The 85,275-nt window shown below is 72.5% G+C and carries 65 protein-coding genes; 49 read left to right on the forward strand and 16 right to left on the reverse strand.

What is annotated here, in order from left to right:
- Nucleotides 1–164: 164 nt before the first annotated feature.
- The 4 genes from ACFWP2_RS30895 to ACFWP2_RS30910 all read right to left on the reverse strand — a co-directional run bounded on the left by ACFWP2_RS30895 (nucleotide 165) and on the right by ACFWP2_RS30910 (nucleotide 6,294).
- Nucleotides 165–1,190, reverse strand: a complete 1,026-nt coding sequence (locus tag ACFWP2_RS30895; RefSeq protein WP_380457542.1) for an enediyne biosynthesis protein — start codon at nucleotides 1,188–1,190, stop codon at nucleotides 165–167.
- On the reverse strand, nucleotides 1,187–3,166 hold the full coding sequence (locus ACFWP2_RS30900; protein WP_380457544.1) for an FG-GAP repeat domain-containing protein: 1,980 nt from the start codon (nucleotides 3,164–3,166) through the stop codon (nucleotides 1,187–1,189). The genes ACFWP2_RS30895 and ACFWP2_RS30900 overlap by 4 nt, the downstream gene beginning before the upstream one ends.
- A gap of 484 nt (nucleotides 3,167–3,650) precedes the next feature.
- Nucleotides 3,651–5,027, reverse strand: a complete 1,377-nt coding sequence (locus tag ACFWP2_RS30905; protein ID WP_380457546.1) for an FAD-binding oxidoreductase — start codon at nucleotides 5,025–5,027, stop codon at nucleotides 3,651–3,653.
- A 25-nt stretch (nucleotides 5,028–5,052) separates the two neighbouring features.
- Complete coding sequence (locus ACFWP2_RS30910; protein ID WP_380457549.1) at nucleotides 5,053–6,294, reverse strand: acyl-CoA dehydrogenase family protein; 1,242 nt, start codon at nucleotides 6,292–6,294, stop codon at nucleotides 5,053–5,055.
- 189 nt (nucleotides 6,295–6,483) lie between these two features.
- Here ACFWP2_RS30910 and ACFWP2_RS30915 point away from each other — a divergent pair, with 189 nt between their 5' ends.
- Nucleotides 6,484–7,872, forward strand: coding sequence for a condensation domain-containing protein (locus ACFWP2_RS30915; RefSeq protein WP_380457552.1), 1,389 nt, complete (start codon nucleotides 6,484–6,486; stop codon nucleotides 7,870–7,872).
- A 55-nt stretch (nucleotides 7,873–7,927) separates the two neighbouring features.
- Here the strand turns inward: ACFWP2_RS30915 and ACFWP2_RS30920 are convergent, their stop codons facing one another.
- Entirely contained in the window at nucleotides 7,928–9,265 is a 1,338-nt protein-coding gene (locus tag ACFWP2_RS30920) for an extracellular solute-binding protein (protein ID WP_380457555.1), read from the reverse strand.
- A gap of 202 nt (nucleotides 9,266–9,467) precedes the next feature.
- On the opposite strand from ACFWP2_RS30920, the gene ACFWP2_RS30925 reads away from it, so the two are divergent.
- From ACFWP2_RS30925 to ACFWP2_RS30970, 10 genes are all read left to right on the forward strand, one after another.
- A complete protein-coding gene (locus ACFWP2_RS30925; protein ID WP_380457557.1) occupies nucleotides 9,468–11,042 on the forward strand; it encodes a 4-hydroxyphenylacetate 3-hydroxylase family protein in 1,575 nt (524 codons plus the stop codon).
- 38 nt (nucleotides 11,043–11,080) lie between these two features.
- A complete protein-coding gene (locus tag ACFWP2_RS30930; protein WP_380457559.1) occupies nucleotides 11,081–12,835 on the forward strand; it encodes a non-ribosomal peptide synthetase in 1,755 nt (584 codons plus the stop codon).
- Complete coding sequence (locus tag ACFWP2_RS30935) at nucleotides 12,832–13,053, forward strand: MbtH family protein (protein WP_380457561.1); 222 nt, start codon at nucleotides 12,832–12,834, stop codon at nucleotides 13,051–13,053. Before ACFWP2_RS30930 ends, ACFWP2_RS30935 begins: the two co-directional genes overlap by 4 nt.
- 14 nt (nucleotides 13,054–13,067) lie before the next feature.
- Nucleotides 13,068–14,150: a 4-hydroxyphenylpyruvate dioxygenase gene (hppD, locus tag ACFWP2_RS30940; RefSeq protein ID WP_380457563.1), complete on the forward strand. Its 1,083-nt coding sequence runs from the start codon at nucleotides 13,068–13,070 to the stop codon at nucleotides 14,148–14,150.
- Nucleotides 14,140–15,003, forward strand: a complete 864-nt coding sequence (locus ACFWP2_RS30945) for a hypothetical protein (RefSeq protein ID WP_380457564.1) — start codon at nucleotides 14,140–14,142, stop codon at nucleotides 15,001–15,003. The genes hppD and ACFWP2_RS30945 overlap by 11 nt, the downstream gene beginning before the upstream one ends.
- Entirely contained in the window at nucleotides 15,000–16,535 is a 1,536-nt protein-coding gene (locus ACFWP2_RS30950; protein WP_380457566.1) for a class I SAM-dependent methyltransferase, read from the forward strand. The genes ACFWP2_RS30945 and ACFWP2_RS30950 overlap by 4 nt, the downstream gene beginning before the upstream one ends.
- 190 nt (nucleotides 16,536–16,725) lie before the next feature.
- Entirely contained in the window at nucleotides 16,726–18,279 is a 1,554-nt protein-coding gene (locus tag ACFWP2_RS30955) for an FAD-binding oxidoreductase (RefSeq protein WP_380457568.1), read from the forward strand.
- Nucleotides 18,272–19,045 carry an SDR family oxidoreductase gene (locus tag ACFWP2_RS30960; protein WP_380457570.1) on the forward strand — a complete coding sequence of 258 codons (774 nt, stop codon included), beginning with the start codon at nucleotides 18,272–18,274 and terminating at the stop codon, nucleotides 19,043–19,045. Before ACFWP2_RS30955 ends, ACFWP2_RS30960 begins: the two co-directional genes overlap by 8 nt.
- 56 nt (nucleotides 19,046–19,101) lie before the next feature.
- On the forward strand, nucleotides 19,102–19,818 hold the full coding sequence (locus ACFWP2_RS30965) for a DUF2306 domain-containing protein (protein ID WP_380457572.1): 717 nt from the start codon (nucleotides 19,102–19,104) through the stop codon (nucleotides 19,816–19,818).
- Between the two features lie 274 nt (nucleotides 19,819–20,092).
- Nucleotides 20,093–20,455 carry a YciI family protein gene (locus ACFWP2_RS30970; protein WP_380457575.1) on the forward strand — a complete coding sequence of 121 codons (363 nt, stop codon included), beginning with the start codon at nucleotides 20,093–20,095 and terminating at the stop codon, nucleotides 20,453–20,455.
- A 100-nt stretch (nucleotides 20,456–20,555) separates the two neighbouring features.
- Here the strand turns inward: ACFWP2_RS30970 and ACFWP2_RS30975 are convergent, their stop codons facing one another.
- The 4 genes from ACFWP2_RS30975 to ACFWP2_RS30990 all read right to left on the reverse strand — a co-directional run bounded on the left by ACFWP2_RS30975 (nucleotide 20,556) and on the right by ACFWP2_RS30990 (nucleotide 25,673).
- Nucleotides 20,556–21,947, reverse strand: coding sequence for a multicopper oxidase family protein (locus ACFWP2_RS30975; protein WP_380457578.1), 1,392 nt, complete (start codon nucleotides 21,945–21,947; stop codon nucleotides 20,556–20,558).
- A 183-nt stretch (nucleotides 21,948–22,130) separates the two neighbouring features.
- Nucleotides 22,131–23,150: an alcohol dehydrogenase catalytic domain-containing protein gene (locus ACFWP2_RS30980; protein WP_380457581.1), complete on the reverse strand. Its 1,020-nt coding sequence runs from the start codon at nucleotides 23,148–23,150 to the stop codon at nucleotides 22,131–22,133.
- A gap of 21 nt (nucleotides 23,151–23,171) precedes the next feature.
- Complete coding sequence (locus ACFWP2_RS30985) at nucleotides 23,172–24,404, reverse strand: cytochrome P450 (protein WP_380457585.1); 1,233 nt, start codon at nucleotides 24,402–24,404, stop codon at nucleotides 23,172–23,174.
- A gap of 90 nt (nucleotides 24,405–24,494) precedes the next feature.
- On the reverse strand, nucleotides 24,495–25,673 hold the full coding sequence (locus tag ACFWP2_RS30990; RefSeq protein WP_380457588.1) for an acyl-CoA dehydrogenase family protein: 1,179 nt from the start codon (nucleotides 25,671–25,673) through the stop codon (nucleotides 24,495–24,497).
- A gap of 260 nt (nucleotides 25,674–25,933) precedes the next feature.
- Between ACFWP2_RS30990 and ACFWP2_RS30995 the strand changes: the two genes are divergently transcribed.
- The 17 genes from ACFWP2_RS30995 (at nucleotide 25,934) to ACFWP2_RS31075 (ending at nucleotide 44,754) form a co-directional block, all read left to right on the forward strand.
- On the forward strand, nucleotides 25,934–26,347 hold the full coding sequence (locus tag ACFWP2_RS30995; protein WP_380457591.1) for an SgcJ/EcaC family oxidoreductase: 414 nt from the start codon (nucleotides 25,934–25,936) through the stop codon (nucleotides 26,345–26,347).
- An 83-nt stretch (nucleotides 26,348–26,430) separates the two neighbouring features.
- The gene (locus ACFWP2_RS31000) at nucleotides 26,431–27,588 is read left to right on the forward strand and encodes an epoxide hydrolase family protein (protein WP_380457593.1); all 1,158 of its coding nucleotides are present in this window, start codon (nucleotides 26,431–26,433) and stop codon (nucleotides 27,586–27,588) included.
- 132 nt (nucleotides 27,589–27,720) lie between these two features.
- Nucleotides 27,721–28,515: an alpha/beta hydrolase gene (locus tag ACFWP2_RS31005; RefSeq protein WP_380457595.1), complete on the forward strand. Its 795-nt coding sequence runs from the start codon at nucleotides 27,721–27,723 to the stop codon at nucleotides 28,513–28,515.
- On the forward strand, nucleotides 28,512–29,699 hold the full coding sequence (locus ACFWP2_RS31010) for a kynureninase (RefSeq protein WP_380457597.1): 1,188 nt from the start codon (nucleotides 28,512–28,514) through the stop codon (nucleotides 29,697–29,699). The genes ACFWP2_RS31005 and ACFWP2_RS31010 overlap by 4 nt, the downstream gene beginning before the upstream one ends.
- Before the next feature lie 119 nt (nucleotides 29,700–29,818).
- Nucleotides 29,819–30,610 (forward strand): tryptophan 2,3-dioxygenase, encoded by a 792-nt coding sequence (locus tag ACFWP2_RS31015; RefSeq protein ID WP_380457599.1) that lies wholly within the window; start codon nucleotides 29,819–29,821, stop codon nucleotides 30,608–30,610.
- 203 nt (nucleotides 30,611–30,813) lie between these two features.
- Nucleotides 30,814–32,136, forward strand: a complete 1,323-nt coding sequence (locus tag ACFWP2_RS31020; RefSeq protein WP_380457602.1) for a hypothetical protein — start codon at nucleotides 30,814–30,816, stop codon at nucleotides 32,134–32,136.
- Complete coding sequence (locus tag ACFWP2_RS31025) at nucleotides 32,126–33,205, forward strand: methyltransferase (RefSeq protein WP_380457605.1); 1,080 nt, start codon at nucleotides 32,126–32,128, stop codon at nucleotides 33,203–33,205. The genes ACFWP2_RS31020 and ACFWP2_RS31025 overlap by 11 nt, the downstream gene beginning before the upstream one ends.
- Nucleotides 33,183–34,352, forward strand: a complete 1,170-nt coding sequence (gene trpD, locus ACFWP2_RS31030; protein WP_380457607.1) for an anthranilate phosphoribosyltransferase — start codon at nucleotides 33,183–33,185, stop codon at nucleotides 34,350–34,352. Before ACFWP2_RS31025 ends, trpD begins: the two co-directional genes overlap by 23 nt.
- Nucleotides 34,330–35,040, forward strand: a complete 711-nt coding sequence (locus ACFWP2_RS31035; protein ID WP_380457609.1) for an indole-3-glycerol-phosphate synthase — start codon at nucleotides 34,330–34,332, stop codon at nucleotides 35,038–35,040. Before trpD ends, ACFWP2_RS31035 begins: the two co-directional genes overlap by 23 nt.
- A gap of 11 nt (nucleotides 35,041–35,051) precedes the next feature.
- Nucleotides 35,052–35,885, forward strand: a complete 834-nt coding sequence (locus ACFWP2_RS31040) for a tryptophan synthase subunit alpha (RefSeq protein WP_380457611.1) — start codon at nucleotides 35,052–35,054, stop codon at nucleotides 35,883–35,885.
- Between the two features lie 5 nt (nucleotides 35,886–35,890).
- A complete protein-coding gene (locus ACFWP2_RS31045) occupies nucleotides 35,891–37,711 on the forward strand; it encodes an FAD-dependent monooxygenase (RefSeq protein ID WP_380457613.1) in 1,821 nt (606 codons plus the stop codon).
- The gene (locus ACFWP2_RS31050; protein ID WP_380457616.1) at nucleotides 37,708–39,039 is read left to right on the forward strand and encodes a phenylacetate--CoA ligase family protein; all 1,332 of its coding nucleotides are present in this window, start codon (nucleotides 37,708–37,710) and stop codon (nucleotides 39,037–39,039) included. The genes ACFWP2_RS31045 and ACFWP2_RS31050 overlap by 4 nt, the downstream gene beginning before the upstream one ends.
- A complete protein-coding gene (locus tag ACFWP2_RS31055) occupies nucleotides 39,020–39,244 on the forward strand; it encodes a DUF6052 family protein (RefSeq protein ID WP_380457619.1) in 225 nt (74 codons plus the stop codon). The genes ACFWP2_RS31050 and ACFWP2_RS31055 overlap by 20 nt, the downstream gene beginning before the upstream one ends.
- 136 nt (nucleotides 39,245–39,380) lie before the next feature.
- Nucleotides 39,381–40,490 carry a serine hydrolase domain-containing protein gene (locus ACFWP2_RS31060; RefSeq protein WP_380457621.1) on the forward strand — a complete coding sequence of 370 codons (1,110 nt, stop codon included), beginning with the start codon at nucleotides 39,381–39,383 and terminating at the stop codon, nucleotides 40,488–40,490.
- An 89-nt stretch (nucleotides 40,491–40,579) separates the two neighbouring features.
- Nucleotides 40,580–41,836, forward strand: coding sequence for an acyltransferase family protein (locus ACFWP2_RS31065; RefSeq protein WP_380457623.1), 1,257 nt, complete (start codon nucleotides 40,580–40,582; stop codon nucleotides 41,834–41,836).
- Nucleotides 41,833–43,395, forward strand: a complete 1,563-nt coding sequence (locus tag ACFWP2_RS31070; protein ID WP_380457626.1) for a benzoate-CoA ligase family protein — start codon at nucleotides 41,833–41,835, stop codon at nucleotides 43,393–43,395. The genes ACFWP2_RS31065 and ACFWP2_RS31070 overlap by 4 nt, the downstream gene beginning before the upstream one ends.
- 708 nt (nucleotides 43,396–44,103) lie before the next feature.
- On the forward strand, nucleotides 44,104–44,754 hold the full coding sequence (locus ACFWP2_RS31075) for an EboA domain-containing protein (RefSeq protein ID WP_380457628.1): 651 nt from the start codon (nucleotides 44,104–44,106) through the stop codon (nucleotides 44,752–44,754).
- A gap of 123 nt (nucleotides 44,755–44,877) precedes the next feature.
- On the opposite strand, the gene ACFWP2_RS31080 is transcribed toward ACFWP2_RS31075, so the two are convergent.
- Entirely contained in the window at nucleotides 44,878–46,128 is a 1,251-nt protein-coding gene (locus ACFWP2_RS31080) for an RNA polymerase sigma factor (RefSeq protein WP_380457630.1), read from the reverse strand.
- Nucleotides 46,129–46,133: 5 nt separating this feature from the next.
- Nucleotides 46,134–46,496 (reverse strand): YciI family protein, encoded by a 363-nt coding sequence (locus tag ACFWP2_RS31085; protein WP_380457632.1) that lies wholly within the window; start codon nucleotides 46,494–46,496, stop codon nucleotides 46,134–46,136.
- 212 nt (nucleotides 46,497–46,708) lie between these two features.
- Here ACFWP2_RS31085 and ACFWP2_RS31090 point away from each other — a divergent pair, with 212 nt between their 5' ends.
- A complete protein-coding gene (locus ACFWP2_RS31090; RefSeq protein ID WP_380457634.1) occupies nucleotides 46,709–48,295 on the forward strand; it encodes an MFS transporter in 1,587 nt (528 codons plus the stop codon).
- A gap of 329 nt (nucleotides 48,296–48,624) precedes the next feature.
- Nucleotides 48,625–49,785 carry an acyltransferase family protein gene (locus tag ACFWP2_RS31095; RefSeq protein ID WP_380457636.1) on the forward strand — a complete coding sequence of 387 codons (1,161 nt, stop codon included), beginning with the start codon at nucleotides 48,625–48,627 and terminating at the stop codon, nucleotides 49,783–49,785.
- A gap of 85 nt (nucleotides 49,786–49,870) precedes the next feature.
- On the opposite strand, the gene ACFWP2_RS31100 is transcribed toward ACFWP2_RS31095, so the two are convergent.
- From ACFWP2_RS31100 to ACFWP2_RS31115, 4 genes are all read right to left on the reverse strand, one after another.
- On the reverse strand, nucleotides 49,871–50,239 hold the full coding sequence (locus ACFWP2_RS31100; protein WP_380457638.1) for a YciI family protein: 369 nt from the start codon (nucleotides 50,237–50,239) through the stop codon (nucleotides 49,871–49,873).
- 127 nt (nucleotides 50,240–50,366) lie between these two features.
- A complete protein-coding gene (locus ACFWP2_RS31105) occupies nucleotides 50,367–51,737 on the reverse strand; it encodes an FAD-dependent oxidoreductase (protein WP_380457640.1) in 1,371 nt (456 codons plus the stop codon).
- 39 nt (nucleotides 51,738–51,776) lie between these two features.
- Nucleotides 51,777–52,595 (reverse strand): TIGR03084 family metal-binding protein, encoded by an 819-nt coding sequence (locus ACFWP2_RS31110; protein ID WP_380457642.1) that lies wholly within the window; start codon nucleotides 52,593–52,595, stop codon nucleotides 51,777–51,779.
- Between the two features lie 315 nt (nucleotides 52,596–52,910).
- Entirely contained in the window at nucleotides 52,911–54,398 is a 1,488-nt protein-coding gene (locus ACFWP2_RS31115; protein WP_380457644.1) for an MFS transporter, read from the reverse strand.
- Nucleotides 54,399–54,605: 207 nt separating this feature from the next.
- Between ACFWP2_RS31115 and ACFWP2_RS31120 the strand changes: the two genes are divergently transcribed.
- Both ACFWP2_RS31120 and ACFWP2_RS31125 read left to right on the forward strand, forming a co-directional pair.
- Entirely contained in the window at nucleotides 54,606–55,283 is a 678-nt protein-coding gene (locus tag ACFWP2_RS31120; protein WP_380457646.1) for a TetR/AcrR family transcriptional regulator, read from the forward strand.
- A gap of 434 nt (nucleotides 55,284–55,717) precedes the next feature.
- On the forward strand, nucleotides 55,718–56,443 hold the full coding sequence (locus ACFWP2_RS31125) for a helix-turn-helix transcriptional regulator (RefSeq protein ID WP_380457684.1): 726 nt from the start codon (nucleotides 55,718–55,720) through the stop codon (nucleotides 56,441–56,443).
- A 180-nt stretch (nucleotides 56,444–56,623) separates the two neighbouring features.
- Here the strand turns inward: ACFWP2_RS31125 and ACFWP2_RS31130 are convergent, their stop codons facing one another.
- Nucleotides 56,624–57,988 (reverse strand): MFS transporter, encoded by a 1,365-nt coding sequence (locus ACFWP2_RS31130; protein WP_380457649.1) that lies wholly within the window; start codon nucleotides 57,986–57,988, stop codon nucleotides 56,624–56,626.
- A gap of 654 nt (nucleotides 57,989–58,642) precedes the next feature.
- Between ACFWP2_RS31130 and ACFWP2_RS31135 the strand changes: the two genes are divergently transcribed.
- The 17 genes from ACFWP2_RS31135 to ACFWP2_RS31215 all read left to right on the forward strand — a co-directional run.
- Entirely contained in the window at nucleotides 58,643–64,693 is a 6,051-nt protein-coding gene (locus tag ACFWP2_RS31135) for an acyltransferase domain-containing protein (protein ID WP_380457651.1), read from the forward strand.
- Nucleotides 64,690–66,516, forward strand: a complete 1,827-nt coding sequence (locus ACFWP2_RS31140; protein ID WP_380457653.1) for an amino acid adenylation domain-containing protein — start codon at nucleotides 64,690–64,692, stop codon at nucleotides 66,514–66,516. The genes ACFWP2_RS31135 and ACFWP2_RS31140 overlap by 4 nt, the downstream gene beginning before the upstream one ends.
- Before the next feature lie 38 nt (nucleotides 66,517–66,554).
- The gene (locus ACFWP2_RS31145; RefSeq protein ID WP_380457655.1) at nucleotides 66,555–68,339 is read left to right on the forward strand and encodes a beta-ketoacyl synthase N-terminal-like domain-containing protein; all 1,785 of its coding nucleotides are present in this window, start codon (nucleotides 66,555–66,557) and stop codon (nucleotides 68,337–68,339) included.
- Nucleotides 68,340–68,341: 2 nt separating this feature from the next.
- On the forward strand, nucleotides 68,342–69,577 hold the full coding sequence (locus tag ACFWP2_RS31150) for a cytochrome P450 (RefSeq protein WP_380457657.1): 1,236 nt from the start codon (nucleotides 68,342–68,344) through the stop codon (nucleotides 69,575–69,577).
- Nucleotides 69,574–69,771 carry an MbtH family protein gene (locus ACFWP2_RS31155; RefSeq protein WP_360349077.1) on the forward strand — a complete coding sequence of 66 codons (198 nt, stop codon included), beginning with the start codon at nucleotides 69,574–69,576 and terminating at the stop codon, nucleotides 69,769–69,771. Before ACFWP2_RS31150 ends, ACFWP2_RS31155 begins: the two co-directional genes overlap by 4 nt.
- Before the next feature lie 34 nt (nucleotides 69,772–69,805).
- Nucleotides 69,806–70,501 (forward strand): formyltransferase family protein, encoded by a 696-nt coding sequence (locus ACFWP2_RS31160; RefSeq protein ID WP_380457660.1) that lies wholly within the window; start codon nucleotides 69,806–69,808, stop codon nucleotides 70,499–70,501.
- A gap of 350 nt (nucleotides 70,502–70,851) precedes the next feature.
- A complete protein-coding gene (locus ACFWP2_RS31165; RefSeq protein ID WP_380457662.1) occupies nucleotides 70,852–74,265 on the forward strand; it encodes a type 2 lanthipeptide synthetase LanM family protein in 3,414 nt (1,137 codons plus the stop codon).
- A complete protein-coding gene (locus tag ACFWP2_RS31170) occupies nucleotides 74,262–76,472 on the forward strand; it encodes a peptidase domain-containing ABC transporter (protein ID WP_380457664.1) in 2,211 nt (736 codons plus the stop codon). The genes ACFWP2_RS31165 and ACFWP2_RS31170 overlap by 4 nt, the downstream gene beginning before the upstream one ends.
- A gap of 91 nt (nucleotides 76,473–76,563) precedes the next feature.
- Nucleotides 76,564–76,755 carry a hypothetical protein gene (locus ACFWP2_RS31175; RefSeq protein WP_380457666.1) on the forward strand — a complete coding sequence of 64 codons (192 nt, stop codon included), beginning with the start codon at nucleotides 76,564–76,566 and terminating at the stop codon, nucleotides 76,753–76,755.
- A gap of 49 nt (nucleotides 76,756–76,804) precedes the next feature.
- Complete coding sequence (locus ACFWP2_RS31180; RefSeq protein WP_380457668.1) at nucleotides 76,805–76,993, forward strand: hypothetical protein; 189 nt, start codon at nucleotides 76,805–76,807, stop codon at nucleotides 76,991–76,993.
- Between the two features lie 22 nt (nucleotides 76,994–77,015).
- Complete coding sequence (locus ACFWP2_RS31185) at nucleotides 77,016–77,207, forward strand: hypothetical protein (protein ID WP_380457670.1); 192 nt, start codon at nucleotides 77,016–77,018, stop codon at nucleotides 77,205–77,207.
- Between the two features lie 22 nt (nucleotides 77,208–77,229).
- Complete coding sequence (locus ACFWP2_RS31190) at nucleotides 77,230–77,424, forward strand: hypothetical protein (protein ID WP_380457672.1); 195 nt, start codon at nucleotides 77,230–77,232, stop codon at nucleotides 77,422–77,424.
- A 207-nt stretch (nucleotides 77,425–77,631) separates the two neighbouring features.
- Nucleotides 77,632–78,054 (forward strand): XRE family transcriptional regulator, encoded by a 423-nt coding sequence (locus tag ACFWP2_RS31195; protein ID WP_380457674.1) that lies wholly within the window; start codon nucleotides 77,632–77,634, stop codon nucleotides 78,052–78,054.
- A gap of 111 nt (nucleotides 78,055–78,165) precedes the next feature.
- Complete coding sequence (locus tag ACFWP2_RS31200; protein WP_380457676.1) at nucleotides 78,166–78,681, forward strand: ParH-like protein; 516 nt, start codon at nucleotides 78,166–78,168, stop codon at nucleotides 78,679–78,681.
- On the forward strand, nucleotides 78,674–79,912 hold the full coding sequence (locus tag ACFWP2_RS31205) for an MAB_1171c family putative transporter (RefSeq protein ID WP_380457678.1): 1,239 nt from the start codon (nucleotides 78,674–78,676) through the stop codon (nucleotides 79,910–79,912). Before ACFWP2_RS31200 ends, ACFWP2_RS31205 begins: the two co-directional genes overlap by 8 nt.
- A gap of 606 nt (nucleotides 79,913–80,518) precedes the next feature.
- On the forward strand, nucleotides 80,519–84,904 hold the full coding sequence (locus tag ACFWP2_RS31210) for a LamG-like jellyroll fold domain-containing protein (protein WP_380457680.1): 4,386 nt from the start codon (nucleotides 80,519–80,521) through the stop codon (nucleotides 84,902–84,904).
- Between the two features lie 89 nt (nucleotides 84,905–84,993).
- On the forward strand, nucleotides 84,994–85,275 hold a 282-nt coding region (locus ACFWP2_RS31215; protein ID WP_380457682.1), incomplete at its 3' end, for a hypothetical protein.

The following is an 85,275-nucleotide window of genomic DNA, read 5'->3' on the forward strand; positions in this document are numbered from 1 at the left end:
GCGGCGTGGCCGGCGTCGTTTTTCTAAACCCCCCCGCCCCCCCCCCCGCGCCGGGGGGGCCCGGGCAACGGGGGGGGGGGCGCCCCCCGGGGGGGGCCCCCCCCACAGCGCCGTTCTGCGGTGTCACCCGCGGCTCTCGCACGCGGGTGTCATGCGGTGGTGCCTCAGGCGGCGACCGCCCCGACCTGCTGCGGCTGCTCGGCCTTCCCGTCCGGGGCGCCCGCTCCGGCGGAGCCCGCCTGGCGGGAGCGCTTGATCAGGTGCGCGACCCACCATCCGAGGCCGCGCAACAGGCAGACGATGGTGGTCGCGTAGAACAGGGTGTAGACGACGTTGAACACCATCAGCACGCCGTACACCATGGCGACCGAGGAGCCGAACATGAACTGCGCCTTGGCCTTCATCGGCGTCGTTCCCGGGTCGCTGATCATGTAGTTGGTGAACAGCACGAAGGCGACACCGGTCATCGCGCCGAGCGCGGAGAACAGCGCGACGTCCCAGATCCAGTGGCGGATGAACGCCTGGATGGCGAACGCGCCGAGCCAGCCGACGATCAGCGGCGTCCGCTTGGTGAGCAGCGCGTTGATCACCGTTCCCGCGGTGGCGATGATCAGCGGGATCATCACCCGGAAGAAGGTGTTCGCGTTCTCCGTGAACTGGTACGGCGGCGAGATGCTGAACCAGGACCCGAAGCACAGCAGCGACATCGTGATCCCGAAGTTGGACGGGTTCATGTAGTGCCGCATCCGGCCCGCGATCGGCGCCTGCAGGGCGTGCTTGCCGCCGACGCCGATGACCACCCCGAAGAACAGCGGCAGCAGCTGGTTGTTGCCGTAGGTCAGCATGTTGACGGCGAGCGCCGTGATGTGGGCCGGCAGCAGGAACTCGTAGACCCCGCGCCCCCCGTTGCCCCGGAAGCGCGGCTGGCGCCGCTGGGCCCAGCTGCTGATCAGCTCGAAGCAGATCTCGCAGAAGTAGGCGGTGAAGATCGCGATGAACGGCCACAGCCAGGGCTGTTCGAAGCCGAGCAGGGTGTAGCCGAAGATGTTGAACACGCTGATGGAGATCGCGAAGTTCCGCAGGGCGAGGTAGCGCGGGTCCTTGGGCTTCGCGAGGGGGGCCGGTGCGGCCGGCGCTGCCGCCGGGGCCGTCGGGGCGCCGCCGGGGCGGGATTGCGCGGTGGCGCTCATCGGTTCGGAACCTCCTGGACGTCGCTGGTCAGCATGAGGGAGTGCGTACCGGGCGTGATCTGCTCGGTCTTCTCGTGCAGCCCGCCGTTGGCGTCCCGCCACTTCAGGACCGCGGTGACCGGCCCCTGGTGGTTGCCGAGGCCGAAGCGCACGTCGAAGCTGCGGAAGCCGCCGTGGCCGCCGCCGCCGTCGAGCCGGGCGATCTGGTTGCCGTCCGGGGTCATGACGCACACGGTGGCGTCGTACGCGGGTGCCCCGGTGTTCACCAGGCCCTGGCCGGCGCCGCCCTCGGCGGTCGGCCGGTAGAGCTTCAGGTTCAGCTGGCTGCCCACGCTCGGCGCGGTGTTGGCGTAGAAGGCGGGCGGGCCCCACTGGCGGGCCACCGCGAAGTCCAGCCGGCCGGTGCCCGTGGTGTCGCCGGTGGCGAGGCCGCGGGTCGGGGTCGGCACGTCGATGCCCAGCTGGGAGCTGATGTTCACGTACGGGCCGTCGGGGGTCTTGGCGTAGAAGGCGATGGCCTCGTCGCCGGCGATGTCGTCACCGGGCTGGACGTTGGGCCACATCGCGGGGTTGGACAGCAGGTCGTCGTTGGTCATGGCCATCTCCTGCAGCCACGGCCAGCGGTTGATCTTCCCCTTCACGAAGCCGGTCGCCTGGAGGATGTTCAGGTCGCCGGTGTTGAGGAAGTCGCCCATCTTGGCGTCCCAGCCCCAGCCGCTCCAGGCCACGCCGTGCTCCTGGGCCTCCTGGGTGAACGGCGCGGTGCCGGCGTCGAGTTTGCGCCGCATGTCGGCCTCGTCCTTGGACTTGTTCATCCAGAGGAAGTTGCTCTCCTCCAGGCCCCAGGCGACGGTGATGTTGCTGACCATCATGTCGAACTTGCCGTCGCGTCCGACGTCGCCGAAGTCGACGCCCATGCCCTTGAAGGAGCCGTTGCCGAGCACGAAGGACTTGGGTGTGCTCGGGGTGCGCTCGCCGGTGGCCTCGGTGAGCTGGATGTGCCCGGGCGTCGAGCGGTTGTACAGCAGGTGCCCGTGGCCGAAGTCGTTGGCGATGTACAGCTCGGGCAGTCCGTCACCGGTCAGGTCGGCGCCGGAGATCGCCAGTGTCCATCCGGTCGACGCGTCGAACGGGATGGCGCCCTTCTCCTCCACGTACGACACCGTGGGCTCGGCCCCCGAGGTGCTCTGCTGCCAGCGCAGGACGTGGTCGCCGCCGGCGTTCTTGGCGCTGGACAGCGAGTCGTTCATCACGACGTTCTTCAGGCCGTTGGGGTCCAGGACGTCGGAGTCGGGGAAGTAGTTGCCGATCACGATCGACGGGTGTCCGCTGCCGTCGAGGTCGCCGACGTAGTCCGCGTCGGTGTTCCAGCGCGGGCCGTGGTACTTCCCGTCCAGCGACTCCGAGGGCACCAGCTCGCGCGGCACGTAGGAGTTCGCGGCGACGGTCGTCGCGTCCGACTTGGCCATGAACAGGATCGGCGTGCGGCCCCAGTACGTCACCAGGAGGTCCATCCGGCCGTCGCCGTTGAAGTCGCCGGGGTTGCAGCCGGTGGGCGCCATGGCGTCGTCCATCGGCAGCGGCCTGCCGTCCAGGACGAAGGGCGTGAAGCGGTCGGCCGGCCGGGCGGTCGGCGTGTACGTCACCACGACGCTGTCGGTCCTGGTGTCGACGATGCACATGCTGTCGGCCACACCATGCCCGGTGAGGTCGTTGATGGCGATGCTGGCGCCGACCGAGGAGATCCACGAACGGATCTTCTGGTAGGCCGGGTTGACGTTCCGGACCGTCTTCATCGGCCGCTGGTCGTAGCCCGGCGGCATCTCGATGGGCATCTCCTTGAAGCCGTACTGCTTCGCGACGTTCTCCGCCCCCGCCACCGCGACCGAGCTCCGTGCCGCGAAGAACAGCGACGCGGCCACGACGATCACCACCAGGCCCGGTACCAGTCTGCGGAATCGTTCACGGTATGTCACCGAATTCCCCTCTCGACAGATTGTGTACGACCCTGCTTTCGCATCGAGTGCGCTGCCGCGGCCGACTCCTGCGGGCCGGAAATGGCCCGGGGTCCTGGATCCGCGTTCCCGAAATGCGACGGTGAATCCCACTTCACTCGCAGGTCTACTCCACGAGCATGACGCCGCGGCCCGGCAAAGGCATCTCTCACATTGCTCACCGACACAGGTGTTCTTTTGCCGGGAATTTTCCCGCCGAAGGAATCCCCGCCGCGTGATCGTAAATCGGCAATCCCGGACCGGCCGGATCCTCGGCCGCGGGCGTCCGCGCATTCGGCGCCGGCGGCAGGCGGTGGGCAGTCGGCACCGGCGGCAGGCACTCAGGACCGGCGGCAGGCGGCAGCCGGCCGCCCGCACGGGAACACGCCGAAGCGCCCTCCGGAGGTACGGCGGAGGGCGCTTCGGCGGGTGTGCGCGGTGCCGCCGGGGCGGCCGGCGGCGGTGGTCAGTAGCGGGCGGAGGCCCCCGGCGGCACGTCGTGGCGCTGCCACCCGGCGGGGTCCACCCGGTGGCGCACCCGGTCCACCCGTTCGACGTCGGCCGCGGACAGGTGCCCCTGGGGCTGTTCCAGCCGCTCGACCAGGGTCGGCGCGGTCCGGCCGGTGTCCCAGGGCGTCAGGGCGGAGCGGACCTCGGCGCAGTGCGCCCGGGCCGCCGCCGTCGTGGCCGGATCGAACGCCAGGCCGCCGGCCGTGAAGGCGAAGGCGGCGTCGAGGTGGCTCAGTGCCCCGCCGTCCGGATCCGGCACCGCGATCGCGCCGCCGAGCTGCCGGAGTTCGGCGTTGACCAGCGGTGATCCCGAGCCCTCGCCGAGCACCCGGAGGAACGCCTCCGCGCCGTCCGCCCCGAGGTCGGAGAGCAGCAGGTGGTCCCCCACCACCGGCACCGGATCGGCCGGGTCCATGTGGGTGCGGACCACGGCCGGCGGGGTGGCGGTCTCCCAGGTGTCCAGCACCGGCTCGGCGACGGCCCGGAACCGGCCGAGCAGGTCGGCGGCCTGGCGTTCGGCGGTCGCCAGGCCGTCCTCGGTGGGGCTGAGCACCACCCCGGCCAGGCACACCACCGGCCCCCCGGTCAGGGCCGGCGGGATCTCCGGAACGGCCGGCAGGTTCATCACCCGGAACGCGGTGGTGACGGCCTCGGGCGCGTCCCGCGTCCAGCTCAGCCAGCGGGACAGCAGCTCGGGGCCGTGCGCGGCGGGCCAGAAGGCCGCGCCGGTCACCACCCGGGCCGCCGGGAAGAGCGCGATCTCGATCGCGGTGACGACGCCGAGCCCGCCGCCGCCCCCGCGCAGGGCCCAGAACAGCTCCGGGTCGGCGGTGGCCGAGACGCGACGGAACTCGCCGTCCGGGGTGACCAGTTCGATCGCCCGGACGCTGTTCACGGCGAGCCCGGTCCGCCGGCCGTAGAAGCTGATCCCGCCGCGCAGCAGGAAGCCCACCACGCCGACCGTGGGCGAGGTCCCGTGCGGCGCGGCCAGCCCGTACTTGGCGGCGGCCTCGACCACCTCGCCCCAGCGCGTTCCCGCCAGGACGCGGGCGGTGCGGGCCACCGGGTCGACCACGACCGGGCCCGCGGGCTCGGTGCGGATCAGCAGGGACCCGTCCATCGGACGGGCCGAGCCGGAGGCGTGCCCGGTGGTGTGCACCCGGACCCACCGGCCCGCGCGCTGGGCGTGGCGCAGCGCCGCCTGGACCTGTTCGGCGGTGCGGACGGTGACCGCCGCCGCCGGCCGCACCGGAGCGGCCAGGTTGAACACGGCGGTCGCGGCGGCGAAGGCGCGCTCCCCCGGCAGCGCGACGACCGGATCGGTCTCGCTCATGTCGTCGACTCCTCTGCTCGAAGGGCTACTTGACACCGAACCGGGCGCGGGCCAGCTCCCGGGTGGTCACCGCGGACAGGAAGACCCCGATCCCGGAGTGGCTGTGCAGGGTGGACAGGTCGCGCCAGACCCGCTCGATCCGCTCGCCCTGCCGCACCGCGCTCGAACCCGCCGTCGGGAACAGCTGCCCCTCCACGGCGTGCCAGCACAGCCGGATCACCTCGCGGCAGATGGTGGCCAGGCGCAGGTCGTGCTCCCGGCTGAAGGCGCCCGGCCCCTGGGCGCACAGCTCCTGCCACTGGGTGACGGCCTGGAGCAGCGCCGCCTCGGCCGTGGCGATCATGCCGGCCGCCTCGCCGTACCAGTACTGGTAGTCCGGGTCCTCGGCACGGGTGACGAACGGCGGGAACAGCGTGGTGCGGGACTGCATCAGCTCCCCGTAGGCGTCCAGCGCGCCCTGAGCCATGCCCACGGCGAGCGAGGCGACCTCCAGCACCATGAAGCTGAGCGAGCCGCCGCCGTACTCCGGGTTGCCGTGCAGCCGGTAGCCGGGCGTGCCCCCGTCGACGACGACCTCGCTCATGTGCGTCTTCGGGAGCGTCAGATGGTCCGGGATCCGGCCGTCCTCGATCACGATGCTGTGCGAGCCGCTGCCCTTGAGGCCCAGCTGGCCGCCCCAGTCGTCGAGCCGGCGGAACCGGTCGCGCGGGGCGACGAAGAGCATCGGCGCCGGCGGTTCGCCGTCCTCGCCGGGCACCGGGACGTGGCCCATGAAGTGCGTGGCGTACGGCGAGCCCGAGCAGTAGTTCCAGGTGCCGTCGATCCGCCAGCCGCCGCCGTCGGCGCGCTCGGCCTTCCCGTTCGGCACGATGGTGGCCGGGCAGATGAAGTCGCCGCCGGCGAAGATCTCGGCCTGCGCGCGCTCGTCGAACAGCGAGGCCGCGGGCAGGGCGTGGGTGGCGCCGAGGCAGAACATCCACCCGGTCGACGGGCAGCCGCGGGCCAGGGTCATCGCCACCCGCAGGAAGGTGTCGATGCCGAACTCGTAGCCGCCGTACCGCTTGGGGACGAGGATCCGGTAGAAACCGGCCTGCGCGAACGCCTCGTGGGTGTCCTGGGCGTAGTACGTTCGCTGTTCGGTCTCGGCCTGCCGGGGCACCAGGGTCGGTGCGATGGCCTCGGCCCGGGCGATGACCTCCTGCGGCGTCAGGCCTGGCTCGGGCGGCTGCGGCGAGGCGGACCCTGCGGCGTTCATGGCGACCGTCATTGCGGCACAGCTCCTCTACGGTTCGGGCGGGCGTTCCAGCGGGGAGGGTGGACTTCCCGGTCAGCCTCGCCCGCGGAAGGGCCGCGACGCATCTCCCTGATTGCCAGCACGATCGAAGAACCCACGGCGGCGGGGCCGTTGCTACGGTTCCGGGGCGAATTCGCCCCGGACTCACGAGAGGAATTCCCCATGAGCCCCGATGGAAAGCCGCAGTCGAACGCCCCGGTCAGCAGGACGCCACTCTCCTTCAACCAGGAATTCCTCTGCGGCTTCGACCGCGGCGACACCGAGGGGCCGTTCGGCCCGCGGTTCCACATCGTGCACGGCTGGCGCCTGCGCGGGAAGATCGACGTCGCGACGCTGCAACTGGCCCTGGACGACGTGGTGGTGCGGCACGAGGCGCTGCGCACGGCCATCGTCCGGGGCGAGGGCGAGCGGTACCAGGAGGTCCACCCGCCCACCCCGGTCCGGCTGGAGCTGCGCGAGCTGTCCGGAGCGGATCCGGCGGCCCGCGACCAGGCGGTGGAGGACCTGATCACCGAGGTCGAGTCGGGCACCATCAGCGCACGCGAACTCCCGCTGCTGAAGGCCACGTTGCTCCGCTTCGACGAGGAGGACGCGGTCCTCACGCTGGTCGTGCACCACACCGCGGCCGACGGCTGGTCGGTGCGGCTGATCATCCGCGACCTCGCCGTCCGCTACGCCGAGCGCCGCGGGCACGGGCAGCCCGAGCTGCCGGACGCCCTGCCGTACCGCGAGTTCTCCGCCTGGCAGCGGGAGTACGCGGAGGATCCGGCGCTCGCGGAGTCGCGCCACTTCTGGCGGGAGCACCTGGCCGGCGCCCGGATCTACTCCGTGGCCACCGACCGGCCGAAGTCCTCCGGTCTGCCGGAGTCCACCGCCGTGTACCGCTTCACCGTCGACGCCGAACTGACCGAGCGGGCGGTGGAGATCGGCCGGGCGCTGCGCAGCACGCCGTTCATGGTGCTGATGGGCGCGTTCGCGGTGATGGTCGCGCGGGAGACCGGAATGACCCGGGTGGTGGTGCCGACCTTCTCCCCGGGCCGCGGTGAGGACCGCTTCCACCACACCGTCGGGCCGTTCTTCAACTTCCTGCCGCTGTGCACGGAGCTCGGTGGGGCCCGCGACTTCGCGGAGGTGGTCGCCCGGATCCGCACCACGAGCCTGGAGGCGTACGTCCACGACATCCCGTTCGGACAGATCCTCGGCCAGGCACCGGAGTTGATGCTGCCGACGCTGGAGGACGGCCGGGCGGCCTGTGTCTTCCAGGTCTTCCCGTTCCCGTTCCTGCTGGACGGGGAGCTGATCGGGGACCTGGAGTTCACCGAGGTGCGGCGCCGGCTCGCCTCGCAGCCGGTGGGCTCGGACGTGCCGAACGGCGCGCTGTGGACGCTCAACCTGGACCCGGCCGGGGACGTGGTCGCCGGCATCCAGTACAACAGCAACCTCTACGACGAGGGCTCGGTGGCGGAGCAGGTGGACCGCTTCCGCGAGGTGCTGCGGGAACTGGTCGGCGCGCCGGACGCGCCCCTGGACCTCGGCGCCGAGCGCTCCTGAACCACCGGGGGCGACGGTCCGCGCCGCGCGCGGACCGCCGCCCCCTCCCCGTTTCTCAGCCGACCCTGATCGGGCCGCCAGGGCCCTTGCCCCGGTAGGCGTCGTTGTAGCGGTCCAGCAGGAGCTGGGCCTCGGCGTTCGCCTGCCCGAAGCGGACCCGCGGGTCCACGTCGGTGGCCAGCACGTCGTGCATGGCGGTGGTCAGGATGTCCTGGATCGCCGCGAACTCCCCGAGCAGCGCGCCGCGGGCGGCCGCCGAGCCGGAGTTGGCGGCGAGCTGGTCCAGTGCCGTGCGGAAGTGCGGATTGCGCCGGAACCAGCCCTCCTGCTCCAGCAGTTCGATCGCCCCGTCGGTGACCGGGATGAATCCCGTCTCCCGGTGCCGCTCGGCGGCGGTGCGCGGCGAGTTCAGGTACTGCATGAAGGCCAGGGCGCCGTCCTGGGTCGCCTGGTCCAGGTCGGCGGCCAGCCAGAGCGCGTCCCCGCCGATCACGTTGCCCGCGTAGGGCACCTGGTCGTTGTAGGGCATCCGGCAGGCCTCGACGACGAAGCCGCCGTCCCGGCCGGCCTGGGCCATCCGGGCCGCCTCGACCGAGGTGGTAAGGACGAAGGCGACCTCCTGGTCGGCGAAGGCCCGGAAGTTGCCGTCCCAGTCGACCTCGGTGTTCACCCGGCTCGGGTGGTAGCGGTACAGGCCCGCCCGGTGCAGCCCGCGCCACCACTGGACGTAGGCGAGCATCGCGTCCGAGTCGAGGAACACCTTCTCGGGGCGGCCGGTCCGGCCGTTGTCCCGGTCGGCCAGCAGCGCCCCCTGCTGGGCCACCGACTGCTGGAACCACCAGCCGTGGTTGGGCCAGGTGATCGCGTGGGCCGGCCCGTCCGGGAGCGCCGTGACGGCCCGGCAGGCGGCCTCGATCCCGGCCCAGGTGCGCGGCACCTCGGTGATCCCGGCCCGCTCCAGCAGGGTGGTGTTGGCGTAGAGCAGCGTGGTCGAGGTGAGCGGCGGCATCGCCGCCACCGCGCCGTCGTAGGTGTAGTAGCGCCGGGCCGCGGGCGACACGTCGCCGAGCACCACCGGCTCGCCGAGGATCTCGGTGCGGCCCGCGATCGCCCGCTCGACCGAGGTGAACAGCGGTGAGCCGTCGGGCCGTCGGGCGTCGAGGGCGTCCCGGGTCGAGGTGTAGAAGTACTGCACGACGGTCGGGGCGTCGCCCTTCCGGACGGCGTCGTGCACGGTCTGCGGAACCGACAGCCAGTCCGCACCGGTGATCCGGAACCGGTACTCGGGGTGGCTGGCCGTGAACTTGTCCGCCAACTCCCTGGTCCGGTCGACGAAGTACGGCATCAGCGGATAGAGCGGCACCATGACGTGGATGTCGAATCGCTTGCTCATTCCGGGGTCCTTCCTGGGCGGGCCGGGCAATTCAGATGCTCATGCTCCGGGGGTGGCGGAGCCCGGGCATCTCCGTTCTTGCTGACTCCGGACGGCCGGGTCCGAGGGCCGTGGCAAGCGCGCAAGTCGGGAGAAGCCGTCGGCGCCGTCGGACTGTCAGGCTCGGTTCGTCCGGTGAACTGGCAGCAAGGAGAGGCGTCTGATGGCCGAAGCCCGGGAAACCACCGCCGGAAATGCGCGCGGGACCCGCCCGCTGACCGGGGCGGAATACATCGAGAGCCTACGTGACGGCCGGGAGATCTATCTCTACGGCGATCGGATCAAGGACGTCACCGCGCATCCGGCGTTCCACAATCCGGTCCGGATGACCGCACGGCTCTACGACGCCCTGCACGATCCCCGGCACCGGGACGTGCTGACGGCGCCGGTCGACAGCGGCGGCGAGGGGTACACCCACCGTTTCTTCACCACTCCGCGCAGTGCGGAGGACCTGGTCGGCGACCAGCAGGCGATCGCCGCCTGGGCGCGGATGAGCTATGGCTGGATGGGCCGCAGCCCCGACTACAAGGCGTCCTTCCTCGGCACCCTGGGCGCGAACGCGGACTTCTACGAGCCGTTCGCGGACAACGCCCGGCGCTGGTACGCGGAGTCGCAGGAGAAGGTGCTGTACTGGAACCACGCGATCGTGCACCCGCCGGTCGACCGCTCCCTGCCGCCGGACCAGGTGAAGGACGTCTTCATCCACGCCGAGCAGGAGACCGACGCCGGCCTGGTGGTGTCCGGCGCGAAGGTGGTCGCCACCGGCTCCGCGCTGACGCACTACAACTTCATCGCGCACTACGGTCTGCCGATCAAGGACCGCACCTTCGCGCTGGTGGCCACCGTGCCGATGGACGCGCCCGGGATGAAGCTGATCTGCCGCCCGTCCTACACCGCGACGGCGGCGGCGATGGGCAGCCCGTTCGACCACCCGCTGTCGTCCCGGCTGGACGAGAACGACACCATCCTGGTGCTCGACAAGGTGCTCATCCCGTGGGAGAACGTCTTCGTCTACGGCCAGCCGGAGAAGATCCGGATGTTCACCGGCCAGTCGGGCTTCATCGAGCGGTTCACCTTCCACGGCTGCACCCGGCTCGCGGTGAAGCTGGAGTTCATCGCCGGCCTGCTGGCCAAGGCCCTGGACATCACCGGCACCGGCGACTTCCGCGGGGTGCAGAGCCGGCTCGGCGAGGTGCTGGCCTGGCGCAACCTGTTCTGGGGGCTGTCGGACGCGGCCGCCCGCAACCCGGTCGCCTGGCACAACGGCGCGGTGCTGCCCAACTCCCAGTACGGCCTGGCCTACCGGTGGTTCATGCAGACCGGCTACCCGCGGATCAGGGAGATCGTGCTCCAGGACGTGGCCAGCGGGCTGATCTACGTGAACTCCAGTGCCAAGGACTTCGACAACCCGGGGATCCGGCCCTACCTGGACCGGTTCCTGCGCGGCTCCGGCGGCGTGGACGCGGTCGAGCGGGTCAAGGTGATGAAGCTGCTCTGGGACGCCGTCGGCAGCGAGTTCGGCGGTCGCCACGAGCTCTACGAGCGCAACTACGCGGGGAGTCACGAGAACACCCGGATCGAGCTGCTCTTCGCCCAGCTCGCCAACGGCCAGCTGGACGCCTACAAGGGCCTGGTCGACGAGTGCCTGTCGGAGTACGACCTCAACGGCTGGACGGTGCCCGACCTGTCCTCCTTCGCCGACCTGAGTGATTCCGTCCACGGGCTGCTCGACAGCTGATCCGGGCACCGACAACCAATCGAGGAGGATCGGAGGGCATGGTGGCTTCCCCTTCCCTTCAGGGGCATTTCACGCAACAGGCACTGAGGACACCGGCTGCGACGGCCGTTTCGTCCGGCGAAGTCCGGCTCAGCTACCGCGAGTTGGACGAGCGGGCGAACCGGCTGGCGCACCGGCTGGGCGAACTCGGCGTACGGGCCGAGACGCCGGTCGCGGTGCTGATGGAACGGTCGGCGGACCTGGTGGTGGCGATCCTGGCCGTGCTCAAGGCCGGCGGCTGCTACCTCCCGCTGCACAGCGCCTACCCGCTGCCGCGCAAGCAGTGGATCGTGGAGCACTGCGCGGCGCCGGTGCTGCTGACCGACGAGGCGATGCGCCGGCACGGCCTGCCGGAGGTCGCCGAGGTGGTCGTCGTCGACGGCGAGAAGGGCCTCGCGGACCACCCCGCGACGGACCCGGCCGTCCCCACCGACCCGGGCTCCCTCGCCTACGTGATCCACACCTCGGGCTCCACCGGGGAGCCGAAGGGCGTCGCGATCGCCCACCGGGACGCGCTCGGCCTGGCCCTGGACCCGATCTGGGCGGACGGCCGGCACGAGCGGGTGCTGATGGTCGCGCCGTACGCCTTCAACGTCTCGACGTACGAGTTCTGGGTGCCGCTGCTGCACGGCGGGCAGATCGTGGTGGCGCCTCCGGGCGACCTCGACGTGCACGCCCTGCGCCGAATGATCGCCGAGGAGCGGATCACCGGCATCCACCTGACCGCGGGCCTGTTCCGGGTGCTGGCCGAGGAGGACCCGGGCTGCCTCGCCGGTGTGCGCGAGGTGCTCACCGGCGGCGACGTGATCGCCCCCTCGGCCGTCCAGCGGGTGCTGGAGCACAACCCCGGCCTGGTGGTGCGGGCGATGTACGGCGCCACCGAGGCCACGCTGTTCAGCACCAGCTCGCCGATGACCGCCCCCTACGTGGCGGACGGCCCGGTGGGCGTCGGCCGGCCGATGGACGACGTCCGGCTGCACGTCCTGGACGCCGGGCTGCGGCCGGTCCCGGCCGGCGGCGTGGGCGAGCTCCACATCGCCGGACGCGGCCTGGCCCGCGGCTACGTCAACCGGCCCGACCTGACCGCCGAGCGGTTCGTGGCCAACCCCTTCGGCGCGCCGGGCGAGCGGATGTACCGCACCGGGGACCTCGTCCGGGTCGACCGGGACGGCCTGCTGGAGTACCTGGGCCGGGCCAACGACCAGCTGAAGGTGATGGGTTTCCGGGTGGAGCCCGCCGAGGTGGAGGCGGTGCTGGCGCGCTATCCCGGTCTGGCCCATGTCGCCGTCGTGGCACGGGAGTCGGAGTCCGGGGAGAAGCGCCTGGTCGCCTACTACGTCCCGGAGTCCGACGGCGTCGAGGCGGGTGCGCTGCGGCTGCACGCGGTGGAGCAGCTGCCGGCGTACATGGTGCCGACGGCCTTCGTGAACGTGCCGGCCCTCCCGCTGACCCCCAACGGCAAGCTGGACCGGCGGGCGCTGCCCGAGCCGGTGGCCGGCGCGACCCGCCGGGCGCCGGCGACCGAGCGCCAGCGGCAGCTGTGCGCGCTCTTCGCCGAGGTGCTCGGGGTGCCCGAGATCGGCGTCGACGACAGCTTCTTCGAGGTGGGCGGACAGTCCCTGGACGCGATGCGGCTGGTCAGCCGGATCCGGGCGGTGCTGAACGTCCGTCTCACCGTCACCCAGTTCTTCGACGTGCCCTCGGTGGCCGCCCTGGAAGGCCTGCTGGACCGACCGGAAGGGGAGCGGGGATGACCAGCCCCTTCGACGCCGAGGACGGCGAGTTCACGGTCCTGGTCAACGCGGAGGGCCAGTACTCGCTCTGGCCGGCCGCCGTCGCGGTGCCGGCGGGCTGGACGCCCGAGCACGGGCCCGCCGACCGGGCCGCCGCCCTCGCGTACGTGAACGCGCACTGGACCGATCTGAGGCCGAAGAGCCTCACCGGGCGCGCCCCCGGGCAGCCCGCCGACTGACGAGGAGTCCGGACATGAGCCTCGACGCGGGTCAGGAGACCTTCGGCGACATGCTCGTCGACCACATCACCTGCTACGTCGCCGACTTGGCGGTCACCACCGAGTGGCTGGTCCGCGGGTACGGCCTGGAAGTGTACGCGAGCTCGCCCCCGCGGGCGCGGGAGCTGCGCTCGGTGGCGCTGGGCGGCAACGGCATCCGCCTGCTGCTCAGCCAGCCGCTGGTGGGCGACCACCCGGGAGCGGCCTACGTCGAGAAGCACGGCGACGGGGTGGCCGACATCGCGCTGCGCGTCCCGGACGCCCGGGCGGCCTTCGCCACGGCGGTGCGCCGGGGCGCCCGGCCGGTGTCGGCGCCGGTCGCGCACGACGGGGTGGTCACCGCCACCATCATGGGCGTCGGCGACATCGCCCACACCTTCGTGGAGCGCCCGGCGGGCGGCGACGAGCGCCTGCTGCCCGGACTGTCGCCGGCCGCCACCGACCCGGCCGGGCCGGACTGCGGCCTGCGGGAGGTCGACCACTTCGCGATCTGCGTCGAGCCGGAGCAGATGGACGCGACGGTCGCCTTCTACCGCGAGGTCCTCGACTTCGCGTCGATCTTCACCGAGCGGATCGAGGTCAACGGGCAGGTGATGGTCACCAACGTGGTGCAGGGCGGCGCCGTCACCTTCACCCTGATCACCCCCGACCCGTCCGAGGTCTCCGGCCACCTGGACGCCTTCCTGAAGGACCACGGCGGTCCGGGCGTGCAGCACATCGCCTTCACCACGGACGACATCGTGAACTCGGTGGACGCGATCGCCACCCGGGGCGTGGAGTTCATGACCACCCCCCGGACGTACTACCGGCTGCTGCCGGACCGACTCACCCCGCTGCGGCACTCGGTGGCGGAGCTGGAGCGCCTGCACCTGCTGATCGACCAGGACCACGACGGGCAGCTGTTCCAGATCTTCGCCAAGTCCGTGCACCCCCGCAACACCCTCTTCCTGGAGGTCATCGAGCGGATGGGCGCCCGTTCCTTCGGCAGCGGCAACATCAAGGCGCTCTACCAGGCCATCGAGCTCCAGCAGGGCAGGGGCGGCGACGATGACGCGTGACGCGATCCCCGACGAGCGCTTCCGGGCCGCGGTGGAACGGCTGCGGGTACCGGGCATGGGGACGGAGGTGGTGGCGCCGCTGCTCTCCCAGCTGGTCCACCTCGTCCGGCCCCACCGGGTGCTGGAGGTCGGCATGGGCTACACCACCCCGTTCCTGGCGAAGGCCCTCGCCGAGGCCGAGACCCTGGCCGAGGCCGAGGCCCGGGCCCTGGTCCGCAAGACCCGGCCGTACCTCGCGGACGGCCGGGAGCTGGACGAGGCGTGGATCGACAGCGAGCCGGCCCTGCTGCTCCCGGGCAACTACCGTGAGCCGTACCGGCCGCGGTTCGTGGCGATCGACGACCTCTCGGACACCGGTTCCTCGGCCCCGCTGGTGACGGAGGTGCTGGCCGACCTCGGCCTCGCCGAGCGCGTCACCGTCGTCAACTCCGACATGCGCGGGGCCGTCGGCCGCCTCCCCCAGGAGTTCCGGCCGATCGACTTCGCCTGGGTGGACGCCTGGGACTGCCTCTACTTCTTCGAGAACTTCTGGGAGTTGATCGACCCGGACGGCGGGATCGTCGTCATGCACTACCTGATGACCTACCCCGAGGGCGAGGCGATCCTCGAGTACATCGCCGAGACCCAGCGGATGGCCCCCGGCGAGTTCGAGATCCTGAACCTGCTGGAGAGCCGGAAGCTGCGGCAGAACAGCATGACCGTGCTGCGCCGCACCAGCGCCAGTTCGCCCCGGACGTACTCCGACACCGGTCAGCGGCCCCGGCTCGGCGGCCAGGTCCGCGAGGACGCCCTCGCGCTGGCCCGCTCGATCACCGAACCCGCCGGCCAGAGCCCGAACAGGACGCCGAAATGAACCAGACCCCCGTGGAACTGCTGACCGCCTTCACGACGGCCGGCGCCGAGCAGCGCGACGCGGCCTACCAGCGCCTGGTGGCCGCACTGTGGCAGGACGGCCGGGCGACCGACCTGGCCCCGGCCGCCGTGCCGGCGCTGCTGACCGCGCTGGACCGGGCCCCGGCCGACCGCCAGGGCGGGCTGATCCTGCTGCTCGGCCTGCTGGTCGGCGCCGAACAGCCGGGCACGGACGGCGAGTCGGCCGGGACGGACGGCGAGTTGGCCGGGACCGTCGGCAAGGAGCTGGACCGGTTCCTCGACCTGCTCGCGGAGCGCGACGCCCACCCCGGGCGCACCCTCGCCCTGCTGTTCCTGCTCTCCCACTTCCCCGCCGAGCGGGACCGCGTCCTGGCGGCCACCGAGCCGCTGGAGCTGTCCCAGGACGACCTCAGCCGGCTCACCCGGGTGCTGCAGCCGCTGGACCCGGCCACCGCCGTCCTGGGCCGGGTCTGGCCCTCGCCGGCCGAGTGGGTGCTCAGCGAGGCCGAGCGCGCCTTCGACCGCTCGTGGGTCGACGCCCTCGCCCCCGCGCAGCTGGCGGCCACCTGGGACGGCGACACCCGGATGCTGATCGGCTACTCCGGCGCCAAGGCGTACTGGGCGCTGCGCCACGGCAGCACGGAGGTGGTCGCCGACACCAGCCCGCACCGCACCACCGAGCTGTCGGCGGACGCCACCGGCACCGCCGACCTCACCCGGCACGCCGGGGTGCTGCGCTGCCCGGCCTGCGCCGGACAGCTGAGCGTCTCCGCCGAGGGCGCCCACTGCACCGGCTGTGCCGCCGACTACTCGTCCGCCGCGGGCCACCTGGACCTGTTCGAGCGCAGTGAGCCCGCGGACCCCAAGGACGTCCTCCAGAACGCGGCCGCCATGCGGAACATCGGGCTGCACTACGAGACGGTGCTGCGGCCGGCCTTCCTGCGGCTGATGGGCGGCAACTTCGGCGGCCAGGTGACACCGGCCGACGAGGACCGCTACATCGTCGAGCACACCGGCCCGGTCGACGGGCCGGTGCTCGACCTGGCCGCGGGGGCCGGCCGGTGGACGGCCGTGCTGGCCGAGGCCGTGGGCAGCGAGCGGCTGATCGCGCTGGACCTCAACCCGGCCATGCTCACCTGGCTGAGCGGCCGGCTGCCGGAGGTCCCCGCCCTCCGGGCGAGCGCCCAGACGCTGCCGTTCGCCGACGCCACGCTCGGCGCGGTCAACTGCTGGAACGCCCTCCAGGCGATGCCGGACCCGGCCGGGGTGATCGCCGAGGTCGGCCGCTGCCTGCGGCCCGGCGGCAGCTTCACCCTGCTCACCTTCCAGCAGGCCGCCGACCCGATCGACCGCCACTTCCAGGGCACCTTCCGGGGGCCGGGCTTCCCGGACGGCATGCCGCTCTTCGCGCTCGCCGACCTGCGCGCCTGGCTGGCGGCCGCCGGCCTGACCGTCCGGGACGAGTACACCCCCGGCACCTTCGCGGTCATCACCGCCGAACGCGCCGCCTGACCTCGGCACCTCACCGCGACACCTCGTCGCGGCACCCGGTCGCGGCACCCGATCCGCGACACCTGGTCACGACCGCCGATCGGGACGCCTGATCACCGCCGCCCGATCACACCGCAATCCGCGAGATGTCACGCCCGGCCGCGCCGTGCGAACGTCTCTGCGTCACCGGAACACGGAGGGACGAACGCGCATGACCGACAAGACCGTTGATCCGACCAGCCCGGTGGTGATCAGGCCCGGGGACCCGAGGTACGAGAACCTCGTCCAGGGCTTCAACCACCGTTTCGTCGGACAACCCGACCAGGTGCGCCTGGTGACCAGCACCGAAGAGGTGGTGGCGGCGGTCGACGAGGCGGTGGCGGCGGGCAAGCGGATCGCGGTCCGCAGCGGCGGGCACTGCTTCGAGAACTTCACCACCTCGCCCGAGATCGAGATCGTGCTGGACGTCTCCCAGCTGAACGGCATCTCCCACGACCCGGCGCGCCGTGCGATCGAGGTCGGGTCCGGCGCCCTGCTGGGCGACGTCTACCGCACCCTGTTCAAGCGCTGGGGGGTGACGGTCCCGGGCGGCACCAGCTTCGAGGTCGGCGCCGGAGGCCACTTCACGGTCGGCGGCTACGGGCCGCTCTCGCGCCGTGACGGCCTGATCGTCGACCACCTGTACGCCGTCGAGGTCGTGGTGGTCGACGAGTCCGGCCGGGCCCGGGCCGTGGTGGCGACGTCCGAGCCCGACGACCCGCACCGGGACCTCTGGTGGGCCCACACCGGCGGTGGCGGCGGCAACTTCGGTGTGGTGACCAGGTTCTGGATGCGCACCCCGGGCGCGGACGGCACCGACCCGGCCGGGCTGCTGCCCAAGGCGCCGGCCCGGGTCTGGAAGCGGACGGTCATGTGGCCCTGGGAGGGGATGACCGAGCGCTCGCTGTCCACGCTGCTGCGCAACTACGGCACCTGGTACGCGGAGAACGACGACGCCGACTCCCCGGCGGCCGGCCTGTGGAGCAACCTGATCGTCACCCACCGCAACTCCGGGATGTTCGGGATGACGGTGGTGATCGACCACGACGGCCCGGACGCCGAGAAGGTGTTCACCGACCACTTCGAGTCCGTGGCGGCCGGCGTCGGGGTGGAACCCGCGGTGCACACCGTCGAGGTCGTCCCCTGGTTCAGCTCCTGGCTGCCCTCGTACAGCTTCCCGAGCGACCCGAAGGGCCGCTACAAGGACAAGGCGGCCTACCTGCGCAAGGGTTTCACCGATCACCAGCTCGACGTGATCTGGCGGTACCTGAGCGATCCGGAGCACACCAACCCGATGTCGTGCATCGTGGTCGCCGGCTTCGGCGGGAAGGTCAACACCGTCGCCCCGGACGCCACCGCCGCCGTCCAGCGCGACTCGGTCCTGAAGGTCCTCTACTGCGCCGGCATCTGGCAGTCCGAGGACCAGGACGAGGCCAACGTCGCCTGGGTCCGGTCGTTCTACCGCGACGCGTACGCCCCCAGCGGCGGGGTCCCGGTGTCCGACGAGAACGGCGACGGCAGCTACATCGGCTACCCCGACCGGGACCTGGCCGACCCGGCCTGGAACACCTCGGGGGTGCCCTGGTCGACGCTCTACTACGGCGCCAACTACCCGCGCCTGCAGCAGGTCAAGCGGACGTACGACCCCCGGAACGTGTTCCGTCACGCGCTGTCGGTCGAACTCCCCGACGACCGACCGAATGTGAAGGAGGATCAGGATGCTTGAGAACAAGGTCGTCGTGGTCTCGGGGGTCGGCCCCGGCCTCGGGCGGGCGATCGCCCTGCGGTCCGCGCGGGCGGGCGCGGACGTCGTGCTCGCCGCCCGGACGGAGTCCCGGCTCGCCGAGATCGCCGCGGAGGTCGAGGCGACCGGGCGCCGGGCGCTGGCGGTGCCGACCGACATCACCGACGACTCCTCGGCGGCCGCCCTGGTCAAGGCCGCGACGGAGGCCTTCGGCCGGGTCGACGCGCTGGTCAACAACGCCTTCGCGGTGCCCCCGATGGTCGACCTCGCCGACGTGGACCTCGCGGACGTGCGCGCCGGGTTCGAGACCAACGTCTACGCGGCGCTGCGCCTCACCCGGCTGTTCGCCCCCGCGCTGGCGGAGAACCGCGGATCGGTCGTCATGATCAACTCGGCGGTGATCCGGCACTCCAAGCGGCCGTTCGGCGCCTACAAGATGAGCAAGGCCGCCCTGCTCTCGCTGGCGCAGAGCCTGGCCACCGAACTCGGCCCACGGGGGATCCGGGTGAACACCGTCGCCCCCGGCTACATCTGGGCGGACGCGCTGCGCGAGGGCTTCGGGTACGTGGCGGCGCAGCGCGGGGTCACCGTCCAGGACGTCTACGACGAGATCGCGGCCACCCTGGACCTCGGGCGGCTGCCCGAGCCGGACGAGGTGGCCGACGCGGTGCTCTTCCTCACGTCCCCGCTGGCCCGCGCCGTCACCGGGCACTGCCTGGACGTCAACGCCGGCGAGTACCACCACTGAACCTGCCCGAACCTCCCCGAACCTGCCAGGAAAGACACGGAAGCTGAGGACCAGCGGTGACAGAGAAAACAGAGCAGACCGGTGCGCTGGCCACCGGCCCACGGCGGGCGAGACCCGGCGCCGGGCCGACCACGACCGCACCGAGCTGGTGGCAGAGCCCGTGGGTGGCGGCCCTGGCCGCCCTCGTGGTGTTCAACCTGCTGTACGCCTTCCCCCGTTACCTGACGGGGGACAGCCATCAGGCCCGGATCCCGCTCGACCCGGACTTCCCGGCGCACTACCCGGTGCTGGTGGCGCACGTCGTCCTCGGCAACATCTCGCTGGTGACGGTCCTCCTCCAGGTCCTGCCGTGGATCCGCCGCCACCACCCGGCGGTGCACCGGATGAGCGGCCGGCTGTACATCTTCGCCGGAGCACTGCCCAGCGGGCTGCTGGCCCTGGTGCTCGTGCCGTACTCCTCGGCCCCGTCCGGCAAGATCGGGCTGGCCATGATGGCGGTGCTCTGGCTGGGCACCACCCTGCTCGGACTCCGGGCGGCCCTGCAGCGCCGGTTCGTCGACCACCGCCGGTGGATGGTCTACAGCTTCGCCCTGGCCCTGGGCACCACCTGGGGCCGGCTGCTGGCCGAGATGATGCTGAACATCCCGGGCTTCAAGATCGACATCATGGTCCTGCTCGAACTGGCCAACTGGGCGGGCTGGGTGTTCAACCTCCTGGTCGCCCACTGGTGGCTGGAGCGGACCGCCCCGCGGGCGGCCCAGCTGGTGCGCTGACGTCGACGACCGAGCGGCCGGCCGTGAGGACCTCACGGCCGGCCGCTCACGTCTGCGCCCCGGCAGAACCGCCTGCGGCCCGCCCGCGGCACCCGCCCACCGGCCGCCCGCCGGTCCCCTGGCCGGCGTCCTGTCCGCCGTCCTGGCTGGTCGGAACGGCGCTTCGTGCAAGACCGACGGCCGGGGATGTCGAGAACGGGCCGCGGGCTCCGACGTCTCCTGTGAAGGCCCCGGGAAGCGCCCGGGGTGTCACCGCCGCCAAGGAGTGAGTGTCATGAAGTACATGCTGACGATGCACATGGACCCGGTGCTGTGGGAGGGCCTGCCCGAGGACGACAAGCAGGCGGTCTACGCCGGCCACGGCGACTTCATGAAGCTGCTCCGGGAGTCCGGTGAGCTGGTCCACACCCAGGCGCTGGCGGAGCCGGAGAAGAGCACCACCGTCAAGGTCCGCGACGGCGCCCCGGTACTGACCGAGGGCCCGTACCTGGAGCACCAGGAGTTCGTCTGCGGCTTCTACCTGGTCGACGTCGAGACCAGGGAGCGCGCCATCGAGCTGGCCGGGCTGATCCCGGACGCCAAGCACACCGCCATCGAGGTCCGCCAGGTGATGTTCGAGCAGGGCCTGGAGATGTGATCCGGGACGTGATCCGGGACGTCATCCGGTAGGTCCCCGCGCAAACGGCGGCGGCGGGTCGGGCTGACCAGCAGCCCGACCCGCCGTTCGTGCGCGGGGGTCAGTCGACGACCTCCATCTGGCCCATCATGCCCGCGGAGGAGTGCTCCAGCATGTGGCAGTGGTACATGTAGCGGCCCAGGTAGTCGTCGAAGGTCGCCTGGACCCGGACCGAGCTGCCGGGCGGGAGCGGGACGGTGTCCTTCAGGCCGACGTCACCGGGCAGCGGCGGCTTCCCGTCCCGGTCGAGCACCCGGAACTGCGCCAGGTGCATGTGGAACGAGTGCTGGATCGGGCCGTACTTGGTGGCACCGTCGCCGTTGACGACCGTCCAGATCTCGGTGGTGCCGCGCTTGATCGTCTGGTCGACCCGGTTCTCGTCGAACGGCTTGCCGTCGATCAGGCCGACCGGGTTGCCGGTCAGGTCGAAGGAGAGCGTCACCACGCGCTCCACCGTGGCCGGCGGCAGCGGGGGCAGCTCGCGCAGCTCGGCGGGCACCCGGCTGTAGTCGCGGGCGGTGCGGACCACGTCGAACCGCAGCACCTGCTCGACCTCGTCGTTGCCGGTGAACTGGCCCTGGTTGGTGAGCATGCACTGGCTGCCGACCCGCTGCCCGGAGAAGTCCACCACCAGGTCGACCCGCTCGCCGGCGGCGAGCGGGAAGTCCGTCCCCGTCCGGTCGATCGGCTCGGGCAGCAGACCGCCGTCCGAACCGATCTGCTGGACCGGCAGGGAGCCGAAGTTGAACTTCAGGAAGCGCAGGGTCGAGCTGTTCAGCAGCCGGATGCGGTACTTGCGGGCGGCCACCGGGAAGAACGGCTTCTGGCGGCCGTTGACCAGGATCACGTTCCGGTTCCGCGGGTCACCGGCCACCAGCTGCCCGTTGGCGTCGATCTCCGCGTCGCGGATCGCGATCGGGACGTCGTACTCGCCGCAGGGGAGACCGAGCTCGCGCTCGTCCTCGCCCTCGATCAGGTAGAAGCCGTGCATGCCGCGGTAGACGTGCTCGGCTTCCAGGTGGTGGCTGTGGTCGTGGTACCAGAGCGTGGCGCCGGGCTGCTGGTTCGGGTACTCGTACCGCCGCTCGCCGCCCGGGTCGATCACCTGCATCGGGTGGCCGTCGCTGTCGGCCGGGACGTGGCCGCCGTGCAGGTGCACGTTGGCGGTCTCGGGCAGCCAGTTGCGGTAGGTCACCAGGGCCCGCCGCCCCTCCTTCGCCCGGATCGTCGGGCCGACGAAACTGCCCCCGAACGTCAGACACTTGGTCTTGACGCCCGGGAGCAGTTCGAGCTGGGCGGGCAGGATGTCGAGCCGGTACACATCGGTGTCGGCGGTCCGGGACACCGGGTTGAGGGTCGCCGGCACCGGCATCCGTACCGAGAACGGCCCGGTCGCCGCGCCCCGGGGGCCCGGCCCGGGGCGCTCCGACTTCCCGGCGGCGAGCGCGCTCACCGGTATCAGCACACCGGTGCCCGCCGCGATGCCCGCCAGCCCCAGAAAGTGTCGCCTGTTCAGGATGTCCTCCCCAAATCGGTATCCGCGCGCCCGAAACGATGTTCGGGTGCACCCCAGGTCGCCATCCTGATTCTTGATCAGACTCCACGCTTCTTCCAGGTTGCGGTCTTTGACGGAAGATCAGGTGTAGCTGACGACCGCCCGGAACCGCGCCTCACCCCGGTCGACCCGCTCGACCGCCTCGGCGACCCGCTCCTTGGGGAAGGTCTCGATCAGCGGCGTGACGGCGCCGGACGCGACCAGGTCGAGCGCCTCGGTGAGCTGGTCGAGGCCGTTGTGGGTGGCGCCGATCACCTGCTGGCGCTGCGCCCAGAACGGGCTGGTCGGCGGAATGGTGAAGGAGTTCACCGGGTCGATGGTGGCCAGCACGATCCGCCCGTGCGGGCGCAGGCCCTGGAGGGTCTCGCTCGCGGCCTGGTACGAGGTGCCGGTCACCAGGACGACGTCGGCGCCGCCGGCCGCCCGCAGTTGCTCGCCGTCGGCGACCACGTGGTCCGCGCCGAGCCGGCGGGCCAGCTGGTCCTTGTCCGGCGAGCGGGTGATCGCGACGGTCTCGAAGCCACTGGCGTGGGCGAACTGGAGGGCCAGGTGGCCCAGTCCGCCGATGCCGAGCACCGCCACGCGCTCGTGCGGCTCGGGCGCGGCGGCGCGCAGCGCGCTCCACGCGGTGTACCCGGCGCACAGCATGGGCGCCGCGGCCTCGTAGGAGACGGCGTCCGGCAGCAGTACCGTGCTCTCGGCCCGTACCGCGACGTACTCGGCGTGACCGCCCTGCACGGTGAGGCCGCTCATCACCGACTCCGGGCAGTTCATCCCGGACTGCCCGGTGAGCGGGAGGTTCAGCCGGCAGTAGTCGCACCGGCCGCAGGTCGACTGCACCCAGGTGGCGCCGACCCGGTCCCCGACCCGGCGGCTGGTCACCCCCGGGCCGACCTCGACGACCTCACCGGCGGCCTCGTGTCCGACCACCACCGGGTCGAGCGGAGGGAAGGGGAAGACACCCTGGCTGACCCAGAGGTCGTTGTGGCAGACTCCACAGGCGTGGACCCGGATCAGCACCTGACCCGGTCCTGCCGTGGGAGTGGGGATCTCGCGCAGTTCCCAGCGCGCCTTGACCTCGGGTACGACGGCAGCCCACATCGGCCCAACCATCCTTTCCTGTCAGCGGGTTCGCGGCGTGAGGCGGACCGGGAGGGTCTGCACGCCGTTCATGATGAAGGTGACCTGCGGCGCCAGTTCCTGGGCGGGAACGGCGAGTTCGAGGTCGGGGAAGCGCCGGAACAGCGCGGAGAGGGCGATCTCGGCCTCCATCCGGGCCAGCGGCATCCCGATGCAGCGGTAGACACCGTGACCGAAGGAGAGGTGCTCCTTGTCCGACCGGGTGGCGTCGAAGGCGTCCGCGCTGTCGCCGTGCACGGCCTGGTCGCGGCCCACGGCCGCGAAGTTGATCAGGACCGGGTCGCCCTTGGGGATGACCACCCCGCCGATCTCGATGTCCTCCACCGCGAAGCGGAACGGCAGGTGGGCGACCGGCGCCTCGACGCGCAGGGTCTCCTCGATCACGTCCGACCAGCTCACCGCGCCGCTGCGGAGCAGCGCCAGCTGCTCGGGGTGGGTGAGCAGGGCCCGGGTCGCGTTGGCGAGCAGGTTCATCACCGGCTCGGTGCCGGTGGCGAGCAACAGGTGCAGGGTGCCGACGAGTTCGGAGTCGTTCAGCCGGGAGCCGTCCTCCTCCTGGGCCTGGACCAGGTCGCTGGTCAGGTCGTCCCCGGGGTTGCGGCGCTTGGACTCGACGAACTCGTGCATCTCCCGGTGCCACTGCTCGACGTTGGCCGCCGACTCCTCGGGGGTGAGGGTGGTGTCGATGTTCGCCTCGCCGCCGCGGAGCATCTGCACGCGGTCCTCGGCGGGCACGCCGAACAGGTCGCAGATCACCCGGGCCGGCATCGGGCGGGCGAAGCGGGCCTTGAGGTCCACCACCTCGCCGGGTTCGCAGCCGTCCAGCTCGTCCAGCAGCTCGTCGACGGCCTTCTCGACCTCGGCGCGCATGGCCTCGACCCGGCGCGGGGTGAAGGCCCCGGCGGTCAGCCGGCGCAGCCGGGTGTGGTCGGCGCCGTACCGGGTGGTGAGGTTGTCCATCAGCACCCAGCCGATGAGCGGGAAGTCCTCGCCGATCCGGCCCTCGGCGAAGGCCGTCCAGTGCTGACGCGGGTCCTTGGACAGCCGGTGGTCGCTGAGGGCCTGGCGGGCGGTCTCGTGGTCGGTGATCGACCAGCCGAGCACGCCGCCGGGCAGTTCGATCCGGGCGACCGGGCCGTTCGCCCGGATCCGGGCGCCCTCGGCGTGGATGTCGTTTCCGGCGGGGTCGATGACGACGGGTTCGGGGATTGCCATGGGGATCCTCCGGGCGGTCGGTGGGAACGGTCGGACATGGCTGCCGGGCAGGGCCGCACCCAGCGGCGGACCTGCCCGGCAGGGTGTCGGCTAGAGGTAGAGCGTGTTGGGACCGAGCCCGCAGGCGACCCGCCCGTAGAGCTCCAGGTTGGTGTTCGGGTGCAGGATGCCGTGCAGGTTGAGGGTCTGGACGTCCCGCTCGATGCGCTGGATCGGGACGGTGGTGTAGATCGAGGAGCCGCCGCTGGCGGTGTTGAGGAGGTCCACCGCCTCCTTGGCGCGCGAGCAGACCGCGCCGAGGTCGAGCCTGATCCGGGCCCGCTCCTCCAGGGTCCACTCCTCGCCGGTCGGGCCCTTGGTGTCGAGCAGGGCGGCGGCGCGGTGGGCGTGGAACTCCACCTCGTCGATCCTGGTGATGGCGTCGGCCACCTGGAGGTGGGTGATCGGGGCCTCGGCCTGGTTGGCGTACTCGGTGTAGCTGATCTTCCGGCCGGGGAGCCGCTCGAAGAACGCGTCCTTGGCGGCCTTGGCCAGTCCGAGGGCCGGCGCGCCCACCGTGGCGCACGCGGTGGGCATGAACGGCGCCCGGTAGATGGGCGAGTCGGCGTTCGCCACGGAGCGGTGCTGCCCCTGGAGCACCGGGACCATCGGCAGCACCCGCGGCTCGGGGACGAACAGGTCGGTGGCGACGGTGGTGACGCTGCCGGAGCCCCGCAGGCCGGTGGTGTGCCAGTCGTCGACGATCTCCAGGTCCGACAGCGGGACCGCCACCATGATCGGCTGCGGCCCGTCCGGGCCCATCAGCACGGCCGCGTTGGTGTTCCAGGAGCTGTGCAGCGCACCCGAGTTGAACGTCCACTTGCCGTTCAGCAGCACGCCGCCCTCGACCGGCACGGCGACCGCGGTCGGGCTGAGGATGCCGCTCACGCGCACGTCCGGGTCGGCGAAGATCTCGTCCTGCACCTCGTCCGGGAACAGGCCCGCCATCCAGGAGCTGATCGCGTACACCGCCATCACCCAGGCCGTGGAGCCGTCGCCGCGGCCCAGCTCGGCGATCACGTCCACCACGGTGCGCATGTCGGACTCGTAGCCGCCGTAGCGGTTCGGCACCCGGATCCGCAGCAGACCGGAATCGGTCAGCGCCGCCAGGGTCTCGTCGGACAGCCGGCGGTTCTCCTCGTGCCACAGCGCGTTCTTCTGCAGCAGCGGCACCAACTCAGCTGCACGGCTGACCAGTTCATCCCTGGACGGGGATTCCTTGGCTGTCATCGGGGCTCCTCCGAAGTGGGCGGCCCACGCGGGACGGTTCGCCGTGCGGGCCGCGGTCGTTGATCGGCCCTGTCGAGGCTGGCAGTCGGAGGCGGTGCCCGCATCTCCCGGATTGCGGCGCACCCGAGGCATTTCCTGGCCTGCGTTCCGGGCAATCAACCATCGCAATCGGGGAGTTGTCGCCCCTCAGCGCCTGCTGTGAGGCTGTCCGTCACCCGGGAGCCCTGATCGCGCCCGGGACCACCGGAGAAGGAGAGACCATGTCCGCCACTCCCCTGCCCAACACCTCCGAAGCCGCCGCGCTGAGCGCCGTCCCGCAGCGCATCGTCGCCGCCTGGGCCGAGCAGGACGCCGAAGGCTTCGCCGAGGTCTTCACCGAGGACGCCACGCTGATCCTGCCCGGGGACGTCTTCCTGACGAGCCGTGAGGCGATCCGCGCGTTCATGACCCAGGCCTTCGCCGGCCCGTTCAAGGGCACCCGCGTCACGGGCGACCCGGTGTCCGTCCGCCCGCTGGCCGAGAACGTGGCCGTGCTGGTCACCCGGGGCGGCGTGCTGGCCCCCGGGGACGCCGAGGTGACGGCCGAGCGCGCGATCCGGGCCACCTGGGTGCTGGCCCGCGAGGGCGCCGACTGGAAGATCGCCTCGTACCAGAACACCCCCATCGCCGCCTGAGACCCGCCCGGCCGGCTCCGGCCCGCCGTCGCCCCGCCGTCACCCCCGCCTACGACCTGACAGTCTCACCGAGAGGACTTGGCATGCGCCCCTTCCGTATCGACGTCCCGCAGGAAGCCCTCGACGACCTGGACCGCCGCCTCGCGGCGACCCGCTGGCCCGGTGAGCTGCCGGGCGTGGGGTGGCAGCGGGGTGTGCCGCTCGGCTACCTGAAGGAGCTGGCCGAGTACTGGCGCACCGGCTTCGACTGGCGCAAGGCCGAGGCCCACCTCAACACGTTCCCGCAGTTCCTGACCGAGATCGACGGCGTGGACATCCACTTCCTGCACGTGCGCTCGCCGGAGCCGGATGCCATGCCGTTGATCATCACCCACGGCTGGCCCGGCTCGGTGGTGGAGTTCCTGGACGTCATCGGGCCGTTGACCGACCCGCGGGCGCACGGCGGCGATCCGGCCGACGCGTTCCACGTGGTCATCCCGTCGCTGCCCGGCTACGGCTTCTCCGGCCGCCCGCAGGAGACCGGCTGGGACACCGCCCGGGTCGGCCGGGCCTGGGCCGAGCTGATGCACCGGCTCGACTACGACCGGTACCTCGTCCAGGGCGGCGACTGGGGCATGCCGGTCTCGCTCCAGCTCGGCCTGGCCGACCCGGCGCACGTCGCGGGCGTCCACCTCAACATGCTCGCCACCTTCCCGCCGCAGGACCCGGCCGAGTTCGCCAACCTGGGCGAGGCGGACCTGGCCCGGCTGCAGTTCGCCGCGAACTTCGAGCAGGACGGGGCCGGCTGGCGCAAGATCCAGTCCACTCGGCCGCAGACCCTCAGCTATGGCCTGACCGACTCGCCGGTCGGTCAACTCGCCTGGATCGTCGAGAAGTTCAGGGAGTGGACGGCCGCGCAGGAGGTGCCGGAGGACGCGGTCAGCCGCGACCGGCTGCTGACCAACGCCGCGATCTACTGGTTCACCGCCGCCGCGGGCTCCAGCGCCCAGCTCTACTACGAGTCCAACCGGCTGGACTCCGAGTTCATCACCACCTGGGCCGGCCCGTGGCCGCTCGCCGCTCCGGTCGGGGTGGCCGTCTTCCCCGAGGACGCCGTCCGGCCGATCCGCCGCTGGGCCGAGCAGATCCTGCCGACCCTCGCCCACTGGTCCGAGTTCGAGCGCGGCGGGCACTTCGCCGCGCTGGAGGAGCCCGAACTGTTCGTCGGTGACGTCCGCACCTTCGCCCGCCGGGTGCGCTGACCGGAAAATCTCGAACCCGCCCGGCGCCGGCATCGGCGCCGGGCAGAAATGCGGAGGCCCTGCATGGAATCGCCGGTATATCGCGGATACGACCAGCGGACGCTGGACCGGCAGTACTCGCCAAGTTCCTGTGTGTCCGACCTGAGTGTCTTCGTGGACCGCTACACCGGCGACAGCGAGAAGGCCCGGGCGGAGTTCGAGGTGCGCCGGGGAATACCATACGGGCCCGAACCGTCGGAAACCCTGGACTTCTTTCCGGCGGGATCCCGGAACGCCCCGCTCATGGTCTTCGTGCACGGCGGCTACTGGCAGGAGTTGAGCAAGGACGAGTCGTCCTTCCCGGCCCCCGGCCTGGTGGGGGCCGGCGCCGCGTTCGCGGCGCTGGACTACGGACTGGCGCCCGACTACCGGCTGGACGAGATCGTCGCGCAGGTCCGCCGCGCCCTGCACTGGCTGCTGGAGCACGCGGTGGAGCTGGGGGTGGACCCCGACCGCGTCCACCTCAGCGGCTCCTCCGCCGGTGCGCACCTGGTCCTGATGGCGCTGCTGGACGACTGGCGGCCGGGCGGCCGCCACCCGGCCGACGCCTTCGCCGGGGCGGTCCTGCTCAGCGGCGTCTACGACCTCGAACCGGTGCGGCACACCTACGTGAACCGGCCGCTGGGGCTCGACGCCGCGGCGGCGGCCCGGCTCAGCCCGATCCACCGGCTGCCCGCGCGACTGCCCGCCCTGGTCGTGGCCAGGGGCGTCGCCGAGACGGAGGAGTTCGGCCGGCAGCACGACGACCTCGTACGGGCCGTCGGGCCGCGCGCGGCCGCCGTGCGCGGGATCGTCGCCGCCGACCGCAACCACTTCGACCTCCCGTTCGACCTCTCCGACCCGGCGTCCGAGCTCGGTGCCGCGGTGTTCGCGCAGGTGGGCCTGTGACCACCCGCGAAGCCGCCGCCGAGCTCGACCGGAACGACCCGCTCGCCGCGGCCCGCAAGTGGTTCCTGGTGCCACCGGGCACGGTGTACCTGGACGGCAACTCACTGGGCGCCCTGTCGGCCGGGGTCCCGGAACGGATGCGCCGGGTCGTCGCCGAGCAGTGGGGCGAGCACCTGATCGGCGGCTGGTACGAGGACGGCTGGTGGGACGCGCCGCTGCGCGTCGGCGACCGGATCGGGCGGCTGCTCGGGGCGGCGCCCGGCCAGACCGTGGCCGGCGACTCCACCTCCGTCCAGCTGTTCAACTCCCTGGTCGCCGCCGCCCGGCTGCGCCCCGGGCGCGACGTCCTGCTGATGGACGCCGCCGGCTTCCCCACCGACCGCTACCTCGCCGCCTCGGTGGCCCGGCTGCTCGGCCTGGAGCTGCGCGAGGCCCCGATGCCCGAGTTCGCCGACGCGCTGGCCGACTGCGGCGACCGGCTGGCCGTCGCCACCGCCAGTGCCGTCGACTTCCGCACCGGTGAGCTCTGGGACCTCGCCGGGCTGACCGGGTCGACCCACCGCGCGGGGGGCGTGGTGGTCTGGGACGTCAGTCACGCGGCGGGCGCCGTCCCGCTCGCGGTGGACCGGGACGGGATCGACTTCGCCGTCGGCTGCGGCTACAAGTTCCTGTCGGGCGGCCCGGGCGCCCCCGCCTTCGGCTACGCGGCCCGCCGCCACCACGAGCACCTCGACCAGCCGCTGACCGGCTGGAACGGCCACGCCGACCCGTTCGCGATGACGCCGGACTACCGCCCCGCCGAAGGGATCGGCCGCTACCGGATCGGCACGCCGGCCGTCCTGTCGCTGCTGGCCCTGGACGCGGCCCTGGACGTGTTCGACGGCATCGACCTGCGGCGCCTGCGGGCCAAGAGCCTGTCGCTGAGCCGGTTCTTCATCGCCTGCGTCGACGAACACCTGGCGGGGCGCGGCTTCGAGCTGGTGACGCCGCGCGAGGACGAGCGACGGGGAAGTCAGCTGACCCTCAGCCATCCGGAGGCCGGCCGACTGATGGCGGCCATGATCGAACGCGGCTTCACGGGCGACGTGCGCCCGCCGAACCTGCTGCGCTTCGGCCTGAACGGCCTCTACCTCTCGCACGCGGAGATCCTCGCCACCGTCGACGCCCTGCGTTCACTGACCTGATCCGGTACCCGGCCTTCCGGATTGCTGAATCTTGGCATTCACCTTACGTCGCCCGCCATGGCCCGATAGCCTGTGGCAAATCTCCTGTTCGGTTTCACTGTTCGATTCGGATGTGGGCTATGGCGGGCGACGACACAGCGGTTCTGGACTACTCCGCATATCTGGCGCTGGATGAACTCATGGCATTGCAGAGGCCGCGCACGGATGTGCACGACGAGCTGCTTTTCATTGTGGTTCACCAGGCGCACGAGATCTTCTTCAAGCTCATCCTCCATGAATTCGCCGAGCTCCAGCGGACGCTCGCCGACGGCGACAGCGGCGGGTCCCTGCGCCAGCTGCACCGGCTGCTCGCCGCCTTCCGGGCCGTGGTCGGCAACGTCGGCCTGATCGAGACGATGACGGCGGATCAGTTCAACGCGTTCCGGTCGGTGCTGAACGGCAGCGGCTTCCAGTCGGCCCAGTTCCGCCAGATCGAGGCGGTACTCGGCCGGCGCGAGGCCGCGATGGTCGGCCAGTACCCGCGGGACAGTGCCGAGTGGGCCGACATCACGGCGGCGACGGCCCGGCCCTCGGTGTTCGACTCCTTGCTCAACTACCTCTCGCTGCGCGGCTATCCGGTGCCCCAGGACCACCTGCAACGGGACACCTCACTGCCGCTGGAGCCGTCGGAGGCGGTGCAGCTGCTGCTGGTGCAGGTCTACCGGGACGGCGGCGTGGCGGCGCAGCTGTGCGAGCGGCTGCTCGACCTGGACGAGCTGATGCAGGAGTGGCGTTACCGGCACGCCAAGATGGCCGAACGGATCATCGGCGCGAAGCCCGGCACGGGGGGCTCGGCCGGCGCCGCCTACCTGCGCGGCACCCTGCACCAGCCGGTGTTCCCCGACCTCTGGGCGATCCGCAGCGAGATGTAGCGGAAGCCGTGACGAGCCGCTGCGAGAACCGTAGCGAGAGGTAGCGAGATGTGAGGCCGGATCCGCGATCCGGCTCACGCTTCCCATCAGGCCACTATTCCACGAGGTGTGGCATGTACCTATCGGAAGGAAAGCCTCGGACCGACCGAACCGACGGTCGTACCCCTGACACCGCGGCGACCGTATGGCCGCTGCACACGGGCGTGGCGGGAATCAGTCTCCGCGGCGCCCGTCCCGGCCACCTACCGGATTCCGCGGCGGCCCTGGCCCGCCTCGCCGAGTGGACCGTCGGGCTGGAGACGGACGACGGACCCGGTTCGACCGAGCGCTTCCCGTTCAAGGAGATCCTCGACCACTACCAGACCGCCGGGCGGAACTACGCGTCACCCGAACTGGTCGACACACTGCAGGAGTTGAACCGCCGGCTGTCGTTATCGGCCCGGCCGGACCACCGGCTGCTGCTCGACTGGCTGCCGAGCACCTTCGACCAGGACGACGGCGACTACGACTCCTACCTGCTCGTCCGGATGCTCGAACGGATCGCCGCCCACGACGGCGAGTCGCGGACCGACGCGGGCCTCGACACCCAGATGCGCGCGCTGCTGGCCGATCTCCTGCTGGCCGAGAGCGAGGCCCTGGCGGTGACGCCGGACGCGCACTGGCAGCGGGTACGGACCCACGCGGTCGTCCAGGCCCTGGCGCGGGTCGCGGAGTTGACCCCGAAGGCTCCCGAACTCTCGCTGGCGGAGGGGCAGTTCGGCCGGGTGCCGGACCGGGACGACCCGGCGCTGGCCGGCTACGGCCGGCGGCTCGCGCAGGCGGTGCTGGACACGACGCCGGAGACCGCCCGGCAGGCGGCCGAGGTCTCGATGCTGCCGTCCACGCCCGTCCACGACGAGCTGATGTTCGTCCGCAGCGTGCAGCTCTTCGAGTTGCTCTACCGGCGGACGTACCGATGTCTGGAACGGGCGCTGACCGCCCTGCGCGCCGGGGACCTCACCACGGCGGCCACCGAACTCGTGGGCGCGGCCGAGCGGGTGGAGAGCACCCCGATCCTCTACCGGGTGCTCACCACGATGTCACGCGAGGGCTTCGCGATCATCCGCGCGCACACCGTCGGGCGCAGCGCCATCCAGTCCCGCGGCTACCGGCAGGTGGAGCGGATCACCGCCCCGCGGCCCCGCACCGCGGCCGACGACAAGATCGCCCGGGTCGAGGTGCCGAGCCCCACCCTCCAGGAGGTCTACCAGGAGCTTGCGTCGACCCTGGGGGAGGACGCGCTGGCGGTGGTGGCCGGACCGATGGCGCGGCTCGACGACAGCTGGCGCGCCATGAAGCGGACCCACTGGGGCATCACCCGGAAGATCATCAAGGACTCCCCCGGCACCGGTGGCACCGCCGGTGCCGACTACCTGAAGGCCACCGCCGAGATACCCCTCTTTCCGGAACTGCGTGGCGCGGGGGAAGGCACCCGCGACCAGGCCCGGAGAACCGCCGCGACCGACGGAGAACACCGTGTCCGATGACGACGACCTGAACAGCCTGCTGCGCCGGAAGATCATGGGGTACATCGTCTCCCAGGCGATCTTCGCCGTCAGCGAACTCAAGGTGGTCGAAAGCCTCGGCGAGGAGGCCGTCCCGGTCGAGGAGCTGGCCCCGCGGGTCGGCGCCGACCCGGACGCCCTGCACCGCTTCCTGCGGGTCCTCACCGCGGAGGGGCTCTTCGTGGAGGAGCCGGCCGGCACCTTCGCCGTCACCCCGCTCGGCGCGCTGCTGCACCGCGACGCGCCCGGCTCGCTGCACCACCTCGCCTCGCTGATGGCCGGCGAGGCGTACCAGGCGTGGACGGCGGCCACCCACGCGCTGCGGACCGGGCTCCCGGCCTTCGAGACCGTCTTCGGCAAGCCCATGTTCGACTGGCTCGGCGACCACCCCGAGGAGCTCGCCGCCTTCAACGAGGGCCAGGCCGGGCTGGTGACGCTGCGGCTGCTGCCCCTGCTCGACCGGGACTGGAGCGGGGTCGGCACGGTCGTCGACGTCGGCGGCGGCAACGGCCGGCTGCTGGGCACCCTGCTGGCCCGCCACCGGCAGCTGCGCGGAGTACTGTTCGACCTGCCGCAGGTGGCCGAGGAGGCCCGACTCGGCCTGGCCGAGCGTGAGTTGACGGACCGTTGCCAGGTGGTGGGCGGCGACTTCTTCACCGCCGTCCCGTCCGGTGGCGACGTCTACGTCCTGGCGCAGATCCTGCACGACTGGGCCGACGACCGGGCCGTGGAGATCCTCCGCCGCTGCCACCGGGCCATGGGGCCGGAGGCCCGGCTGCTCATCCTGGAGCAGGTGATCCCGGACGACTCCCGGCCGCACCCCGCGAAGCTGCTCGACCTGCACATGCTGGTGCTGCTCGGGGGGCGCGAGCGCAGCGAGTCCTCCTGGCGGCGGCTGCTCACCGAGAGCGGCTTCGAGCTCGTCGGGATCGACCGCTCGGCGAGGTCATCGCTGATCGAGGCCCGTCCGGTGGAGGTTCCGGCGGCCCTCGGTGCAGCCGGTCGGCACGAGGAACCGGGGGACGGTCATGGGAGCTCTGCCGACGCGTAGTCAGCCCGCCGCCGGCCGGGGGACTCCCGACTGGCGGCGGCTGATCGACCAACTCCTCGACGGCCGGGACCTCACGGCCGAGGACATCGCCTGGGTGATGGGCCGCGTCATGTCCGGTGCCGCGGCCCCGGCCCAGGTGGCCGGCTTCCTGGTCGCGCTGCGCGCGAAGGGCGAGACGCCGGCCGAGGTCGCCGCGCTGGCCGAGACGACGCTCGGCTACGCCCGTCCGGTCCGGCTCGGCACCCGCGCCCTCGACATCGTGGGCACCGGCGGCGACCGGTCCCACTCGGTGAACATCTCGACCATGGCGGCCCTGGTGGCCGCCGCGGCCGGCGCCACCGTCGCCAAGGTGGGCAACCGCAGCGCGACGTCCAGGTCCGGCGCGGCGGACGTGCTGGAGCGGCTGGGCGTCGCCATCGACCTGGAACCGGAGGCCGTGGCGGGCTGCGTGGCCGAGCTCGGCATCGGGTTCCTGTTCGGCCCGGTGTGCTACCCCGCGCTGGGGCACATCGCCGACACCCGGCGGGCCCTGGGGGTGGCGACGATCTTCAACCTGCTCGGGCCGCTGCTCAATCCGGCCCGGCCGTCCCACGCCCTGGTCGGCTGCGCGTTCCCGGACCGGACCCGGCTGCTGGCCGAGGTGTTCGCCCGGCGCGGGTCGACCGTGCTGCTGGTCCGGGGCGACGACGGCCTGGACGAGCTCACCACCACGACCACCAGCAGCGTCTGGGTGGTCCAGGACGGCACGGTGACCGAGCGGGTGCTCGACCCGCTCGCGCTGGGCATCCCCCGGGCGCGGTCGCACGACCTGCGGGGCGGGGACGCGGCGGCCAACGCGGAGACGGTCCGCGCGCTGGTCCGCGGCGGACGCGGCGCGGTACGGGACGCGGTCCTGCTCAACGCGGCCGCCGCACTGGCCACTTACGACGGCTTCTCCGGTTCGCTGGAGGACGACCTCGCCGCCGGGCTGGAGCGGGCCACCCGGGCCGTCGACTCGGGAGCCGCGGCGGACCTGCTCGCGCGGTGGGTGAAGTACTCCGACCGGAACCGTTACAGCACGACGGAAGAAGTCCGCCGCGCTCGCCCCGACCACAATGTGGATTCGTCGAACCGAGAGGAGGATCATGGAAAGCCGGAGCCTCTATGAGGTGCTCGCCACCGCGCGCCACAGCCGCCGGCCGGCCCTGATGGTCGACGTCAAGTGCCGGTCCCCACGGGACGGGGAGCTGATCGCCGACGAGCAGCTCGAACCCTATGTCCAGGCGTTGTTGGAGGGCGGGGCCGACGCGCTCTCGACCCCCACCGACCCCGACTTCTTCGGGGGCAGCATCGCGATCGCGCGACGCATCCGCCGGGTGGCGGGAGTCCCACTGATGCGGAAGGAGTTCTTCCGGACGGTGGAGCAGATGGACGAGGCGCACGAGGCGGGTTTCGACGCGGTGCAGCTCTCGCTGAGCACCGTCCCCGACCCGGAGCTCTTCGGCGCCATGAAGAGCCGCGCGGAACGGCTCGGGCTGGAGGTCGTGGTCGGCGTCCACAGCGCGGAGCAGCTGGAGCGGGCGGTCGAGCTCGGCGCGATCGCCGTCGGCATCAACAACCGGGACATCACGGCACTCGAACTGGACGACGGCACCGTCAGCCTCAGCGAGGAGCTGATCGCCGGCTGCCCGCCCGAGCTCCTGGTGATCTCCGAGAGCGCCTTCCACACCGAGGCGGACATGACCCGGGCCGCCGGCGCCGGAGCCCACTGCATCCTCGTCGGGACCGCCATCGCCAAGAGCGCCGACCCGACGGCCACCGTCCGGTCGCTGCGGGACGCGGCGAGGGCGGCCTAGGCGTGGCACGGATGGACGCGCCCCCGTCGACCCCGTCCGACCGGCCCGACGACCGGCTCGGACGCTGCCTGAACCGGTTGGACGCCGCACGGCAACGGGCCCTGACGATCTATCTGACGCTGGGCGACCCGCTGACCTCCGACCGGTCGGACCTGGCCCTGGCAGCGGTCGACGCGGGCGCGGACATCCTCGAGTTCGGCCTCCCGACCCCGAACACCCGCCCCCGCGGCGCGGAGATCGCCCGGTCCTTCGAACGCGCCCGCGGCACGGACCAGGAGCAGTCGTGGGAGTGGCTCGGCGAGTTGCGCCGTGCCGCACCGGACCTCCCGCTGCTGCTCCTGGTGTACCCGGAGACGGTCGCCGACCTCGGCTGGGACCGCCTCCTCTCCCGGGCGGCCGCGGCCGGGGTGGACGCGCTGGTGCTCGCCCGGCCGGACGGCCCGGACGACCTGGAGCGCATCGCGGCGGCCGGTCTCAGCGCCGTCCCGGGGATCGCTCCCGCCGCCGACCCGGCCCTGGCCCGGCGGCTGGAGTCGGCGGCCGCCCACCTGACGTACCGGAACCTGGCCGAGCGCACCGGGGCGGACCTCGACCTCGCCGCCGCCACCCGCCTCACCCGGCGGCTCGGCGAGACGGCCGCCCGGCCCTTCCTGGTCGGGTTCGGCATCCGGGACGAGGAGCAGATCCGGGCCTTCGCCCCGGACGCGGCCGGCGTGGTGATCGGGAGCCGGTTGATCAGCGTGCTCGCCCGGACGGAGCCCGCGGCCCGCCCGGACGCGCTGCGGCAGCACATCGGCCGCTGGAAGGCGGCCACCCTTCTTGACGGATCGCCATCGGAGCGGTGACACACATGCGAGTCGACATCATCGGCGGTGGCCCCGGCGGGCTCTTCCTCGCCGTCCTGCTCCGCCGGTACGCCATCGCGGACGACGTGCGGGTCTTCGAACGGAACGGTCCGGAGACGACGTACGGCTGGGGCGTCGTCTTCCCCGAGGGAGCGCTGGACGAACTCGGGCGGGTGGACCCGGCGACCCACGCGGCGATCGTCGACGCCGGCACCACCTGGACCCCGGTGGACGTCCGGTACCGGGGCTCCCGGACGCTGGTGAACGGCAACCGGTTCCACGGCGTCCCCCGGGCCGACCTGCTCGCCATCCTGCGGGACACCGCCACCGGGCTCGGCGCCCGGGTGCACCACCACCACCGGGTGGACAGCCTCGCCGACCACGCCGAGGCCGATCTCGTGGTCGGTGCCGACGGCGTGAACTCGATGGTCCGGCAGACCCACCAGGACGTCTTCCGGCCGAACTTCGAACCGTCAGAGTTCCGTTACGCCTGGTACGGCGTCGACAAGGTCTTCCCCTACTTCACCTACATCTTCCGCGACACCGAGTGGGGCCGCTTCCACGGGTACTGCTACCCGTCGGGCCGGTCCTGGAGCTCGATGATCATCCATGTCGCCGAGGAGACCTGGGAGCGGGCCGGGTTCGCGCGGCTGACCGAGGAGGAGTCGGCGCGCCGCTGCGAGGAGATCTTCGCGGCGGACCTCGACGGCCGGGCGATCCGGACCAACGGCGCGCCCTGGGCCACCTTCCGGCAGCTCGACTGCGCCACCTGGCACCACGGCAACGTGGTCCTGATCGGCGACGCCGCCCACACCGCGCACTGGTCGATCGGTTCGGGCACCCGGCTCGCGATCGAGGACGCCATCGTGCTGGCCGACGAGCTGCGGGCCCGGACCGGAGGACTCGAGGACGCCCTGGCCCGCTTCGAGCGCACCCGGATGCCGAGGGTGGAGAAGTTCCAGCGGGCGGCGCGCAGGTCCGAGCGGTACTTCGAGAACGTGCACCGCTACGCCGACTTCGAGCCGATCCAGTTCGTCTACCAGCTGGTGGCCCGGTCCTGGCGGATCACCCACGCCGACATCGCGGCCCGCGACCCCGAGTTCTCGGCCCGCTTCGACGGCTGGTTCCACGGCCGGGCGACCGGACGGCCGACGGAGCTAGCACCGCCGCCGGCCTTCGCCCCGCTGCGGATCGGCGGGCTGCACCTGGACAACCGCCTGGTGAGCGAGGCCGGGACGCCCGGGACGCTCGGCGGCGGCCTGGTGCTCGACCCGGCCCGCGAAGGAGCCGACCGGGCCGGAGCGGTGGACGCGGCCGGCGCGCCGACCTGCCGCCGGCTCTCCCCGACGGACGACCCCGGGAGCTACCGGGAGGCGGCCCGACGGGCCCTCGACGACGGCTGCTCGATGCTGATGCTCGACCTCTGCGCCGAGCCGTGGCCGGAGCTGGTCGCCGACCCGCCGAAGCGGGCCCTGGAGGCGCTGGAGGCGCTGCGGGCCTGCTGGCCGTCCCCCCGCCCGCTCGCGGTGGCGCTCGGCCCCGACCCGGCCGGCCCCTCTCCCACCGAGCCGGGCACCCTGGTCGCGCTGGCCCGGCAGCTGGCCGGACACGGCGCGGACCTCCTCCTGCTGGAGGCCCCCGGGTCCGCCGGCGAGCAGTCGGGCGTCCTCCCCCTCGCCGACGCGGTGCGCAACGAAGCCGGGATCGCGGTCATGGTGGACGACTCGCTGCGCACCCTCGACCAGATCCACACCGTGCTCGCCGCCGGCTGGGCCGACCTGTGCGTCCTGCGGCCGGCGTCCACCGAGATCCGAATGGAATCATGAGACCGTTCCCGACCGTCTCCCAGTACTGGAACCCGAAGACGGAGACCATGCCGCGCGAGGAACTCGCGCGGTGGCAGTGGCGGAAGCTGCGGCGCGCCCTGGACCACGCCAGGGGGAACTCGCCGTTCTGGCGCGAACGCCTCCCGGAAGGCGTCTCCTCCCTGGAGGAGTACGTCGACCGGGTGCCGCTGGTGCACAAGTCCGACCTGATCGCCGCCCAGCAGGAAGCGCCGGCGCCGTACGGCACGATCCCCTCGACCGATCCGGCGCTGGCGATCCGCTACCACCAGACCAGCGGCACCAGCGGCAACCCGCCGTTCCGCACCTTCGACACGGCGCGCGACTGGGCCTGGGCCGTCGACATGTGGTGCACGGCCCTGTACGGCGCCGGCGTCCGGGCCGGGCAGCTGGGTTGCGTCGCCTTCGGGTACGGCCTGTTCATGGGCTACTGGGGCATGCACTACGCCCTGGAGCGGATCGGCGGCACGGTCGTCCCGATCGGCTCGATGGACTCCCGCAGCCGGGTGCGGCTGCTGATCGACCGCCGGATCGACGTCCTGGGCTGCACCCCCACCTATGCGATGCGGCTCGTGGAGACGGCCCGGGACATGGGCGTCGACCTGGCCGCGGAGGCCAACGTGGGGATCGTGGTGACCGGCGCCGAACCGCGCCCGGAGTCGACCGCGCGCGCGATCGCCGACGCCTTCGGCGCGCGGGTCCTCAACTTCGCCGGGATGACCGAGCTCGCCACCGTCTTCATGTTCGAGTGCCCGGCGAAACCGGGCGGCTGCCACATCATCGAGCCGGGGGTCATCGAGGAGGTCCTGCACCCGGTCACCCGGGAGCCGGTCGGGTACGGGGAGCAGGGTGTCCGGGTGACGACGGCGCTCGGCCGCGAGGGCATCCAGATCTTCCGCTACTGGACCGACGACCTGGTGGTGAAGCGGCCGTGGCACGAGTGCGGCTGCGGCCGGACCTGGGACTGGTACGACGGCGGCATCCTCGGCCGGACCGACGACATGCGCAAGGTCCGCGGCATCTCGGTCACGCCGGTGATGATCGAGGACATCATGCGCGGGTTCGACCAGGTCAGCGAGTACCAGACGATCCTGCGGAACGTGCGCGGGCTCGACACCATCGTCCTGCGGGTCGAGCCGCGGCCCGCCCCGGCCGCCCACCGGTCCGATCCGGCCGAGCTCTGCGAGCGCATCAGCGCCGAGATGAAGCGCCAGCTCGGCCTGCGTCCGGAGGTCGAGCTGGCCGAGGCCGGCAGTCTCCCCCGATTCGAAGTGAAGGCAGCGCGATTCCATGACGAACGAGCCGGTTGACCAGTACGGCGCGGCCGGAGCCCGGCTCTCGCCCGAGGAGGAGCAGCGGCTGCGCGACTGCTACGACGCCCTGCACCGGCTGGCGGCGTCCTGCCAGGTGCCCTCCGTACGGGCGGCGGCCCGGGCCGCGGTCGCCGAGCTGCACGCCGCCCTCGACGGGCAGGCCCTGGAGTTCGAGTACTACAGCCACCGCTGGACGAGCTGACCGGGCCCCGTCCGGGTGAACCGAAAAAATCTTCAAGCACCGGGCGGGCGGATGTAGAGATCCCGACGACGGCACCGATGTCTCATGTGAACGGTGCCCGTGGGTGCCGGATCCACTAGAGCGAAATCGAAAGGGCATGATCGTCATGCAGAAGATCGTCCAGCAGGCCATCGACGAGATGGTGGAGTCCGGCGCCGAGCAGGGGATCCAGGTCGCGGTGTACCAGAACGGCGAGCTGGTGGTGGACGCGGTGGCGGGCACCGCCGACTCCGACGGTCGTCCGGTCACCTCGGACATCCCGTTCTACAGCGCCTCGACCGGCAAGGGCGTGACCGCGACGGTGGTCCACGTCCTCGCCGACCGCGGCGTCCTTGACTACGACACCCCGATCGTCGAGCTCTGGCCCGAGTTCGGTGCCCACGGCAAGGACAAGGCGACCGTCCGCCACGCGCTGACCCACTCCGTCGGCGTCCCGGCGGTGCCGGCCGACCTCACCGTCAAGGACCTGTCCGACTGGGACCGAATGGTCGGCCTGCTCGCCGACTCCGAGCCGTGGTGGGAGCCCGGCACCAAGACCGGCTACCACGCGATGACCTGGGGCTTCGTGATGGGTGAGATCGTCCGCCGGGCCACCGGCAAGCCGATCTCCCAGGTGCTCAAGGAGGAGGTGGCCACTCCGCTCGGCATCGCGGACGAGCTGTACTTCGGCGTCCCGGAGACCGAGCTCGGCCGGCTCGCCCGCCTCGAGGACGCGCCCGGCACCGCCGAGATGCTGGCGATGATGCCCGCCGACATGCCGCTGTTCAAGGCCACTCCGGCGGCCGTGACCCCGAGCGCCGACTACGGCAACAACCCGGTGGTGCTCACCTCGGACATCCCCTCGGGCGGCACCATGACGGCCCGCGCCGTGGCCAAGATGTACGCCGCGCTGCTCGGCGAGGTGGACGGTGTCCGGCTGATCTCCGAGGACCGACTGCGCGAGGTCACCGCCGTGGCCACCGCCGACGTCGACCAGATGATCGGCTTCCCGATGCCGCGCGCCCTGGGCTACAACCTCGGTCGCCCGGGGACCAACCCGCAGGACACCCTGTCCGTGTTCGGCATGCCCGGCATGGGCGGCAGCACGGCCTACGCCGACACCGAGACCGGCATCGCCTTCGCGCTGACCAAGAACCGCTTCTTCCCCGGTCCGGCCTCCGCCGTCGACCACCTCAGCGAGGTCATCGCCAAGGCCGCCGCCAGCTGAGACCTCGGTCCGGGCCGAGCCCCCGAACCCGCGGCTCGGCCCTCGACAGTGCCCGAAACCAGAACACCGTCACCCGAGGGGGACCACGCATGGCAGTGACAGAGAGACCCACCGGCAGCAGAGGCCGCGAGGCCCAGGCCACCAAGAAGGTTCCCACCCTCGAAGGGCTCCGCGGGCTGGCCGCCGTCGGCGTGCTCGCGTACCACGTGGCCTACGAGGCCAACGTCAGCCACTCCATGGCCGAGCCGGGGCACAACCTGTGGAGCGTGCTGGCCAACGGCCTGGAGGTGTGCCTGTCGCCCTTCTTCGTGCTGTCCGGCCTCCTGCTCTTCCGCCCGTTCGCGCGCGCCGCGATATCCGAGACCAAGCGCCCCGCCACTCTCCCCTTCCTCTGGAAGCGGGCGCTGCGGATCGTTCCGGCCTACTGGGCCATGGCACTGGCCGTGCTGCTGCTGCTCGACTGGGACAAGATCGACGGGCTCTGGTTCCTGCTCAAGCCCATCCTGATGGTGCACTTCGTGCTGACCAGGAACCCGATGGACTGGATCCCCGGTCTCGAGCCGACCTGGACCGTCCCGACCGAGCTGGTGTTCTACCTGAGCCTGCCGCTGGTCGGCTGGCTCGTCCAGAAGTTCGCGTCCGGCGGTGCCGACGAGAGCCGCCGGGCCCGCCGACTGGTGCTGCCGCTGTCGCTGATCGCGCTGGCCAGCCTGGGCTGGACCACCTTCGCGTACCTGCCGGCCATGAAGGCCGACGTCTTCTACTACTCGTTCTTCCCCTTCGGCTCCTTCAGCTTCTTCGCCGGAGGCATGGCGCTCGCGGCCCTGCTGGCCTACGCCGAGACGAGGACCGAGCCCCCCGCGCTCTTCCGGATGGTGGCCGCGCGCCCCAACCTGTGCTGGCTCGGCGCGGGCGTGGTGTTCCTGCTCAACATCCCCAAGCCCTTCGGCATCCCGGGCATGGGCACGTACGGCGGCCTGGCCCAGGAGCTGACCATCCAGGTGCTCACCATCCTCTTCGCGATGCTGGTGGTGCTGCCGCTGACCGTCCCGGGCGTCAGCTCGCGGCTGATGGACGGCGTGCTCGGCAACCCGCCGGTGCGTTTCCTCGGGCGGATGTCGTACGGCATCTACCTCTGGCACCTGCCGATGATCCACTTCTGGTTCAAGAACGGAAGCGTCTTCGGCAACCCCGCGGTCCCGGTCGGCGCGTTCGTCGGCAAGGTGGGCTTCTGGGAGCTGCTGGCCTTCGTCCTCGCGGGCAGCGTGCTGCTGGCCACGGTGAGCCACTACCTCATCGAGCGTCCCGCCGAGCGGCTGCGCAACCTGGTGGGGGCGCGCCCGTGACCGAGGCGGACATACCCGGCACGGCCGGGGCGCACAGCCCCATGCGGTACCAGGACCTTCCGCAGCGGATCAACGTCGCCGACTGGTTCGTCGACCGCAACGACGGCGGGCGGACCGCGCTGATCACCCATGACGGACACACCACGTACGCCCAACTGGGCAAGCTGGTCAACCGGGTGGGCAACCTGCTGCGCGGCCTCGGCATCGGGCGGGGCGACCGGGTGCTGATGGCGCTGAGCGACGGCGTCGAGTACGTGGCGACCTGGTACGGCGTGCAGAAGATCGGTGCCGTCACGGCGGAGGTCTACAGCTACCTCCTCCCGAAGGACTACCGGTACTACCTGGACTACGTGAAGCCGTCGATCACGGTGGTGGACCGGGCGACGGTGGCCGCGCTGCGCGAGGCCGGCGAGCGCAACCTCCTGGTGATGGGTCTGGCGCCGGAGGAACTGCGCGAGGGCGAGCTGCACTTCGAGACGCTGCTGGCCGCGCAGGCGGACGAGCTGACGGCGGTGGACGTCGACCTGGACGACATCGTCATGTGGAAGTTCACCACCGGCAGCACGGGCGCGCCCAAGGCCGTCCTGGTGCCGGCCCGCAGCCCGGTCCTGAGCTTCGACTGGTACGCCCGCGGCGTCCTCGGCCTGCGCCCGGACGACGTCGTGCTGCCGGTGCCGAAGCTGTTCTTCGGCTACTCGCGGGACACCGCGGTGCTGTTCCCGTTCGGGGTCGGCGCCGCCGGAGTCGTCTTCCCGGAGCGCAGCACCCCGGACCGGATCTTCGACCTGATCGAGGAGCACCGGCCGACCGTCCTGGTCAACGTGCCGACCATGATCAAGTCGATGGTCGACCACCCCGACGCCCGCAGCCGGGACCTGAGTTCGCTCAGGCTCTGCATCTCGGCCGGCGAGGCGCTGCCCGGCGAGCTGCACCGGAGGTGGCTGGACACCTTCGGCGTCGAGGTGATGGACAGCATCGGTTCCTGCGAGGTCTACCACGCCTACATCTCGAACCGGCCCGGTGCGGCCCGGATCGGCAGCCTGGGCACGGTGGTGCCGGGGTACCAGGTGAGCGTGGTCGACCAGCAGGGCGATCCGCTGCCGGACGGTGAGCTCGGCGTCCTCCAAGTGGTGGGCGAGACGGCCGCGTTGGGCTACTGGGAGGCGCCGGAGCAGACGGCCGTGACCTTCCCCGCGGAGCACACCGTGCGCACCGGTGACCTCTTCACCCGGGACGAGGAGGGCTACTTCTACTACCGGGGCCGGGCCGACGACCTGTTGAAGGTCCACGGGGTCTGGGTGTCACCGATCGAGATCGAGGCCTGCCTGCTGGACCACCCGGCCGTCGAGCAGTGCGCGGTCGTCGGTTACGAGGAGGACGGCCTCACCCTCACCCGGGCGTACGTGGTCGCGAGCGCCGAGGTCTCGGCCCGCGAGCTGCAGGACTTCGCCCGCGCCCGGATGTCGCCGCAGAAGTACCCGCGGGACGTGCGGTTCGTGGTCACGCTGCCGCAGACCGCCAACGGCAAGGTGGACCGCAAAGCACTCCAGCGGCTCTGAGCGGCTCCGGCGGCAGGCCGGACGGGACGGTCACCGGCGCGGCAGGCACCATCGCCGCGCCGGTGACCGCTGTGCGTTCGTACCGGCCGCAGAAGAAGTCCGAAGAATCTTCCCGGCGGATGTCGAAGTCGCGTCGTCTGATCCGACTACCTAGTGCAGGGCAGAGATGCCGGCTGCTGCGGCCGCCGGGGACGGAGTGGACGCCGCCCCGACGGCCGCACCGGAGCTCGCGGCGATGCTCGCAGCAGTGCTCGTATCGGTGCTCGTATCGGTGCTCGTATCAGTGCCTGAACGAAGCTCGGAACGGAGCTCGGAACGGAGGAAACCCCTTCACGCCCCACTTCTCGTGTCGTGCGGTGTCCGCAGGGCGCCGCGGCCCGTCACGGGCCTTCTCCCTCACTCCTTTCGTGCGATCTGACCTGCGTGAACGCGTCGTTCCGCGGTGATCGTCCGGCCGCTTCGCGGCCCGTGGGCGGTTCTTGACCGTCTTCCGCGCCCCGCTGTTACATAGCGAGGGTCGCCGACCGCAGTTGAAGCCTGCGCACCCACCGCCGCCCCGCCGGGCGCGGGTCGGCTGCCGGACAGACCGTTTCCGTTCACCTGGTGCACTCGGCTGCACCGCTGTCGTCCACGATTCGGAGACCGTTGATCATGCGGAACCACGAGGACCGATCCTGGCCTGCCACCGGCGTCCCGCGAGGGAGCACGGTGGTCGTCCTCCACACGGCGAAGCACGGCTGGCTGGCCGGCGCCGAACGGCGCGTCAGGGCGCGCCCCGCCGCCGTCCGCGAGGAGTTCGCGCTGGCCGGCCAGGCGGTCGGCACCGAGCCCCTCCGGCCGGCGACCGACCCGCAGGGGCTGGTCTTCGGTACCGCCGACGACCGCGCCCGCGCCCGGCTGCTCACGGTGCTGGCCGAGGTGCTGCCCGACCGCCTCCTGGAGAACGAGATCGAGCGGCTCTACCGCCACGGCGGCGACGCCGAGCGGCGCGGGGTGCTACGGGCGCTGGAGCTGCTGCCGGACTCCGTCGTGCGGCTCGGCCTGGAGCTGGTCGCCGACGGCCTGAGCAGCGACGACCCGCGGCTGATCGCGGCGGCGATGGGCCCCTTCGCGGCCGAGCACCTCGACCAGGAGCGGTGGCGGCAGGGCGTGATGGCCTGCCTGCTCACCGGTGTGACGCTGTCCGCGGTGGCGCGACTGGTCCCCCGCACCGACTCCGAACTGCTGCGGATGGCCGACGGCCTGGCCCGGGAACGGCGGGCGGCCGGACGGGAGATCGGCCCCGACCTGCGCTCCCTGCTCGGCATGACGGTGCTGTTGGCGCTGGTGCCGCCGCGCTCTCCGGACGGCCGGCGCTGAGCGGCTCCGAGCCGGTGCTGTCCGGGGCACCTCGCGGTGGTCGCCCGGTGCCGCTCCGGGCCCCGGGTGGCCGGTGGCCCCTCCCCCGTGGTGCGTCACCGGCGGTCCGTCCCGGACGGTCCGTCACCCGTGGTTCGTCGCCTCGGCACGGGCCTCCAGGTAGCGGCGCTCGGGAAGACTGCCGGTCTGCCGGGCGGCCTCCCGGTAGCTGTCCCGGGCCGCCGCCAGATCGCCGCTCATCTCCAGCAGATGGGCACGGACGGCGGCGAGCCGGTGGTGGCCCGCGAGCCGGCCGTCGGCCTCCAGGGTCGCCAGCAGGGCCAGCCCGGCCGCCGGGCCCCGGGCCATCGCGAGGGCGACCGCCAGGTTGAGCGTCACCATCGGTCCGGGGGCGAGCTGTTCCAGCAGCTCGTACAGGGCCACGATCTGCGGCCAGTCGGTGTCCTCGGCGTGCACCGCCTCGCCGTGCACGGCGGCGATCGCCGCCTGCACCTGGTACGGCCCCGTCACCATCCGCGGGAGGGTCTCGGCGATCAGCGCCAGCCCCTCCTTGAGCGCGGCCTGGTCCCAGCGGGAGCGGTCCTGCTCGGCGAGCGGGACGAGACTGCCGTCGGGCCGGGTGCGGGCCGGCCGGCGGGCGTCGGTCAGCAGCATCAGCGCCAGCAGGCCCGCGACCTCGCCCTCCCCGGGCAGCAGCCGGTGCAGCTCGCGGGTGAGGCGGATGGCCTCGCGGGCGAGTTCGGGCTGCTGGAGGTCGGGGCCGCTGGTGGTGGTGTAGCCCTCGTTGAAGATCAGGTAGAGCACCTGGAGCACGACCGCCAGGCGTTCCGTGCGCTCGTTCTCCGGCGGCATCCGGAACGGCAGCCCGGTGGCCTTGATCCGCTGCTTGGCCCGGCTGATCCGCTGGGCCATGGTCGCCTCGGGGACCAGGAAGGCGTGCGCGATCTGCGCGGTGGTCAGACCGCCGACGGCCCGGAGGGTGAGCGCGACCTGCGAACCCGGGGTGAGCGAGGGGTGGCAGCACAGGAAGAGCAGGGTGAGCATGTCGTCCTGCTCGGCCGCCTTGGGCTCCTCGCCCGGGCCGGGCGTCACCGTCTCGTCGGCCGGGGTGAGCGCGGCGACGGTGGCCTCACGGCGCTGGCGGGCCTGCTCGCTGCGCAGCCCGTCGATCACCCGGCGGGCGGCCACGGTGATCAGCCACGCCCGGGGGTTGTTGGGCACGCCCTGGTCGGGCCACTGGACGGCGGCTGCCAGCAGGGCGTCCTGGACGGCGTCCTCACAGGCGTCGAAGTGCCCGTAGCGGCGGACGACCGCGCCGAGGACCTGCGGTGCCAGCGATCGGAGCAGGCCCTCGACCCGGGCGTCACGGTTCATCGGGTTCAACTCTCCGTATCGGCTTCGAAGACGACCTGACGGACCTCGATGCCGGTGTACCGGGCGTCGGGGATCAGGCCGGCCAGTTCGACCGCGCGCTCCTTCGACGCGCAGTCGACCAGGTAGTAGCCGGCGAGGAACTCCTTGGCGTCCAGGTACGGGCCGTCGGTGACCGCCGGACGGCCGTCCCGGACCCTGACCGTGGCGCTGCCGGACGGATCGGCGAGGGCCTGGGTCATCACCATCTCGCCGGTGTCGAGGATCTTCTGCTGGAACGTGGCGTGCCCGGAGAAGACCGCGTTCCGCTCCCCCTCCGGCAGGCCGTCCCAGATGACCGGGTTCATATGGATCAGCAGCATGTACTTCATTCCATCATTCCTTGGTCCTTTGCGCGGTCGGCTGGTGCTCTGCACCTGAGACGTCGCCGCGAGCGGCCCGCCCTCGACATCCAAGCCGAGATCCCGCCCCTTCGCCCGAGTTTCGGCCGGAGATGTCGAGACCGCACCGGCTGGTCCGACGTACCGGGTGTGACGGCACCCGTGGATGCCGAGTGCCCCGAGAAATCCGGAAGGACCCCCTGATGAGCGACACCTCCCCCCCGAGCGGGCCCGCGCCCCGGGCCGGACGGAAAGAGTGGATCGGCCTGGCCGTCCTCGCCCTGCCCACCCTGCTGGTCTCGATCGACGTCTTCGTCATGCTGCTGGCCCTGCCCAGCCTGTCCGAGGACCTGCACGCCAGCGGCGTGCAGCAGCTGTGGATCACCGACATCTACTCGTTCATGCTCGCCGGCCTGCTCGTCACCATGGGGTCGATCGGTGACCGCATCGGACGGCGCAGGCTGCTGCTGATCGGCGCCGGCGCCTTCGGCCTCGCCTCGGCCGCCTCCGCCTACGCCGTCAGCCCCGAGATGCTGATCGCCTCGCGCGCCCTGCTCGGTGTCGCCGGCGCCACCCTCGCGCCGGGCACGCTGTCGCTGATCACCACCATGTTCCAGGACGCCAAGCAGCGCGGTGCCGCCTTCGGCATCTGGGGCGCGTGCTTCTCGGCCGGCGCCATCATCGGACCGATCATCGGCGGCACCATGCTCGACCACTTCTGGTGGGGCTCGGCCTTCCTGCTCGGTGTCCCGCCGATGGTGCTGCTGCTCGTGCTCGGCCCGGTCTACCTGCCCGAGTTCCGCAACCCGGAGTCGGGACGCCTGGACCTGATCAGCGTGGTGGAGTCGATGGCCGCCGTGCTCCTCGCCATCTGGGGCCTGAAGGAGATCGCCAAGGACGGCTGGGAGCCCGCGTCGATCGCGGCCGTGCTGGTCGGCATCGGCTTCGGCATCCTCTTCGTCCACCGCCAGCGCCGCCTCGCGGACCCGCTGCTCGACCTCAGCCTGTTCGGCAACCGCGCGTTCTCGGCGGCCCTGGTCAGCCTGTTCCTCGGCACCATGCTCACCGGCGCGGTGATGTTCTTCGTCACCCAGACGCTGCAGCTGGTCTACGGCCGTGACCCGCTCCACGCGGGTCTGTGGATGCTGCCGGCGATCCTCGCCAACACGATCAGCTTCGGTGTCTCCCCCAAGCTCGGCCAGCACCTGCGCCCGGCGTACGTCATCAGCGGCGGGCTGGTCCTCGCCGCCGTCGGCATGCTGGTGATCACCATGGCGGAGCCCGGGTCCAGCCCGGGCGTGCTGATCACCGGCTTCGCCATCGTCTTCCTCGGCTCCGGCCCGATGGTCACCCTCGGCATGGGCCTGGTCATGGGCTCCGCGCCGCAGGAGAAGGCCGGGTCCGCGGCCGCGCTCAACGAGACCAGCGGCCAGCTCGGGTTCGCCCTCGGCATCGCCGCCCTCGGCAGCATCGGCACCGCCGTCTACCGCGGCGCGCTCGACCTTCCCGACGGCCTGCCCGCCGACGCGGTCCGGGCGGCGAAGGACTCCCTCGCGGGCGCGACGGAGGCCGCCGGATCGCTGTCCGGTCAGCTCGCCCAGGCCCTCCTCGCGCCCGCCCGGGCCGCCTTCGCCGACGAGCTCCACACCGTGGTCACCGTCTCCGGCGTCCTGCTGGTCGCCACCGCCATCCTGGTCTCCTCCCTGCTCCGCCACGTGCCGCCCACGGGCCAGGCCGCGGCCGAGAGCGCCGCGGAGGGCACCGATGACTCCGTCCCCGCGGCCGGCTGACCGCGGCGCCCCGCCCGCCCGGCCCTGACGGGCGGGCACCCCGCACGGCCACGATGCCCGTGCCTGCCGACGACCCTCGCGGTGTCGGGAGGCACGGGCATCCGACCGTCCGGGGGCCGCCATCCGTCCCACTCCCCCTCCCTCTCCCCGTCCCCTCCCCTTCCCCCCGAACAACCGAACGAAAGAAGAGGGCCGTCGATGTCGAATCCCCCGCCCCGTGTTCGACGTACGGGCATCGGTGGCGCCGTGTGCCGGTCGAAGGACCGGACGGCGCGTCCGCCACCCCGGAGAAAGGGACTGCCTTGAACTCCCTGTTACCCGCCCGAGCGATGACGCTGCCGTCGCTGGAGGGCCTGCGGGCCGTCGCCGTCGTCTTCGTCTTCGCCAACCACGCGCTGCTCCTCCCCGTGTTCTCGGACCCGTCCGCCCACTCCGTCTTCAACACCCTGACGGGCAACGGGCGCGTCGGCTTCCTCGCCGTCTCCGTCTTCTTCGTCCTCAGCGGATTCGTGCTCACCTGGTCGGCCAAGCCCGGCCGCAGAACCGTCGACTTCTGGCGGCGCAGACTCATGCGCATCGGCCCCTCCCACGTCCTGATCGCGGTCGTCGCCCTGGGCCAGTTCGCCGCCGCGGGCGACACCATCCGGTGGGTCCCGGCCATCGCCGGCGTCCTCCTGGTGCAGACCTGGTGGCCCGACCAGGACGTGATGCTGTACCAGTTCAACGGCCCGAGCTGGACCCTCTCGGTGGACCTGCTCTGCTACGCGCTGTTCCCGCTGCTGATCCGGTTCGTCAGGCGGCTGGACCACCGGGCCCTGTGGCCCTGGCTGCTCGGCCTCGGCGTGACGGCCGCCCTGCTCCCGGTGATCAGCCAGCCGCTGCTCTCGGGGTACCCGCCGAGCTTCTACCCCGCCGGGTCCTGGCCCCAGATGTGGGCGCTCTGCTTCTTCCCGCCCGTCCGCACGATGGAGTTCGTAATGGGCATGCTCCTCGCCCGGATCGTCGCCGAGGGGCGGTGGCCGAGGATCCGCGTCCTGCCGGCCGTCCTGCTCAACCTCGCCGTCTTCCTGCTGCTGGCCCACCTGCCGGCCGTCTTCATGGTCGCGGCGCTCTACCCGGTCCCGGCCGCGCTGCTGATCGGCGCGCTCGCCGCCGGCGACCGCTCCGGCAGACGCTCGATCCTCGACACCCGCTTCATGATGTGGCTCGGGGAGCTGTCCTTCGCCTTCTACATCGTCCACATCACCGTGATCTTCGCGGCGCACGCGGCGTTCTCAGGCCAACTGGTGGGCTACATGGGCCGGTACACCCCGACGACGTTCTCCACGCCCGTCGCCGTCCTGTTCATCCTCGGCCTCTACGTCCTCTGCCTGGCGGTCGCCTGGGTGCTGCACAGGACCGTCGAGGTTCCGGCCATGCGCCGGTGGGGCTCACCGAAGGCCCGACCCGCCCCCGGCCGCCCGCATCCGGAGCGCCGGCTCCGGACCTGATCCCGTCACCGCGGGGGAGTGCGCGGAGCACCGGGAAAGCAGGAAGCCCGGGGGCCACGAGGCCCCCGGGCTTCCGGGCGACCGGTCAGGCGGAGAAGCCGTCGCTGAAGACGATCGGCCGGAGCTCGATGCCCAGGCCCTCGACCGCGGCGTCCGGGATCATCGCGGCGACCTCGTGGGCGCGCTGCTCGTCCTTGACGTCGACGACGTAGACACCGCCCATGTACTCCTTGGCCTCGGCGTACGGACCGTCCGTCACCGCGGGCACCCCGCCGCGCACACTCACCACGGAGCTCTGGTCGACCCCGGCCAGCGCCAGGGTCCCGACGAACTCGCCGGTCGCCTTGAGCTTCTCCATGAACCCGCCGTGCCCCTGGAAGACGGCGTTGCGCTCCTCCTCCGACATCGCATCCAGGACCGCGGCGTTCGGGTACATCATGATCAGGTACTTCATGGTTCCGCTCCCTGCGACGAGAGGCGCCAGCTGCGCCCCCTCCACTACATCGTCGGCGCCGACGCGCCGCTCTCGACATAGTGGCGAAGAAGTGGTTCCCCTCCCAATCGGATCGCCGGAGTCCGCTTCACGATGTCGGGACGCCGAAGGCGGAGGGCGGCACCGGTCGACGGGAGGCGCGCAGGACGCGCAGCAGGGTGCGCGGGCGCATCAGCGACTCCGGGGAGGCCACCAGCCCGGCGATCCGCACCAGCGCGTCGGTCACCCGGGGGTCGTGGACCGCCGCCCGCTGCGCCAGCGCGGCGTACCGGTTGACCAGGGCGGTCTGGAGGTTCCGCTTGCCCTTGACACCCGGGTAGCCCAGGTCGGTCACCGCGGCGAACGACCACGGGGAGCGGATCTCGCGGGCGATGTCGCGGAAGTAGGCCTGGGGCCTGGGCAGCAGCCGCCCGGCAGTGTGCCGGCGCAGCACCAGCGCCTGCAGCGAGGCCGAGGTCATGCCCTGGGCGTAGGCGGGGTTGAAGCTGCAGATCGCGTCGCCCATGACGAGCAGCCCGTCGGGGAAGCGCTCCAGCCGGTCGTAGTCCCGGCGGACGCTGGCCGGGAAGCGGAAGCGCAGCGGTTCGTCGAGCGGTTCGGCGTCGCGGATCGCCTCGTAGATCTCGGGGACGGGCAGCGACCGGACGAAGGCGTGGAACCCTTCCGGGTCGGTGGGCGGGTGGTCGCCCAGGAGCCCGGTCACCGACAGCTCCACCCGGTTGTCGTCGCCGGGCACCCGGTAGAAGAACGCTCCGCGCGGGTGCGAGGGCGTGGCCGCCGGGATGATGGCGATGTCGCTGTCGAACGGGTCCTTCTCCAGCCGGTAGTGGCGGGTGGTGTACGCCAGGTCGATCTCGATCCGTTCCTCGGGGGGCGCCTGGTACCCGAGGTCGGCCAGCCACAGCGGGGTCCGCGAACCGCGGCCGGTGGTGTCGACGACCAGGTGCGCGGAGAGCGTCTGCTCCTCGGCTCCCGGGGTGCGCGCCTGCACCCTGACCCCGGTGACCCGGCGTCCGGAGGCGTCCGTCACCGGGGCGATGACGTCGTGCTCCTCCAGGAACGACACCTCCGGCAGCGCCCGCACCCGCTCGCGCAGGTGGTACTCCAGCACCGGCCGGGTGGCGGGCACGGACGGCAGGCCGGTGCGGGCGGGGCTCAGCCGCAGCCCGTTGAAGTACCACTGGATGTCGTTGCTGAAGTCACCGGGCCGCACCCCTGCGCCGATCAACTCGTCGGTGAGGCCCGGGAACAGCGACTCCATGATCTGGTGACCGCGGGCGACCAGCCCGTGGGCGTGGTTGCCGTGCGGGACGCCGCGGCGCGGGCCGCGGACCCCGAGGATCGTGTCGCGTTCGACGATCACGACCCTCGGATAGGACTCGGAGAGCACCCTGGCCGCCAGCAGGCCCGCAATGCTTCCGCCGAGAACCACGGCACATTCGTCGGTACGGGTGGCCATGAAGGTCCCCTCTCTCGGTTTACCGGTCGGGTAGGGCGGTCAGTTCCCGGACGGCCGGAACTGGCCCGGGGTGCGGCCCTCCCCGGCGGGGCCGCGGTAGGCCTGGGCGATGTCCAGCCAGGCGTCGGCGTCCTTGCCCTCGGCGGTCAGGGCGAGGTCGTCGCGGTGCCGGCGCCGGGTCACCAGGAGGCAGAAGTCGACGGCGGGACCGCTGACGCGCTGCTCCGCCTCGGCGGGGCCGAACTCCCAGCGGGCGCCCGACGGGGCGGTGATCTCGAAGCGGAACTCGCCCTCGGGCGCGCCGAGTCCGTGCGCCTGGTACCCGAAGTCCCAGGTGCGGACGGCGAATTCGACCAGGTAGCGGAGCCGGTCGGTGTGCTCGCGGTGCACCCCGAGCGTGTCGGCGATGTCCTGGCCGTGGCCGAACAGCTCCATCATGCCGGCGGCGGCGAGCACGGGCGCCGGCAGCGGGCGGACCAGCCACGGCACCGGCTGACCGGCCGGGACGGCGGCCAGGGCCTGCTCGGCGGTCCGCCGCTCGACGTTCCAGCGCTCCAGCAGGAGCTTCGGCGCGCCGGACGCCAGGTAGGGCGCCAGGTAGGGCTTGAGGGACTGCTGCACCGCACCGTCGAAGTCCTGCCCGACGCCGGCGGCCAGCGCCTTGAACGCCTCGGGGTCGGCCGCGGCCGTTCCGGCCAGCTTGAAGGTGGCCGCGAGGTGGGCGATCTGGTGGGCGATGGTCCAGCCGGGCGCCGGGGTGGGCCGCGCCCAGTCGGCGTCCGCCAGGTTCGCCACCAGGGCTTCGACGGCGTCGCCGTCCGCCGCCAGGGCGGATATCACGTCCTGTGAGCCGGGCATGCCTGTTCCTTCCGTCAGGGGGATCCGGAGATGCCGACGCCGTCTCGACGCGCTCCACGGCGCGTCGGATCGGGGGCCAGCCCAGTATCGGCCGGGCGGATATCGGCGGGCTTCTCTGCTCGTGCTGTGCGCACGGCGGGCTTCCGGACCAGCCCGAACGTCCTTCGTGCCGGGCACTTCGGCGGAACACGGCAGGCCGGCCGACCGGCGGAATCCGTCGGTCGGCCGGCCTGCCGGCTGTCGAGCATGGGGTCGGTGGGACAGTGGTCGGCGGGGCAGTGGGTCAGTGGGTCGGTGACGCGGTGGGTCGGTGGGTCAGTCGGCCGCCGGCTCCAGGCCGGCCAGGGCGAGCCGGTGCCGGCGGCTGATGTACCAGGCGGCCGCGCCGCACAGCAGGGCGAGCGCGGAGACCGCCACCAGGACGGCGGATGCCGAGGAGACCAGGCTCGCCAGCAGCAGCGGCCCCATCAGGCCGCCCAGCCGGTTGAACAGGGAGACCCACCCGGTGGTGCGGCCGCGCCGTTCCGGCTCCGCCAGGTCGGCCGCGATCGGGAGGAAGATCGCCGCCATCGAGTTCACCGAGAACAGTGCCGCCACCAGCGCGCCGGCGGCGATCCAGCCCACCTCGGCCACCGCGCCGCTGGCGGTGAGCGCCAGCAGCAGCACGGCGGTGGCGGTGGCCAGGCCCGCCGCCATCGAGGTCGGGCCGTAGCGGCGGTAGCCCAGCATCAGCAGCAGGGCGCACGGGATCATCACGATCGCCGCGACGGTGAGCATCAGGTTCGCGGTGTGCACCGGTACGCCGCCGATCCTGGCCAGGCTCGGTACCCAGGTGGTGAGGCCGAAGGTGAGCAGTCCGATCAGGGTGGCGAAGGCGCGCTGGAGACCGTGGGTGAGGGCCCGTGAGGACCGGGGCAGGTGCGGGACGGCCGGTGCGGCCTTGGCCACCGCCGGGGCGGGGGCCGAGGTGCGGTTGGGGACGAAGGGGGTGAGGAGGGCCAGGACGGCACCGGTGGGGGCGCCGATCAGCCAGAGGATCCGCCAGCCGAACACGGGTTCCAGCCACAGTGCCGAGCCGGCGGCGACCAGGTAGCCGACCGCGGTGGCGACGACGGATAGCGCCACCACCACCGATCCGCGGACCTTCCCGCCGACGGTCTCGGTGAGCAGGGTGATCAGCAGCGGGGCGAGGCCGCCGACCGCCAGGCCCATCAGGCCGCACATCACCAGGTTCCCCTCGAACGTGGGCATCGAGCCGCACATGCTGGTGGCGGTGAAGCCGAGGGTGGCGATCAGGTAGGAGCTGCGCCGGCCGATCCGGTCGGTGAGCACGCCGAACAGCAGCGCTCCGGCCGCCGTCCCGGTGAGCCCGCAGACCGCGAGCAGCGAGGCCGTCCGCGGATCGAGCCCGTACTCGGCCCGCAGGCCGGGGATGACGAAGCCCAGCGTCGAGGTCTTGCTGATGTCGACGGTCAGGGCGGCCGTACCGATGAAGGCGACGAGCAGCCGGCCGCGCCGCCCCGTCCCGGAGTCGGCGGCGGTGGATTCCGGCCGCCCGCGCAGGGCGGCGCCGGCCACCACGAGGAGCAGGCCGGCGAGGGCGGTGAACATCTCCGGCATCTCCGACAACGCCATGCCGTGCAGCTTCCGCCCGTCGTCGGCCGGCATGTGGGCCATCGGCATCGCGGGGTCCATGGCGAAGGAGTGGTGGAAGGCCACCGCGGAGGAGACCAACACGATCAGGCTGCCCAGGGAGAGGAGCACTGTGGCGCCGGTCGTTCGGCCGGGGGCTGTGGTGGACAAGAGCGACCTCCGTTGACCGCTGGTGTGGTGATCGCGCGCCGGGGCGTCGACATTTCTCCTCCGGCCGTCGGCCACCCCGGAATGTCGCGCTGAGTGACTGGAAAGCTATGCCCGGCGCCGGGAGGGCCGCTTCTCGCATTGTGCGGGGATCCGAGGGTTGTCGGCGCGAACGTCCCTGACATAAGGGCATTTTGCTTCACTGAGGGAATGAGTCCGCGTCGCCCCGATCCCGGTGCCCGTCCGGCGCTGGTGGACATCGCCGCCCGGTTGCTGGCGGAGGAAGGACCGCAAGCGCTGTCCGCCCGCCGCATCGCCAGCGAGATCGGCACCTCCACCATGGCCCTGTACACCCACTTCAACGGAATGCGCGGGCTGGTGCGCGCCATGGTCCATGAGGGGTTCACCCGGCTCCAGCACTACTTCACCCTGGTGGAGTTCAGTGACGACCCGGTGAACGACCTGGCGTTGCTGGGTCGTGCGTACCGGTGCAATGCGCTGGCCAACCCCCACCTGTACGCGGTGATGTTCGGGGGCTCCTCGCTGGCCGGGTTCTCGCTGGGCGAGGAGGACCGGCAATACGGCCGTTACACACTGGCCGGCGTGGCCGAATGCGCCGCCCGCTGCATCGAGGCGGGCCGGTTCCGCGCGGAGGACGCCGAGCTGGTGGCGCACCAGATGTGGTCGGCGGTGCACGGTCTGGTCGTCCTGGAGCTCGGCGACTACCTGACCGAGCCCTGCAACGCCGATCGCCTGCTGGAGGCGCAGTTGGTGGGGCTGATGGTCGCGGCCGGCGACACCCTGGAGGCCGCCGTCGCCTCGGTGGCGGCCTCCGCGGAGCGGCTGTGGGAGGAGGTGGACCCGGCGACGACCGACTCGGGCCGGTGACGGCCCGCCACATCCGTCACATCAGCCCCTCCGAATCACACCAGCCCCATCCGTAACATTCGGGCGCCCCCCTCCGGTGCATCTCGTCAATTGCTTCAAAAGTTCAAACACATACCGGCCGGTATTCGGCGCTTCGGCTTTGCCAAATAAACGGGCGAGGAAGTCGTTGAACTTGTCATGTCCGCCTGCTACGGTCATCAGTCGTTATCACGGTGCCACGCTGTGTCACCGCCCCTTAACGGAAGGGAGAGGGAAAACCTCGCGCGCTCCGGTACTCGAAGGCCGATTGTCCCACGCGGCCGCGTCCCAGGACGCAATACTGTTCCAGGACGCAATACCGGAGTGGAGTTTCCGTCGTCCACCGGTACTTGCGAGAATCTGGAGTCACCTTGAAGCCGGCAATCGAAGAGGCCGTGGCCCGAGCCATCGAGGTCATGCACGAGAACATCGGCGAATTGCTGACCATAGACGATATGGCACAGGCAGCCGTGTACAGCAAATTCCACTTCTCCCGGGAATTCCAACGGGTCACCGGAGTGTCACCGAGGCGTTTCCTGTCCGCCATCCGCATCGAAGCGGCCAAGCGGCTGCTCATCGAGACGGACTTCAGCGTGACCGAGATCAGTCATCGGGTCGGGTACAACAGCGTCGGCACCTTCAGCTCACGGTTCGCCAGCAGCGTCGGCACGTCGCCCACGATGTTCCGCCAGTTACGCGGTTTCACCACCAGCATCGAACTCGACCGACGGCGCTGGACCCGGCCGGCGGACCTCGCCACCGTCCGCGGCGAGATCCGGGCCACCGACGCCGAGGAACTCGGCCGCGTCTTCGTCGGACTCTTCCGCACCCGCATCCCCGAGGGCCGCCCGGCCGCCTGCGCCGTCCTCCCCCGCCCCGGCGCGTTCCTCCTCGAAGACGTGCCGCCCGGGACCTGGTACCTCCTCGCGCACTCCGTCCCCGCCTCCTTCGACGAAGTCCTCACCGGCGAGGTCTCCGTCGGCTCCGTCGGCCCCATCCAGATCAGGGCGAACGTCCCGCCGAAGCCGCTCGAACTGCACCTGCGCCCCGTGCACGCCCTCGACCCGCCCGTCCTGCTCGCACTGCTGGACGTCCGGGCGGCGGCCCTCTCCAGGAACGAAAGACTCCCCGAGGCCGGCTGAACCGGCCTCGGGGAGCGTGACGATCGGCCCGGGGCGGAGCTCCGGGCGGTACGGGGGACGCGGGACGGTCTTCGGACTCCCGTCCACGGGAAGGGAGTCCGAAGACCGCTTCGGCCCGGTGGCCGACTCGGGACCGTCGCCGCCCCGGCGGGGCTCAGGTCCGTCGCCGCCCCGGGGGGCTCAGGCCCGGCGCCGCACGGCGATGACCGCCGCGCCCACCACGCAGGCGACGGCGGCGGTGACGTAGGCGAGGTGGTACCCGGCGAGCTGGTCCGCGCTGGTCCCCGCGACCAGGACCATCACCGCCACGCCCGCACTGGCGCCGATCTGCTGGGTCACGACGTTCACCGCACCGGCGACGGCGTGCTGCCGCTCCGGGACACCGGAGAGACCGGCGGAGGTCATCGAGGGGAAGTTCAGCCCCTGGCCGACGCCGCTGACCACCAGACCGGGCAGCACGTGCAGCACGTAGTTCCCGTCCTGCGGCGTGCCCAGCCACAGCCCGGTGCCCACGCCGATCAGGACCAGGCCGACGGCCATCAGCGTCCGCGGGGAGTACCTGGCCAGCAGGCGGCCGGTGGCGAAGTTGGCGGTGAGGAACACCGCCAGGGACATCGGCACCAGGGCGATGCCGGACTCGAAGGGCGAGTAGTGCAGCATCCCCTGGAGGTAGAGCGGCGCGAAGAACAGCATCCCGACCGAGCCCATGTACTGGAGGAACGCGGCCAGGCTCGCCTCCCGCACCGAGGCGATCCGGAACAGGCCGAGCGGGAGCACCGGGTCGGCGGTGCGGTGCTCGCGCACCACGAACAGCACCAGGGAGAGCACCGCGGCGCCGAGCACGATCCACGCCGTGGCGCCGCTGCTGCTCACGCCGACGATGAGCAGGGTGAGGCCGAGCGTGCCGGTGACCGCGCCGGGCAGGTCCAGCCGGCCGCGGTGCCCGACGCCGTCGGGCAGGCCGACGCGCGTCGCGGCCAGCACGCCGAGCCCCACCAGCACCGAGAACCACAGCACCGAACGCCAGCCGAAGAACTCGGTCAGCACGCCGCCCAGCAGCACCCCGCCGCTGAAGCTCGCGGCGCCGACGGCCGCGTACACCCCGAAGGCCCTGTTGCGCGCCGGACCGGCCGGGAAGGTGTCGGTGAGCAGGGCCAGCGCGGCCGGTCCCGACAGGGCCGCCCCGATGCCCTGGACCGCTCTCGCGCCCAGCAGCGTGACGGTGTTCGGGGCCACCGCCCCGACCAGCGCGGAGACGGTGAACAGGGCGACACCGGCCTCGAAGACCCGCCGCCGTCCGAGCACGTCGGCCAGTCGGCCGCCCACCAGCAGGAAGCCGGCGAAGGTGACGGCGTAGGCGGTCATCACCCACTGGAGGGTGCTCTCGTCCAGGTGGAAGCGCTCCCCCACGGACGGCAGTGCCGCGTTGAGCACGCCGAGGCCGCTCACGTCCAGGGCGAGCGCCCCGGCCAGTACGCCGAGGGCCAGCCCCGGCCGGCGGACCGGTGCGACCGCGGTCCCGGTGGAGTCGGTGGTGTCGGTCATGCGGGCCTGCCGTCGAAGTCGCGACCGGCGCGGGCCCGTCCGAGGTGGTCGCCGTGTCCTGCTAAGAAGGCGTCGGCATCGGCTGACGCCCTATCAAATTTGTCAACTGGCATGCGGACAGCTTGCATTGGTCGATCGTCCGCTGTCCACTCCGCCCCTCGTGCGCAGACGGAACTGAGCGGTACCGTCCGAGGAGATCGAATCGGACACTTTGGCGATCAAATCTCGCCAGCGCTTCAACCGGACCGCGAAGTGCGCAATCCTGGAGTCGCTGGACTCTCCGCACTCAGGGGCGGATGAAGAAGCAGCACTGCGAAATCCCAGCAGCGAGAATGCACGACAGATCCACCGGCAGGGTCATACGGGGGCCGGTGAGAATTCCACAGTGAGCCGCCGGGTCGCGACCACTCCAGTCACCTCGAAGTCCGCTGTCCTCACCATGCGTTGCGCACCGCACGGCCGCGCCTCGGGTCCCCTTCCCGCCGCGAGAGGAGCAGCATGCCCGAACGCATGCCCACACATGTCATGTACAGGTCGGATCCGGCGTTCGCGGCCGAATCACCTTGACGCGTAACCACTGACCATCCCCCCCTGTGACCGATCGGCTGTGAAGCTCCACCCGACCATTCCAACCGCCCCGCCGAGGGAGTCGCCATGCCCCAAGAGAGCGCAGCGCGAGACATATCCGACGTCACCGATTTCCTGCTGTCCAGATTCGCCGAGCTGTTGGACCTGTCCACGAGCTCGGTGGACCGCCGGGCGCCGATGCACCGGTACGGACTGGACTCGCTGAAGTCGGTGAACCTCGCGGCAGCCCTGTCCGAGTTCCTCGGCTGGCAGGTCCCGGCCACCTGGATGTGGCAGTACCCGACCCTCGACGGCCTCGCACAGGCACTCGTCGACGGCCCGCGTGCCGCGGAGCCCGCCCCGAGCACCGAGCGCCGCACGCCCTCGAACGAGCCCGTCGCGATCGTGGGCATCGGCTGCCGGTTCCCCGGAGGGCCGGACCCGTCCGCGTTCTGGCGGCTGCTGGTCGACGGCGGCGACGCCGTCGGACCGGTGCCGGCCGCCCGCCGCGAGCTGCTCAACGACCGGGTGCGCTGGGGCGGGTTCATCGACGGCATCGACCGGTTCGACCCGCTGTTCTTCGGCATCTCGCCCCGCGAGGCCGTCCAGATGGACCCTCAGCAGCGCCTGATCCTGGAGCTGTCCTGGGAGGCCCTGGAGGACGCGGGCATCGCGCCGCACAGCCTGGTCGGCAGCGACACCGGCGTGTTCATGGCCTCCTGCTGGGGCGACTACGCCGCCCTGGCGCACTACCGCGGCCCCGACAGCCAGATCACCCCGCACACCGCCACCGGCATGCACGACGGCATCATCGCCAACCGGGTCTCCTACGTCCTCGGCCTCCAGGGCCCGAGCATGGCCATCGACTCCGCCTGCGCGGGATCGCTCATCTCGGTGCACGTCGGCTGCCAGTCGATCTGGCTGGGCGAGAGCGACCTGGTGCTGGCCGGCGGCGTGAACCTGAGCTTCGTCTCCGACTACTACACCGCCATGGACGCGATGGGCGCGCTCGCCCCGGACGGCCGCTGCAAGTCCTTCGACGCCCGCGCCAACGGCTACGTCCGCGGCGAGGGCGCCGGCGTCGTCGTGCTCGCCCCGCTGAGCGTCGCCCTCGAACGCGACCTGCCGGTGTACTGCCTGATCAAGGGCAGCTCCTCCAACAACGACGGCCTGAGCAACGGCATGACGGCGCCGAACCCCCAGGCGCAGGAGAAGATGCTGCGCACCGCCTACCAGCGGGCCGGCATCGCGCCCCACCTGGTGGACTACATCGAGTGCCACGGCTCCGCGACGCCGCTCGGCGACCCGATCGAGGCCAACGCCATCGGCGCGGTCCTCGGCGCCGGCCGCACGGAACCGCTGCGGCTCGGATCCGTCAAGTCCAACGTCGGCCACCTGGAGGCGGCCGCCGGCATCGTCGGCCTGGTCAAGCTCGCGATGTCGATGCGCAACGGCGTGCTGCCGCCGAGCCTCCACTACACCGCGCCGAACCCGCAGATCCTCTTCGACGAGTACAACCTCACCGTCCAGGACCGGCTGGAGCCGTGGCCGCGGCGCTCCGACGCCCGGCGCGGCGGCGTCAGCTCCTTCGGGTTCGGCGGCTCGATCTGCCACGTCGCCGTCGAGGAACTGCCGCGCCCCGAGGCCTCGCTGCTGCTGCTCGCCGCCGACTCCCGCGAGGCGCTGGCCGAACAGGCCCGGGCGCTGCGCGACGCGACCGACCTGCGCGCCCTCTGCCGCCGCACCCCCGGCGACGGCCCCTTCCGGCTCGCCGCCACCGCCCGCGACATGGCCGAACTCAGGAGCGGCCTCGACGCCTTCGAGGACGGTGAGCAGGCTCCCGGACTGAGCGTCGGCGAGGCGGCCGGCCGCAGGCCGCGGGTGGCGTTCCTGTTCTCCGGCAACGGCTCGCAGTGGGTCGGCATGGGCCGGCAACTGCTCGCCGGCCAGCCCGTGTTCCGCCGGTCCATGATGAAGTCCGACCGGCGGATGCGGGAGCTGCTGGGCTTCTCGCTCGTCGAGCAGCTGCTCTCCCCCGACGGCCGTCTGGACGACATGGACGTCTTCCAGCCGCTGCTGTTCTCCCTCCAGGTCGCGCTGGCCGAGACCTGGCGCTCGCTGGGGGTGGAGCCGGACGTCGTCGTGGGCCAGAGCGTCGGCGAGTTCGCCGCCTCCCACGTCGCCGGCGCCCTCGACTTCGACGACGCCTCCCGCCTGGCCGCCCACCACGGCCGGCTCCTCCAGCTGCTGGCCGTGGGCCGCGGCGAGGGCATCGTGGTGATGACCCCCGCGGACGAGGTCCGGCCGCACCTGACCGGCGGGCTCACCCTCTCCGGCCACAACGGCCTCAACTCCACGCTCGTCACCGGCACCCCGCAGGAGATCGACGACCTCGTCCAGCGGCTGACCGAGGCGGGCGTCACCAACCACCGGGTGCGGATGGGCCACGCCCCGCACTCCCCGCTGGTCGACCACGTCCTCGCCCCGCTGAAGGTCGAGCTCGACGGCATCAGGCCCCGGAGCACCCGCATCCCGATGATCTCGACGGTCACCGGCGAGCTCGTCGACGGCGCCGAACTCGGGCCGGACTACTGGGCGGACAACCTGCGCCGGGAGATCCGCGTGGTCGACGCCCTGACCAGGCTGCGCGACCACGACATCGACGCGGTGATCGAGCTCAGCCCGCACCCCCTGCTGCTCAAGTCGGCCTCGGAGATCCTGCCGGCCACCACCCTGCCCTCCCTGCGGCGCGGCGCCGACGAGGCCTCGACCCTGCTCGGCTCGCTCGGCGCCCTGTACACCGCCGGACACCCCGTCGCCGCCCACCCGTTCCTGGCCGGCGACCGGGGACGGCACGTCGCGCCGAGCCCGGGCGAGGCCGCGGCCGCGGCCGACGGGCAGCTGCACCTGGTGCCCGTCTCCGCCCGCACCGCGGACGCGCTGACCGACACCTGCCGTGAGCTGTCCAACCACGTCGAACGCGATCCGGGCCTGCGGGTCGCCGACCTCGCCTACACCCTCGCCGCCCGGCGCAGCCACCACGGCCACCGGATCGCACTGTTCGCCCGCGACCGGCAGGACGTCCTGGACGGACTCGCCCGGGTCGCCGCCGGCCAGGCGCACCCCGACGTCGTCACGGGCACCGTCTCCGGCAACGCCGACCGGCGGGTGGCGCTGGTGTTCTCCGGCGGCGGCACCCAGTGGGTCGGCATGGGCCGCGAACTGCTGCGCTCGCACGCCGGCTTCCGCGGCTGGATGCACGCCTGCGACGCCGCCGTGCGCGCGGCCGGCGGCTGCTTCGTGCTGGAGCACCTCGCCGCCCCCGCGGACGAGGCCAGGTACGAGGAGATGGACTTCCAGCAGCCCGTGCTGTTCGCCCTGCAGGTCTCGCTGGCGAAGGTCTGGCTCGACCTGGGCATCGAGCCGACGGCCGTCGTCGGGCACAGCCTGGGCGAGGTCGCGGCCGCCTGCGTGGCCGGCTCGCTGTCCCTGGAGGACGCCGCCCGCGTCGTGGTCGCGCGCTCGCACCTGCTGGAGCGCAAGGCCGCCGAGGGTGCCATGATCTCGGTCGACCTGCCGGAGGAGGAGCTGCGGCCGCGGCTCGCCCCGTACGCCGGGCACGCCGCCGTCGCCGTGGTCAACAGCCCCACCAGCGCGGCGGTCTCCGGCTCGCCCGAGGCCGTCGACGCCCTGGAGGCCGAGCTCCGGCGGGACGGCGTCTCGGTGCGGCGGATCCGGGTCGAACGGCCGGTGCACAGCCCCGGCATGGACCCGCTGATCGAGCCGCTGCGCGCGAGCATCGACGGCATCACCCCGCTCGTCCCGGCCATCCCGTTCCACTCCACCGCGCTGGCGGGCGCGGTGAACCCGGTCGCCGACGTCGACTACTGGGCGCACAACCTGCGCGACCAGGTCCGGTTCGCCGAGACGATCGGCGCGCTGGTCGACCGGGGTGTCTCCACCTTCATCGAGATCGGCCCGCACGAGACGCTGCGCGGCGCGGTCGAGGAGATCGGGCTGTCCCGCGGCGCGCGGGTGCACGCGGTCAACTCCCTGCGGCGCGAGGAGAGCGACGTCCGCTGCCTGCTGGGCGCCGCCGCCTCGCTGTACGTCCGGGGCCTGCCGCTGACCTTCGACTCCCTCTTCGCCGACGACGTCGAGGTGGTGGAGACCCCGCTCGTCCAGTGGCAGAAGGAGCGCTACTGGATCGACACCGAGCCCCGCCCCGCGGCCGCGCCGGCCCCCGCCGTCGAGACCGCGGCCGTGGCCGCCGCGGTGGCCGCCCCGGTCGAGGCGCAGCCCGCGGCGGCGCCGGCGGCGGAGCGGCCGGTCGCGGAGGTCGTCCTCGCCGAACTCGCCGACGCGCTGGGCGTGCCGGTGAGCCGGTTCGACGAGAACGCCGGCCTGCGCGACTTCGGCCTCGACTCGATGCTGGCGATCCGCCTCGTCAACCGGATGCAGGCGGTGCTCGGGCACCGGGTGTCGCCGGTGGTGTTCCTGGACGGGCGCTCGATCGCCGAGGTCGTCGGCCACTTCGTCGGGATCACCGGCGCACCGGCCGCACCCGCACCCCTCCCGGCGGCGGCGCAGGCGCCCCAGGCCCCGGCGGTCCCGGTCCCGGCCCACCAAGCCCCGGCCCACCAGGTCGCGCCCCTGCCGTCGTTCCTGGACGGCCTGTCCGAACTGGACGCCGAGGAGCTGGTGGAGGAACTGGACGCGCGCGGGCTGCTGGAGGCCACCGACGCGCCGGCGCTGGAGCAGCTGCGCGCCGACGGGCTCGGTCTCGCGGTGGCGCCGGCCTCGCACGGCCAGGCCTCGCTCTGGTTCATGCAGATGGTCGCGCCGGACGCCGTGCCCTACAACTTCATGGTGACCGCCCGGATCCGGACGGCGGTCGACGAGGAGGCCCTGGAGCGGGCCGTACGGGCCGTGCTGGACCGGCATCCCGCGCTGCGCACCGTCTTCGTGGAGGCGGGCGGCAGCCCGTACCAGGTCATCCTGGACGAGCCGGTGTACGAGTTCCTCGTGGTGGACACCTCCGACCTGGACGACGAACAGGCCCGCGAGGAACTGGCCCAGTACGGGCACGAGCCGCTCGACATGGACAACGGGCCGCTGGTGCGGATCGTCCTGATGCGGCGCGGGCCGTCCGACCACTACCTGATGGTGCTCGTCCACCACATCGCGTCGGACGCGGCCTCGGCGGACGTCATGATCCGCGAACTCCAGGAGTACTACGAGGGCGCCGACCCGGCCCGCAGCGCGCCGGTCGCCCCGTACACCGAGTTCGTCGAGTGGGAGCGGCAGTGGCTGGCCGGGCCCGCGGCCGAGGCCGCCCTGGACTGGTGGTCGCGGAAGCTGGCCGACCCGCCCGCCCACCTCGACCTCTCCGACAAGGAGCGGCCGCCGGGCGTCACCTACGAGGGCCGCGACATCGCGTTCCGCTGGAGCGCCGAGGAGACCCGCCTGCTGCGGGAGTTCGCGGTGCGCGAGGGCGTGTCGGTCAGCACCGTCGTGCTGGCCGGGTTCTTCGCCACGCTCAACCGCGCGGCCGGGACCGAGGACTCGGTGCTGGCCACCGCCATCGCCCAACGGGCCGAGGCCGGCTGGGAGTCCGCCATCGGCTACTACCTCAACACCGTGCTGGTGCGGGCGAACCCCTCCGGGGAGCGCAGCTTCCGCGAGCTGCTGCGCGAGGTCCACGCCTTCTCGCTCGGCCTCCTGGAGCACATGAACTACCCCCTCGACCTGCTGGCCTCCCAGCTGAAGCCGCCGCGCCACGAGGGCCGCTCCCCCTGGTTCGACGTGGTGGTCAACTGGCTGTCCTCGGACGCCTTCCCCCGCTCCGTCAAGCTCTTCCACGGAGTCGGCGAGACCCTCACCCCGGACGGCGCGCTGCCGCTCGAACCGCTCCAGGTGCGCAGGCACCTCGCCAAGTTCGACCTGGAGATCTCGATGGCCGACATCGACGGCAGGGTGGCCGGCCACGTCCAGTTCAAACCGAGCTACCTGGAGAGGCGGACGGTGACGGCGCTGCTCGCGCTGTACCGCACCGTGCTCTTCGAATCGATCGCCCGACCCGACCAGGCCCTCGGCGCCATCGCGCCGGCCGGCCTTCCCAAGGAGACGGACCGTTGACCGATACCCTGCACTCCGAGTTCATCGCCCAGGCCGTCAAGAACCCCGACGCGACCGCGGTCTACTCCGACGCCGGCGTGCTGACCTACGGCGAGCTGAACGAGCGGTCCCGGGCGCTGGCCGAGCGGCTCGTCGCCGACGGCGCGGGCCCCGGCGTCCCGGTCGGCATCTGCGTCGAACGCACCCCCGACCTGCTGGTGGCGATCCTGGCGGCCCTGCGCTCCGGCTCCTGCTACCTGCCGCTGGACCCGAACTACCCCGCCGACCGGCTGGGCTTCATGGTCCAGGACAGCGGGACCCGCCTGCTGCTCACCACGCCCGCGTCCCGGACCAGTTGCCCGCCCGGCCCGACGGTGGTGACGCTGGGCGCCACCGTGACGACCGAGCCCGGCGCCAAGCCCGTGGCCGTCGTGCCCGACGACACCGCGTACGTCATCTACACCTCGGGCTCCACCGGCAAGCCCAAGGGCGTCGCCGTCCGGCAGTCCGGCGCCGTGGCGATGCTCGCCGAGATGGACCGGGTCCTGGAGGGCTGCGACCTGAGCGGCGTCTCGGCGGCGAGCTCGGTCTGCTTCGACCTGTCCGTGATGGAGATCTTCAACGCGCTGTGCCGCGGCGGCGCGGTCGTGCTCGTCGAGAGCGCCGTGCACCTGCCCGAGAGCCGGCACGTGGACCGGATCACCCACCTGTCCGTCGTCCCGTCGGTCATGAACGGCCTGCTCGACGCCGGCGCCGTGCCCCCGAACGTGCGCTCGATCGTGTTCGGCGGCGAGGCCCTGCGCCGCAAGCTGGTGGACCGGGCCTACCGGGAGACCGGCGCCACCCGGGTGTTCAACGCCTACGGCCCCACCGAGGGCACCGTCTTCTGCTCCTTCGGTCCGGTGCCCGAGAACGGGACCGACGAGCCGACCATCGGCCCGCCGACCACCACCGACCTGGTCTACGTGCTCGACGAGAACCTGAGGCCGCTGCCGGTCGGCGAGGCCGGCGAGCTCTACCTCGGCGGCGTCGGCCTCGCGCACGGCTACGTCAACCGGCCGCGCACCACCGCCGAGCGGTTCCTGCCGGACCCGTTCCGCAACGGCGAGCGGATGTACCGCACCGGGGACGTCGTCCGGTTCACCGAGGACGGCGAGCTGCGGTTCCTCGGCCGCTCCGACCACCAGGTCAAGCTGCGCGGCTACCGGATCGAGCTGGAGGAGGTCGAGGCCCGGCTGACCGCCTGCCCCGAGGTCCGGGAGGCCGCCGCCGTCGTCCACGGCAACCGGCTCGTCGGCTACGTCGTGCCCGCGGGCGACGCCGCCCCGCAGGACGGCCCCCGGCTGGACCCGGCGCTCCAGGGCGCCGTCACCGGCCGGCTCGCCGCCGAACTGCCCGACTACATGGTGCCCGCGACCCTCGTGGTCCTGGACGCCCTCCCGCTCGGCCCGGGCGGCAAGCTCGACCGCAACGCGCTGCCCGAGCCGCCGGCCGCCGACACCGACGGGCCGCTGACCGCCGCCAGTACGCCGACCGAGGTGGCGCTGTCGGAGATCTGGGGCCAGCTGCTCGACCTCGAACCGTCGAGCATCGACGTGCAGTCCGCCTTCTACGACCTCGGCGGCGACTCGCTGCTGCTGGTCCGCCTCGCCCGGCTGATGACCCGGCGCTTCGACCGGCGCGTCCGGGTGCCCGACCTCTTCAGCTTCCGCGACATCGCCTCCCTCGCCCGCTGGCTCGACGACGGGAGCGGCGCCACCCCCGAGGTGGTCGAGTCCGCCCGTCAGCGGGCCGGTGCCCGCCGTGCCGCCCTGCGCGGCCGCGGCGGCGCCACCGGCCGCTGAGTCACGTCCCCCCACCCGACACGAAGCAGGAGTCTTCCATGACCGACAGCCCCGAGCAGGAGTACGACCCGGGTGACGTGGCCGTCATCGGCATGTCCCTACGGGCGCCCGGCGCCCGGACCAAGGAGCAGTTCTGGGACGTCCTCGTCAACGGCCGGGAGACCATCTCCTTCCTGGCCAAGGACGACATCCACGTCGACGAGACCCTGATCCACAGCCCGTTCTACGTCCGGGCCTGCGGCGTGCTCGACACGTACGACAAGTTCGACCCGTCGGTGTTCGGCATCAGCGACCGGATGGCGGCCGCGATGACCCCGGAGAACCGGCTGTACCTGGAGAGCGCCTGGGAGGCGCTGGAGGACGGCGGCTACGACCCGGACCGGCTCAAGGCCGAGGTCGGCATGTACGGCGCCAACAACCCGCAGACCGCCGCGCTCTACAGCTCCCCGCCGGACCGGGTGTCGGTCGGCCCCGAGGCGATCGAGGCCAGCCTGGCGTGGTCGCCGGACACCATGACCTCCAACGCCCTGTACTACATGGGGCTCACCGGCGAGGCCGTCACCGTCGCCGCCGTCTGCGCGGGCTTCCACTACTCGGTGCACCTGGCCTGCCAGTCGCTGCTGCTCGGCCAGAGCGACGTGGCAATCGCCGGCGGCGCGATGGTCCGCATGCCGCACCCCCGCGGACACCTGTGGGAGGAGAACCGCATCCTGTCGAGGGACGGCCACTGCCGCCCGTTCGACGCCAACGGCACCGGCACCGCGCTGTCCAGCGGTGTGGTCACCGTGCTGCTGAAGCCGCTGGGCCGGGCCGTCGCCGACCGCGACCACGTCTACGCCGTGGTCCGGGGCACCGCCGTCAACAACAACGGCGTCAGCGCGATGGCCTACGGCCTGGCCCAGCCCGAGCGGCTGAGCGCGTGCATCGCCGCCGCCATGGAGGTGGGCGGTGTCACCCCGGACACCGTGTCCATGTACGAGGCCAACGGCCTCGGCCTGCCGGTGACCGACGAGCTCGAAGTGCACGCGGCGACCATGGCGTTCGGCAAGCAGACCGCGACCACCTCGATCGGCGGGGTCAAGAGCAACGTGGGCCACGGCGGCGTGGTGTCCGGCGGCTTCGGCATGGTCAAGGCCGCGCTGTCGCTGTACCACCGGACGCTCCCGGCGACGATCAACCTGACGGAGGTCAACCCGGACCTCGACTTCCCCAGCACCCCCTTCGTCCCGCAGATCGAGGGCGCGGCCTGGGAGCCGGAGGCCGGCATCCGCCGCGCGGGCATCACCTCGATCGGCGGCGGCGGCTACAACGCCCACCTGGTGCTGGAGGAGGCGCCGGCCTCCGCCGGGCGCGCCCCCGAGGACGAGGGCAGGCCGCGGCTGGCCACCCTGTCCGCCATGGACGACGAGGCGCTGGCCCGTCAGCGCACCCGCCTCAAGGAGCGTCTGGAGGCCGACCCGGGCGCGCGCCTGGACGACGTCTGCTTCACCCTCAACCTCGGCCGCAAGGTGATGGCGCGCCGCTGGGCGGCCGTGGTCCGCAGCCGCGAGGAGCTGATCGCGGCGCTGTCCGGCGACCTCGCCGGCGGCCCGGTCACGTCGACCGCCGCCGCCCCGCGGACGGACCCCGGCGCCTTCTCCCGCACCGACGAGGGGATCGTGCCGTCCGGCCAGGACGCACCGGCGCTGGCCGACCTGGCGGCCGCCTGGGTGACCGGCCAGCAGGTGGACTTCGACGCCCTGCACCGGGACGGGGCGGGCCGGCGCGTGCCGCTGCCCACCTACCCCTTCCAGCCCCGCCGCTTCTGGCGCACGGACTGGTGAGCATGAGCGCACCGGCACTGGACACGGTGGACCTGGGCGACCCGGCCACCTTCGCGGACCACGACCTCCACGGGTTCTGGCGCACCCTGCGGGACACGGCGCCGATGCACTGGAACCCGCCGGTCGGCGGCCGCCGGGGGTTCTGGGTGCTCTCCCGCTACGACGACATCATGGCCACCTACCGGGACAACGTGAACTTCACGTCCCAGCGCGGCAACGTGCTCGTCACCCTCCTGGAGGGCGGCGACGCCGGGGCCGGCCGGATGCTGGCCGTCACCGACGGGCCCCGGCACCTGGAGCTGCGCAAGATCCTCCAGCGGGTGCTCTCGCCGCGGGTGCTCGACGCGGTCGCGCAGACCGTCCGGGTCAACACCCGGCAGTGGATCCGCGAGGCGGTCGAGTCCGGCGGCTGCGACTTCGCGGAGCAGATCGCCAGCCGGATCCCGATGACCACGATCTCGAACCTGCTCGGCGTGCCCGAGCGGGACCGGGACTACCTGCTCTCGCTGACCAAGACCGCGCTGTCGGCGGACGACGAGGACGTCGACGAGGTCGACTCCGAGATGGCCCGCAACGAGATCCTGATGTACTTCATGGACATCGTCGAGGAGCGGCGCGAGTCACCCGGCGAGGACGTGATCAGCATGCTGATCGGCAGCGCCATCGACGGGGTGCCGCTGTCCGACGAGGACGTCGTGCTGAACTGCTACAGCCTGATCATCGGGGGCGACGAGACCAGCCGGCTGACGATGATCGACTGCGTCCGCACGCTGGCGGCCCAGCCCGAGCAGTGGCGCCGGCTCAAGCACGGCGAGGTCGCCGTCGAGACCGCCGTGGACGAGGTGCTGCGCTGGGCCTCGCCCACGATGCACTTCGGGCGCAGCGTCGAGCGGGAGACCGAACTGCACGGCGTGCGGCTGCGGCCGGGCGAGATCGTCACGCTCTGGCACGCCTCCGGCAACCGCGACGAGCGGGTCTTCGCGCGGCCCGAGGTGTTCGACCTCGGCCGCACCCCCAACAAGCACCTGGCCTTCGGCTACGGCCCGCACTTCTGCGTCGGCTCGTACCTGGCCAAGGTGGAGATCGCCGAACTGCTCAAGGCCCTGCGGGACTTCACCCTCGGGTTCGAGCAGACCGACGAGGCGCTGCCCATCCGGTCCAACTTCCTGACCGGGTTCTCCACCATGCCGGTGCGCTTCGCACCCGATCACTCCGGACTGAAAGAGGTCGACCGATGAACGGCAACCCCTTCGACGGCGGGGAGGGCGACTGGCTGGTCGTCGTGAACGCCGCCGAGCAGTACGCGCTGTGGCGGCCGCACCTGGCCGTGCCGGACGGCTGGCGGATCGCCCACTCCTGCCCGGACCGTGAGGGCGCCCTCGACTACGTCGAGCAGCACTTCACCACCGCGGTGGGAACGCCGGCGGCCTGACCCCACCACCCGACCAGCGACCGCGGGAGTGCGGATGAACATCTACATGTCAGGACAAGGGGCGTTCGCGGTGCAGGTCGCGGAAGCCCTCCTGGACAACGGGCACAAGATCGTCGGCGCGGCCGCGCCCCGGCTGCGCAAGGGCAAGTCCGACGAGAGCGACGCGATGGCCTGGGACCGCCTGCGGGCCTGGGCGTTCCCCCGGGACATCCCCTGGACGGACTCGGCCGAACTGCGCGCGAGGCACATCCCGGACGGGGTGGACGTCATCGTCGCCGCGCACTCGCACGCCTTCCTCGGCCGCCAGACGCGTGCCAGGGCCTCCGTCGCCACCATCGGGTACCACCCCAGCCTGCTGCCGCTGCACCGCGGCCGGGACGCGATCCGGTGGACCATCCGCGACGGCGACAAGGTGACGGGCGGGAGCGTCTACCACCTCACCGAGCGCACCGACGGCGGCCCGCTCGCCGCCCAGGAGCACCTGTTCGTACCCCCGGGCTCGACCGCCCAGAGCCTGTGGCGCGACCACCTGGCCCCGCTCGGGGTGCGGCTGCTGCTCAAGGTGGTCGCCGACCTCGCCGTGGACCGGCGGATCGAGGTGCCCCAGGACGAGAAGCTGGCGACCTGGGAGCCGGCGATGGACACCCAGCCGCTGTTCAAGCCGGAACTGATCGCCCTGCCCGGCAACATCCGGGTCGACAGTGACAAGTGGGCGCTGCACGAGGGCTGAGCGCGGCGCACCGCCCCGACAACTTCACAGATCTGAGCAACTCAGCAGGTGTCCCCGGGTGTTCGGCACTCCGGGGGCACCTGCACGCGTTCCGGCAGGTCACGCCGCCCGGCGCGGGCGATCCTGTGATGGCAGCTGAGATGAATGGCTTGGGCATGGCCGTTCACACCACTTGACGCGCCGTCACGGACCGAGCAGACTCGGCTCGCGGTCATCAGCTCATGTGAATCGATAGAGAATTCTCATTCACCACAGCTGATCCGCCCGCTGAGCCGTCTCCGCTCCCTCCCCACCGCGCCAGTCCGCCCGGTCCTCCGGATCGTCCGCCCTCCGCGTCCCAGGAGTTCAGCATGCCCTCGAAGACCCCGCCCGATGCCGCGGACACCGCCGCCCCCTGGACACGCGTCGACCGCGCACCGCTGACCGGCGGCTGGTGGGCGCGCGGCCTCTGGCTGGCCGAACGCCTGACCGCCGGGGGCGAACCACCCGCCCCCGTACCCGACGACCCGGCGCGGGGCAGCCTCGGCTGGCGCGCCGACCGGCGACTGGCCCGCTGGCGCTCCGCGTTCGCGGACCACACCCCGGACACCGCCGAAGCCCAGGCGCAGGCGCTCGGCATCGACCCGCCGCTGCTGCGCCGGCTGCTCGCCGAACACCCCGACGCCCTGGCCGCACGCACCGCCAAACCGGACTGGGCCCGCTTCGTCGAGGACGTCATGGCCCGCGCCGCGCAGGCGCCCCCGGCGCCCGAGCGGGCGCACCGCGAGGACCACCGGCACGACGCGGAACACCGGCACGCCGGGGAACACCCGCACGCCGGTGAACACCGGCACGCCGGTGAACACCCGCACGGCTTCGCCGAGTTCGCGGTCCTCGTCGAGCCCTTCCTCGCCGAGGCCCACCGCCTGCTGGACGCCGCCACCGACCCCGCCGACCTCAGCGCCCCCGCCCGCGCGGCGGTCCGGCGCTCGCTCACCGACAGCCTGCGCGAGCAGCTGGTCTCCTCGCTCGGCCGCACCCTGGTGCTGGAACTCCACGTGGCGCGGCTGTCCGGCCGGCTGACCGGCGACACCCCGCGCGAACGCTTCCGGTCCTTCGTCGCCTGGCAGCGGGAGCCCGCCCGGCTGGCCGCACTGCTGGACGAGTACGCCGTCCTCGCCCGGCTGATGGCGTGCGTCACCCGGAACGCCGTACGGGCACACCGCGAGTTCCTCGAACGCTTCACCGCCGACCGGTCGGCGCTGGTCCGGCGGCTCTTCGCCGGACGCGACCCCGGCGAGCTGACCGACGTCCGGACGGGCCGCGGCGACGGCCACGAGGCGGGCCGCTCGGTCGCGCTGCTGACCTTCTCCTCCGGCGCCCGGCTGGTGTACAAACCCCGGCCCCTGGCCGTCCACGAGCACTTCAACGCGGTGGTCGACTGGTACAACACCGCCCTGCCGACCCTCGGCCTCGGCACCGTGACGGCGTGGGACCGGGGCGCGTACGGCTGGATCGAGTTCGTGGAGCCGAGGCCGTGCGCCGACCACGCGGCCGCCGACCGCTTCTACCACCGCCTCGGGGCGCTGCTGGCCCTGCTCTACGCGCTCGCCGCCACCGACTTCCACTTCGAGAACGTGATCGCCGTGGGGGACCAGCCGATCGCGGTCGACCTCGAGTCGCTGTTCCACGTCGGCGTCGCCCACCTGACCGGCAGCCCGCTGGTCGACGACGACCCGGCGCAGCACCTGCTCGCCCACTCGGTGCAACGGGTGGGCCTGCTGCCCTCGGTGCTGGTCGGCGACGGCGGCGCGGTGCTGGACGTCGGCGGAATGGGCGCCGACAAGGGCGCCGTGATGCCCTTCAAGATGCCCGCCTGGGAGGACGGCGGCACCGACGGGATGCGCCTGACCCGGGTGCAGCACACCTTCGGGGGCAGCGCGAACCGGCCGAGCCTGGACGGCCGGGACGTGGACCCGGCGAGCCACCTGCCGTCCCTGCGCGCGGGCTTCGAGGCCGGGTACCGGACCATCGCCGCCCACCGCGAGGCGCTGCTCGCGCCCGACGGCCCGCTGGAGCGGTTCCGGGAGGACACCGCCCGCACCATCGTCCGCGCCACCCGCGTCTACGCCCACCTGCTGAGCGAGAGCACCCACCCGGACGTCACCCGGGACGCGCTCGACCGCGACCGGGTGCTCGGGCTGATCTTCGCCCAGTCCGCCGAGGACCCGGCGCTCCGCCCGCTGCTGGCGCTCGAGGCCGAGGACCTCTGGAGCGGCGACGTGCCGCTGTTCCGCTCCGTCGTCGGCTCCCGCGACCTGCACACCCACCGCGGGCACGCGCTGCCGCGGGCGCTGCCCGAGTCGGGGCTCGACCGGGCCCGGCGGATCATCGCCGCCATGGGCGAGCACGACCTCGCCACCCAGGACTGGATCATCCGGGCCGCCTTCGCCGCCCGCGCCACCAACCCGCGGGCGGGCGGTGCGGAATCCGCGGACACCGCCACCCGGCCGGCCCGCCCCGCCCCGGCCGACCCGGCCGACCCCGGCCGCTCCCCCGCCGACCGCGCCCTGCGCCTCGCCCGGTCCGTCGCCGACCGCCTGATGGCCGACGCCCGCCGCACCGGCGCCCGGACCGGCTGGCTCGGCCTCGACCTGGCCCGGGACCAGTGGCGGGTCACCGCCCTGCGCGACGACCTGTACGGCGGCTACCCCGGCCCGGCCCTGTTCCTCGCCCAACTCGCCGCCGTCACCGGGGAGGAGCGCTACGCCCGGTGGGCCCGGCGCGTCCTGGCACCGTTCCCGGAGCACCTCGCGCACGCGCTGCGCCGCACCCCGAAGCGGACCTGGGGGGCGTTCGGCGGGCTGTCCGGCACCGCCTACGCGTTGGACTGCGCCGCCGTCCTGCTCGACGACCCCGCGCTGGCGCAGCCCGTACCGGAGCTGCTCGCCGCGGCCACCCGCGGCCTCGACGACGACCGGCAGCTCGACCTGATCGGCGGCGCCGCCGGCTGCCTCGCCGTGGCCGAGGCCCTGGCACGCCGGCACGGCCGAGCCGCGCAGGACTGCGCCCGGCGCTGCGCGCACCTGCTGGTGGAGAAGGCCGAACCGCACCCCGGCGGCACCGTCGCCTGGCGCACCGCGCTGACCGGCGAACGGCCGCTGCTGGGCCTGTCCCACGGCGCCGGCGGGATCGGCTGGGCCCTGCTGCGCCACGCCGCCCGCACCGGGGACGCGGACGCGCTGCGCACCGGGCAGGCCGCCCTGGCCTACGAGGAGGACGGCTTCGACCCCGGGCTCGACAACTGGCCGGACTACCGGGAGCAGACCCCCCGGCCCTGGCAGGCCACCCCGCCCCCGGGCACGATCGCGCACGTCCACGCCTGGTGCCACGGCGCCCCCGGCATCGGACTGCTCCGGGCCGACCTGCCCGCCGCCGTCCGCACCCCGGCGAACGACCTGGCCCTGCTGCGCGCCGTACGCTCGACCGCCGCCTTCGGCCGGGACGGCAACGACAGCCTCTGCCACGGCGGTCTGGGCAACCTGGAGCTGTTCGCCGCGGCCGCCCGCGCCGGCCTCGCGCAGGCCGGGGAGCACTTCGCGCCGGCCCGCGACGCCCTACTGGACGGGATCGAGGAGCGCGGCCCGGTCTGCGGCACCCCGGGCGGCATCCCCACGCCCGGCCTGATGACCGGCCTGGCCGGCATCGGCCACGGACTGCTGCGGATCGCCGCGCCCGAACGCGTCGCCCCGGTGCTGCTGCTCGCGCCGCAGGAGGCCCTGTGACCTCCCCGGCCGACGCCGCCCGGACCCGGCCCCGGCGACGCGCCCACCGCGTGCCGCACCGGCTCCAGTTCACCCGCACCGAGTGCGCCGCCGCCTGCCTGGCCATGGTGCTCAGCCACTACGGACGCGACTCCACGGTCGCGGACTGCCGCCCGCTGCTCGGCGCCGGACGCGACGGCGCGTCGGTGGCCGTGCTCGTCGACGCGGCGCGGCAGGTCGGCCTGAGCGTCCGCGTCGACCGCGGACCGGCCGCCCTGGAACAACCGCTGCGCGGCCCGGTCATCGCCTATCTGAGGACCCATCACTTCGTGGTCCTGGAACGGGTCGACCGCCGATCCGTGCGGCTGGTCGACCCGGCTGGCGGGCGCCGCCAGATCTCCCGGCGGGACTTCGACGAGCTGTTCGGCGGCGTCGCGGTCGCCCTGGAACCGGGCGAGCACTTCGAGCAGCGGCACACCCCGCTGCGCGAGCAGCCGATGGTCCGCTACCTGCGGCGCTTCCTCGCCGCCCCGGGCGGCCGCTCGCTGCTCGCCCTGACCGCCCTGGTCACCGGAGCACTCCAACTGCTCGGCCTGGCCGTCCCGTTGCTCACCCGCACGGTGGTGGACACGCTGCTGCCGCAGCACCGCACCGGCCTGCCCGCCCTGCTGGCGCTGTCCGCCGTCGGCATCGCCCTGCTCACCGGACTGCTCACCGCCCTGCGCGCGCTGGCCCTGCTCGCACTGCGCCGGCGCGGCGACCTGGTGCTGACCCGCTCCTTCGTCGAACACCTCTTCCGGCTGCCGCTGCAGTTCTTCCTCGAACGGGGGCGCGGCGACCTGCTGATGCGCATGTCCAGCGTCTCCAGCACCCGGGAGACCATGACCCAGCAGCTGATGACCGTCGCCCTGGACGGCGTCCTGCTGGTCGGCTACCTGGTCGCCGTCGTGCTGCTCCAGCCCCTGTACCTGCTCGCCGTCGCCCCGCTGTTCCTGGTGCAGCTGCTCCTGGTGTTCCGGTCCCACCGCCGGCTGCGCAACCTCGCCCAACTGGAGCTGGTGGCCCGGGCGGAGGAGCAGAGCTACCTGGTCGAGGCACTGGAGGCGATCCTGCCGCTCAAGGCGAACGGCGTGGAGGGCCGCGCAGTGGAGCACTGGCAGGGGCTGTTCACCCGCTACCAGGGCGCGATGCTGCGGCGCGGCCGCGCCACCGCCCGGCTCTCCGGGGCCCAGCGGGCGATGACCTCGCTCGGCCCGCTGCTGATGCTCGGCGTCGGCGCCTGGATGGTCATGACCGGCCGCTCCACCCTGGGCACCATGCTGGCCGCGAACAGCCTGGTGCTGTCCCTGCTGGCACCGCTGGAGACCCTGTCCACCACCGGTCAGCTCTATCTCACCGTCAACGCCCAGGTGGAACGCCTCTTCGACGTCCTGGACGCGCCGACGGAGACCGGCGGCCGGCTGCGGCTCGCCGCGGACCGGGCCACCGCCGTGGACGTCCGCGCCCTGACCTTCCGCTACCAGCCGTCCGGCCCGCCGGCCCTCAGCGGGATCGACCTGTCCGTCGCCGCCGGCGGCAAGCTCGGCATCGTCGGCAGGACCGGCTCCGGCAAGAGCACCCTGGCCCTGCTGCTGCTCGGCCTGCTCCGGCCCGACGAGGGCACGGTGCGCCACGACGGCGTGCCGATCGACCGGCTCGACCTCGCCGACCTGCGCGCCCACTGCGGCGCCGTCCTCCAGGAGTTGAGCCTGTTCGGCGGCAGCATCCGGGACAACCTCACCCTCGGCCGCCCCGACGCCGAGGACGCCGAGGTGATCCGGGCCGCGCGGATCGCCGGGCTGCACGAGGACGTCCTGGCCCTGCCGATGGGGTACGACACGCCCGTCGGCGAGAGCGGCTCGGCCCTCTCGGCCGGTCAGCGCCAACGGGTCGCCCTGGCCCGGGCGCTGGTGCACCGGCCCCGGCTGCTGCTGCTCGACGAGGCCACCAGCCACCTCGACCCGCAGACCGAACGCCACGTCGACGGCGCGCTCGCCGACCTGGCCGTCACCCGGATCGTCGTCTCCCACCGGCTCAACGCCGTGCGCAACGCCGACCAGATCCTCGTCCTCGAACACGGCCGGATCGTCCAACGCGGCCGCCACGACGAGCTGATCGAGCAGGACGGCACGTACCGCCTGCTGTTCGGCGCCGCCGACTCCGACGTGCGCCCCGCCGCGAGCCACTGAATCCGACGGGCGCCCGACGCCCGTCCCCCGAGCCCCGGCCGGCCACCCGGCCGCCCGGTCGCGCAACCACCCACCGAAAGGCAGGACCGCCATGAGCGAGGACAGCACCGCCCGCGCCTGGAAGGACCCGGAGCACACCGCCCGCGCCACCGCCCCCGCCCACCCGTCCGGCGAGGTCGACCTCGGCCTGACGGTCGGCGGCCTCTCCGACGAGGAGGGCGGCAGCGAGGCCCTCAGCACCGCCGGCTGCTGCCCCACCTGGGCCACCGGCACCCACTGCTGACGGACGGACCGCCGCCACCACTCCCGGAACCCGGAACGGAAGGAACGCCATGAGCAACGAGGACATCGTCCGGTCCTGGAAGGACCCGGAGGCCGCGCACACCGCGCCCGGCCACCCGCTGGGCGAGCCGGACCTCACCGCCCTCAGCGGCGGCGAGCAGGAGATGACCATCTTCGACCTGTGCAGCAACCAGACCGCGTGCGGCACCTGCGGCAGCCTCAGCTACGGCTGCTGCTGAACCTCCCGGAAGGAGTCGAACGATGAGCGACGACGAGGTCGTCCGGTCCTGGAAGGACCCGGAGACGGCGCGGATCGAGCGAGGCCACCCGCTGGGTGAGCCCGACCTCACCGCCCTCAGCGGCGGCGAGGAGCAGATCACCATCTTCGACATCTGCGCCTCCATGCAGACCGGATGCGGGACCTGCGGCAGCTTCAGCGTCGGCTGTTGCTGAACGACCGGGAAGGAGTCGAACGATGAGCGACGACGAGGTCGTCCGGTCCTGGAAGGACCCCGAGGCGGCGCGGATCGAGCGAGGCCACCCGCTGGGTGAGCCCGACCTCGCCGCCCTCACCGGCGGCGAGGAGGCCTTCACCTACAACGACCTCTGCGGCGACACCGACCGGAGCTGGTGCGGCACCTGCGGCAGCTTCAGCTACGGCTGCTGCTGACCCGCACGCACCACCCCCGCGCAGGACGTCGGGTCCGGCCCTCCCCCGAGAGCCGGGCCCGCGTTCGTTGCCGTGTCCGGACCCGCGTCCGTTCCGGGGGACCGTTGCCGGGAACCGGCGCCACGCCCGAAGCTACGATGGTCACCGGCGGCCGGCCCCCGTGCACCAGCGCCGCCGTGACCGGCAGTGGCGGCGCAGGAGGCGGAGATGGCGGAAGCCGGGGCGAGCACGCTCGCCGAGAAGATCGAGGTGCTGTTCCGCACGGTCCGGCGCCCCAACCGGGAGCAGTACAGCAACGAGGACGTGGCGCGTGCCTGCCGCGAGGCCACCGGCGAGACCTTCTCGGCCACCTACCTGTGGCAGCTGCGCACCGGCAAACGCGACAACCCGACCAAGCGGCACCTGGAGGCGCTGGCGCGGTTCTTCCACGTCTCGCCCGCCTACTTCTTCGACGACCGCTCCGAGGAGATCCTCGCCGAACTCGCCCTCCTGGAGGCGCTGCGCGACGCCGGTGTCCGGAACATGGCGCTTCGGGCGGTGGAACTCTCGCCCGAAGCTCTGGACACGGTCTCCGATGTGATCGAGACTATCGCTCGCCGGGAGGCTGCCAGGAGCAAGCCGGACCGGTGAGCACGACGTGGTGCCGCCCGAGCAGGCACCCCGCGACGGTTGACCGGCCACGTCGGCCCCGGCGGATAGGCGAGGCGCGCATTGCGGTGGATCCGACGGCACGGCGGACTGATGCGGCGCTGCCGCGCGATCAGCGACTCACTCGAACTCCCCGACCCGTTCGACGCCGCCGAGCTCGTCGCCCGCCTCGCCCACGACCGCGGCCGGCCGATCGACCTGATCGCCGTACCCGCCCGGCCCGGAGCGCCCTGCGGACTGCTGGTGACGACCGGTCAGGCCGACTACATCGTCTACGCCGAGGACACCAGCGAGGTGCACCGCCAGCACATCCTGGTGCACGAGTACGCCCACCTCCTGCTGGGCCACGCCGACGGCCCCTCGGCCGACCCCGGACTCGCCCGCGGCCTGCTGCCCCACCTCTCCCCGACGCTGATCGGGAAGGTCCTGGGCCGCACCGTCTACCTCGAACCCCAGGAGCAGGAGGCCGAGTTGCTCGCCTCGCTGATCCTCAAGCGCGCGCTGCTGCCCGACGGCCACCGGTCCGGCGCCCAGTCCCGGGACGCCGAGTGGGCGCACCGGCTCTTCCCCCTGCTGGGCACGCGCCGCCCGCCGGGCCCGCATGACTGACCCCGTCCTCGCCTTCGCCGCGGTCCTCCTGCTCGCCCTGAGCACCTACCGCTTCTTCGCCGGCCGCCGCGGCCGCTCACCGGCCCTGCGCTACACCTGCTGCTTCGCCTGGTGCTTCGGCGCCTTCCTCGCCCTGATGGCCGGCCAGACCAGGGCGGACATCGACCACGGGACGGGCCTGACGGGCCTGTCCGGCATGCTCACCGACCACCTCAAGATGGGCTCCGCCGGGTTCCTCGCGCTGACGGCCCTCGCCCTGCGCCGGCCCGCGGCCGACGCCCGGGCGCTGCGGCGCCGCCAGGTCGGCACCGCCCTCGCGGTCCTCGCCGCGACCGTCCTGTTCCTGCTCGCCCGGATCCGCGAGGACGGCGGCCAGACGGTGGCCACCGGCCCCTACGGCCCCGCGGCGCTGGCCGGTTACGACCTGGTCATCGCCGGGTACGTGGCCGGCTGCCTGGTCACCCTGCTGCGCCAGACGCTGTACTGGACCCGCCAGGCCGACAGTGCGGCCCTGCGCACGGCCCTCGGCCTGGTCACCCTCACCGACGCCGTCGGCCTGTGCTGGACCGCGTGGGGCCTCGACGACGTCCTCGGCGCGCTGCGCTCGGGCCGTCAACTGGCCACCGAGGACCCGGTCTCGCTGGCGCTCGGGCGGCTGTGCGCGGTCCTGCTGCTGGCCGGCGCCACCACGCTGCTGTGGGCGCGCGCCGGTCGCGCCGCCCGGCGGTGGCGGGTCGCGTACCGCAGCTACCGGTCGCTCGGGCCGCTGTGGCGGGCCCTGCACACGGCCTTCCCGCAGATCGCCCTCACCGCGGGCCGGATCACCGCGGGCCGGATGCCTCCGACCGACGCCGAACTCGCGCTCTACCGCCGGGTCATCGAGATCCGGGACGGGCTGCTGATCCTGCGCCGCTACCGCACGGTCGAAGCCCCTTCCGGCCCGGGCGGCGGCCCCTCCTCCGACGCCTTCGGTGTCGCCGACGAGCCCGGTGCCGCCGAGGAGCCCGGTGCCGCCGCGCGGGCCGAGGCCGCCCGGATCGCCGAGGCCCTGCGCCGCGCCCGTACCGCGGCTCCCGGCGGCCCCCTCCCCGGCGCCCCGCCGTCGGCCGAGCCGCACCTGCCGCACACCGGCAGCATGGAGGCCGAGACCCGCTGGCTGGGCCAGATCGCCCAGGCCCTGCGGACCCTGCCGCCGCTGCCGCCACGGTCGGCCGGCCCGGCGGGCGGCTGAGCGCCGAGGCGTCTTCCCGCCGAATCCGCTGACGCGGAAACGCGATTCGGCAATCCCGATATCCAGCCCGTCCGGCAACTCCACAGCCGTGAGCCCGAGTTATTCTGCCCGATATTCCTGACGGACAGCCAAGCCGTTATCCGAATTCCTCCGCCGGGGGCACCCCGTTCACGGCCGCCTCGCCCGGGAACCGCCGGACCGTCCGTACGCGTCCCGAACTCGGGGCACGGCAGTGGGCCGCCCACGCGACGCACCGTCACCCACGCCGCGCCGCCACCACCCGCGACACCCCTGGTGACCAGCACCGACAGCCCGGCGGTGTGACGCACGCCACCCCAGCCGGACGCCGCGTCGGAGCTGTCAGTCACCGTTCGCCACCACCTCCCGGGGGTCGGAACCGGCCCTGGAGGCCCCGCGTCGATGTGACTTCCGCCACACCGCATCAGGTGGTTTGTCCGGTTCTACCCGAGCTGCTCCCCGTCTGCCGACACATCGACAAGGGCACGCGTCCGCGCGAAATTCTCATGAACCTTTGACACCTGATTAAGCGTCCATAAAGATCCGCTCAAACTTCGCCCACATAACGGAAGTCGGAGCTTACGCACAGTGAGAACAGCAGCAAGACGGTCGGGCAGTCTGCTCGCCGCGGCACTCGCCGCGGTCGCGCTGACCGCCACCGCGGTGGTGCCGGCCGCCGCCGCGGCCGGCGGGACACCACCGCTCGGCGTGACGGACGCCCAGGACACCGCCGAGACCGTGGCCGTCCACGAGGCCGCCCGCACCGGCAAGCCGGTGGAGGTGCTCGCCAAGCGCAGCGAGACCAGTGACACCGTCGCCCAGCCGGACGGCAAGCTGAAGACCACCACCTACGTCCAGCCCAAGCGGGTGCGCAAGAACGGCGCCTGGGTCGAACTCGACCCGACGCTCCAGTCGCTGCCCGGCGGCGCCGTCGCCCCCAAGGGGTCCACCGCGGACCTGCGGTTCTCCGGCGGCGGCAGCGAACCGCTGGTCACGATGGCCCGGGCCGGCAAGGAGCTGAAGCTCAGCTGGCCGAAGCCGCTGCCCAAGCCGAAGGTCAACGGCGCGACCGCCGAGTACACGTCGATCCTGCCGGACGTGGACCTGCGGCTGTCCGCCACCAGGACCGGGTTCACCCAGGTCATCGTGGTGCACACCCCCGAGGCCGCCAAGAACCCCGAGCTGGACCGGCTCCGGCTCGGCCTCCAGGGCACCGGCCTGACGGTCAGCCAGGAGGCCGACGGCACCCTCAAGGCCAAGGACCCGTCCGGCGGCGGCACCGTCTTCGAGGCGCCCGTCCCGGTGATGTGGGACTCCTCCAAGCCGGCCACCGCCGCGCCGAGCGCTCCCGCGAGCGCCCCGGCCGCCGCCCCGAAGTCCTTCAAGGCCGCCCCGCAGGCGGCTCCGCAGGCCGAGGCCCCCGCCGCCGCCCCCGCGCAGAGCACCCCCGCCGCCGGTCCGAGCGACCCGGCCGCCGCCGGCTACGGTGACCTGCCGGGCGAGGGCGCGAAGATGACCCGGCTCAAGGTCGAGCTGCCCAAGGACGGCCTGCTGCTCACGCCCGACCAGGGCATGCTGGCCGCGCCGGACACCGTCTACCCGGTGATGATCGACCCGGCGTGGAACACCCCGCACGCCGGTGACTGGGCGGGCGTCTCGCGCACCTACCCGAACCAGGCGTACTGGCACTTCACGTACAACAGCAACTACGTCCACGACTGGGGCGTCGGCTACTGCGGCGACACCTCCCGGTGCGCGCCGACCGACGTCAAGCGGGCCTTCTTCCAGGTGTCCAACCCGTTCGTCGGCAAGCAGATCCTCTCCGCCACCTTCGGCACCTACGAGAGCTGGTCGTACTCCTGCGACGCCCGGCCCGTCGAGCTGTGGAACACCGGCTACATCTCCCCCGGCCTGAACTGGAACGCCCAGAACGCCTCCGGGTTCTGGGGCCGCTACCTGCAGACCATCAACACCGCGAAGGGCTGGAGCGGCAGCTGCCCCGGCGGCTGGCTGGAGTACGGCGAGGACGGCGCGGTGCGCAACCTCGTCCAGGACGCCGCGAACTGGGGCTGGCCGACCATCAGCTTCGGCCTGAAGGCCCAGAACGAGGGCGACACCCTCGCCTGGAAGCGCTTCACCGACGACGCCTACCTGTCGGTGTACTACAACCTGCGGCCCAACCAGATCCCGATGTCCGACATGACGATGTCGCCGGGCTCGGTCTGCCAGTACCCGGGCATCAGGATCAACAAGATGCCGCAGGTCACCACCCGGGCCTCCGACCCGGACGGCGAGGCCATCGGCGTGCAGTTCGCGGTCGGCTGGGACGACGGCACCGGCCTGCGCCGGCGCTGGTGGTCCACCGGCTCGGAGGACGCCGCACCGGCGGGCAACACCTTCAAGGCCTCCGGCTCGATGTTCTCCTGGCCGCTGCCGACGTCCCTGCCGCAGAACCTCCAGCTCGACTGGGAGGCCCGCGCCTGGGACGGCGCGCAGTGGGGGCCGTGGTCCGCCGACGGTGACCCGACCGGCTGCTACTTCATCGTCGACACCTCCGCACCGGACGGCCCGGCGATCACCTCGGACGCCTACCCGGGCTCCAAGGACGCCTCCGCGCCGCTCCCGTGGACCGACGGCGTCGGCAAGAACGGCCTGTTCACCCTGAAGTCCGCCGCCACCGACGTGGTCAAGTACCAGTGGGGCCTGGACACCTCGCCGTCCGCGGCGAACGAGGTCGCCACCAGCGGCGGCGCCGGGCAGACCGTGCGCGTCCAGCCGCAGACCGCCGGGGTGCACTTCCTCTCCGCCCGCGCCGTCGACGGATCGGGCAACGCCTCACAGCCCGAGACGTACTACTTCAACGTGCTCTCCGGGCAGACCCAGCGCACCGGCTGGTCGATGGACGACGCGAGCGGCACCAGCGTCACCGGCACCGGCGGCAGCCTGGAGGCCACCCTCGGCTCCGGCGCCACCCCGGGCGCGGCCGGCCACCTCGGCGAGGCCCTCGCCCTGGACGGCACCGCCAACGGCTACGGCGAGACCCAGGGCACGGTGCTGAACACCACCCGCGGCTTCGCCGTCTCCGCGTGGGTCAACCTCACCGAGAACACCCGCAACCGGGTCGCGGTCAGTGAGAACGGCAACTCCGCGGCCCGCTTCGCCCTCGGCACGTTCGGCGGCAAGTGGACCATGTGGACGTCCAGCCGGGACAACCCCACCGACTACGCCCTCGAACCGGCGAGTTCGGACGCCCCCGTGGTGCTCGGCCAGTGGACCCACCTGGTGGGCGTCTACGACCCGGTCGCGAAGACCAGCACCCTGTACGTCAACGGCGTTCCCGGCACCCCGGTGACCGTCGCCGCCAACTGGGACGTCCACGGCTCGCTGGAGTTCGGCCGCTCCAAGTACTTCGGCAACTGGACCGACCCGTGGAAGGGCTCGATCGACGAGGTCCGGCTGTGGGACCGCAACCTCGGCAAGACCGAGGCCGCCGACGTCGCCGCCGACAAGCAGCTCACCACCGGCCTGCCCGCCAGGTCGGTCTGGCACCTGGACGGCGCCTCCGCCAAGCCGGTCGGCACCGCCGAGACCGACAACCTGACCGCCTACAGCGGCGTCGCCCTCGGCCGGCCCGGCATCGCCGACAAGGCCATCCACCTGGACGGCGTCGACGACTACCTGCGCGGCACCCGCCCGCAGGTGGACGGCAGCCGGGACTTCTCCGTCTCGACCTGGGTGAAGCTGCCCGCGCCGACCCCCGGTGACACCACCGCCAAGATCGCGGTCACCCAGATCGGCCAGCACAACAGCGAGTTCTCGCTGTACTACTCCAGCTACTGGAAGCGCTGGGCCTTCGGCCGCTACAAGGAGGACACCTCCGCCGACACCCTGGTGCGCACCTGGCAGCCCGACTGCACCCCGGGCACCCAGATCAACGGCGTGCCCTGCTTCGCCGGCACCACCGGCGAGTGGACCCACCTGCTCGGCGTCTCCGACACCGCCGCCAAGAAGCTGCGCTTCTACATCAACGGCTTCCTGGTCGGCGAGTCGGACTACACCCAGAACGCGCCGTGGGCCAACCCCGGCCCGATCCAGATCGGCGCCGTCAACCGCGAGGGCGCCAACGGCGAGTTCTTCGGCGGTGACATCGACGACGTGCGCCTCTACGACCGCGTCGTCACCGGCCCGGAGGCCAGCGCGATGGTGCAGCAGCGCCCGCAGCTGGCCGGCCGCTGGAAGCTCTCCTCGGCCGCCGGCACCCCGGCCGTCACCCCCGACGAGGGCCCGGCCAAGGCCGGCGCCCAGCTCGGCGGCGGCGCCTCGATCAAGGCCGGCGGCGGCGTGCTGCCCGCCCCCGGCACCCTCCTGCTGGACGGCTCCACCGGCTACGCCGCGACCACCTCGACCCCGCTGCACACCGGCCAGAGCTTCACCCTGGCCGGCTGGGCGAACACCGCGGGCGTCCCGACCCGGGACATGACGGTGCTGTCCGTGGCCGGCGCCAACAACAGCGCCGTCACCCTGCGCTGGCACGCCCTGGGCAACGACGCCAACGGCCAGCCGACCGGCCAGTGGCAGGCCGAGGTGCGCGACTCCGACGCCACCGGCGCCGTCCGCACCCTGACCGCCCACACTCCGGCCACCTCCGTCCTGGAGAACTGGACGCACCTGGCGGTCACGTACGACGCCTTCGCGGACCGGCTCGCCCTGTACGTCGGCGGCCAGATCGAGAACCAGGGCTGCCCGGACGGTTCGACCGGCTGCACCCCGCACATCTCCTGGACCGGCGCCCCGCAGCCCTACGAGGCGACGGGCGGCGTGCAGTTCGGCCGGAACAGGTCGGCCGGCGGCTGGGGCGAGTACTTCTCCGGTGAGCTGGACGACGTCTGGCTGTACCAGGGCGTGCTGAGCCCCGCCCAGATCGCCAAGCTCGCCGACTACAACGTCGAGTTGAGCACCTCCACCGGCGTCTGATCTCCCCCACTTCCGCGGGCCGGGCGGCTTCCTGCCGCCCGGCCCGTGGTTCGTCACACCCGTTTTCTCCCTGAGGAGTCGTTCCACCCATGAGCAGGAAGAGGTCGGTGCCGCGGCTGTCGGCCCGCACCAGGGTGTCCGCGGTCATCGCGGGCACGCTGGTCGGGTCGCTGCTGCCGGCACTGCCGCTGGCCGCCGTCGCGGCGGCCGCGGAACCGTACAGCAAGCCCTCGGCGGTCTCACCCGAGAAGCCGGTCAAGGGCTCGGACGCCAAGACCAAGGGCCGCAAGGCCGACACCACCGTCAGCAGGACGGACGGCAAGCACGGCGCCCTGCCCGGCGCGGGCAGCGCCACCGTCGACGTGCCCGGC

This window comes from Kitasatospora sp. NPDC058444, assembly GCF_042721415.1.
Classification (GTDB): domain Bacteria; phylum Actinomycetota; class Actinomycetes; order Streptomycetales; family Streptomycetaceae; genus Kitasatospora.

Bases quoted from the DNA above. Each gene is read 5' to 3' on its own strand.
- ACFWP2_RS31185 (WP_380457670.1), top strand. From the start codon at position 77,016: ATGAGCGACGACGAGGTCGTCCGGTCCTGGAAGGACCCGGAGACGGCG.
- ACFWP2_RS31060 (WP_380457621.1), top strand. From the start codon at position 39,381: ATGATCGTCATGCAGAAGATCGTCCAGCAGGCCATCGACGAGATGGTG.
- ACFWP2_RS30945 (WP_380457564.1), top strand. From the start codon at position 14,140: ATGACGCGTGACGCGATCCCCGACGAGCGCTTCCGGGCCGCGGTGGAA.
- ACFWP2_RS30930 (WP_380457559.1), top strand. From the start codon at position 11,081: ATGGTGGCTTCCCCTTCCCTTCAGGGGCATTTCACGCAACAGGCACTG.
- ACFWP2_RS31085 (WP_380457632.1), bottom strand. From the start codon at position 46,496: ATGAAGTACATGCTGCTGATCCATATGAACCCGGTCATCTGGGACGGC.
- ACFWP2_RS30985 (WP_380457585.1), bottom strand. From the start codon at position 24,404: ATGGCAATCCCCGAACCCGTCGTCATCGACCCCGCCGGAAACGACATC.
- ACFWP2_RS31040 (WP_380457611.1), top strand. From the start codon at position 35,052: ATGGACGCGCCCCCGTCGACCCCGTCCGACCGGCCCGACGACCGGCTC.
- ACFWP2_RS31015 (WP_380457599.1), top strand. From the start codon at position 29,819: ATGGCGGGCGACGACACAGCGGTTCTGGACTACTCCGCATATCTGGCG.
- ACFWP2_RS30920 (WP_380457555.1), bottom strand. From the start codon at position 9,265: ATGAGCAAGCGATTCGACATCCACGTCATGGTGCCGCTCTATCCGCTG.
- ACFWP2_RS30990 (WP_380457588.1), bottom strand. From the start codon at position 25,673: ATGACAGCCAAGGAATCCCCGTCCAGGGATGAACTGGTCAGCCGTGCA.
- ACFWP2_RS30955 (WP_380457568.1), top strand. From the start codon at position 16,726: ATGACCGACAAGACCGTTGATCCGACCAGCCCGGTGGTGATCAGGCCC.
- ACFWP2_RS30895 (WP_380457542.1), bottom strand. From the start codon at position 1,190: ATGAGCGCCACCGCGCAATCCCGCCCCGGCGGCGCCCCGACGGCCCCG.
- ACFWP2_RS31120 (WP_380457646.1), top strand. From the start codon at position 54,606: ATGAGTCCGCGTCGCCCCGATCCCGGTGCCCGTCCGGCGCTGGTGGAC.
- ACFWP2_RS31035 (WP_380457609.1), top strand. From the start codon at position 34,330: ATGGAAAGCCGGAGCCTCTATGAGGTGCTCGCCACCGCGCGCCACAGC.
- ACFWP2_RS31125 (WP_380457684.1), top strand. From the start codon at position 55,718: ATGCACGAGAACATCGGCGAATTGCTGACCATAGACGATATGGCACAG.
- ACFWP2_RS31130 (WP_380457649.1), bottom strand. From the start codon at position 57,988: ATGACCGACACCACCGACTCCACCGGGACCGCGGTCGCACCGGTCCGC.
- ACFWP2_RS31150 (WP_380457657.1), top strand. From the start codon at position 68,342: ATGAGCGCACCGGCACTGGACACGGTGGACCTGGGCGACCCGGCCACC.
- ACFWP2_RS31110 (WP_380457642.1), bottom strand. From the start codon at position 52,595: ATGCCCGGCTCACAGGACGTGATATCCGCCCTGGCGGCGGACGGCGAC.
- hppD (WP_380457563.1), top strand. From the start codon at position 13,068: ATGAGCCTCGACGCGGGTCAGGAGACCTTCGGCGACATGCTCGTCGAC.
- ACFWP2_RS30910 (WP_380457549.1), bottom strand. From the start codon at position 6,294: ATGACGGTCGCCATGAACGCCGCAGGGTCCGCCTCGCCGCAGCCGCCC.
- ACFWP2_RS30995 (WP_380457591.1), top strand. From the start codon at position 25,934: ATGTCCGCCACTCCCCTGCCCAACACCTCCGAAGCCGCCGCGCTGAGC.
- ACFWP2_RS31105 (WP_380457640.1), bottom strand. From the start codon at position 51,737: ATGGCCACCCGTACCGACGAATGTGCCGTGGTTCTCGGCGGAAGCATT.
- ACFWP2_RS31155 (WP_360349077.1), top strand. From the start codon at position 69,574: ATGAACGGCAACCCCTTCGACGGCGGGGAGGGCGACTGGCTGGTCGTC.
- ACFWP2_RS31050 (WP_380457616.1), top strand. From the start codon at position 37,708: ATGAGACCGTTCCCGACCGTCTCCCAGTACTGGAACCCGAAGACGGAG.
- ACFWP2_RS31065 (WP_380457623.1), top strand. From the start codon at position 40,580: ATGGCAGTGACAGAGAGACCCACCGGCAGCAGAGGCCGCGAGGCCCAG.
- ACFWP2_RS31180 (WP_380457668.1), top strand. From the start codon at position 76,805: ATGAGCAACGAGGACATCGTCCGGTCCTGGAAGGACCCGGAGGCCGCG.
- ACFWP2_RS31100 (WP_380457638.1), bottom strand. From the start codon at position 50,239: ATGAAGTACCTGATCATGATGTACCCGAACGCCGCGGTCCTGGATGCG.
- ACFWP2_RS31135 (WP_380457651.1), top strand. From the start codon at position 58,643: ATGCCCCAAGAGAGCGCAGCGCGAGACATATCCGACGTCACCGATTTC.
- ACFWP2_RS31175 (WP_380457666.1), top strand. From the start codon at position 76,564: ATGAGCGAGGACAGCACCGCCCGCGCCTGGAAGGACCCGGAGCACACC.
- ACFWP2_RS31195 (WP_380457674.1), top strand. From the start codon at position 77,632: ATGGCGGAAGCCGGGGCGAGCACGCTCGCCGAGAAGATCGAGGTGCTG.
- ACFWP2_RS30935 (WP_380457561.1), top strand. From the start codon at position 12,832: ATGACCAGCCCCTTCGACGCCGAGGACGGCGAGTTCACGGTCCTGGTC.
- ACFWP2_RS31160 (WP_380457660.1), top strand. From the start codon at position 69,806: ATGAACATCTACATGTCAGGACAAGGGGCGTTCGCGGTGCAGGTCGCG.
- ACFWP2_RS31045 (WP_380457613.1), top strand. From the start codon at position 35,891: ATGCGAGTCGACATCATCGGCGGTGGCCCCGGCGGGCTCTTCCTCGCC.
- ACFWP2_RS31090 (WP_380457634.1), top strand. From the start codon at position 46,709: ATGAGCGACACCTCCCCCCCGAGCGGGCCCGCGCCCCGGGCCGGACGG.
- ACFWP2_RS31200 (WP_380457676.1), top strand. From the start codon at position 78,166: ATGCGGCGCTGCCGCGCGATCAGCGACTCACTCGAACTCCCCGACCCG.
- ACFWP2_RS30905 (WP_380457546.1), bottom strand. From the start codon at position 5,027: ATGAGCGAGACCGATCCGGTCGTCGCGCTGCCGGGGGAGCGCGCCTTC.
- ACFWP2_RS31055 (WP_380457619.1), top strand. From the start codon at position 39,020: ATGACGAACGAGCCGGTTGACCAGTACGGCGCGGCCGGAGCCCGGCTC.
- ACFWP2_RS31165 (WP_380457662.1), top strand. From the start codon at position 70,852: ATGCCCTCGAAGACCCCGCCCGATGCCGCGGACACCGCCGCCCCCTGG.
- ACFWP2_RS31190 (WP_380457672.1), top strand. From the start codon at position 77,230: ATGAGCGACGACGAGGTCGTCCGGTCCTGGAAGGACCCCGAGGCGGCG.
- ACFWP2_RS31205 (WP_380457678.1), top strand. From the start codon at position 78,674: ATGACTGACCCCGTCCTCGCCTTCGCCGCGGTCCTCCTGCTCGCCCTG.
- trpD (WP_380457607.1), top strand. From the start codon at position 33,183: ATGGGAGCTCTGCCGACGCGTAGTCAGCCCGCCGCCGGCCGGGGGACT.
- ACFWP2_RS31080 (WP_380457630.1), bottom strand. From the start codon at position 46,128: ATGAACCGTGACGCCCGGGTCGAGGGCCTGCTCCGATCGCTGGCACCG.
- ACFWP2_RS30925 (WP_380457557.1), top strand. From the start codon at position 9,468: ATGGCCGAAGCCCGGGAAACCACCGCCGGAAATGCGCGCGGGACCCGC.
- ACFWP2_RS31000 (WP_380457593.1), top strand. From the start codon at position 26,431: ATGCGCCCCTTCCGTATCGACGTCCCGCAGGAAGCCCTCGACGACCTG.
- ACFWP2_RS31095 (WP_380457636.1), top strand. From the start codon at position 48,625: ATGACGCTGCCGTCGCTGGAGGGCCTGCGGGCCGTCGCCGTCGTCTTC.
- ACFWP2_RS30960 (WP_380457570.1), top strand. From the start codon at position 18,272: ATGCTTGAGAACAAGGTCGTCGTGGTCTCGGGGGTCGGCCCCGGCCTC.
- ACFWP2_RS30970 (WP_380457575.1), top strand. From the start codon at position 20,093: ATGAAGTACATGCTGACGATGCACATGGACCCGGTGCTGTGGGAGGGC.
- ACFWP2_RS30915 (WP_380457552.1), top strand. From the start codon at position 6,484: ATGAGCCCCGATGGAAAGCCGCAGTCGAACGCCCCGGTCAGCAGGACG.
- ACFWP2_RS31145 (WP_380457655.1), top strand. From the start codon at position 66,555: ATGACCGACAGCCCCGAGCAGGAGTACGACCCGGGTGACGTGGCCGTC.
- ACFWP2_RS30950 (WP_380457566.1), top strand. From the start codon at position 15,000: ATGAACCAGACCCCCGTGGAACTGCTGACCGCCTTCACGACGGCCGGC.
- ACFWP2_RS30980 (WP_380457581.1), bottom strand. From the start codon at position 23,150: ATGTGGGCTGCCGTCGTACCCGAGGTCAAGGCGCGCTGGGAACTGCGC.